At 64.4% G+C, this 115,343-nt stretch carries 97 protein-coding genes and 1 pseudogene (1 of these 98 running past the window's edge); 45 read left to right on the top strand and 53 right to left on the bottom strand.

Annotated elements, in window-relative coordinates:
• The 4 genes from E0W60_RS11310 to E0W60_RS11295 all read left to right on the top strand — a co-directional run.
• Positions 1–819, top strand: the 3' portion of a protein-coding gene (locus E0W60_RS11310) for an enoyl-CoA hydratase/isomerase family protein (RefSeq protein WP_135704132.1). 18 nt of this gene lie to the left of the window's left edge; only the last 819 of its 837 coding nucleotides appear in the window; its start codon lies beyond the left edge, outside the window; its stop codon occupies positions 817–819.
• Positions 820–884: 65 nt separating this feature from the next.
• Positions 885–1,751, top strand: coding sequence for a PhaM family polyhydroxyalkanoate granule multifunctional regulatory protein (locus E0W60_RS11305; protein WP_133094991.1), 867 nt, complete (start codon positions 885–887; stop codon positions 1,749–1,751).
• Positions 1,752–1,809: 58 nt separating this feature from the next.
• Complete coding sequence (locus tag E0W60_RS11300; protein ID WP_431189896.1) at positions 1,810–3,096, top strand: patatin-like phospholipase family protein; 1,287 nt, start codon at positions 1,810–1,812, stop codon at positions 3,094–3,096.
• Between the two features lie 186 nt (positions 3,097–3,282).
• Positions 3,283–4,146 carry a ferritin-like domain-containing protein gene (locus E0W60_RS11295; RefSeq protein WP_135704130.1) on the top strand — a complete coding sequence of 288 codons (864 nt, stop codon included), beginning with the start codon at positions 3,283–3,285 and terminating at the stop codon, positions 4,144–4,146.
• Between the two features lie 53 nt (positions 4,147–4,199).
• On the opposite strand, the gene E0W60_RS11290 is transcribed toward E0W60_RS11295, so the two are convergent.
• Positions 4,200–5,516 carry an IS4 family transposase gene (locus E0W60_RS11290; protein WP_135704128.1) on the bottom strand — a complete coding sequence of 439 codons (1,317 nt, stop codon included), beginning with the start codon at positions 5,514–5,516 and terminating at the stop codon, positions 4,200–4,202.
• A gap of 357 nt (positions 5,517–5,873) precedes the next feature.
• On the opposite strand from E0W60_RS11290, the gene rfaE2 reads away from it, so the two are divergent.
• Positions 5,874–6,368: a D-glycero-beta-D-manno-heptose 1-phosphate adenylyltransferase gene (gene rfaE2, locus E0W60_RS11285; RefSeq protein WP_133094989.1), complete on the top strand. Its 495-nt coding sequence runs from the start codon at positions 5,874–5,876 to the stop codon at positions 6,366–6,368.
• 9 nt (positions 6,369–6,377) lie between these two features.
• Here rfaE2 and E0W60_RS11280 read toward each other — a convergent pair whose 3' ends face one another.
• The 3 genes from E0W60_RS11280 to E0W60_RS11270 all read right to left on the bottom strand — a co-directional run bounded on the left by E0W60_RS11280 (position 6,378) and on the right by E0W60_RS11270 (position 8,417).
• On the bottom strand, positions 6,378–6,626 hold the full coding sequence (locus E0W60_RS11280) for a hypothetical protein (RefSeq protein WP_135704126.1): 249 nt from the start codon (positions 6,624–6,626) through the stop codon (positions 6,378–6,380).
• Positions 6,627–6,699: 73 nt separating this feature from the next.
• A complete protein-coding gene (locus tag E0W60_RS11275; protein ID WP_135704125.1) occupies positions 6,700–7,539 on the bottom strand; it encodes a type III pantothenate kinase in 840 nt (279 codons plus the stop codon).
• Complete coding sequence (locus tag E0W60_RS11270; protein WP_133094986.1) at positions 7,536–8,417, bottom strand: biotin--[acetyl-CoA-carboxylase] ligase; 882 nt, start codon at positions 8,415–8,417, stop codon at positions 7,536–7,538. The genes E0W60_RS11275 and E0W60_RS11270 overlap by 4 nt, the downstream gene beginning before the upstream one ends.
• 193 nt (positions 8,418–8,610) lie before the next feature.
• Between E0W60_RS11270 and E0W60_RS11265 the strand changes: the two genes are divergently transcribed.
• Genes E0W60_RS11265 through E0W60_RS11245 form a run of 5 tightly spaced genes read left to right on the top strand, consistent with a single transcriptional unit; the run spans position 8,611 to position 13,575 of the window.
• Positions 8,611–9,741, top strand: coding sequence for an MlaE family ABC transporter permease (locus tag E0W60_RS11265; RefSeq protein WP_135704123.1), 1,131 nt, complete (start codon positions 8,611–8,613; stop codon positions 9,739–9,741).
• The gene (locus E0W60_RS11260; RefSeq protein ID WP_205751645.1) at positions 9,738–10,592 is read left to right on the top strand and encodes an ABC transporter ATP-binding protein; all 855 of its coding nucleotides are present in this window, start codon (positions 9,738–9,740) and stop codon (positions 10,590–10,592) included. Before E0W60_RS11265 ends, E0W60_RS11260 begins: the two co-directional genes overlap by 4 nt.
• The gene (locus E0W60_RS11255; protein ID WP_135704121.1) at positions 10,589–11,530 is read left to right on the top strand and encodes an MlaD family protein; all 942 of its coding nucleotides are present in this window, start codon (positions 10,589–10,591) and stop codon (positions 11,528–11,530) included. The genes E0W60_RS11260 and E0W60_RS11255 overlap by 4 nt, the downstream gene beginning before the upstream one ends.
• A 42-nt stretch (positions 11,531–11,572) precedes the next feature.
• Entirely contained in the window at positions 11,573–12,256 is a 684-nt protein-coding gene (locus E0W60_RS11250) for an ABC-type transport auxiliary lipoprotein family protein (protein WP_135704120.1), read from the top strand.
• A 20-nt stretch (positions 12,257–12,276) separates the two neighbouring features.
• Positions 12,277–13,575 carry a VanZ family protein gene (locus tag E0W60_RS11245; RefSeq protein ID WP_133094982.1) on the top strand — a complete coding sequence of 433 codons (1,299 nt, stop codon included), beginning with the start codon at positions 12,277–12,279 and terminating at the stop codon, positions 13,573–13,575.
• A 30-nt stretch (positions 13,576–13,605) separates the two neighbouring features.
• Here E0W60_RS11245 and pxpA read toward each other — a convergent pair whose 3' ends face one another.
• The 6 genes from pxpA to E0W60_RS11215 form a co-directional block, all read right to left on the bottom strand.
• Positions 13,606–14,346, bottom strand: a complete 741-nt coding sequence (pxpA, locus tag E0W60_RS11240) for a 5-oxoprolinase subunit PxpA (RefSeq protein ID WP_133094981.1) — start codon at positions 14,344–14,346, stop codon at positions 13,606–13,608.
• A gap of 76 nt (positions 14,347–14,422) precedes the next feature.
• Positions 14,423–15,442: a biotin-dependent carboxyltransferase family protein gene (locus E0W60_RS11235; protein WP_135704118.1), complete on the bottom strand. Its 1,020-nt coding sequence runs from the start codon at positions 15,440–15,442 to the stop codon at positions 14,423–14,425.
• The gene (gene pxpB / locus E0W60_RS11230) at positions 15,439–16,089 is read right to left on the bottom strand and encodes a 5-oxoprolinase subunit PxpB (protein WP_133094979.1); all 651 of its coding nucleotides are present in this window, start codon (positions 16,087–16,089) and stop codon (positions 15,439–15,441) included. The genes E0W60_RS11235 and pxpB overlap by 4 nt, the downstream gene beginning before the upstream one ends.
• A gap of 120 nt (positions 16,090–16,209) precedes the next feature.
• Entirely contained in the window at positions 16,210–17,205 is a 996-nt protein-coding gene (lipA, locus tag E0W60_RS11225) for a lipoyl synthase (RefSeq protein WP_133094978.1), read from the bottom strand.
• Positions 17,206–17,245: 40 nt separating this feature from the next.
• Positions 17,246–17,983, bottom strand: a complete 738-nt coding sequence (gene lipB / locus E0W60_RS11220) for a lipoyl(octanoyl) transferase LipB (RefSeq protein ID WP_135704116.1) — start codon at positions 17,981–17,983, stop codon at positions 17,246–17,248.
• Between the two features lie 165 nt (positions 17,984–18,148).
• Positions 18,149–18,517 carry a DUF2917 domain-containing protein gene (locus E0W60_RS11215; RefSeq protein WP_135704114.1) on the bottom strand — a complete coding sequence of 123 codons (369 nt, stop codon included), beginning with the start codon at positions 18,515–18,517 and terminating at the stop codon, positions 18,149–18,151.
• Between the two features lie 248 nt (positions 18,518–18,765).
• Between E0W60_RS11215 and E0W60_RS11210 the strand changes: the two genes are divergently transcribed.
• The gene (locus E0W60_RS11210) at positions 18,766–19,722 is read left to right on the top strand and encodes a transcriptional regulator GcvA (RefSeq protein WP_133094976.1); all 957 of its coding nucleotides are present in this window, start codon (positions 18,766–18,768) and stop codon (positions 19,720–19,722) included.
• Position 19,723: 1 nt separating this feature from the next.
• On the opposite strand, the gene E0W60_RS11205 is transcribed toward E0W60_RS11210, so the two are convergent.
• The 7 genes from E0W60_RS11205 to E0W60_RS11175 all read right to left on the bottom strand — a co-directional run bounded on the left by E0W60_RS11205 (position 19,724) and on the right by E0W60_RS11175 (position 27,819).
• The gene (locus tag E0W60_RS11205; protein WP_135704113.1) at positions 19,724–20,812 is read right to left on the bottom strand and encodes a tyrosine recombinase XerC; all 1,089 of its coding nucleotides are present in this window, start codon (positions 20,810–20,812) and stop codon (positions 19,724–19,726) included.
• A gap of 10 nt (positions 20,813–20,822) precedes the next feature.
• Positions 20,823–21,503, bottom strand: a complete 681-nt coding sequence (locus tag E0W60_RS11200) for a DUF484 family protein (RefSeq protein WP_133094974.1) — start codon at positions 21,501–21,503, stop codon at positions 20,823–20,825.
• A 79-nt stretch (positions 21,504–21,582) separates the two neighbouring features.
• Positions 21,583–22,725: a rod shape-determining protein RodA gene (gene rodA, locus E0W60_RS11195; protein ID WP_133094973.1), complete on the bottom strand. Its 1,143-nt coding sequence runs from the start codon at positions 22,723–22,725 to the stop codon at positions 21,583–21,585.
• Positions 22,726–22,736: 11 nt separating this feature from the next.
• A complete protein-coding gene (gene mrdA / locus E0W60_RS11190) occupies positions 22,737–25,040 on the bottom strand; it encodes a penicillin-binding protein 2 (RefSeq protein ID WP_133094972.1) in 2,304 nt (767 codons plus the stop codon).
• 46 nt (positions 25,041–25,086) lie between these two features.
• Complete coding sequence (gene mreD, locus E0W60_RS11185; RefSeq protein WP_029047791.1) at positions 25,087–25,599, bottom strand: rod shape-determining protein MreD; 513 nt, start codon at positions 25,597–25,599, stop codon at positions 25,087–25,089.
• Positions 25,596–26,579 (bottom strand): rod shape-determining protein MreC, encoded by a 984-nt coding sequence (gene mreC, locus E0W60_RS11180; protein WP_135704112.1) that lies wholly within the window; start codon positions 26,577–26,579, stop codon positions 25,596–25,598. The genes mreD and mreC overlap by 4 nt, the downstream gene beginning before the upstream one ends.
• Before the next feature lie 196 nt (positions 26,580–26,775).
• The gene (locus tag E0W60_RS11175) at positions 26,776–27,819 is read right to left on the bottom strand and encodes a rod shape-determining protein (protein ID WP_008648066.1); all 1,044 of its coding nucleotides are present in this window, start codon (positions 27,817–27,819) and stop codon (positions 26,776–26,778) included.
• A gap of 626 nt (positions 27,820–28,445) precedes the next feature.
• Here E0W60_RS11175 and gatC point away from each other — a divergent pair.
• The 5 genes from gatC (at position 28,446) to gatB (ending at position 33,491) form a co-directional block, all read left to right on the top strand.
• Complete coding sequence (gatC, locus tag E0W60_RS11170; protein WP_133094970.1) at positions 28,446–28,745, top strand: Asp-tRNA(Asn)/Glu-tRNA(Gln) amidotransferase subunit GatC; 300 nt, start codon at positions 28,446–28,448, stop codon at positions 28,743–28,745.
• Between the two features lie 103 nt (positions 28,746–28,848).
• Entirely contained in the window at positions 28,849–30,354 is a 1,506-nt protein-coding gene (gene gatA / locus E0W60_RS11165; RefSeq protein WP_133094969.1) for an Asp-tRNA(Asn)/Glu-tRNA(Gln) amidotransferase subunit GatA, read from the top strand.
• 2 nt (positions 30,355–30,356) lie between these two features.
• On the top strand, positions 30,357–30,815 hold the full coding sequence (locus tag E0W60_RS11160) for a hypothetical protein (protein ID WP_135704110.1): 459 nt from the start codon (positions 30,357–30,359) through the stop codon (positions 30,813–30,815).
• Positions 30,816–30,847: 32 nt separating this feature from the next.
• Entirely contained in the window at positions 30,848–31,936 is a 1,089-nt protein-coding gene (locus E0W60_RS11155) for a dienelactone hydrolase family protein (protein ID WP_195427776.1), read from the top strand.
• A gap of 97 nt (positions 31,937–32,033) precedes the next feature.
• Positions 32,034–33,491 (top strand): Asp-tRNA(Asn)/Glu-tRNA(Gln) amidotransferase subunit GatB, encoded by a 1,458-nt coding sequence (gene gatB / locus E0W60_RS11150; protein WP_135704106.1) that lies wholly within the window; start codon positions 32,034–32,036, stop codon positions 33,489–33,491.
• Between the two features lie 48 nt (positions 33,492–33,539).
• On the opposite strand, the gene E0W60_RS11145 is transcribed toward gatB, so the two are convergent.
• Complete coding sequence (locus E0W60_RS11145) at positions 33,540–34,244, bottom strand: tetratricopeptide repeat protein (RefSeq protein WP_135704104.1); 705 nt, start codon at positions 34,242–34,244, stop codon at positions 33,540–33,542.
• A gap of 147 nt (positions 34,245–34,391) precedes the next feature.
• Entirely contained in the window at positions 34,392–35,363 is a 972-nt protein-coding gene (locus tag E0W60_RS11140; protein WP_133096687.1) for a magnesium and cobalt transport protein CorA, read from the bottom strand.
• 242 nt (positions 35,364–35,605) lie between these two features.
• On the opposite strand from E0W60_RS11140, the gene minC reads away from it, so the two are divergent.
• The 4 genes from minC to E0W60_RS11120 all read left to right on the top strand — a co-directional run bounded on the left by minC (position 35,606) and on the right by E0W60_RS11120 (position 39,004).
• Complete coding sequence (gene minC / locus E0W60_RS11135) at positions 35,606–36,436, top strand: septum site-determining protein MinC (RefSeq protein WP_135704102.1); 831 nt, start codon at positions 35,606–35,608, stop codon at positions 36,434–36,436.
• A 67-nt stretch (positions 36,437–36,503) separates the two neighbouring features.
• On the top strand, positions 36,504–37,319 hold the full coding sequence (gene minD / locus E0W60_RS11130) for a septum site-determining protein MinD (protein ID WP_029047801.1): 816 nt from the start codon (positions 36,504–36,506) through the stop codon (positions 37,317–37,319).
• 21 nt (positions 37,320–37,340) lie between these two features.
• Positions 37,341–37,595, top strand: coding sequence for a cell division topological specificity factor MinE (gene minE / locus E0W60_RS11125; RefSeq protein WP_006164360.1), 255 nt, complete (start codon positions 37,341–37,343; stop codon positions 37,593–37,595).
• A gap of 329 nt (positions 37,596–37,924) precedes the next feature.
• Positions 37,925–39,004 (top strand): porin, encoded by a 1,080-nt coding sequence (locus tag E0W60_RS11120; protein WP_135704100.1) that lies wholly within the window; start codon positions 37,925–37,927, stop codon positions 39,002–39,004.
• A gap of 94 nt (positions 39,005–39,098) precedes the next feature.
• Here the strand turns inward: E0W60_RS11120 and E0W60_RS11115 are convergent, their stop codons facing one another.
• Complete coding sequence (locus E0W60_RS11115; RefSeq protein ID WP_133096684.1) at positions 39,099–39,806, bottom strand: response regulator transcription factor; 708 nt, start codon at positions 39,804–39,806, stop codon at positions 39,099–39,101.
• 202 nt (positions 39,807–40,008) lie between these two features.
• Here E0W60_RS11115 and E0W60_RS11110 point away from each other — a divergent pair, with 202 nt between their 5' ends.
• A complete protein-coding gene (locus E0W60_RS11110) occupies positions 40,009–40,689 on the top strand; it encodes a response regulator transcription factor (protein WP_133096683.1) in 681 nt (226 codons plus the stop codon).
• A 16-nt stretch (positions 40,690–40,705) separates the two neighbouring features.
• On the opposite strand, the gene E0W60_RS11105 is transcribed toward E0W60_RS11110, so the two are convergent.
• The 3 genes from E0W60_RS11105 to E0W60_RS11095 form a co-directional block, all read right to left on the bottom strand.
• Positions 40,706–41,701, bottom strand: a complete 996-nt coding sequence (locus E0W60_RS11105; protein WP_135704098.1) for a Bug family tripartite tricarboxylate transporter substrate binding protein — start codon at positions 41,699–41,701, stop codon at positions 40,706–40,708.
• 109 nt (positions 41,702–41,810) lie between these two features.
• Positions 41,811–42,134 carry a hypothetical protein gene (locus E0W60_RS11100; RefSeq protein ID WP_133096701.1) on the bottom strand — a complete coding sequence of 108 codons (324 nt, stop codon included), beginning with the start codon at positions 42,132–42,134 and terminating at the stop codon, positions 41,811–41,813.
• Between the two features lie 58 nt (positions 42,135–42,192).
• Complete coding sequence (locus E0W60_RS11095; protein WP_167884579.1) at positions 42,193–43,134, bottom strand: EamA family transporter; 942 nt, start codon at positions 43,132–43,134, stop codon at positions 42,193–42,195.
• Between the two features lie 87 nt (positions 43,135–43,221).
• On the opposite strand from E0W60_RS11095, the gene E0W60_RS11090 reads away from it, so the two are divergent.
• Positions 43,222–43,782 carry a MarR family winged helix-turn-helix transcriptional regulator gene (locus E0W60_RS11090; protein ID WP_135704096.1) on the top strand — a complete coding sequence of 187 codons (561 nt, stop codon included), beginning with the start codon at positions 43,222–43,224 and terminating at the stop codon, positions 43,780–43,782.
• 37 nt (positions 43,783–43,819) lie between these two features.
• Here the strand turns inward: E0W60_RS11090 and E0W60_RS11085 are convergent, their stop codons facing one another.
• Positions 43,820–45,061 (bottom strand): MFS transporter, encoded by a 1,242-nt coding sequence (locus E0W60_RS11085; RefSeq protein ID WP_167884578.1) that lies wholly within the window; start codon positions 45,059–45,061, stop codon positions 43,820–43,822.
• A gap of 124 nt (positions 45,062–45,185) precedes the next feature.
• On the opposite strand from E0W60_RS11085, the gene E0W60_RS11080 reads away from it, so the two are divergent.
• The gene (locus E0W60_RS11080; protein ID WP_135704093.1) at positions 45,186–46,067 is read left to right on the top strand and encodes an AraC family transcriptional regulator; all 882 of its coding nucleotides are present in this window, start codon (positions 45,186–45,188) and stop codon (positions 46,065–46,067) included.
• On the opposite strand, the gene E0W60_RS11075 is transcribed toward E0W60_RS11080, so the two are convergent.
• The 3 genes from E0W60_RS11075 to E0W60_RS11065 all read right to left on the bottom strand — a co-directional run bounded on the left by E0W60_RS11075 (position 46,024) and on the right by E0W60_RS11065 (position 49,204).
• The gene (locus E0W60_RS11075; protein WP_135704091.1) at positions 46,024–47,304 is read right to left on the bottom strand and encodes a M20 aminoacylase family protein; all 1,281 of its coding nucleotides are present in this window, start codon (positions 47,302–47,304) and stop codon (positions 46,024–46,026) included. The genes E0W60_RS11080 and E0W60_RS11075 overlap by 44 nt on opposite strands.
• Positions 47,305–47,598: 294 nt before the next feature.
• Positions 47,599–48,447 (bottom strand): fumarylacetoacetate hydrolase family protein, encoded by an 849-nt coding sequence (locus tag E0W60_RS11070; RefSeq protein ID WP_135704089.1) that lies wholly within the window; start codon positions 48,445–48,447, stop codon positions 47,599–47,601.
• 37 nt (positions 48,448–48,484) lie between these two features.
• On the bottom strand, positions 48,485–49,204 hold the full coding sequence (locus E0W60_RS11065; RefSeq protein ID WP_240745916.1) for a GntR family transcriptional regulator: 720 nt from the start codon (positions 49,202–49,204) through the stop codon (positions 48,485–48,487).
• 188 nt (positions 49,205–49,392) lie between these two features.
• On the opposite strand from E0W60_RS11065, the gene E0W60_RS11060 reads away from it, so the two are divergent.
• The 3 genes from E0W60_RS11060 to gstA all read left to right on the top strand — a co-directional run bounded on the left by E0W60_RS11060 (position 49,393) and on the right by gstA (position 52,305).
• The gene (locus E0W60_RS11060; RefSeq protein ID WP_133096676.1) at positions 49,393–50,691 is read left to right on the top strand and encodes an MFS transporter; all 1,299 of its coding nucleotides are present in this window, start codon (positions 49,393–49,395) and stop codon (positions 50,689–50,691) included.
• An 87-nt stretch (positions 50,692–50,778) separates the two neighbouring features.
• Positions 50,779–51,507, top strand: coding sequence for a maleate cis-trans isomerase family protein (locus E0W60_RS11055; RefSeq protein WP_029047813.1), 729 nt, complete (start codon positions 50,779–50,781; stop codon positions 51,505–51,507).
• Between the two features lie 171 nt (positions 51,508–51,678).
• Positions 51,679–52,305, top strand: a complete 627-nt coding sequence (gstA, locus tag E0W60_RS11050; protein WP_133096675.1) for a glutathione transferase GstA — start codon at positions 51,679–51,681, stop codon at positions 52,303–52,305.
• Between the two features lie 33 nt (positions 52,306–52,338).
• Here the strand turns inward: gstA and E0W60_RS11045 are convergent, their stop codons facing one another.
• The 6 genes from E0W60_RS11045 to E0W60_RS11020 all read right to left on the bottom strand — a co-directional run bounded on the left by E0W60_RS11045 (position 52,339) and on the right by E0W60_RS11020 (position 59,176).
• Positions 52,339–52,962, bottom strand: coding sequence for a glutathione peroxidase (locus tag E0W60_RS11045; RefSeq protein ID WP_135704087.1), 624 nt, complete (start codon positions 52,960–52,962; stop codon positions 52,339–52,341).
• Between the two features lie 81 nt (positions 52,963–53,043).
• On the bottom strand, positions 53,044–54,597 hold the full coding sequence (locus tag E0W60_RS11040; protein WP_135704085.1) for an MDR family MFS transporter: 1,554 nt from the start codon (positions 54,595–54,597) through the stop codon (positions 53,044–53,046).
• A 273-nt stretch (positions 54,598–54,870) separates the two neighbouring features.
• Complete coding sequence (locus E0W60_RS11035) at positions 54,871–55,311, bottom strand: CBS domain-containing protein (RefSeq protein ID WP_133096672.1); 441 nt, start codon at positions 55,309–55,311, stop codon at positions 54,871–54,873.
• Between the two features lie 156 nt (positions 55,312–55,467).
• Positions 55,468–56,889, bottom strand: a complete 1,422-nt coding sequence (dbpA, locus tag E0W60_RS11030; protein ID WP_133096671.1) for an ATP-dependent RNA helicase DbpA — start codon at positions 56,887–56,889, stop codon at positions 55,468–55,470.
• A 22-nt stretch (positions 56,890–56,911) separates the two neighbouring features.
• Positions 56,912–57,823, bottom strand: a complete 912-nt coding sequence (locus tag E0W60_RS11025; RefSeq protein WP_135704084.1) for a DUF72 domain-containing protein — start codon at positions 57,821–57,823, stop codon at positions 56,912–56,914.
• Positions 57,824–57,973: 150 nt separating this feature from the next.
• Entirely contained in the window at positions 57,974–59,176 is a 1,203-nt protein-coding gene (locus E0W60_RS11020) for a DUF4382 domain-containing protein (protein WP_135704083.1), read from the bottom strand.
• A gap of 279 nt (positions 59,177–59,455) precedes the next feature.
• Here E0W60_RS11020 and E0W60_RS11015 point away from each other — a divergent pair, with 279 nt between their 5' ends.
• Complete coding sequence (locus E0W60_RS11015; RefSeq protein WP_135704082.1) at positions 59,456–61,255, top strand: methyl-accepting chemotaxis protein; 1,800 nt, start codon at positions 59,456–59,458, stop codon at positions 61,253–61,255.
• 46 nt (positions 61,256–61,301) lie between these two features.
• On the opposite strand, the gene E0W60_RS11010 is transcribed toward E0W60_RS11015, so the two are convergent.
• Positions 61,302–61,730 carry a helix-turn-helix domain-containing protein gene (locus tag E0W60_RS11010; protein WP_135704081.1) on the bottom strand — a complete coding sequence of 143 codons (429 nt, stop codon included), beginning with the start codon at positions 61,728–61,730 and terminating at the stop codon, positions 61,302–61,304.
• Positions 61,731–61,804: 74 nt separating this feature from the next.
• Here E0W60_RS11010 and E0W60_RS11005 point away from each other — a divergent pair, with 74 nt between their 5' ends.
• The 3 genes from E0W60_RS11005 (at position 61,805) to E0W60_RS10990 (ending at position 64,985) form a co-directional block, all read left to right on the top strand.
• Positions 61,805–62,695 (top strand): class I SAM-dependent methyltransferase, encoded by an 891-nt coding sequence (locus E0W60_RS11005; RefSeq protein WP_135704079.1) that lies wholly within the window; start codon positions 61,805–61,807, stop codon positions 62,693–62,695.
• A 145-nt stretch (positions 62,696–62,840) separates the two neighbouring features.
• The gene (locus E0W60_RS37005) at positions 62,841–63,983 is read left to right on the top strand and encodes a hypothetical protein (protein ID WP_167884577.1); all 1,143 of its coding nucleotides are present in this window, start codon (positions 62,841–62,843) and stop codon (positions 63,981–63,983) included.
• Positions 63,984–64,127: 144 nt separating this feature from the next.
• A complete protein-coding gene (locus tag E0W60_RS10990) occupies positions 64,128–64,985 on the top strand; it encodes a hypothetical protein (protein ID WP_135704076.1) in 858 nt (285 codons plus the stop codon).
• A gap of 69 nt (positions 64,986–65,054) precedes the next feature.
• On the opposite strand, the gene E0W60_RS10985 is transcribed toward E0W60_RS10990, so the two are convergent.
• On the bottom strand, positions 65,055–65,378 hold the full coding sequence (locus tag E0W60_RS10985) for a nucleotide pyrophosphohydrolase (RefSeq protein ID WP_133096663.1): 324 nt from the start codon (positions 65,376–65,378) through the stop codon (positions 65,055–65,057).
• Between the two features lie 156 nt (positions 65,379–65,534).
• On the opposite strand from E0W60_RS10985, the gene E0W60_RS10980 reads away from it, so the two are divergent.
• Positions 65,535–66,194 carry a methyltransferase family protein gene (locus E0W60_RS10980; RefSeq protein WP_135704074.1) on the top strand — a complete coding sequence of 220 codons (660 nt, stop codon included), beginning with the start codon at positions 65,535–65,537 and terminating at the stop codon, positions 66,192–66,194.
• Between the two features lie 39 nt (positions 66,195–66,233).
• Here the strand turns inward: E0W60_RS10980 and E0W60_RS10975 are convergent, their stop codons facing one another.
• The 4 genes from E0W60_RS10975 to E0W60_RS10960 form a co-directional block, all read right to left on the bottom strand.
• Complete coding sequence (locus E0W60_RS10975) at positions 66,234–67,454, bottom strand: T6SS immunity protein Tli4 family protein (RefSeq protein WP_135704072.1); 1,221 nt, start codon at positions 67,452–67,454, stop codon at positions 66,234–66,236.
• Entirely contained in the window at positions 67,451–69,283 is a 1,833-nt protein-coding gene (locus tag E0W60_RS10970; protein ID WP_135704070.1) for a lipase family alpha/beta hydrolase, read from the bottom strand. Before E0W60_RS10970 ends, E0W60_RS10975 begins: the two co-directional genes overlap by 4 nt.
• 128 nt (positions 69,284–69,411) lie before the next feature.
• Complete coding sequence (locus tag E0W60_RS10965) at positions 69,412–70,065, bottom strand: hypothetical protein (protein WP_135704068.1); 654 nt, start codon at positions 70,063–70,065, stop codon at positions 69,412–69,414.
• 176 nt (positions 70,066–70,241) lie between these two features.
• Positions 70,242–70,925: a type 1 glutamine amidotransferase domain-containing protein gene (locus tag E0W60_RS10960; RefSeq protein WP_135704066.1), complete on the bottom strand. Its 684-nt coding sequence runs from the start codon at positions 70,923–70,925 to the stop codon at positions 70,242–70,244.
• A gap of 475 nt (positions 70,926–71,400) precedes the next feature.
• On the opposite strand from E0W60_RS10960, the gene E0W60_RS10955 reads away from it, so the two are divergent.
• The 6 genes from E0W60_RS10955 (at position 71,401) to E0W60_RS10925 (ending at position 83,708) form a co-directional block, all read left to right on the top strand.
• The gene (locus E0W60_RS10955) at positions 71,401–73,908 is read left to right on the top strand and encodes an EAL domain-containing protein (protein ID WP_135704065.1); all 2,508 of its coding nucleotides are present in this window, start codon (positions 71,401–71,403) and stop codon (positions 73,906–73,908) included.
• 387 nt (positions 73,909–74,295) lie between these two features.
• Entirely contained in the window at positions 74,296–76,938 is a 2,643-nt protein-coding gene (locus tag E0W60_RS10950; protein WP_135704064.1) for a bifunctional diguanylate cyclase/phosphodiesterase, read from the top strand.
• Positions 76,939–78,925: 1,987 nt separating this feature from the next.
• On the top strand, positions 78,926–80,491 hold the full coding sequence (locus E0W60_RS10940) for a recombinase family protein (protein ID WP_135704062.1): 1,566 nt from the start codon (positions 78,926–78,928) through the stop codon (positions 80,489–80,491).
• Positions 80,488–81,390, top strand: coding sequence for a ParB/RepB/Spo0J family partition protein (locus E0W60_RS10935; RefSeq protein ID WP_135704061.1), 903 nt, complete (start codon positions 80,488–80,490; stop codon positions 81,388–81,390). Before E0W60_RS10940 ends, E0W60_RS10935 begins: the two co-directional genes overlap by 4 nt.
• Complete coding sequence (locus tag E0W60_RS10930) at positions 81,387–82,268, top strand: plasmid partitioning protein RepB C-terminal domain-containing protein (protein WP_135704060.1); 882 nt, start codon at positions 81,387–81,389, stop codon at positions 82,266–82,268. Before E0W60_RS10935 ends, E0W60_RS10930 begins: the two co-directional genes overlap by 4 nt.
• Positions 82,269–82,580: 312 nt before the next feature.
• Positions 82,581–83,708, top strand: a complete 1,128-nt coding sequence (locus E0W60_RS10925) for a hypothetical protein (protein ID WP_135704059.1) — start codon at positions 82,581–82,583, stop codon at positions 83,706–83,708.
• A gap of 275 nt (positions 83,709–83,983) precedes the next feature.
• Here the strand turns inward: E0W60_RS10925 and E0W60_RS10920 are convergent, their stop codons facing one another.
• From E0W60_RS10920 to E0W60_RS10895, 5 genes are all read right to left on the bottom strand, one after another.
• Complete coding sequence (locus E0W60_RS10920; protein WP_135704058.1) at positions 83,984–84,991, bottom strand: hypothetical protein; 1,008 nt, start codon at positions 84,989–84,991, stop codon at positions 83,984–83,986.
• 90 nt (positions 84,992–85,081) lie between these two features.
• Positions 85,082–86,035, bottom strand: a complete 954-nt coding sequence (locus tag E0W60_RS10915) for a T3SS (YopN, CesT) and YbjN peptide-binding chaperone 1 (protein WP_135704057.1) — start codon at positions 86,033–86,035, stop codon at positions 85,082–85,084.
• Between the two features lie 194 nt (positions 86,036–86,229).
• A complete protein-coding gene (locus tag E0W60_RS37340; protein WP_205751644.1) occupies positions 86,230–87,285 on the bottom strand; it encodes an HD domain-containing protein in 1,056 nt (351 codons plus the stop codon).
• A gap of 119 nt (positions 87,286–87,404) precedes the next feature.
• Entirely contained in the window at positions 87,405–87,806 is a 402-nt protein-coding gene (locus E0W60_RS10900; protein ID WP_135704055.1) for a hypothetical protein, read from the bottom strand.
• A 543-nt stretch (positions 87,807–88,349) separates the two neighbouring features.
• A complete protein-coding gene (locus E0W60_RS10895) occupies positions 88,350–89,252 on the bottom strand; it encodes a LysR family transcriptional regulator (RefSeq protein ID WP_135704054.1) in 903 nt (300 codons plus the stop codon).
• 119 nt (positions 89,253–89,371) lie between these two features.
• On the opposite strand from E0W60_RS10895, the gene E0W60_RS10890 reads away from it, so the two are divergent.
• The 3 genes from E0W60_RS10890 (at position 89,372) to E0W60_RS10880 (ending at position 91,923) form a co-directional block, all read left to right on the top strand.
• On the top strand, positions 89,372–90,244 hold the full coding sequence (locus tag E0W60_RS10890) for an aldo/keto reductase family oxidoreductase (RefSeq protein ID WP_135704053.1): 873 nt from the start codon (positions 89,372–89,374) through the stop codon (positions 90,242–90,244).
• A 125-nt stretch (positions 90,245–90,369) separates the two neighbouring features.
• The gene (locus E0W60_RS10885; RefSeq protein ID WP_135704052.1) at positions 90,370–91,158 is read left to right on the top strand and encodes a YdcF family protein; all 789 of its coding nucleotides are present in this window, start codon (positions 90,370–90,372) and stop codon (positions 91,156–91,158) included.
• A 351-nt stretch (positions 91,159–91,509) separates the two neighbouring features.
• Positions 91,510–91,923, top strand: a complete 414-nt coding sequence (locus E0W60_RS10880; RefSeq protein ID WP_135704051.1) for a hypothetical protein — start codon at positions 91,510–91,512, stop codon at positions 91,921–91,923.
• A 1,056-nt stretch (positions 91,924–92,979) separates the two neighbouring features.
• Here the strand turns inward: E0W60_RS10880 and E0W60_RS10870 are convergent.
• Genes E0W60_RS10870 through E0W60_RS10855 form a run of 4 tightly spaced genes read right to left on the bottom strand, consistent with a single transcriptional unit; the run spans position 92,980 to position 98,518 of the window.
• A complete protein-coding gene (locus E0W60_RS10870; RefSeq protein WP_135704049.1) occupies positions 92,980–94,842 on the bottom strand; it encodes a TniQ family protein in 1,863 nt (620 codons plus the stop codon).
• Positions 94,829–95,836, bottom strand: a complete 1,008-nt coding sequence (locus E0W60_RS10865; protein ID WP_135704048.1) for a TniB family NTP-binding protein — start codon at positions 95,834–95,836, stop codon at positions 94,829–94,831. Before E0W60_RS10865 ends, E0W60_RS10870 begins: the two co-directional genes overlap by 14 nt.
• The gene (locus E0W60_RS10860; protein ID WP_135704047.1) at positions 95,829–97,814 is read right to left on the bottom strand and encodes a Mu transposase C-terminal domain-containing protein; all 1,986 of its coding nucleotides are present in this window, start codon (positions 97,812–97,814) and stop codon (positions 95,829–95,831) included. Before E0W60_RS10860 ends, E0W60_RS10865 begins: the two co-directional genes overlap by 8 nt.
• Positions 97,811–98,518 carry a hypothetical protein gene (locus tag E0W60_RS10855; protein ID WP_135704046.1) on the bottom strand — a complete coding sequence of 236 codons (708 nt, stop codon included), beginning with the start codon at positions 98,516–98,518 and terminating at the stop codon, positions 97,811–97,813. The genes E0W60_RS10860 and E0W60_RS10855 overlap by 4 nt, the downstream gene beginning before the upstream one ends.
• 1,455 nt (positions 98,519–99,973) lie before the next feature.
• Between E0W60_RS10855 and E0W60_RS37495 the strand changes: the two are divergent.
• From E0W60_RS37495 to E0W60_RS10840, 3 genes and pseudogenes are all read left to right on the top strand, one after another.
• A pseudogene (locus E0W60_RS37495) lies at positions 99,974–100,138 on the top strand (MFS transporter); the annotation flags it as partial.
• Complete coding sequence (locus E0W60_RS10845) at positions 100,119–100,877, top strand: ATP-binding protein (RefSeq protein WP_167884576.1); 759 nt, start codon at positions 100,119–100,121, stop codon at positions 100,875–100,877. The pseudogene E0W60_RS37495 and the gene E0W60_RS10845, both read left to right, overlap by 20 nt.
• A 147-nt stretch (positions 100,878–101,024) precedes the next feature.
• The gene (locus E0W60_RS10840) at positions 101,025–102,851 is read left to right on the top strand and encodes an ATP-dependent nuclease (protein WP_135704044.1); all 1,827 of its coding nucleotides are present in this window, start codon (positions 101,025–101,027) and stop codon (positions 102,849–102,851) included.
• Positions 102,852–102,988: 137 nt separating this feature from the next.
• On the opposite strand, the gene E0W60_RS10835 is transcribed toward E0W60_RS10840, so the two are convergent.
• On the bottom strand, positions 102,989–105,688 hold the full coding sequence (locus E0W60_RS10835) for a TnsA endonuclease N-terminal domain-containing protein (protein ID WP_135704043.1): 2,700 nt from the start codon (positions 105,686–105,688) through the stop codon (positions 102,989–102,991).
• Positions 105,678–106,037 (bottom strand): hypothetical protein, encoded by a 360-nt coding sequence (locus tag E0W60_RS10830; protein ID WP_240745915.1) that lies wholly within the window; start codon positions 106,035–106,037, stop codon positions 105,678–105,680. The genes E0W60_RS10835 and E0W60_RS10830 overlap by 11 nt, the downstream gene beginning before the upstream one ends.
• Positions 106,038–106,260: 223 nt before the next feature.
• Between E0W60_RS10830 and E0W60_RS10825 the strand changes: the two genes are divergently transcribed.
• Together E0W60_RS10825 and E0W60_RS10820 are read left to right on the top strand one after the other, a co-directional pair.
• The gene (locus E0W60_RS10825; RefSeq protein ID WP_240745914.1) at positions 106,261–107,217 is read left to right on the top strand and encodes a protein NO VEIN domain-containing protein; all 957 of its coding nucleotides are present in this window, start codon (positions 106,261–106,263) and stop codon (positions 107,215–107,217) included.
• 826 nt (positions 107,218–108,043) lie between these two features.
• Positions 108,044–108,868 (top strand): hypothetical protein, encoded by an 825-nt coding sequence (locus E0W60_RS10820; protein WP_135704041.1) that lies wholly within the window; start codon positions 108,044–108,046, stop codon positions 108,866–108,868.
• Positions 108,869–109,278: 410 nt separating this feature from the next.
• Here E0W60_RS10820 and gyrB read toward each other — a convergent pair whose 3' ends face one another.
• The 3 genes from gyrB to dnaA all read right to left on the bottom strand — a co-directional run bounded on the left by gyrB (position 109,279) and on the right by dnaA (position 115,343).
• Entirely contained in the window at positions 109,279–111,804 is a 2,526-nt protein-coding gene (gene gyrB, locus E0W60_RS10815; RefSeq protein ID WP_135704040.1) for a DNA topoisomerase (ATP-hydrolyzing) subunit B, read from the bottom strand.
• 242 nt (positions 111,805–112,046) lie between these two features.
• Positions 112,047–113,162 (bottom strand): DNA polymerase III subunit beta, encoded by a 1,116-nt coding sequence (gene dnaN, locus E0W60_RS10810; protein WP_116320112.1) that lies wholly within the window; start codon positions 113,160–113,162, stop codon positions 112,047–112,049.
• 381 nt (positions 113,163–113,543) lie between these two features.
• Entirely contained in the window at positions 113,544–115,343 is a 1,800-nt protein-coding gene (gene dnaA / locus E0W60_RS10805) for a chromosomal replication initiator protein DnaA (protein ID WP_135704039.1), read from the bottom strand.

The following is a 115,343-nucleotide window of genomic DNA, read 5'->3' as shown; positions in this document are numbered from 1 at the left end:
GCCTCTTCCACCGAACTTTCCGAACGCTACGCGCGCTACCGCGCGCTGACGCTGCGCCGCCACGGCCCCATCCTCGAGGTCGTCATGGGCGCGGCGCAGTCGGCCAACCAGAAGCTGGCCACGGCCGACGCCAACATGCACCGCGAGCTGGCCGAGATCTGGCGCGACGTCTCCGCCGATCCCGACATCCGTGTGGCGCTGATCCGCGGAGAGGGCAAGGGCTTCTCCGCCGGCGGCGACCTGGCGCTGGTGGAAGACATGGCCAACGATTTCGAGACCCGCACGCGCGTGTGGCACGAAGCGCGCGACCTGGTCTACAACGTCATCAACTGCGACAAGCCGGTGGTCTCGGCGATGCATGGCCCGGCCGTCGGTGCCGGCCTGGTGGCAGGGCTGCTGGCCGATATCTCGATCGCCTCGAAGACCGCGCGCATCGTCGACGGCCATACCCGGCTGGGCGTGGCCGCGGGCGACCATGCCGCGATCGTGTGGCCGCTGCTGTGCGGAATGGCCAAGGCCAAGTACTATCTGATGCTGTGCGAGTCGGTCAGCGGCGAAGAGGCCGAGCGGATCGGCCTGGTCTCGCTGGCGGTGGAAGAGGACGAACTGGTGGCGCGTGCCTTCGAGGTAGCCAACCGGCTGGCGGCGGGGTCGCAGACAGCGATCCGCTGGACCAAGTACGCCCTCAACAACTGGCTGCGCATGGCCGGTCCCGCTTTCGATACCTCGCTGGCGCTCGAATTCATGGGCTTTGCCGGCCCCGACGTGCACGAAGGCATGGCGAGCCTGCGCCAGAAGCGGCCGCCACAATTCAGGTAACGACGACGCAGCCGCGCGGCCCGCATCCGGGCGCGAGGGCTGCGCCGCACACGGAGCACGCGACCATGTTCGGACAGATTCCCGATTTCACCAACGGCTTCGACTTCATGCGCCGCCTGTGGGGTGGCAGCGCCGGCATGTCCGGCGGCCTGATGCCCGGGCTGCAGGCGATGACGCCGCCGATGGACCTGGATGACCTCGACAAGCGCATTGCCGACCTCAAGGCAGTGGAGAGCTGGCTGCAGCTGAACACCAACCTGCTGCGCACCACGATCCAGGGCCTGGAGGTGCAGCGCGCCACGCTGGTGGCGCTGCAGACCTTCGGCAACGCGCTCTCGCCCGACGCCATGCAGTCGGCAATGGAAAACGTGGCGCGGGCCGCCAATGCGCCGAGCGCAGCGCCACCGCAGCGCGCCGGCGCCGACACCGGCGCAGGTTCCGGCACCACCAGGCCCCGCGAAGAAGCACACGCGGCGCAGGCCGGCGCCGAGCCGGAGCCGGCTCCCGAGCCGTCGGCCGAGGCAGCGCCAGACGCTGCACCCGAAGGCGCACCCAACGCCGCGCTGTGGTGGGACCTGCTGCAGCACCAGTTCAGCCAGATCGCCAGCAGCGCAGCCGCGGCCAGCATCGCGCCGTTCAACATGGGCGCCTTCGGCGCCGGCGGCATGCCGGCACAGCCGGGGGCCGCGCCGGACGGCGGGTCCGCGGCCAAAGCCACCTCACGCAAGGCCGCTGGCAACGGCAACGGCGCCAGGGCGAGCGCCACGGCAAAGAGCGGCGCCACGAGTGCGGCCAAGTCGGGGACCAAGGCTGCGGCCAAGCCCGCTGCAAAGAAAACTGCCGCAAAGAAGCCCGCTGCAGGCAAGACGGCCAAACCCACGCCCACCGGCAACCACGCCGCCAAGGACGACGACAACGGCGGCGACGAATGACGCAACTGCGGACGCAACTGCGCACCGCCTGACCTGTCGCTACGCAGCGCCTTCCCCCATGCACCGCGAGCCCCTGCCGGGACACCATCCGACCCCGCACAACGGCCCTGGCGTCCCTGGCGCGCCTAACGGCCCCAATCCCAACGCCACCGCGCTGATCATGATGGGCGGCGGCGCGCGCGCCGCCTACCAGGCTGGCGTGCTGTGCGGGCTGGTGCGCATTGCCGCGCGCCACGGCAAGGCGCATGGCGGGCTGCCGTTCGGCATCATCGCCGGCACCTCGGCGGGCGCGATCAACGGTGCCGGGCTGGCCATCAATGCCGGCGATTTCCAGGCCGCCACGCAAAGCCTGGGCGCGCTGTGGCACGGCATCCATGCCGACGACGTCTACCGCACCGACGTGCTGCGCGTGGGCATATCGGGCGCACGCTGGCTGTCGACGCTGGCGCTGGGCTGGGCCACGCAGCGCCGGGCACCGCGCGCGCTGTTCGACAACACGCCGCTAGGCGGCATGCTGGGCGAGCTGTTCGATCCCGCGCGGGTGCAGGCCAGCCTGGACAGCGGCGCGCTGCAGGCGTTCGCGGTCACCGCGCTGTCCTACAGCACCGGCCGCCACGTCACCTTCTACCAGTCGCACCACCGCATCCATCCGTGGCACCGCAGCCAGCGCATCGCTGTGCCGGCGCCGATCACGGTGGACCACCTGCTGGCCTCTGCATCGATACCGTTCCTGTTCCCCTCGGTTCCGCTCGAGATCGACGGCCATCACGAGTGGTTCGGCGATGGCACCATGCGGCAGATGTCGCCGCTGTCGCCGGCGATCCACCTGGGCGCATCGCGCATCCTGGCGATCGGCGCAGCCTCGCGCCAGCGCTCGGGCTGGTTCGACACCGTGCCCGCCGGCGGCTACCCGTCGCTGGCGCAGGTGGGCGGCCAGGCGCTGGCCAGCATCTTCCTGGACGGCCTCAATGCCGACCTGGAGCGGCTGCTGCATATCAACCGGCTGCTGGCGCGCATGCCCGAGATCGCCGGCGACCGCGAAGGCTGGCGCCCGGTGCAGGTCATGACGATCTCTCCCAGCGAACCGATCGAGGCGCTCGCCGCCGAACACCAGAAGCAGCTGCCGCGCACCGTGCGCGCGCTGCTGGCGCCGCTGGGCGGTACCGAGGCGCGCGGCGCCGCCTTCGCCAGCTACCTGCTGTTCGAACCCGAGTTCACCCAGGCGCTGATGGCGCTGGGCGAGCGCGACGCCGAAGCGCAGGCCGCCGAACTGGCCGCGTTCCTGTACGGCGTGGTGCCGGGCACTGCACCTGCCGCCTTGCACGAGGGCGCGGTTTCGCCCTGAGCACCTGCCCGCCAGGCGCCGTTGCTGGCACCTGTGCCGTCCGGCGCGCCGCTGATCGCCCGCAATATGCAGTCGGCTGCGCCAAACCTCCGCAAAAGTCGTTGCATTTGCCCCTATCCGCCCTAAAAAAGGAGAAGAGAATAATTCGCATCTGGTAGAATCTGCCCGTAATTTCAAAGGCTTACCATGCTCTACCCCGAACTGTTCAAATCGTTGGAAGCCGTCCGCTGGCACATGGACAAGGACATCCCCTGGGATACCTTCGACGCCAGCCTGCTGACGGACGACCAGGCCAAGACCATTCGCATGAACGCGATCACGGAATGGTCCGCCCTGCCGGCGACCGAGATGTTCCTGCGTGACAACCGCCACGATTCCGACTTTTCGGCGTTCATGAGCATCTGGTTCTTCGAGGAACAGAAGCACTCGCTGGTGCTGATGGAGTACCTGCGCCGCTTCCGCCCGGACCTGGTGCCGACCGAAGAAGAATTGCACGCCGTGCGCTTCGAGTTCGACCCGGCGCCGCCGCTGGAAACGCTGATGCTGCATTTCTGCGGCGAGATCCGCCTGAACCACTGGTACCGCCGCGCTGCCGAATGGCACTCGGAACCGGTGATCAAGCATATCTACCGCACCCTGTCGCAGGATGAAGCCCGCCACGGCGGCGCGTACCTGCGCTACATGAAGAAATACCTGGCGCAATTCGGCGATAACGCGCGCGCCGCGTTCGCCAAGATTGGCGTGCTGATGGCATCGGCGCGGCGCACCGAGAAGCCGCTGCACCCGACCAACCTGCACGTCAACAAGGCGCTGTTCCCCAACGACACCGTGCAGTCGCGCCTGCCCGACCCGGACTGGCTGGAGAAATGGCTGGACGAGCAGATCCGCTTCGACGAAGGCTGGGAGAAGAAGGTCATCGAACGGATCCTGCACAATATGTCGCTGCTGTTCGAACGCACGTTTGAGTCGGTGCAGGACCTGAACCGCTACCGCAAGGAACTGAACGCCCGCCTGCCCGGCGCCGGCGGCGCCCAGCCGGCGCAGGCCTGATCCGGCGGCTCGCTGCCAAACCGACAGAAACCCCGCTACGGCGGTAATGCCGTTCAGTTAAGGTCCTTTCTGAGGAACCGGACGGTGTAGCGCTTAGGCAGGGCTTTGACTTCACGGGGGCACTTACGCCCCCGTCGCTTTTGGACGATCGCCAACTGAAGTTTGGCGCGCATGCGCTGCAGGTGGGCCGGCAGCTTGCCTGGGGCCATGCCGGCTGCCCAGATCAACTCGCCCTGTATCAGGCGCAAGGCCAGCACAAAGCTCAAGTCGGTGGGCTCGGCGCGGGCCTCGAGCGCAGCCTTGGCCATCTCCAGACGCACCAGGTTGTACGCAATCAGTGCCCCCCAGATTTCCTGATGCACGCCCTCAGGCTGGCGGCTGCGCAAGGTCAGTTCGGCCCCGAGCATCGTCTGCTTCAGTTCTCGATAGCTGGTTTCGATTTCCCAACGGCGCTTGTAGCACCCAATGATGTCGGCTGCCTTGAAGCGCCGACGGTCTGTCAACGAGGTCAACAGGACGCGGTCTGAGTCCTCGTCCCGGATCGCGCGAGCTGTCCAAGTCTCTGGCAAGGCAGGATTCTTGCGGCGAGCCTGAGGCGAGACCTTCATCTGGACGATGCCATCGCCCTCGTTGCCTGAGAGCAACTCCCACTGCAGATTCTTCTTAGCGGGGATCAGGAAGTGGCGCTCGCTGCCGCCCATGCGCAAGCCCCACAGGATCTCTGCGGCCAGAAAGCCCTTGTCAAAGATCGTTAACGAATGATCCGGGATCCGCTCAATGAGCTCCTTGGCATAGAGCATCTCGTTGCGCCCATAGCAGCCAAAGGCGATATCGGCAACAAGATGGGTGGGAACAGCCGTGAGCGAGACCCCGCGGACTTGTGGATAGCTGGCGACCTTGCCGCTGGCGTAGCTCTGCGCGCCAAAGTGGAGGCGATTCTCAGGGCTATCGGCAGTGCGGAAGGTGGTCCCATCCATGGCGTAAAGCGCCAAGCCCTTCCATTTGTAGTGCGCAGCATCCTGAGCCACCCACGCCCGTGCGGTCTGCTCGAACAGCCACAACAGAGGCTTGTCTCCAAGCCGCTCGCGGGCTTGGGCGATCCCGCTCTTGCTGACACAGGCGTTGGCATCGTTGGGCAGTGCCAGGTCCAGCGTCTCCAGCACATCGGGAATCGATTGGTGCCGATAGAGCGCCAGCGCGATGACCAGCCAGACCACCTGCTCTGCTGGCAGTCGGCGCCGGCGAACGGACGCTGTCCCCGAGGCTGCCAGCGCTTGCTCAATCCAAGCCATCGGCAGGTGCTCGCTGAGCCGGGCAAAACTGGCCGGCTCACTAAGCTCAAGGGTGGCGTGGACTTGTTCCGATAGCATCGGAACGGCAAGTTAACAGCTCGACACCTTGTTTACAACCCCTGCAAAGAAAAATGCCGTTCAGACTTAACTGAACGGCATTACCGCTACGGCGGGGTTTTTTCATTGGCGCGCCAGCGCCGCCAATTCCCGCATACTTGACCGTCCGCACCGGCGCTTGCCGGTGACGAACTGTTCTACGAGCGGTGATGCGCCGGCATTGCCGCCGCCACGGTGCCGCTGCCCGCCAGCGACGCGGCGGTGGCGCTGGTGGGGTAGGCAGCGCTGAACGGACGGCGAACCCCGGCGGACGGGGTACCATTCGGACAAGCGTGCCGGCGCCGCCAGCGCCGGCCTCCACCATCCGATCCCTGACCCATGTCCGTACCCGCCTTCGAATCCAAGCTGACTCCCGCCGACAACCACGCCGAGCTGGCCGCGCGCATCGCCGCGCTGCCGCGCCCGCTGGTGTTCACCAACGGCGTCTTCGATATCCTGCATCGCGGCCATGCCACCTACCTGGCGCAGGCGCGCGCGCTGGGCGCGAGCCTAGTGGTCGGCGTCAACAGCGATGCTTCGGTCAAGATGCTGGGCAAGGGCGACGACCGTCCGCTCAACCACGAATCGGACCGCATGGCGCTGCTGGCCGCACTGGCGTCGGTCGACCTGGTGGCGATGTTCCGCGAGCAGACGCCGGTCGAGCTGATCCGGCTGGTGCGCCCCGACATCTACGTCAAGGGCGGCGACTATGACATCGATACGCTGGAAGAAACCCGGCTGGTGCGCAGCTGGGGCGGCCAGGCCTACGCCATCCCCTTCCTGCACGACCGCTCCACCACCAAGCTGCTGACCAAGGTGCGCCAGGCCGGCTGAGCCGCGCGCTCAGTCCTGACGCCGCGCCACCGGCAAGGTGCCACGCGGCGCGGCGTCTGCCGCGCGCGAAGGTGCCGGCGGCAGCTGCTGCAGGCGCTCGGCGCGCACTTGCTGCCCGAGCCGGTGCGGCTCGCGCGGCGTGCCGAACCAGCCGCCAAGCGGATTCGCGCCGAACAGGCCGGCCAGCGCCGCCACCAGCAAGGCGTTGGCAAGGAGCAGCAACATCAGGGCAATGCGCAGGGCGCGTGGGGCGGACATGGAACGGCGGCAGAGCGTGCGGGGATTACGTGGTCAAGGCGATGGCCGCTAGGCGTGGTCAAGGCGATGGCCGCTAGGCCTCGGCCGACGCCATCGCATGCAGGCCGAGCAACACCAGATTATCGTGCATCTCGAAGGGCACCGCGAGCGCGCCGGCCAGCGCGCTGCGTGCGCCGCCGGACAGCAGGCAGCGCGTCGGCCCGCGTTCGCCCAGCGCGCGCCAGGTGCGTTCGATCGCGCCCGCCTGCGCGGCCAGGCAGCCGGCGGCGATCGCGTCGTGGGTGTTGTCGGCCCAGCGCAGATGCGCGCCGGCCCCGGTGCCGGCCTCCTGCACCTCCTGCACCTCCAGCGCCGGCAGCTGCGCGGTATTGCGCGCCAGCGTGCCCAGCATCAGCGCCAGCCCCGGCAGGATCAGGCCGCCCTCGAAGCGAGCGCGGCCATCCGCGCCGACGGTGACGATATCGAGCGTGGTCGCGGTGCCCGCGGTCACGATCAGCAGCGTGTCGTGCGGCAGCCAGCGATGCGCGCCGATGGCGCCGACCCAGCGGTCGACTCCCAGCTGCGTGGGCTCGCGGTAGCCGTTGACGAGGTTGCCGTGCGCCGCGCTGCTGCGCACCCAGTGCACCGGCGCGCAGCCGCCGAAGGCGTCGGCCAGCGCCGCATCGACGGCGGCGGCGATCACCGGGCCGGCGACGTTGGTGATCCAGACCGCCGGCATCGGGCCGGTGCCGCGCAGCGCGCGCAGGTCGGCGGCCAGCGTCTTCAGCGCGTTTTCATCGGCATGCGCGACCGCGCCACCGTGCTGCCACGGCGTGGGCAAGCCCGCCCCGGCCGGCAGCGGCGCGCCGGCCTCGCACCATGCCCATTTCAGGCGCGTATTGCCGATGTCGATCAGCAGCTGCGGCACGCTCATGCGCCATCCTCCTGCCCCGGCGCCGGGCGCAGCGACAGCTCGCCGCTGGCCACCCGCTCCAGCCCCGTCGGGGTTTCCAGCAGCAGCTGGCCGGCCTCGTCGACGCCGCGCGCCAAGCCCTCCGCGATCACCTTGCCGTCGTGCAGCAGCCGCACCGGCTGGTCGCGGTAGGCATCGGCGGCGGACCAGCGCCGCGCCATCGGCCCGAAGCCATGGGCCAGGAACGCGGTGCGCATCGATGCCAGCCGCTCCAGCACCGCAGCCAGCAGGCGCGCCGCGTCGCGGCTGGCGTCGAAGCCCGGCACGGCCTCGGCCACGCCGGCCAGCTCGCGGCCCAGCGCGGCTTCCATCTGCGCATCGCGCACCAGGTTCAGGCCGATGCCGATCACGGCCCAGATCCGGTTCTGCCCGGCGCGCACCGATTCGATCAGGATGCCGGCCAGCTTGCGGCCATCGATCTGCAGGTCGTTCGGCCATTTCAGGCCGACGCGCGCGCCCAGGCGCGGGTCGACATCGCCGAGCGCTTCGGCCAGCGCCAGCCCCACCGCCAGGCTCAGGCCGGTGAGTTGTGCCGGCGCCAGCGCGAGCGGCAGCGCCACCGAGAAGGTCATGCCCGCCTGCCCCTGCCACGGCCGTCCCAGGCGCCCGCGCCCGGCTGTCTGGCGGTAAGCCAGGCGCAGCCAGCCGGCATCCGACCAGGGTGCGTGGCGGCATGCGGCGGTCAGGTCGGCATTGGTCGAGCCGGTTTCTTCGACCAGCTCCAGCTTCCAGTCGCGCAGTGCCGGCGGCAGCGCGGCGCGCAGGGCGGCGGGATCGATGCGCCAGGAGTCGGACGGGCCCGAGGCGGGCGTGAGGGAGGATTCAGGGGCGTCTGGCATGGGAAGCTGCGCTGGTGGCAATCTGCGGTGCGGAGTGGTGCGAAAGCTGGCAGGCATGGCGCCTGCCCGACTGCCGCATTGTAGCCGCGCGGCACGTATGCTCCAGGACCGCCCCCCTGCCCGGACGCGGCCGCGGTCGCGCCAGCCGGGCGGGTGGCTTAGAATCGGGACTCGGCCATCACATCGCTAGCCCTTGGAACGACAGACGACGCCAGACTTCCATATCACGCGCGGGGACGGGACCGTCAGCGTAGCGCTGAGTGGCGACTGGACCGCGCTCGCGCTGGCCGGCTGCCACCAGGCCCGGCAGCTGCGCACGCAATTGCACGAACTGGCGCAGGCGCCGGAGCATGCGCAATGGTCGCTGGCCGAAGTGCAGCGGCTGGACCATATCGGCGGACAGCTGCTGTGGCAGGCGTGGGACGGCAAGATGCCGCAGCAGATCGAGGCCAGCGAGGGCCAGCGCCGTGTATTCGAGCGCATCGCCGCGGTGCAGGACGAAGGCTGGAAGAAGCACATGGTGGACCGCTTCAACCCGATTACGCTGTTAGGCGCCAACGTGATGTCGTTCGGCGTGCAGCTGGCCATCGGCATCACCATGCTGGGCCAGCTGGCGTTCGACCTGCTGCGCTTCGCGCGCATGCCGCAGCGCGGCCCCTGGCGCGAGGTCTCGGCAAATATCTACAACGTCGGCTACAAGGCGCTCGGCATCACCGCGCTGGTCGGGTTCCTGATCGGCATCGTGCTGTCGTACCTGTCGGCGAACCAGCTGCGCATGTTCGGCGCCAGCACGTTCATCGTCAATATCCTCGGCATGGCGGTGATCCGCGAACTGGGGCCGGTGCTGGCGGCGATCCTGATCGCGGGCCGGTCCGGCTCGGCCATCACCGCGCAGATCGGCGTGATGCGCGTCACCGAAGAACTCGATGCCATGCGCGTGATGGGGATCTCGCACGGCTTCCGGCTGATCATGCCGCGCGTGATCGCGCTGGCCATCTCGATGCCGCTGCTGGTGGCGTGGACCGACGTGATGGCGCTGGCCGGCGGCATGGTGGCCGCGCGCATGCAGCTCGGCATCAGCGCCGCGTTCTTCCTGCGCGAACTGCCCGACGCGGTGCCGGTGGCCAACCTGTGGCTGGGGCTGGGCAAGGGCGTGGCATTCGGCATCCTGATCGCGCTGACGGCGTGCCACTTCGGGCTGCGTATCAAGCCCAATACACAAAGCCTGGGCGAAGGCACCACCGCGTCGGTGGTGACCTCCATCACCATCGTGATCCTGGCCGACGCGGTGTTTGCCGTCCTGTTCAAGGACGTGGGGATATGAGCGCGCCAACGGAACCGTCCGCGCCCTCCGTGCCGCCCGCGCCGGCGCAGCGTACCGCGGTGATCGAGGTGCGCAACCTGGTCAAGCGCTTTGGCAAGGCCGTGGTGCACGACCACGTCGACCTGGACGTGTGGCGCGGCGAGGCGCTGTCGATCGTGGGCGGCTCGGGCAGCGGCAAGACCGTGCTGCTGCGCCAGATCGTGGGGCTGGAGCGGCCGACCTCGGGCAGCATCAAGGTGTTCGGCGAAGCGCCGGCCAAGTTGCGCCCGGCGCAGCTGCAGGCGCTGCGCAACCGCTGGGGACTGCAGTTCCAGCGCGGCGCGCTGTTCTCGGCGCTGTCGGTGATCGACAATATCGCACTGCCGCTGCGCGAGTTGCGCGCGCTGCCGGACAACCTGATCTGCCGGGCGGCGCTGCTCAAGCTGCAACTGGTGGGCCTGTCGGCGCGCGATGCGGACAAGATGCCGTCGGACCTGTCCGGCGGCATGATCAAGCGCGTGGCGCTGGCACGCGCGCTGGCGCTGGAGCCGGAACTGCTGTTCCTCGACGAGCCTACCGCCGGCCTCGATCCGATGGCTTCGGACGACTACGTGGCGCTGATCCGGGAACTTCGGCGAGAGCTGGGCCTCACGGTAGTGATGATTACGCACGACCTCGACACGCTGGTGGCGCTGTCCGACCGCGTCGCGGTGCTGGCCGACCACAAGGTCGTCGCCGCCGCGTCGATCCCTGAAGTGGTAAAGGTGGACCACCCCTTCATCCGCGAATATTTCCTGGGCGAACGCGCCCAGCGCGCCTTGCAGGCGCTGCCGCAAGCGGGGCAACCCGCGGCGCCTCCCGGAGAAGCATGATGGAAAACAAGTCACACGCGTTCCTTGCCGGCGTGTTCACCATCGGCCTGGCAGTGCTGGTGCTGTTCGCGCTGTTCTGGTTCAGCAGCGACCACGCCGTGCGCGTGCCGTACGACCTGATCACGCGCTCCACCGTGAACGGGCTCGGGCCGCAGGCCGACGTCAAATACCGCGGGTTGGCGGTGGGCAAGGTGGAGTCGATCAAGTTCGACCCGCAGGTGCCGGGCCAGATCATCGTGCGCATCAGCGTCAACCAGGACACGCCGATCACGCGCACCACCTATGCCACGCTGGGCTTCCAGGGCGTCACCGGCATCGCCTACGTGCAGCTGGACGACACGGCCGCGCATGCGGGCGCCGATGCCTCGCCGCCGCTGCGCACCTCGCCCAAGGCGGTCGCGCGCATCGCCATGCGCCCGGGCTTCTTCGAAGAGCTGGAAAAGCGTGGCGATTCACTGCTGACGCAGACCGAGACGCTGATGGCCTCGCTCACCGACATGTTCCAGACCGCCAACCGCAATGAACTGATGGCCGCGATCCGCTCGGTGCGCAAGACCGCCGAGGACTACTCGAAGCTGTCGGACGCGCTGGCGCCGGCGGCCAACCGCCTGCCGCGCGTGGCCGAGAACCTCAACGCCACGCTGGAATCGACGCGGCGCCTGACGCAGGAGCTGGCCAGCCCCAACGGCACGGTGCTGCGTACGGTCGACAGTGTCGGGCACGACCTGCAGGGCGCGGCGGCGTCGGTGCAGACCGCGGCCGGCAACTTCAGCCAGGAGACGCTGCCGCAGCTCAACGGGCTTGCACGCGATGCGCGCCAGACCGCGCGCAGCTTCGAGCGTGCCGCCGGCCAGTTCAACGACAGCCCGACCAGCGTGCTGTTTGGCGCGCCGGCGCCGGTGCCGGGGCCGGGCGAGCCGGGCTTCAGCACGCCCTGATGTAACAGACGACATGACGACGACGAACCGACGACCATCGCCATGCCAGACAACGACAACCGCCAAGGCCTCGCCGTGATCCCTGCCACCGACAATTCACGCCGGACCATCCGCCCCCGCACCGCCGCCACACTGCTGGCGCTGGCCGGCGCCGCGCTGGTGCTGTCCGGCTGCGCGCTATCGCGCGGGACGCCGACCGTCACGTACGACCTGGGGCCGTCCGCCGCGCTTGCCGGCACGGCAGGCAATGCTGCCGGCGCAGCGCCCGCGCCGCTGCCCAGGCTGCGCGTATCGCAGACCGACGGCCCCGACTGGCTTGAAGGCAATGCACTCTACTACCGCCTGCTGTACGCGCAGGCGCAGCGGCTGCAACCCTATGCCACGCAGCGCTGGGTGATGTCGCCGACGCGCCTGTTCGACGAGCGCCTGCGCGAGTCGGTGGCGGCGCGCGGCGGGCTGGCCTGGGCCGGCGATACCAGCGTGCCGGGGCTCAAGGTCGACCTGCTGGCCTTCGAGCAGGTGTTCGACAGCACCACCACCAGCCAGGGCGTGGTGCGGCTGCGCGCCACCGTGTTCCACCGCGGCCAGCTCGGCCAGCAGACCTTCGAGGTGCGCCGGCCCGCGCCCAGCGCCGACGGCGCCGGCGGGGTCAAGGCGCTGGCCGAAGCCAGCGACGCCGCCATCGCCGCGCTGCTCGACTGGACCGCCACGCTGCCGCTAAAGTAAGACAGACAAGGAGATTTGCCATGGAGCCGGCTGCCCCGCCGCCCTCCGCACCGCCCCCGGCGCCGGCTGCGCAACCGGCGGCGCCACCGATGGCGCAACCGGCGGAAACTGCGACCGTGACCGAACCCTCCGGCCCGCAGTATTCGCCGCTGGCCCGCGTGGGGCTGATTTGCTTCACGCTGCTGGTGGTGTATGCCAGCCTCTACCCGTTCTCCGGCTGGGTCGACAACGGCATCTCGCCGTTCGCCTTCGTCACCGCGCCCAAGCCGCGCTATATCACCGACTTCGACCTGATGACCAATGTCATCGGCTATGTCCCCTTCGGGGCGCTGGTGGTGCTGTCGCTGCATCCGCGCATGTCGGGCGGGCGCGCGACGCTGGTGGCGCTGTGCGCCGGCGCGCTGCTGTCGGCCTGCATGGAGGCCTTCCAGACCTGGCTGCCGAACCGGATCTCGTCCAACATCGACCTGATCACCAATGCGCTGGGGGCGCTGCTGGGCGGCGCGGTGGTGGCGCCGTTTACGCACGCGCTGATCGACGATGGCCGGCTGACGCGGCTGCGCCATGCCTGGTTCGAGCCGCATGCCAGCTTTGCCATCATCCTGCTGATGCTGTGGCCGTTCGCGCAGATCTTCCCGCAGGAGCACCTGTTCGGCATGGGCGGCATCGTGCGCGAATGGCTGACCGATCCCGAATCCTGGCCGATGCAGGTGCTGCAGATGCTGTTCCCGCGGCTGGAGGCGTGGCAGGTCCACATCGGCCTGCGGCCCGAGGACATGCAGAGCCAGCAACTGCTGGAATCGCTGGTGACCGCCAGCAGCTGGATCGGCACCGGCCTGTTCGCCTCGATCGCCATGCGCCGCAACGCGCCGATGCTGCGCATCCTGGCCGGCCTGCTGGCTGCCGCGCTGCTGATCAAGGCCACCGCGGCCGAGTTGCAGTTCCCGGCCGACAGCGCCTTCAACTGGCTGTCCGAAGGCGGCCGCTTCGCGCTGCTGACCAGCTCGCTGGTGCTGGCGCTGCTGTTGTACCTGCCGCGCTGGCTGCGCGCGGTGCTGGCGATGGTAGCGCTGCTCGCGCTGGTGGTGCTGACCAACGTGCTGCCGTCGAATCCCTATGCATGGATTTCCGAGCAGGGCTGGCGCATGGGCCGCTTCATCCACTTCAACAGCCTGGCGCAATGGCTGGGGTGGCTATGGCCGTTCCTGGCGTTCTGCTATGTGATCTGGCGCTTCGAGCAGGTCAGCCTGCGCCGCCACGCCATGAAGAAGGCCGCGGCGCGCCGCGAGTCGGCCGCGGCCGGCACGCAGGAACCGTGACTGCGTGATTGCGGGGGGCGCTATCAGTTGTCAGTTGCCGGCGCGGATGGCAATGCCCTCGGCGGTGAGCCGTTCGCGGATGCGGCGCGCAAAGGCCAGCGCATGGGCACCGTCGCCGTGCAGGCACACGGTCTCCGCCTGGATCGGCACCCAGGTGCCGTCGATGGCGCGCACGCGCTTCTCGCGCACCATGGTCAGCGTCTGGTTCAGCGCGACTTCCTCGTCCTCGTGCAGGGCGCCGGGCGTGCCGCGCCTGACCAGCGTGCCGTCGGGGTTGTAGCCGCGGTCGGCAAACACCTCCTGCTTGACGCGCAGTCCGGCCTCCCTGGCGATGTCGATCATGTGGCTGCCGGCCAGGCCGAAGAACACCAGGTCGGCATCGAAATCCCGCACCGCGCGCACGATGGCGCGCGCCAGCACCGGGTCGCGCACGGCCTGGTTGTACAGCGCGCCGTGCGGCTTGACGTGGTGCAGCTCGCCGCCCTGCGCGCGCACGATCGCCTCGAGGGCGCCGATCTGGTACAGCATGTCGGCATAGACGTGCTCGGGGTCGCGCTGCATCTCGGTGCGGCCAAAGTTCTCGCGGTCCGGATAACTCGGGTGCGCGCCGATGGCGACCCCATGCTCCAGCGCCCACTTCACCGTTTGCACCATGGTGGCGGCGTCGCCCGCGTGCCAGCCGCACGCTATGTTGGCGGAACTGATCAGCGCCAGCAGCGCCTCGTCGTTGCCGCAGCCTTCGCCGAGGTCGGCGTTCAGGTCGATCTGCATTGCCGTTCTCCCGGGCGGTGCGGTGACGGGGCCGCGATACCGCCTTCTGTCGATGTGTACAAATACCGCGGACGGCTCAGGCCGCCGCGCGGGTCAGCGTGCGCCGGCGCGCGGCGATGGCCATGCCGTCGCCCTGCCATTGCAGCGCCTGTTCGATCTGGCGCAGGTAGCGGTCCAGCGCCGCCTGCGCGGCAGCGGCCTGTGCCAGCGTCACCGGCACGAAGCGCACGGCCGCGCCCAGCGGCACCTGCGCCAGCCGCCACAGGTCGGCGCCGATCACCACGCCGATCTTGGGATAGCCGCCGGTGGTCTGCGCATCGGCCATCAGCGCGATCGGCTGGCCGGCCGGCGGCACCTGCATCACGCCCGGCACCACGCCGTGCGACAGCAGGTCGGCGCTGCGCTCGGCGCGGCGCGCCAGCGCGGGGCCGTTCAGGCGCAGGCCCATGCGGTTGCTGTTGGGCGTGACAACCCAGTCGGACTGCCACAGCGCCTGCTGCGATTCCGCCTCGAAGTCTTCATACTCCGGGCCTGGCAACATGCGCACCGGCATGGCCTTGCCGCTGACGTCCGCGGGCAGCGCCCACGCCGGCGCCTGCACGCCGATCCAGTCGCCATCGGCCGCCAAACCCGCGCGTCCCACCGGCAAGCGGTCGCCCTCCTGCAGCGCGCGGCCATCCAGGCCGCCAAAGGCGGCCTTCAGGTCGGTACTGCGCGAGCCCATCACCGGCTCCACGGCAATGCCGCCTGCCACGCACAGATAGGCATGTGTGCCGCCACGCGCCGGCGGCAGCACCAGGATCTCGCCGGCGTGCGCGTCGAAGGCATGCCAGGACCAGACCGGCGTGCCATCAAGCGTCGCGCCGCACTCCGCGCCAGCCAGCGCGACGCGCATGTCCGCATGGAAGCGGACCGCGGCGCGTCCCAGCGTGAATTCGATGGCGGCGCACCCGGGCGCATTGCCCAGCAGCCGGTTGCCGACCGCCACGGCCAGTGTATCCATCGCCCCGCAACTGCCCACGCCAATATGGCGGAAGCCGGTACGGCCCAGGTCCTGCACCGAGGCGAGCGCGCCAGGTCGGATGATTTCGATCACGCGATGATTTCCTCGGCGACAAAGCGCACGGTATCGCCGGGCGCCAGCAGGGACGGCGGATCGCGATCCGCGACGAAGAGTGCGATATCGGTGTGGCCGATCAGCTGCCAGCCGCCCGGCAGCACCGCCGGATAGATGCCGGTCTGCTCGCCGCCGATGCCGACCGAGCCGGCCGGCACCGCCAGCCGCGGCTCGCGCCGGCGCGGCGTGGCCAGCTCGGGCACCAGCCCGCCCAGATAGGCAAAGCCAGGCTGGAAACCCACGAAATAGACAACATACTCGCCGGCGGCATGGCGGCGCGCCACTTCACGCGGCGACAGCCCGGTGTGCGCGGCCACGTCGGCCAGGTCCGGCCCATGCCCACCGCCATAGCGCACCGGGATCTCGACCACCTTGCCGGTGGTGTTGCGCGCCTCGCCGGAGGCCCAGGCCTGCTTCAGGCCGCGCTCCAGCCCTTCGACATCGGCGCTGCCGTCGAAGATCACCGTCAGGTTGTTCATGCCCGGCACCACGTCGACCACGCCGCGCCACCCTTCGGCCCGCGCCGCCATCGCCCAGATGCGGCGCTGGACCTCGAGCGATGCGGGCGGCGCCACGCTGTAGAGCAGCGCTCGTTCGGCGAGGCGGTGGATGGTGCAGGGGCTCATGGGATTCCTGGTAGCGCACTTTTTACCAGTGTAGGCTGGCAGCCCGGGGAATGCGATGCGCAAAGCAAAACGGCCGGGATTAGTCCCGGCCGCTCTGACAAGTCATGAACCCGATGCTGCTCAGGCAAACCCCGCCTGATGCGCCTGCTGGTCAGCATGGTACGAGCTGCGCACCATCGCACCCACGGCAGCGTGGGTGAAGCCCATCTTGTAGGCCTCTTCCTCGAACATCTTGAAGGTGTCCGGGTGCACGTAGCGCAGCACCGGCAGGTGGTGGTTCGACGGCGCCAGGTACTGGCCGATGGTCAGCATGTCGATGTCGTGCGCGCGCATGTCGCGCATGACTTCCAGGATTTCCTCGTCGGTCTCGCCCAGGCCGACCATCAGGCCGGACTTGGTCGGAACGTTCGGATTGCGGCGCTTGAATTCCTGCAGCAGCTTGAGCGAGTGCGCGTAGTCCGCGCCCGGGCGGGCCTGCTTGTACAGGCGCGGCACGGTTTCCATGTTGTGGTTCATCACGTCAGGCGGGCAGGCCTGCAGGATGTCCAGCGCCTTGTCCAGGCGGCCGCGGAAGTCGGGCACCAGCACTTCGATGCGGGTGTCGGGCGACAGCTCGCGCGTCTGCGAGATGCAATCCACATAGTGCTGGGCACCGCCGTCGCGCAGGTCGTCGCGGTCGACGCTGGTAATCACCACGTAGTTCAGCTTGAGCTGGGAGATGGTGCGCGCCAGGTTGCCGGGCTCGTTCACGTCCAGCGGATCCGGGCGGCCGTGGCCGACGTCGCAGAACGGGCAGCGGCGCGTGCACTTGTCGCCCATGATCATGAAGGTGGCCGTGCCCTTGCCGAAGCATTCGCCGATGTTCGGGCAGCTGGCTTCCTCGCACACCGTCACCAGGTTGTTGGCGCGCAGGATGTCCTTGATCTCATAGAAACGCGAATTGCCGGTGGCGGCCTTCACGCGGATCCAGTCCGGCTTCTTGAGCTTTTCGGCCGGCACGATCTTGATGGGGATGCGTGCGGTCTTGTCGGCCGACTTTTGCTTGCGGGTCGGGTCGTACGCCTCCGCGGGGGACTGCGGGGCTTCGCTGGAAGTGGCGATCAGGGCGTCGCTCATACATTTCTCCGCACGCGCTCAGCGTGCATTTCGCTTTTGACTAGGAGGCCAGGGCCGGGTCGGCATTCACGTCGGCGGCTTCAGCCGCCAGCACGCGGGATTCGTGCGCTGCCAGCACTTCGCACAATGCAGCCGCCAGGCGCTGTGCGATGTCGGTTTGTCGTGCCGCGGTCACGGGCATGGGGGCGCCATCGGCATCCGCCACCGGGCAGGTGGCGCCCGCGGTCGCCATGTCGACCGTTTCCAGTCCGGCATAGCCGCAGGGATTGATGCGCAGGAACGGCGACAGGTCCATCTGCACGTTGAGGCTGACGCCGTGGTAGCTGCAGCCGTTGCGGATCTTGAGGCCGAGCGCGGCAATCTTGGCGCCCTGGTGCGGCCCGTCGGACAGGTAGATGCCGGGGGCGCCGGGCTTGCGTTCGGCTGCGAGATTATACGCCGCGAGCGTGTCCAGCACTGCCTGCTCGATGGCGTGGACCAGCTCGCGCACCATCAGGTGCCGGCGGCGCAAATCGAGCAGCAGGTAAGCCACTACCTGGCCTGGACCGTGATAGGTGATCTGGCCGCCACGATCGATCTGCACTACCGGGATGTTGTCGTCAGGCGACAGCAGGTGTGCGGGATCGCCCGCCTGGCCCAGCGTGTAGACCGGCGGATGCTCGACCAGCCAGATCTGGTCGGGTGTCTCGGGGGAGCGTGCGGCGGTGAAGGCGCGCATCGCGTCGAAACACGGCTGATAGTCCTCGCGGCCGCGTTCGATGATCTGAATCGGATGCATGGCGAGAGTGTAACGAAAAGGGCCGGCTTGCGCCGGCCCTGCTCTGCTCCCGTCAGTCTTGCCGCACCGAGGACTTGCCGCTTGCGTCACGCGGCCAGGCCAGGCGCAGATGCGCGTGGCGCCGGTGTAACGCGGACGAATCCCCGCCCGCTTCCCGCGTCGGCTTCAGGATGCGGCCGCCTGGTCCTGGTTAGGCGTCCATTCCGTGCCTCGAACCAGCCGGCGCAGGCTGCGGTACACCAGGTGCGGCACATCCGCCAGCGCCAGCGCCGGACGGCGCGCCTCGGCGATCAGCGCCAGGCGTACCGGTTCCTGCGCGCGCGGGTCGATGCTGACCACCACCTCGTCGCGGGAGCGGAGCAACAGGCTGCCGCCACAACGCAGCCAGTAGTCTTCCGAATCGCCTTCGCGCGTCAGCCACACGTCCATGCCATTGGCTTTCTCGACATGCAGGCGCTGGGCGGCGTGCACCGACAGCGCGGTGACTTCGCCAGGATTCAGGGTGAACACGGTCGTTGTGAGCACGGTTTTCATCGAAGTTCTCCGTTCAGCCGGCCGGGGGCACTTGCGCCACGCTATCGCGATGCGGCAACGAATCCACTGAAATTGGCCCGGCAAGGGGACCAGGCCAGTTAAACCTTGTGGAATTCGCTGTTAAGTAAGTCGCTACAGCGGGGGCCGGTGATGGAATATTAGTGATTGCCCTGACACTATCAAAACGATATATTTTCTTTGTTCTTGTTAGTCAAACTCACATACACCCGACTTCACCGGAGGCAGCCATGGCCTGGAAAAGCGCCTGGGAAAAGGACCTGCCGCGCGGCTGGCACCGCGAACTGCCGCGCCTGCCGGCACTGACCGCCCTGCGCGCGTTCGAGGCGGCGGCGCGCCACGAGAGTTTTTCGCGCGCGGCGACGGAGCTGTTCGTCACCCACGGCGCGGTCAGCCACCAGATCCGCGCGCTGGAAGACGAGCTGGGCCTGCCGCTGTTCGAGCGCCACGGCAAGCGCGTGGCGCTGACCCCCTCGGGCCGCATCTACGCCGAACGCGTACGCGACGCGCTGCTGCAGATCGCCGATGCCACGCGCGTGCTGCAGGCCGGCAACCGCGACAAGCGCCTGACCATCAGCACCATGCCCTCGTTCGCCGCGCGCTGGCTCACGCCGCGCATCGGCAGCTTTATCGAGCGTCATCCGGAGCTCGACGTCGAGCTGCTGTCGTCGAACACGCTGGTCAACTTTGCCCATGAGGAAGTCGATATCGCGCTGCGCATGGGCAGCGGCGACTATCCCGGCCTGTATGTGGAAAAGCTGCTCGACGACGTCTTCTTCCCGATGTGCAGCCCCAGCTTCAACGGCGGCCGGCTGCCACAGAAACCGGAGGAGATGGCCGGCCTGCCGCTGCTGCGCGGCGAGGGCGATCCGTGGAAACCGTGGTTCGAGGCCGCCGGGCTGGACTGGCCCGAGCCGCGCAAGGGCCTGCTGATGGAGGATTCGTCGCTGCTGCTGCAGGCCGCGTCGGAGGGCCAGGGGATCGCGCTGATCCGCTCGTCGCTGGCCTACAACGACCTGCTGGCAGGGCGCGTGGTGCGGCTGTTCGACGTCAGCATCCCGTGTCCGTGGCTGCTGTACTTCGTCTGTGCGCCGGGCTCGCTCAACCTGCCCAAGGTGCAGGCCTTCCGCAGCTGGCTGATGCCGGAGATCGAGCGCTTTCGCGAGGTGCTGGCGCAGTGGGAGTGAGCTAGTCCTCGGCTTCGTCCGCTTCGTCCGCTTCGTCCGCCTCGTCGGGCGGTGGCGCCGAACGCCGTCCCGCGCGCGGGTGCGCCTTGTCGTAGACGCGCGCCAGGTGCTGGAAATCCAGCGCGGTATAGATCTGCGTGGTCGAGATGCTGGCGTGCCCCAGCATCTCCTGCACCGCGCGCAGGTCGCCCGACGACTGCAGCACGTGCGTGGCAAACGAGTGCCGCAGCATATGCGGATGCACGTCGGCCGGCACGCCGGCGCCCAGCGCCTGCTGCTTGAGCCGCAGCTGCACCGTGCGCATCGACAGCCGGCGCCCGCGCGGTCCCAGGAACAGCGCGTGCGCGTCGTCGGGTGCCGCGCCGGGGCGCAGCAGCGTGTCGCGTACCGCGATCCAGGCGCGCAGCGCCTCCATGGCCTTGCTGCCGACCGGCACCGTGCGCCGGCGTGCGCCCTTGCCGGTCACCGTCACTTCGGCGCCAGCCAGGTCGAGCCAGCCGCTGGACCGGTAGCCGTCGGCGTCGGCATAGCGCAGGTCCAGCTGCACCAGTTCCGACAGCCGCAGCCCGCTGGAATAGAACAGTTCATACACCGCATGGTCGCGCAGGGCCTGGGCATCGGTGCCGGCGCTGTGGGCAACCAGCGCCACCGCATGCTCGACCGACAGCGCCTTGGGCAGCGCATGGCCGGAGCGCGGCGCGCGCACGCCTTCGACCGGATTGACCGTCACGCCATGGCCATGCCGCGCCGCCCACTGGTAGAAGCCGCGCCACGCCGACAGCGTGCGGGCGATGCTGGTGCCCACCAGCCCGCTGCCATGCAGCCTGGCGGCGAAGTTGCGGATATGGTGGGTCTGCAGCGCCAGCAATGCGACGCCGCTCGCGTAGCGCGTGGCATGCGCCTGCAGCACGCGCAGGTCGCGGCCATAGCTGGCGAGCGTATGGTCGGCGAGCTTGCGGCTGCCGCGCAGCCAGTCGAGATACTGTACGACCAGCGGATCGGCCGGCCGATCTGACGACGGCGACGGCGGCGGCGCGCCGTCATCCGCCAACGCGGGAGCGGGCTGGCGCGGCGGCCGGCGTGCGCTCACGGCATTGGCCTCAGTCGCGCAGGCGGTTCAGCGCGGCGCCGGCGACTTCGCCGATCTGCGCCAGGTAGGCGGTGCCCATGCCTTCATGGAAGCGGCGCGGATCGGGAGATCCCAGCACCAGCAGGCCGAACGCCGTGCCCTGCACGTCCGCGCCGGCATCGGCCGCGCGCACGGGCACGCGCAGCGCGACCATCGCCAGCGAAACGATGTCGTCGCGCTCCAGCAGCGCTGCCGCCTCGAAGCCGCTGTTGGCGCCGCAATACGGCGCGCGCAGGCCCTCGGCAAACAGGCGCATGTCTTCGCTGGCATCCTGCGCGACTTCCATGTGGGCGTATTGTTCGGCCACGTTCCACAGGCGCAGCGCGACCGCGGGCACGTCGAACGCCTGCTGCAGGCCGTCCTGCACGGCATACGGCAGCGCGTGCGAATCGGCCTCGGCCAGCAGCCGCAGCTGCCAGTCGTGCAGGCGCTGCTGGGTACGGTCGTTGTCGTGGCCATGGCGTACCAGGTCGGCCAGGCGCAGCTCCAGGCCCTTGTTCTTCTCGCGCAGGATTTCCATCTGGCGTTCCTGCAGCGACACGGCGCGATGGCTGTGCGGGCTGGTCAGCTGCACGGTGGCCAGCAGCTCGGCGTGCTCTTCGAAGAATTCGGGATGGCTCTGCAGGTAGGCGGCAACGTCTTGGGCGTTCATGGGGCTTGGACCGGTAGAGGAAAATTGGGTGGCAGTTTAGCAAAGGGGAGCCGCGCCCCCCTTTCCTGTGCCGCCCGCGCTACGTCTGTATCAACCGCTTCTGCCGCGAAATACTCAGCAGGAGCCCAACCCCCGCCCCCAGCGTCACCAGCGCCGTCCCGCCATAGCTAATCAGCGGCAGCGGCACGCCAACCACCGGCAGGATTCCGCTGACCATGCCCATGTTGACGAACGCATAGGTAAAGAAGATCAGCGTGATCGACCCGGCCAGCAGCCGCGAGAACAGCGTCGGCGCGTTGGCGGCGATGAACAGCCCGCGGAAGATCAGCAGCAGGTAGAGCACCAGCAGCAGCGCATTGCCGATCAGGCCGAACTCTTCGGAGTAGACCGCGAAGATAAAGTCGGTGTGCTTCTCGGGAATGAATTCGAGGTGGGTCTGCGTGCCCTTGAGGAAGCCCTTGCCCTCGACCCCGCCCGAGCCGATCGCGATGATCGACTGGATGGTGTGGAAGCCCTTGCCGAGCGGATCGCTGGTCGGATCGAGCAGCGTGCATACGCGGTGCTGCTGGTAGTCGTGCAGCACCGGCCAGTTCACGCCCGGCGCGCAAATGTCGTTCTGGAACGTGATCAGCAGCGTGATCGCCACCACCAGCAGCCCCAGCAGCGGCAGGATCAGCTTCCACGACAGCCCGGCGAAGTAGATCACATACAGGCCGGCGGCCATCACCAGCAGCGCGGTGCCAAGGTCAGGCTGCTTGGCGATCAGGCCAACCGGGATCAGCAGCAGCCCCAGCGCGACGATGAAGTCGAACCACCGGATCACGCCCTCGCGCTTCTGGAAGTACCACGCCAGCATCAGCGGCATCGAGATCTTCATGATCTCGGACGGCTGGATCACCATGCCGACATAGAGCCAGCGGCGCGCGCCCTTGCGGATCAGCCCGAACATGGCCACCGCGATCAGCAGCGCCACGCCGACCGTGTACATCGGCACCGCCACCCGCATCAGCGTCTGCGTGGGCAGGTAGGCAATCACGAGCATCACCACGTACGACAGCAGGATGTTGCGCAACTGGTCTTCGACGCGGCCCGGCATGTCGATGGCGGCCGAGTACAGCGCGACGACGCCGGTGGCAAACAGCAGGAAGACGATCAGCGAAAGCGGCTTGTCAAAACCGGTCAGCGCGGTCTTGATCAGGGACATGACGCGGCGGCGATCCATGCGCGTCTCCTTCAGCGGGTGGCGTCGGCACCGCTGGCCGCCTTGGCGGACACGGGCTTGACGCGAGGTTTGGGCGCGGGCGCCCTGGCGGGCTGCACGGCGGGGGCGGAGGCCGGCTGCGGCGCGGGCTTGCTGTGGCCGAGGGCCTGCAGCATGCGCTGGTCCAGCGTCTCGACGGCCGAGGCCGGCGCGATCGCCTCGGCGTTCAGCGCGGCGGCAATGGCCTCCGGCGTCACCGGCTGCGCGCCGGAAGCCGCGGCCACGGCGCTGGCGGCGGCGCTCGCGGGCGCGGCACCGGAGGACATCACCGTGGCACTGGCAATGCTGGCGGTCTGGCCGGTGGTGAACACGCTCGGCGTATCCACGGGCGGACGGCCGGCCACGCGCTCGCTGGCCGGGGGCGCCATCGCCTCCAGTTCGGCCGGCCACTTGCCGGTCAGGTAGTAGTCCATCAGCTTGCGCGCGATCGGCGCGGCCACCGCGGCGCCGAAGCCGGCGTTCTCGACGATCAGCGCGATCGCGATCTTCGGCTGGTCGGCCGGCGCGAACGCGGTGTACAGCGAGTGGTCGCGCTTGTGCTCGGCCAGCGCGTGGTGGTTGTACTTCTCGCCCTTGGACAGGCTGTAGGTCTGCGCCGTGCCGGTCTTGCCGGCCGACTCATAGGCCGCGCCGGCGAACACGCGCGCCGCGGTGCCGGCATGCGTCACCGCCACCATGGCGCGCTTGATCACGTCGATGTCGGCCTGCTTGAACGGGATCGTGTAGCTTTCCTTGGGCACCGTCAGCGTGCGCTTGCGCGTGACCGCGTCCTCGACCGCCTTGACCAGGTGAGGCTTCATCACCTTGCCGTTGTTGACGATCACCGAGGTCGCCTGCGCCAGCTGCAGGATGGTGAAGCTGTTGTAGCCCTGGCCGATGCCCAGCGAGATGGTCTCGCCGTCATACCACTTCTGCTGCTCGGGCTTGCGGTAGGCGCGGCGCTTCCACTCGGTCGACGGCAGGATGCCGCGGCTTTCGCCCTCGATGTCGATGCCCGTGATCTGGCCGAAGCCCAGCGGCTTCATGAAGTCATGGATGCCGTTGACGCCCATGTCGCGCGCCAGCGCGTAGTAGTACGTGTCGCACGAATGCACGATCGAGCTGTGCATGTCGACCCAGCCGTGCCCGCCCGGCTTGTCATCGCGGAAGGTGTGGTTGCCCAGCGTGAAGAAGCCCGGGTCCGACATGCCCCACGCCGCGGTGCGCTTGCCGGTGCTCAGCGCCGCCAGCGCCATGAACGGCTTGTAGGTCGAGCCCGGCGGATACGTGCCACGCAGCGGGCGGTTCAGCAGCGGCTTGTCGGGCGAGCCGTTGAGCTCGTTCCAGGTATTGGTATCGATGCCCTCGACGAACAGGTTGGGATCGAAGGTCGGCTTGGAAACGAACGCCAGGATGTCGCCGGTGGTCGGTTCGATCGCCACCAGCGCGCCGCGGCGGTCGCCGTAGAGCGCCTCGGCCAGCTGCTGCAGGCGGATGTCGAGCGACAGGATCAGGTTATTGCCCGGCGTGGCGGGCGAGGTCGACAGCGTGCGGATCGGGCGCCCGCCGGCGCTGACTTCCACTTCCTCGAAGCCGGTCAGGCCGTGCAGCTCGGTCTCGTAGCTCTGCTCCAGGCCGATCTTGCCGATGTAGTTGCTGCCCTTGTAGTTGTCGGCGTCCTTGCGCGGATCGTACTTGGCGCTGTCGGCATCGTTGGCCTCGTCCATGGCCTCGATGCGCTCCTGGTCGCGCTGCGAGATGCGGCCCAGGTAGCCGATCACGTGCGAGGCCGACTCGCCCAGCGGGTACTGGCGGAACAGCCGTGCGCGCACGTCCACGCCGGGGAAGCGGAAGCGCTGCGCGGAGAAGCGCGCCACTTCGGCATCGGTCAGCTGGCTGCGGATCGGCAGGCTTTCAAAGCTGCGCGACTCTTCCATCAGCCGCTTGAAGCGGCGCCGGTCGCGCGGCTGGATCTCCACCAGCGTCGACAGGCTTTCGATGGTGTTTTCCAGCGTATCGGTCAGCTTGGACGGCGTGATCTCCAGCGTGTACGCCGAATAGTTGCGCGCCAGCACGATCCCGTTGCGGTCCATGATGATGCCGCGGTTGGGCTCGATCGGCGCCACCGAGATGCGGTTGTCCTCGGCCTTGGCCGAGTACTGGTCATGCTTGTACCACTGCAGCCACAAAAAGCGCGCGAACAGCAGGCCAAAGCAGATCACCGTGAACAGGGCCGCGGCCGCCACGCGGATGCGGAAGCGGCCGATTTCCAGTTCGACGTTGCGGATTTCGGTCATAGTACTGCGCGGGGCCTGTTAGGGACGGGTGGCGTCAAATCTGGCGTCAGATCGGACGCGTCTCGTCGACATCGCTCGAACGGCGCTGCGGCGCCAGCAGCAGGCTGGTCGCCAGCGGCCACAGCAGCGCCTCGATCGCCGGCGCCAGCAGCAGCGGCCAGCCGGGCAGCGGCGCGCCCATCGCCAGGCGGATCAGCACCGGCACCGCGTGCGCGATGAACAGCAGCGGCAGCACGTGCAGCGCCTGGGTGTAGACCGTGAACCACAGCACGCGGCGGTGGATGGTGATGGCAAAGTAGGCCAGCAGCGTATAGGCCAGCGCATGCTCGCCCAGCAGGCGCGCATCATGCACGTCCATCAGCAGGCCGAGCGCAAAGGCCACGCCCATGCCCACCTTGCGCGGCTGGTGGATGTTCCAGAACACCAGCACCAGCGCCACCATGTCGGGGATCCACAGCGTGTCGCCCCACGGCATCAGGTTGAACAGGAACGCCAGCACGAAGCTGAGCGCGATAAAGGCGGGATTGACCGGCCGCAGCAGGTATTGGGGGTTGGTCACCGTTGGCCCTCCCTGGCGTCCCTGGCCTCTCTGGCGGAAGGCGCCTTGGCCGCCGCGGCGCTGGCCGCTGCCGCGCGTGCGGCGGCGGACTTGGCGCCCTTGACCGGCGCCTCGGGCTTGGACTCGACGGTCTCGCGCGGCGGGATCGCGGAGTCGTAGCGCACCACCAGCAGCTGCCGGTGCGCGCGCACGCCTGCCACCGGCTCGCAGTAGATGCGCGAGAACGCGGTGTCGGCCTTGCGCTCGATATGGACGATCTTCGCCACCGGCAGCCCCGGCGGATAGATGCCGTCCAGCCCCGACGTCACCAGCAGGTCGCCCTGCTGCAGGTCGGCGGCGGCGGCCATGAAGCGCAGGTCCAGCTGGCCCGCGCGCGCGCCGCCGAAGGCGACGCTGCGCAGGCCGTTGCGCACCACCTGCACGGGGATCGCCTGGTCCTTGTCGGTCAGCAGCGTCACTTCGGACTGGAACGGCGACACGCGCGTGACCTGGCCCACCACGCCGCGCTCGTCGATCACCGGGTAGCCGGCGCGCAGGCCCTGCTGGCTGCCCTTGTCGATCACGATGCGCTGGCTGTAGGGGTCGCGCGCGTCGTAGAGGATCTCAGCCGCCGTCACCGGCGTGGCCGATTGCTGGGCCAGGCCCAGCAGCTTGCGCAGCTGGTTGTTCTCGGCCTCAAGCTGCGCCTGGCGCACCGAGGCCTCGGCCTGCTGCACGGCGATCTGGCGCAGTTCGCGGTTCTCGGAGGCGAGGATCGCCGAAGACTGCGCGTAGTCGAACACCGTGCGCAGCGCGTCGCGTGGCACCAGCACCAGGCGTTCGACCGGCATCAGCACGGTGGCGGCCACCTGCCGGCCAACGCTGAGCGCGTTGAAACGGGCGTCGATCACCAGCAGCGCCAGCGCGATGCCCACGTAGAGCACCAGCCTGGCGACAGCGGAGGAGCCTTGCTTGAAGAGCGGCGGAGGAGAGTAATCCATTTACCCGAACGCAGGCCGGTGCACGCATGCGAATGCCGCAAACACCGCGCCGCCCGCGGTGCCGCGCCCGGGGTGGGCACGGCGCCGCAGGGCGGCGGGCGTTGCCGGGGCGATCCCCCGGCGGATGCGGCGCCGCGACACCGCCCTGATCCAACGATCCGGCAGGCCGCGCATCGCCACGTGCAGTTCCTGGTGCTTACTCGTAGGAGAAGATGCTGCCCAGCTTGTCCATGCGTTCCAGCGCCATGCCGGAGCCGCGCACCACGCAGGTCAGCGGGTCTTCGGCGACCAGCACCGGCAGGCCGGTTTCCTCGGCCAGCAGGCGATCCAGGTCGCGCAGCAGCGCGCCGCCGCCGGTCAGCATCATGCCGCGCTCGGCGATGTCGGCGCCCAGTTCCGGCGGGGTCTGTTCCAGCGCGATCTTCACCGCCGACACGATCTGGTTCAGCGGATCGGTCAGGGCTTCCAGGATTTCATTGGACGAAACGGTAAAGGCGCGCGGGATGCCCTCGGAAAGGTTGCGGCCCTTGACTTCCATCTCGCGGACTTCGGAGCCCGGGAAGGCCGAGCCGATTTCCTTCTTGATCGCTTCGGCGGTCTGCTCGCCGATCAGCATGCCGTAGTTGCGGCGGATGTAGTTGACGATGGCCTCGTCGAACTTGTCGCCGCCGACGCGCACCGAACCCTTGTAGACCATGCCGCCCAGCGAGATGATGCCCACCTCGGTGGTGCCGCCGCCAATGTCCACCACCATCGAGCCCGACGGCTCCGACACCGGCAGGCCGGCGCCGATCGCGGCCGACATCGGCTCCTCGATCAGGTACACCTGGCTGGCGCCGGCGCCCAGGGCGGATTCACGGATGGCGCGGCGCTCGACCTGGGTCGAGCCGCACGGCACGCAGATGATGATGCGCGGGCTCGGACGCAGCAGCTTGCTGTCGTGCACCATCTTGATGAATTGCTTGAGCATCTGCTCGGTGACGGTGAAGTCGGCGATCACGCCATCCTTCATCGGGCGGATCGCCTCGATGTTGCCCGGCACCTTGCCCAGCATCTGCTTGGCTTCCTTGCCCACCGCCGTGATCGTCTTCTTGGCGTTGGGGCCGCCTTCCTGGCGGATCGCGACGACCGAGGGCTCGTCCAGCACGATGCCCTTGTCGCGCATGTAGATCAGCGTGTTGGCGGTGCCGAGGTCGATCGCCAGGTCGTTGGAGAAGTAGCTGCGGAGAAATCCGAACATCAGGAGTCCTGTCTGTGATGGTGTTCGCGGGTAGGCGAAGCGGCCGGCGCCGCGGGCGGCCCGGCCACGAATTGCTTGGGTGTTGAATACGGAATGGTTCTCGGCTTCCCGGCCCGCCCACGCTCCGGCGCGGTGGGCCCGGGCCGGGTGCTGGATTGGAGTCGGGTTCGGCACCGCCGCCGTCATGCCGCGCAGGCCGGCCCTACGGGAACCTTTGATTAGACCTCGCGAGAAAGTTCGCGACGATGCGCACGAAAATGTGCAGGCACCGGCGCGTCATGACCCGTTGCATTCGGGCGTGTCGTGGCCGGTGGCAAAGGCCTAATCAGAGGACCCAGGTTCGCCCTTCGGGCACCTTCGGCCGCCAGGCACGGCGGGCCAGCCGGGGACCGGCTTGCGGCAAAGTGACGAAGGCGTTGCCAAAGGTCGGGAGCACGCAATGATACCTTATAATTCCTGCTGCTTCGGGCGTTTACGGCCTGAAAAACCCTGTAATTCCGATGGCTCCGTTGCGCCGTTGCAGCGTCCCGGAGCCGCCCTGTCCGACCGCGCGACGCCACCGCCGCACGGCCGGCCGCCGGCCGCTGCCGGCACCTTCCGCATCCGAGCATCCGAACCACCACGCCATGGCCCTCGACCTATCCGACGTCAAGCGCATCGCCCACCTGGCCCGCATCGAAACCAGCGATGACGAGGCCGAACAGACGCTTGCGCAGCTGAACAACTTTTTCTCGCTGGTCGAGCAGATGCAGGCGGTCGACACCACCGGCATCGAGCCGCTGGCGCACCCGCTGTCGGCCGTACGCGACATGGTGCAGCGCCTGCGTGACGATGCAGTCACCGAGAGCGACCGCCGCGACGACTACCAGCGCCCCGCCCCGGCCACCGAGAACGGGCTGTACCTGGTGCCCAAGGTCATCGAGTGACCTGCGCCGGCCGCGCGCGTTGCCAATCCTTGTCGAAGCTTGCAGGATCTTGCCGCCCGGCCGACCCAGCCAGTACGCCACCCCGAATGCCAACCCGACTGTCATGCCCTTTTCCGCTGATTCCGTGACCTCCCTGCGCCAGCTCGCCGACGCCCTTGCCGCGCGCACCGTCTCCGCCGAGGAACTCGCGCGCGAGTACCTGTCCCGCATCGAGCAGGCCGCCGCGCTCAACGCCTTTATCCACGTCGACCCCGAGCGCACCCTGGCGCAGGCGCGCGCCGCCGACGAGCGCCGCGCGCGCGGCGAGGCCGCGCCGCTGACCGGCGTGCCGGTCGCGCACAAGGACGTGTTCGTCACCCGCGGCTGGCGCGCCACCGCCGGCTCGAAGATGCTGGGCAACTATGAAAGCCCGTTCGACGCCACCGTGGTCGAGCGCATGGCCGCCGCCGGCATGGTCACGCTGGGCAAGACCAACATGGACGAATTCGCGATGGGCTCGTCCAACGAGAACTCGCATTTCGGCCCGGTGCGCAACCCGTGGGACACCAGCCGCGTGCCCGGCGGCTCGTCGGGCGGCTCGGCCGCGGCCGTCGCCGCCGGCCTGGCGCCCGCCGCCACCGGCACCGACACCGGCGGCTCGATCCGCCAGCCGGCGTCGTTCTCGGGCATCACCGGCATCAAGCCGACCTACGGCCGCGTGTCGCGCTACGGCATGATCGCCTTCGCCTCGTCGCTGGACCAGGGCGGCCCGATGGCGCACTCCGCCGAGGATTGCGCGCTGCTGCTCAACGCCATGGCCGGCTTCGACCCCAAGGACTCGACCAGCATCCCGCCGGAGCAAGGCGGCGTGGACGAGGACTACACGCGCCTGCTGGGCCAGCCGCGCGCCGGCGCCAGCGCCGAGCGCCCGCTGGCGGGCCTGCGCATCGGCCTGCCGAAGGAATACTTCGGCAAGGGCCTGTCGGCCGACGTCGAACAGGCCGTGCGCGCCGCGCTGGCCGAGTATGAAAAGCTGGGCGCCACGCTGGTGGAGGTGTCGCTGCCCAAGACCGAGCTGTCGATCCCGGTGTACTACGTGATCGCGCCGGCGGAGGCTTCGTCGAACCTGTCGCGCTTCGACGGCGTGCGCTATGGCCACCGCGCCGCCGAGTACCGCGACTTGCTCGACATGTACAAGAAGAGCCGCGCCGAAGGCTTCGGCCCGGAGGTCAAGCGCCGCATCCTGGTGGGCACCTATGTGCTCTCGCACGGCTACTACGACGCCTACTACCTGCAGGCGCAGAAGATCCGCCGCATCATCGCCGACGACTTCCAGCGCGCCTTCGCCCAGTGCGACGTGATCATGGGCCCGGTGGCGCCGACGGTGGCGTGGAAGCTGGGCGAGAAGACCTCGGACCCGGTGCAGATGTACCTGGCCGATATCTTCACGCTCTCGACCAGCCTGGCCGGCCTGCCCGGCATGAGCGTGCCGTGCGGCTTCGGCGATGGCAACATGCCCGTGGGCCTGCAGCTGATCGGCAACTACTTCGACGAGGCGCGCCTGCTGCAGGCCGCGCACGCGTTCCAGCAGGCGACCGACTGGCACCTGCGCCGCCCCGCCAAGGCCTGACCATGAACCCGACCTTCCTCCGGCTGCTCGCCGCCCTGGTATTCGCCACGCTGGTGGCGGGCTGTATCCAGCTGCCGATCATCGGCAAGCCCACGCCCATCGCCAGCCGCGACATCGACCTGGCCGGCGACTGCCGCCGCACCGAGGAAGACGGCTTCCGCGAGGACGCCCAGCTGCGCGTTTCCGACAACACCGTGCAGCAGCTATCGTGGAAGCTGTGGGTGGGCCGGCGCGGCTCGTGCACCTTCAACCTGGCCGACTTCCGCCAGGTCCAGAGAAAGCCGCATATCGAGCTGCGCGCCAACGACGGCAGCGGCTGCAAGCTGATGGTCTGGCAGGACCCGCGCCGCGTCACGCTGGCGCATGCCAACTGCCAGCAGCGCTGCACGCCCGGCATCTATGAACAGGCCTGGCCCGTGATGTTCGAGCCCGGCAGCGGCGGCTGCGCCGCCACGCGCTGATAACCGCAGATACCGCAACCGACATGCCGCGCATGCCCGCCTTCCGGCCCCACCCTGCCAGCGCCAGCCGCGCCGCGCGCCGCGCTGCGGCGGTGATGGCGCTCGGCCTGGTTGCGTGGTCGGGCGGCGCCGCGGCGCATGCACCCGACCTGCCGCCGCCGGCGCTGGTACAGCCGCCGCTGCTGTCGCCGGCCGGCGCGCTGGCGCCGGGCACGGTGACGCGCCAGGGAGCCGGGCCGGCGACGGCGGCCACCAGCGCGGCGCCGGTGCCCGCGCAGCGCGTGCTGCTGCGCGGCGATGCCGCCACGCCGGCGCTGACCGCCTACTGGTTCGTGCCGCGCGAAGGCGCCACGCCGCGCGCATTGCCGGTAGTGGTGGCGCTGCATGGCTGCGGCGGCCTGCTGTCCCCGCGTGACCCCATGGCCACCAGCGACGGCGCCGACGCCTCGGCGCTGCTGCAGCAACGCTACCGCGAATACGCCCAGTGGCTGACCGCGCGCGGCTACGCCGTGCTGATGCCCGACAGCTTCAGCGCCCGCGGCAAACCGCACGGCATCTGCACCGAGCCGATCGACAACCGCGGCATCGACGACCGCACGCGCCGCGCCGATGCGCTGGCCGCATTGCGCTGGCTCGGCAGCCAGCCGGGCGTCGACCCCGCGCGCATCGTGCTGCTGGGCTGGTCCAACGGCGCGCAGGCGGTGCTGGCCACCGTCGACGCCAGCCGCCCGTGGCCGGCCGGCACGCCGCAGGTGGAACGCGCCGTCGCGTTCTATCCCGGCTGCAAGCGCGCGGTGCGCCAGCACGATTACCGGCTGCGCACCCCCATGCTGCTGATGATCGGCGGCGCCGACGACTGGACGCCCGCGACGCGCTGCGCCATGCTGCAGTCCGCCGTGCTGGCGCGCCAGCCCAACGCGCGCTTCCGGCTCGAGATCTACCCCGGCGCCCATCACGGCTTTGACGGCACCAGCGAGCTGCACGTCCGCCACGACGTGCCCGCTGCCGGCAACGGCGGCGGCGTGCGCAAGGCGCGCGCGGTGACCGTCGGCGGCGACGCGGTGGCGCGCGCCGCGGCGCTCGCGCAACTCGATTCCTGGCTCGCCAGCCCCGACCCCTGAGGCGCACCGAGGGCCCGCAGCCAGACAGACCCAACCCGGGGCGGCCCGCCGCCCCGCCGTAACAGACAGAACGAAAGAACCGAACAGGAATACCGCCATGCAATGGGAAGTGGTGATCGGCCTCGAAACGCACGCGCAGCTTTCGACGGCCTCCAAGATTTTTTCTGGCACGTCCACCGCCTTCGGGGCCGAGGCCAACACGCAGGCCTCGCCGGTGGACCTGGCGCTGCCCGGCGTGCTGCCGGTGCTCAACAAGGGCGCGGTCGAGCGCGCGATCCAGTTCGGCCTGGCGATCGGCGCTGCCATCGCGCCGCGCAGCATCTTCGCGCGCAAGAATTACTTCTACCCCGACCTGCCCAAGGGCTACCAGATCAGCCAGTATGAGATCCCGGTGGTCCAGGGCGGCACCATCACCATCCAGGTCGAAGGCAAGAAGGGCGAGTTCTACGAGAAAACCGTCAACCTGACGCGCGCGCACCTGGAAGAAGACGCGGGCAAGTCGCTGCACGAGGACTTCGCCGGCATGACCGGCATCGACCTGAACCGCGCAGGCACGCCGCTGCTCGAGATCGTCACCGAGCCCGACATGCGCAGCGCCGCCGAAGCGGTGGCCTACGCCAAGGCACTGCACTCGCTGGTGGTGTGGCTGGGCATCTGCGACGGCAATATGCAGGAGGGCAGCTTCCGTTGCGACGCCAACGTGTCGGTGCGCCCGGTCGGCCAGAAGGAATTCGGCACGCGCCGCGAGATCAAGAACCTGAACTCGTTCCGCTTCCTGCAGCAGGCCATCGAATACGAAGTGCAGTGGCAGATCGCAGAAATCGAGGACGGCCGCAAGATCCAGCAGGCCACCGTGCTGTTCGATCCGGACACCGGCGAGACCCGCGCGATGCGCACCAAGGAAGACGCGCACGACTACCGCTACTTCCCTGACCCGGACCTGATGCCGCTGGAGATCGAACCGGCCTGGATCGAGCGCGTGCGCAATGCGCTGCCGGAGCTGCCGGCCGCGATGCAGGCGCGCTTTGTGTCGCAATACGGCTTGTCGGCGTATGACGCGACCACGCTGACCGCGACCAAGGCATTTGCCGCCTACTACGAGGCCGTGGTCGCCGATGCCGGCGCCGCCAACGCCAAGCCCGCCGCCAACTGGCTGATGGGCGACGTGGCCTCGCAACTGAACCGCGAAGGCATCGCCATCGACGACGCACCGGTCAAGCCGGCGCAGCTGGCCAGGCTGCTGGCGCGCATCGCCGACGGCACGGTCTCGAACAACACCGCCAAGAAGGACGTGTTCCCGGCCATGTGGGCTGGCGAGCACGACGGCGATGCCGACGCCATCATCGCCGCCAAGGGCCTGAAGCAGATGTCGGACAGCGGCGAGCTGGAGAAGATCATCGACGACGTGCTGGCGGCCAACGCCAAGTCGGTCGAGGAATTCCGCTCGGGCAAGGAAAAGGCGTTCAATGCGCTGGTCGGCCAGGCGATGAAGGCGACCAAGGGCAAGGCCAATCCGGCGCAGGTGAACGAGCTGCTGAGGAAGAAGCTGGGCTGATCCAGGCCTGCCAGCTGTTTGCTACCTCTCCCGCGATGCGGGAGAGGACTACATCCCCGCCCTCCCCTTCACCGTCTCCTCCAGCAGCGACCTCAGCTTCGCCAGCGCACCCGGATCCCCGCGTGCCGCCGAGCGCGCATACCAGATCTTCGCCTGCTCGATATCGCGGTCGACCACGCCAGGCTCGCCGTGCTCATAGAAGCTGCCGACGATGTACTGCGCCCCGCCATCTCCCGCACTCGCCGCGCGCCGGTACCACGCAAACGCCTGCGCATAGTCGCGCGGCACGCCGCGACCGGTGAAGTAGTTCGTTGCCAGCTCCATCTGCGCCTGCACGTGCCCGCCTTGCGCCGCGCGCTCATACCAGCGGTTCGCCTCTTCGAGCGATTTCGGCACCAGCTGGCCGCGCTCGTACAGATCGCCCCAGGTGTATTGCGCATGCGTCATGCCGTTGTCGGCCGCCCTGCGCAGCCACACCAGGGCCTCTTGCGGCCGCGCAGCGGTGCCCTCGCCACGCAGCAGCATCATCGCGTAGTTGAATTGCGCCAGGCGGTTGCCCTGGCGCGCGGCGCTGGAGAAGCCCTGCAAGGCCTCGTCGAAGCGGCCCGACTCATAGGCAGCAACGGCGTCGCGGGTCTGCGTCTGTGCGGGGGCGGGCGGCTGGGGTGCGGCGGCGGCGGGCGGCAGGCACAGCCATGCACAGCAGAGGATGCCGGCCAGCACGGCGGCATGCGGGGAACGGGCTTTCGACATGGCGGACTCCGGGCGCGGCGCCTTCTTTGCTCCAGTGTAGGAGTCAGCGGGGGCACCCGGTAGGCGGGCCAGTTTATCGATGCGAATAATCAATCATATGAAAAATAATGATCCGTCATTCTTAGCATCAATAAATTAGCGATCGGATCATATCCATCCCGCGCGGTGGAGCCGCCGCCATAGCAGTCCGCACGCCACCGCCGTCACGCCGATCACTGCCGGGTAGGCGTAGTGGAGAGTCAGCTCCGGCATGAAATCGAAGTTCATCCCGTACAGGCTGAACACCACCGTCGGGAGCGCCAGGATCGCGCCCCAGCCGGCAAGCCGCTTGACCACCTCGTTCTGGCCCACCGTCACCAGTGCCAGGTTGACCTGCACCGCGGTGGTCAGCATTTCGCGGATCACGTCCAGCGTGCGCACCAGCCGGCTGGCGTGGTCCTCGATGTCCCGGAAGTAGGCGCGCAGTTCCTTCGGCACCAGCTCCTCGTGCAGGCGGATCAGCTGGCTGCACATGTCTTCCACCGGGCTGACCGCATTGCGCAGGCGCAGCACCTGGCGCTTGACCCGGTACAGATTCTCGATCGCCCCGCGGTCGAACTCGTCGCGGAAGATGCCCTGCTCCAGGTCCTCCAGCGTGTCTTCCAGCCGCGTGACGATCGGCAGGTAGTGATCGACCACGAAGTCCATCAGCGCGTACAGCACGTAGCCGGGTCCGTTCGCCAGGCCTTGCGGGTCGCTTTCGCAGCGCTCGCGCACCGGAGTGTAGGCGCTGCTCGCACCATGGCGCACCGAGACCACGTAGTTGGGACCGACGAACAAATGCGTCTCGCCGACCACCACTTCGTCCTCGGCCAGCTGCGCCGTATTGAGCACGACGAACACCGAATCGCCATAGGCCTCCAGCTTGGGCCGCTGGTGCGCATCGAGCGCATCTTCCACCGCCAGGTCGTGCAGGCCGAAGGCGAGCTGCACCTTGCGCAGCAGCGTCAGGTCTGGCTCATGCAGCCCGAGCCAGACAAAAGTGCCGGGCACGCCCAGCACCGTGGGGATCTCTTCCATGCCGACCGTGCCGAGCCGCTGGCCCTGCCGGTAGGCCACGCAATTGACGATGGCGCCCATGGGAACTCCGCTGTCCAATGGCGCAATCGTAACAAGGCTTTGCAAATTGCTACGGCGGCGAGAGCCGGCCCTGCGTGTCGCCGGTCACTCGGCCCCGGCGGTGCGAGCCGCGTGCTGCACAACGCGCGGGCAGATGGAACGCACAGGGCACCTATTGCGGCTCGATCTCACGGATCGCGCCAATTGTTACAGTTCGCGTGTAAGACAACGTTAGAATGTGGCATTTCCACGGTCACCCGGCTATGTCCCAGAAGAAATCGCCACGCTTCGAGCTGCGCAGTGGCAACGTCGATGCCCTCCTTCTCGCCCTCCAGACCGCCGACATGGCTGCGCTGCGGGATGACCTCCTCTCCCGGTTCGAAGCCACTCCCGATTTCTTCTCCAATGACGTGATCGCGCTGGACCTGCGCGCGCTCGAGGACGATAGCGAAGTCGCGCTCGGCACGGTGATCGAGACCCTGGCCAAGCTCAAGGCACGCGCCATCGGCGTGGTGGCCCGCGCCGGCCAGCGCGAATGGGCCGAGCGCTTCGGTCTGCCGCTGCTCGACAGCCAGAGCCGCCGCGGCAGCGGTGCCGGCGCCGATCGTGCCGCCGAGGCCAAGGCCGCCGCCGAGGCGGAACAGGCCGCTGCTCAGGCCGCCGCGCAAGCCGCGGCCGAGCAGGCCGCGCGCGAAGACGCCGTCCGCGCCGCCGCGCAGGCCACCACCGACGCCGCGGTCGCCGCCGCGGTGCGCCAGCACCAGACCCTGCTGATCGACAAGCCGCTGCGCTCGGGCCAGCAGGTCTACGCGCACGGCGACGTGGTGATCCTCGACGTGGTCAGCTATGGGGCCGAGGTCATTGCCGAAGGCAACATCCATATCTATGCCCCGCTGCGCGGCCGCGCGCTGGCGGGCGTCAAGGGCAACACCGGTGCGCGCATCTTCAGCACGTGCATGGAGCCCGAACTCATTTCCATTGCCGGCATCTACCGTACCGCGGAGCAGACGCTCCCGGCCGACGTGCTCGGCAAGACGGCCCAGGTACGCCTGGCCGAAGAAAAACTGATCCTCGAGGCGCTGCGGCTCAAGTAACCGCACCGGCATCGGGGACCCCAATCAAGCAGCGCAAGCTTCAACCTAATTACTGGACCAAAGAGCCATGGCAAAAATCATCGTTGTGACCTCCGGCAAGGGAGGCGTCGGCAAGACCACCACCAGCGCCAGCTTTGCCGCCGGCCTGGCCCTGCGTGGCCACAAGACTGCCGTGATCGACTTCGACGTCGGCCTGCGCAACCTCGACCTGATCATGGGTTGCGAGCGCCGCGTGGTGTACGACCTGATCAACGTGGTGCAGGGCGAAGCCAACCTGCGCCAGGCGCTGATCAAGGACAAGAAGTGCGAAAACCTGTTCATCCTGCCGGCCTCGCAGACGCGCGACAAGGACGCGCTGACCAAGGAAGGCGTGGAGAAGGTCATCAACGGCCTGATCGAGATGGACTTCGAGTACATCGTGTGCGATTCGCCCGCGGGCATCGAGTCGGGCGCGCTGATGGCGATGTACTTTGCCGATGAGGCACTGATCGTCACCAACCCCGAAGTGTCGTCGGTGCGCGATTCGGACCGCATCCTCGGCATCCTGTCGTCCAAGACCAAGCGCGCCAGCGAAGGCGGCGATCCGATCAAGGAACACCTGCTGATCACCCGCTACAACCCCAAGCGCGTGCACGGCGGCGAGATGCTGTCGCTGACCGACATCCAGGAAATCCTGCGCATCAAGCTGATCGGCGTGGTGCCGGAATCGGAAGCCGTCCTGCACGCATCGAACCAGGGCACGCCCGCCATCCACCTGGAAGGCAGCGACGTAGCCGACGCCTATGGCGACGTGGTGGACCGCTTCCTCGGCAAGGACAAGCCGATGCGCTTCACCGACTACCAGAAGCCGGGGCTGTTCTCCCGCATCTTCGGCAACAAATAAACGGTCCGGAGGCTCATCCCAATGTCGATCCTTTCCTTCCTGCTGGGGGAGAAGAAAAAGTCCGCGTCGGTCGCCAAGGAGCGGCTGCAGATCATTCTCGCCCACGAGCGCACCGGCCATTCCGCCCCCGCCGACTACCTGCCCGCGTTGCAGCGCGAGCTGGTGGCGGTGATTTCCAAGTACGTCAAGATCAGCGACCAGGACCTGCGCGTCAGCCTCGAGCGCCAGGACAACCTCGAGGTGCTCGAAGTCAAGATCGAGATCCCGCAAGGCTGATCCCGGTCGCCATAGCCCGGTCCCCATCCGTCCCGCTACAGGCCAGGGCGCAGTGTCTGCGTCCTGGCCTGTAGTCTTTTGCGCTCCGCCATCAGTTCACCAGCCCAGTGCCCAAGCGGCCTGGGGCATTGCGCGTCGCACCAAAACTGGAATTTGTAGCGGCGAGACAACGAATTCGCACCAAAATCCTGCTTGAAAGCCGGGCTTGGCGGACATTTGTGTCCTTACTGCTTACGTTTTGTTAAATTTTCGCCGGCGTTTACACGAAACGTAGACCTTCTCCCTGCCGTGATCCGGCAGAGAACAGTACAAGACAGAAAAGGAGCACCATGAAGAAATCGGCCATCGTCCTCGCAGCCGGCAGCCTGTTGGCAGGTTCGGCATTCGCCCAGTCGTCCGTCACCCTGTACGGTATCGTTGACCAGAGCATCCGCTTCCAGACGAACTCGAGCGCCAACAACGACAACTCGTGGGAACTGACCAACGGCGCAGTGACCAACAGCCGCTGGGGTATCAAGGGCAGCGAAGCGCTGGGCAACAACCTGAAGGCGATCTTCCAGCTGGAAAACGGCTTCGATCCGGACACCGGCCGTGCCAACCAGGGTGGCCGCCTGTTCGGCCGTCAAGCCTATGTGGGCCTGTCGGGCGACTTCGGCACGATCAAGCTGGGCCGCCAGTACACCGAAGGCTTTAATTTCTTCGGCGACTTCGATCCGCTGACCATCGGCAACTACACCAACAACGCCTGGCCGTTCTTCCTGACCAACTTCCGTAACGACAACGTCGTCAGCTACGGCGGCAAGTTCGGCGGCCTGGACGTTGGCGCCAGCTACGGCTTCGGCGAGCAGCCGGGCAGCATGAGCCAGAACCAGTACTGGGGCACGCGTGCCGCTTACACCTACGGTCCGTTCGCCGTCGGCGGCGTGTACCAGGAAGTGCGCAACACCACCGGCCAGAAGCAGCAAATGTGGGGCGCTGCCGGTAAGTACTCGATCGGCCCGGCAAAGATCTTCCTGGGCTACATCGGCGGCCAGGACCGCACCGGTTCGGTCGACGCTTCGCTGAACTTCACCGGCGGCGCGACGAACAACCCGGTCCCGGCTGGCGGCAACTTCGCGGCTAACCCGCGCAAGGACACCATCGGCTACATCGGCATGACCTACCAGGCCACCCCGGCCCTGGCCCTGACCGGCGTGTTCTACGGCGACTACGTCGAGAACGTCAACGGCGTGAGCGACAACAACGGCCGCCGCTACACCGGCGTGCTGCTGGCCGAGTACTCGCTGTCGAAGCGCACCCAGGTCTATGGCACCGTGGACTTCAACAAGGTCTCGGGCGGCACCATCACCGAAATGCCGGGCCGCAACAACCAGACCGGCGCTGCCGTCGGTATCCGCCACATCTTCTGATCGTTACCCCATCAGCAGTCCCTGGCGAAAGGCACCTTCGGGTGCCTTTTTTTCATTGGCGTGCGCTGCCCTCGTGCCTGCCCTCATGCTTCCCTCACGCGGCGGCGCGCTCGATCCGTTCCAGCCGGTAGCCATGCGTGTAGACGGGCGTCAGCCGCAGCGCCTGCGACGCCTGCAGGCCGAGCTTGCTGCGCACGCGCGACACATGGGTATCGATGGTGCGCGACAGCGAAGAGATCTCGCGCCCCCAGACCGCGGCGGTGATGTGGTCGCGCGTGACGATGCGGCCCTCGTTGCGGAACAGCAGCACGGCGAGGTCGAACTCCTTGGGCGTCAGGCAGATGGGATGCCCGTTGCAGGTGGCCGTGCGCATGGCGCAGTCGAAGGCGTATTCGCCCAGCCGCAGCGGGGCGTGCGGCGACTGCACCGGGGGATAGGCGCGCCGCAGCAGGCATTCCACACGGGCCGACAGTTCGGCGGGACGCACCGGCTTGACCATGTAGTCGTCGGCGCCCGCGGCGAGCGCGCTGATGATGTCCTGCTCGGCATCGCGCCCGCTGAGGAACATCACCGGCACGCGCCGGTCGAGATGCGTGCGCACCCACGCCAGCACCTCGCGCCCGGACAGGTCCGGCATCGACCAGTCGAGCAGCAGCAGGTCGAAGCACGCATTACGCAGCGCCAGCAGCAGCTTGCGACTTTCGGTGAAGGTCACGCACTCATGCCCGCCGCCGGCGATGATCCGGCGGATCAGTGCCGCATCGGCGGGCGCGTCCTCTAGCGATGCAATCTTCTTTCCCATGTGTGGTCTCCGGCGACGTTCGCCCGCAGCGCACAGTCGCTGCAGTCGTAGCGCGTCATTTAAGACCGCGTGCCCCGCCGGACGAATAGGAAAGACCTCAATTCGGGCTTTCAACAATCTTTTACTTCTTGCCTCAGCCAGGCGCCCATAACATGGCTTCGCCATTGCCGGCGGCATTGCGCCGGCAGGAGGAGCCACGACCGTGAAGATTGCCTCGCTGCAGGCCGATCCGACCCTCGCCATCCGCATCGAACAGGCCCTGCGCCTTGACGGCCACCAGTGCCGGCGCTACCTCAGCGGCCGCACGCTGCTGGGCGCGCTGCACGCCGAGCCGTTCGACCTGCTGATCCTCGATTGCGAAACGCCGGGAATCCCGGCGCTGGATGTGCTGGCGTGGGTGCGGCGCTCGCTGGGCCATGAGCTGCCGGTGATGCTGACCGGCGGCTCGAATGAAGAGGACTTTGTCGCGGCCTGCTTTGCGCAGGGCGCCGACAGCTACCTGCCGGGGCCGCCGCGGCTGGGCGAGCTGGCCGCGCGCGTGCAGGCGCTGCTGCGGCGCGCGCGGCCGTCCACGCAAGCCTGCGAGGTGGCGCATGGCGCGTTCCGCTTTGCCCCTTCCGAGCGGCGTGCCTGGGTGCATGGCAGGCCGGTGCCGCTGGCGCCGAAGGAATTCGACCTGGCCGTGCTGCTGTTCCGCAATCTCGGCTGCGTGGTGCCGCGCCAGACCATGGTCGACCAGGTCTGGCGGTATCACATCGAGCCGACCTCGCGCACGGTGGACAGCCACCTGTCGCGCGTGCGCACCAAGCTGTCGCTGTGGCCGCACAACGGTGTGCGGCTGTCTGCGGTCTATGGGCTGGGGTGCCGGCTCGATACCGCCTGAGCCGGCATTCGCCAGGTCAGTCCGCCTTGATGCCGGCTTCCCTGACGATGCGTGCGTTCTCCGCGTACTCCTCGCGGATCGACCTGGCGAACTGCGCCGGGGTGCCGCCGGTGGGCACTTCGCCGCCCTTGAGCAGGCGCTCGTGGACGTCCGGTTCGGCCAGTGCCTTGTTCAGCTCGGCATTCAGGCGCTCGATGATCGCCGCGGGGGTCTTGCCCGGCGCGAACACGCCGAAGGTCGAAGTCAGGTTGGCCTTGGGATAGCCAAGCTCGGCCAGCGTGGGCACCTGCGGCAGGCTCTCCAGCCGCTTTGGCGCGCCGACCGCCAGTGCGCGCAGGCGGCCGGCCTGCATATGCTGGGTCAGTGCCGGGCTGGCGTTGGTGCTCATCACCTCGAACTGGCCGCCAAGCGCATCGTTCATCTGCTGGCCGGCGCCCTTGTAAGGGATCAGCGTGATGTCGGCCTTCGACTTCTGCCTGATCTGCTCCAGCACCACATGGCCGACCGTGCCCAGCCCCGAGGTCGCCCAGCGCACCGAACCCGGCTTGGCGCGGGCCTGGCCGACCACGTCGGCGAAGCCCTTGCCGCTGAAGCCGTTGGTGGCGATCACCAGCACCGGCGAGTACATCACGCTCATCACCGGCGCCACGTCCTTCTGCGGGTCGTAGTTGACGTGGCCGACATGCGGGTTCAGCGTCAGCGGGCTGGTCGAGGCGAAGCCGAGCGTGTAGCCGTCCGGCGCGGCCTTGGCGACGGCGTCGATGCCGATGCTGCCGCCGGCGCCGGCCTTGTTCTCGACCACCACCGAGGTGCCCATCTGCGCCGACAGGCGCTCGCCGAGCGCGCGCGCCACGGTGTCGCTGATGCCGCCGGTGGGATAGGCGACGATCAGGCGGATCGGGCGGCTGGGGTAATTGTCTGCGGCAGCGGAGGCGGCGACGGGGAGTGCGGCGGCCAGCAGGCCGGCGGCAACGGTGGCTGCCAGCAGGGTCGGGCGGAAGGGGAAGGCCATGGTGTCGGGAATACGGGGAGAGGATCCGGAGCGCGCCTTCGCCGGGCAGGGCGCCAGCCGGCGCGCGACAGCCGCTATCTTAGCCGATCGGTTGCGCGCTCAACGGTGCCTAGCGCACCAGCGGGCGTTCCGGCACCCAGGAGACAAAGAGCTCGTTGGCGCGGTCATAGAGGCGCCAGACCGTGCCGCAGTCGCGGCAGGCAAAGGTCAGCATGCTGAACGGCACGCCCGCGGCACTCTGGCTCACCAGCGGCGCGGTATTGCGCAGCGCCAGGCAGGCAGGCGGCTCGCGCCGGCGTGGGTCGGCGGCCAGTTCCAGGCAGCGCTCGCAGGCCGGCGTGGCGTTGGGCGGCGTCGTGACAGGCGCGGAGGTGACCGGAGAAGGCGGGGCGAGCGGGGGCATGGTGGGCACGGCGGACTTCATGCCCGCCATGATGCCGCAAAACGCAGGCCGGCAGCAGTCCGCGGCGGCTGCGGCGATGCCCATGCACTCAGTTTGCCGCGCGCTGCCCCAGCCAGACACTCGCCAGCACCAGCAACGCCCCCACCGCCTGCACCGCGGTCAGCGCCTGCCCCAGCACCACGAAGCCAAGCACGGTGGCGCTGACCGGGCTCAGCAGGCCCAGCGCCGAAACCGCCGACGACGGCATGCGTCCCACCCCGCGGAACCACAGCGCATAGGTCACGCCCGCGCCGATGATGCTCAGCCAGGCGTAGCCCAGCCAGTTGGCCAGCGTGAAATGCCCGGGCAGCGGCTCCAGCGCCAGCGCGAACGGCAGCAGGAACAGGCCGCCCGCGCACAGCTGCCACGCGGTCAGCACCAGCGGCGACAGCGGCCGCTGCCAGCGCCGCGTCAGCACGGTGCCCACCGCCATCGATGCCGCACCCGCGGCCGCCGCGGCCACGCCAATGGCATCGAGCCGTGCCGCCGGCCCCAGCACCAGCAGCGCCACCCCCAGCAGCCCGCCCATGCCTGCGAGCCAGGCCGCGGTACGCGGGCGCGCGCCCAGCCAGGCCCAGGCCAGCGCCACCACGATCAGCGGCTGGATCGCCCCGACCGTGGCGGCCACGCCGCCGGGCAACCGGTACGCCGCGATAAACAGCATCGCCTGGAAGAAGCCGATATTGAGCACGCCCAGCACCGCCGCCCGCCACCACCAGCTGCCCTTGGGCAGGGTGCGGCCCCAGGCCAGCATCAGCAGCCCGGCCGGCAGCGCGCGGATCACGCCGGACAGCAGCGGCTGGCCCGGCGGCAGCCACTGGCTGGTGACGAGGTAGGTGCTGCCCCAGATCGCCGGGGCCAGGCCGGTGAGGAGGATGTCCCGCAGCGGCAGCCGGCCGGTTGCGGGGGACGCTGAAGCCGCGGAAATTGCCCCGGCAGAAGCGGATACAGCAGCGGACGCAGCAGCGTTGGCCGGACCATTCGTCTTCATATCAAGTTTCTTGATATCAATATAAACCCACTTTACGAAGCAGATCGTTTGATGTCAAGATACTTACGTTCCTGCCTGAATGTACCAATGCCAGCCCGCCGCAAACCCCAGCCCGCAATCCCGGACGACACGCCAGACCACGTCGACACCATCCTCGCGCAGTGGGCGCGTGAACGCCCTGACCTGGATGCTTCGCCGATGGGCCTGATCGGCCGCGTGGCCCGGCTCAACCGTCATACCGGCAAGTCGATCGAGTCCGCGCTGGCGGAAACGGCGCTGCAGCCGTGGGAATTCGATGTGCTGGCGACCCTGCGGCGCTCCGGCCCGCCGTTTGCGCTGTCGCCGGGCGCGCTGATCGGCTCGCTGATGATCACGTCCGGCACCATGACCAACCGGCTCGACCACCTGGAGCGCGCGGGCCTGGTGCAACGCCGCCCCAACCCGGACGACCGGCGCGGCCTGCTGGTGGAACTGACCGACGCCGGGCGCGAGCGCATCGATCATGCTGTGGCAGTGCACGTCGAGAACGAGCACCGCCTGGTGGCGGCGCTCAGCGCCACGGAACGGGCCCAGCTGGCCACGCTGCTGCGGCGCTGGCTGCGCCAGTTCGAACCGCCTCCTGGCGGCGACGAGACCAGCGACGCCTGAGCCCTGACTGACCCGGCGCCCCGGAGCCGGCCGAGTGTCAGCCGTGCGCGCGCTCGCGCAGGTCCGGCAGGAACACCGTCAGCAGCCCCAGCAGCGGCAGGTAGGCACAGTACTCATAGACCGCGCCGATGCCGTACGTATCCGCCATCCCACCCAGCACCGCAGCGCCGATGCCGCCCATGCCGAAGGCAAAGCCGAAGAACAGCCCCGACACCATGCCGACCTTGCCGGGGATCAGCTCCTGCGCGAACACCAGGATCGCCGAGAACGCCGACGCCAGGATAAAGCCGATGATGAAGGTCAGTACCGTGGTCCAGAACAGGCCCGCGTGCGGCAGCAGCAGCGTGAACGGCGCCACGCCCAGGATCGACGCCCAGATCACGCGCTTGCGCCCGATGCGGTCGCCGATCGGCCCGCCCAGGATGGTGCCCGCCGCCACCGCGAACAGGAACAGGAACAGGTGCAACTGGGCGTTCTGCTGCGCCAGCCCGAAGCGCTCCATCAGGTAGAAGGTGTAGTACGAGGTCAGGCTGGCCATGTAGAAATACTTGGAGAACACCAGCACCATCAGCACCAGCATCGCCCGCATCACCACGCGCGTCGGCACCGGGCTGGCCGCGGCGCCCGCGGCCTTGCGCTTGCGCGCGCCCTGCGCCAGCTGGCGCGCGTACCACCCGCCGATGCGCCACAGCACCACGATGCCCACCAGCGCCGCCAGCGAGAACCACGCCAGGCTCGCCTGCTGGTGCACGATCAGCGCCGCCAGCAGCGGCCCCATGGCGCTGCCGCCGTTGCCGCCGACCTGGAAGATCGATTGCGCCAGCCCGTGCTGGCCACCCGACGCCATGCGCGCCACGCGCGACGACTCGGGATGGAAGATCGACGAGCCGGTGCCGACCAGCGCCGCCGCCACCAGCAGCACGCCGTAGGTCGGCGCCACCGACAGCAGCAGCAGGCCGCCCAGCGTAAAGGCCATCGCGACCGCCAGCGAATGCGGCTTGGGATGCTTGTCGGTGTACAGGCCCACCACCGGCTGCAGCAGCGACGCGGTGACCTGGTACGTCATGGTCAGCAATCCGATCTGCGTGAAGCTCAGGTTGAAGCCGCCCTTGAGCATCGGATAGATCGCCAGGATCAACGACTGGATCATGTCGTTGAGGAAGTGGGCGAAGCTGATCGCCGACAGCACGCGGAAGCCGGTGCGTTCGGCCTGCGCCGGCGTGGTGGAGATGCTGGAAGCTGAGGCGCCGGACGGCGCGGAGTCAATGGTTGTGCTCATTGGCGGCTCTCGACAAACGGAAAGCGGTCAGCGGGGGCGCTGGCCAGGACTGTGAGTCGGGATGCTAGCTGGCACGCACGCGCCTGTCCTGCGAGAATGGGGCCGCAACCTTGGAGAAAAGGACATGCCGCGCGCGCCCCGTGCCTCCGACGACACCGCCCCGCCGGGTTCCGCAACCGGGCGGGCCCGCGATCTGCGCGGCTTGCCGGTGCCGCCAGCCGCCACGCCGGACGACACCTACAGCAGTCCCCCGCGCTACGTCCGCTACGACCGCAGCCCGATGCCGGTTGCCGCCATGGCCGCCGACTACCTGCCCGGTGAAATGACCAAGCGGCACCAGCACCCGCACGCGCAGCTGATCCACGCGGTGCACGGTGTGATGGTGGTAGCCACCGAGGAAGGCCAGTGGATCGTGCCGCCCACGCGCGGCATGTGGATGCCGGGCGGCACCATGCACTGGATCCGCATGGTCGGCCACGTGCAGATGCGCACCGCTTATATCCGCCCGGATGCCGCGCCGGGCCTGCCGCAGCGCTGCACCGTGCTCGGCATCTCACCGCTGCTGCGCGAGCTGATCCTGGCCGCGATCGACATCCCCCTGCCCTATGAACCGGATACGCGCGATGCGCGCCTGATGCGGCTGCTGCTCGATGAAGTCCTGCTGGTGCCATCGCTGCCGCTGCACCTGCCGCGCCCGGCTGACGCAGGCCTGCGCCAGATCTGCGACGCGATCGTGCAAACGCCCGACATCGCGCTGACCCTGGCGGACTGGGGCGAAAAGCTGGGCGTGGATCCCAAGACCATCCAGCGCCGCTTTGCGCGCGAGACCGGCATGACCTTCGGGCAATGGCGCCAGCAGGCGCGGCTGCTGGCGGCGCTGGAAAAGCTGGCCGCGGGCAGCAAGGTGGTCGACGTGGCGCTGGACCTGGGCTACGACAGCCCCAGCGCCTTCGCGACGATGTTCAGGCGGCAGTTCGGCGTGCCGCCGAGCGCGTTCTTCCGCTGAAGCGCGGCGCCCCGTCGCGCCCCAGATACCGCTCCACCAGGCGCGTCCAGTACGCCGCGCCCACCGTCAGGTTCTCGTCGTTGAAGTCGTAGCCCGCGTTATGCAGCAGCGGCTGGCTGGCCCCATTGCCCAGCCGCACGAAGCAGCCCGGACGCTGCTGCAGGTAATACGCAAAGTCCTCGCTGCCCGTGATGCGCGCAGCCTGCGGCACCACCTTGTCGGCGCCGACCAGTTCCTCGGCCACCTGCCGCGCGAACTCGGTCTCGCGCTCGCTGTTCACCAGCACCGGATAGCCGCGCACGTAGTCGACTTCCGCCACGGCGCCATAGCCCTCGGCCTGCGAGAGCGCCAGCTGGCGGATGCGGTTTTCCAGCGACGCGCGCACATCGGGGCTGAAGGACCGAACGCTGATTTCCATGCGCGCGCTGTCCGGGATCACATTGGGTGCGTGGCCGGCGTGCAGCGTGCCGATGCTCACCACCGCGGCCTCGTTCGGATCCACGAAGCGCGACACCACCGACTGCAGCGCCATCACCAGGCTGCCGGCCACCAGGATCGGATCGACCGACTGGTGCGGGCGCGCCGCGTGGCCGCCCTTGCCGCGGATGGTGATGGTGACCGTGTCGCACGCCGCCATGAACGGGCCCGCGCGGAACAGGAAGTTGCCCTGCTCCACGCCCGGATGATTGTGCAGGCCGAAGATCGCGTCGCACGGGAAGCGCTCGAACAGGCCATCAGCCAGCATGCGCTCGGCGCCGCCGCCCGCGCCGATTTCCTCGGCCGGCTGGAAGATCAGGTGCACGGTGCCGTCGAAGTTGCGCGTACGCGCCAGCTGCCGTGCCGCACCGAGCAGGATCGCGGTGTGGCCGTCGTGGCCGCAGGCATGCATGCGGCCCTGATTGACGCTCGCGTAAGGCAGCCCCGTGCGCTCGTGGATCGGCAGCGCGTCCATGTCGGCGCGGATGCCGATGCTGCGCGTGCCCTCGCCGCTTTGCAGCGTCCCGACCACGCCGGTCCCGCCCACGCCACGCGTGACCGTGAAGCCCCACGCTTCCAGCAGGCTGGCGATCAGGCCGGACGTGCGGACCTCGTCAAAGGCAAGCTCGGGATTCTGGTGGATGTTGCGCCGGATCGCCTCGAGTTCGGCGCGGCTGTCCAGGGTGTCGGCCAGCCCGCAGTAGCGGCGCTTGAGTGTGGTACCGAGGTAGGACTCGATCTCGGGGGCGTGCTCTGACATGACGTTTGCTCTCTGGCGAAACCTGTATAACCAGTATTTCACGCAGAAAACGCAAGCGAAATGCCAAGTGTGCGATTTCGGGTAAATCGAGGCGATCCGGGCGTTTTCGTCACCGGAACCGTTGCGCGCACGGCACGCTTTGTATGGAAACCCAACGCTTTGTGTGAAAGCGTTTCGACGGGGAACCATTGAAGCTGGCGCTCTTTACCTGCGTTGCAGCATCGCGCAACGCGCGCGGCGGCGTCACCTTGCCAGGTAACGCCGCGCCCTGCCCGGCTTGCGCCGGGAGGGTGATCAGCGCTCGCCGTAGGCGACCACGCGCTGGCTCTGCACGCCGAGCCCTTCCACGCCCAGGCGCATGGTGTCACCCGCCTTCAGGAAGCGCGGCGGCTTGAAGCCCATGCCCACGCCCGGCGGCGTGCCGGTCGCGATCAGGTCGCCTGGCAGCAGCGTCATGAAGCGGCTGACATAGCTGACCACCGTGGCCACGTCGAAGACCATGGTCGCGGTGCTGCCCCGCTGCACGCGCTCGCCGTTGACCTCCAGCCACAGGCCCAGCGCCTGCGGATCGGCCACTTCATCGCGCGTCACCAGCCACGGTCCGGCCGGGCAGAAGGTGTCGCAGCCCTTGCCCTTGTCCCAGGTGCCGCCACGCTCGATCTGGAACTCGCGCTCGGACACGTCGTTGACCACGCAGTAGCCGGCCACGTGGTTCAGCGCCTCTTCGCGCGAGACATTGCGCGCGACGGTGCCGATCACCACGCCGAGCTCGACCTCCCAGTCGGACTTCTCCGAGCCGAACGGCAGCATCACATCGTCGTCCGGGCCGTTGAGCGAGCTGTTGGCCTTCAGGAACACGATCGGCTCCGCCGGCAGCGGCATGCCAGCCTCGGCGGCGTGATCGGCATAGTTCAGGCCAATCGCCACGATCTTGCCGATACCCGTCCAGGGCACGCCAAAGCGCGCGCCCTCGAGCACGGGCAGCGCTGCCACGTCCACCTGCGCCAGCCGCGCCAGCGCCGCGGGCGCCAGCTCGCCCGGGCCGATCTCGCCCACCACGCCGCTCAGGTCGCGCACGCGGCCGTCTGCATCGATCACGCCAGGGCGCTCGGCGCCGGGATTGCCTACTCGAACCAGTTTCATCGTCGTTGCTTTCGTCAGGGATTGGATTAGGGATGATTCATGCGGACTGCTTCAGGCCGGGGGCGCGCGCACCGGCTTCGCCCAGCGAAGCCGCCACCACGGCGAGTACCTCGGTCGCGGTGTTCTCCGAATGCCGGCGCAGCACCTGCGCCAGGCGCGGCCTGCCGGGCTCGCGCAGCGCGGCCATGATTTCTTCATGTTCCTCATGCGACTCCTGCCAGCGCAGGATGTCGGCATTGGCGGCGCCGCGCGCGCGGTGGACCTTGCTCATCAGCGTGGCGTAGACGCCGGCCAGCACCGGGTTGGCGGCGCCGTCGATGATGAGCTGGTGGATTTCCTGGTTGATGCGGAAATAGTCGGTGCGCCGCCCCGCGGCATGCGCGTCGATCATGGCCTGGTGGCGCCGCTCCAGCTTCGCCATGGCGGCGTCGCCCAGCCGCCGCGCCGCCAGTTCGCCGGCCAGCGCCTCGAGCCCGTGCAGGGTCTCGAAGGTGGCGCGCAACTCCTCCAGGTCCAGCGGCGCCACGCGGTAGCCGATGTATTGCCGGTGCAGCACCAGTCCCTCGGAGACCAGCACCTTGAGCGCCTCGCGCAGCGGCGTCTTGGAGACGTCGAAGGTCTCGCAGAAGGCGCGCTCGTCGATGCGGGCGCCGGGCGGCAACTCGCCCTCTTCGATCATGGTGCGCAGCCGGGCAGCGATGCCGGCGGACATGCCGAGCGTGCGCAGGCGCGTGGTAGGGGAAAGCGTTTGTGTCACAGACGTCACCAGAATGGGGAAATGCACCACGAGAAGGCTATCACATACCAAAATTGTGCATTCGCAACATCGTAAAATCAATAACTTACAAGCGTTGTAATTACAGATTACGTATCCTATACTCCGGCCTGTTGCGCGACACCCATTAAAACTGCCCACCCAAAGGACCGAGACAAGGAGACGCCGCCATGCAAACGACAAGCCAGGCGACGGTGTTGACGGAGGCCAAGACCTCCGTGCGCTGGAAGATTTTTTTGATGATGCTGTTTCTCATCGCGATCAACTACATCGATCGCGCCTCGCTTTCGGTGGCCATGCCGCTGATCGCGAAGGAGTTCGACCTCAGTCCCACCATGCAGGGCCTGATCCTCAGTTCGTTCTTCTGGACCTACGCGCTGATGCAGGTGCCGGGCGGCATGCTGGCCGACAAGTACAAGCCGCGCATCGTGATCGCCTGCGCCACCGTGTTCTGGGGACTGGCCCAGACCATCGCGGCGTTCACCACCAATGCCATGTCGCTGATGCTGACGCGGCTCGGCCTTGGCGCCGCCGAAGCGCCGATCTACCCGGCCGGCGGCAAGCTCAACGCCATCTGGATGACGCAGAACGAACGCGGCCGCGGCGCCACGCTGCTTGACGGCGGCGCACCGCTGGGCGCGGCCCTGGGCGCGATCATCATCACGTGGCTGATCGCCTCGCTGGGCTCGTGGCGGCTGGCCTTTATCGTGGCCGGCGTGGGCACCGTGCTGGCCGGCTTCATGGCCTGGTATTACGTGCGCAATTCCCCGCGCGAGCACCGCGGCGTGAACGAGATGGAAGCGCGCTATATCGAAGAAGCGCAGGCCAGCGAGCACCGCGCCGAGCCGGCCAACCTGTCGGGCCGCTCCATGGATTTCTTCAAGTACCGCTCGGTGTGGTGCATGGCCGCTGGCTGGATGTGCTTCAACACCGTGTTCTACGGCCTGCTGACCTGGATGCCCAACTACCTGAACAAGGTGCACGGCTTCGACATCAAGCAGATGGGCGGCGCCAGCTTCATCATCTTCTTCAGCGGCTTTATCGGCGAACTGGTCGGCGGCTGGATCGCCGACAAGTGGAAAGAGGCGGGCGGCCGTCCCAACGTGGTGATGCGCACGCTGTTCGGCATCGCCGCGGTGGTGGCCACGGCCTCGATCTTCTCGGTGGCATATGTCAGCGACCCGATCATCGTGGTGGTGCTGCTGTCGTCCACGCTGTTCTTCCTGCGCTGGTGCGGCCTGTTCTGGTGCGTTCCGTCGATGCTCGGCACCCGCAACAAGGTCGGCTTCCTGGGCGGCGTGATGAACCTGGGCGGCAATATCGGCGGCATCACCGTGCCCATCATCGTCGGCATGATCGTGCAGTTCACCGGCTCGTACTTCCTGGCGCTGATGTTCTTCGCTGCTGCCGGCGTTGGCCTGCTGCTGGCCTCGACCGCCATCGACTACGAGACCAAGATTCCGGTCTGATCCGCGCGGATCGCTGCGATCACCAAATTCCAAGACAAGCAGGGGGCCGGCAACGTCCCAGCCCCCACGTTTACTCCTGAACACAACATGACCAAGCAAATCCGACTCGGCATGCTCACGCCGTCTTCCAACACGGCGCTCGAGCCCATCACCAGCGCGATGGTTGCCGGCCTGCCCAATGTCAGCGCGCACTTCTCGCGCTTCACCGTGACCGAGATCTCGCTGCGCGACCAGGCGCTGGGGCAGTTCAACCTCGACAAGATCCTGGCCGCCGCCAGCCTGCTGGCCGATGCGCGCGTCGACGTCATCGCCTGGAACGGCACCTCGTCCGGCTGGCTCGGCTTCGACAAGGATGAAGCGCTGTGCAGGCAGATCACCGAGGCGACCGGCATCCCGGCCACTACCTCGGTGCTGGCGCTCAACGAGATCCTGGAAAAGACCGGTGCGCGCAACTTCGGCCTGGCCACGCCGTACCTGGACGACGTGCAGCAGCGCATCATCGCCAACTACGAACGCAGCGGCTTTCACTGCGTGGCGGAAAGCCACCTCGACCTGCACGTGAACTACAGCTTTGCCGAAGTCGAAGCCGACACCATCCGCGAGATGGTGCGCGGCCTCGCGCAGCATGGGCCGCAGGCAATCACCACGTTCTGCACCAACCTGCGTGCGGCGCACCTGGCCGAGGAGCTTGAAGCCGAGACGGGGATCCCGCTGTACGACACCATTTCTACCGTGGTGTGGAAATCGCTGCGGCTGTGCGGCGTGGATACGCGCGAGCTGAAAGGGTGGGGCCGGCTGTTCCGCGAAGTGGAGTGATTGCCTGAGCCACGATGGCGCGATCCAGTCGCGCCATCGACGCACGCGGGCTGTGCAAATCTGCAATCCCCCTCCGCACGCCCGCGCATTGCCGCACCGAATCCGCGATCCTAGACTGCTCCCACGGCCCCACAATGGCGTGGCGGCCAGCCCACCCCAAACAGGATCGCGATGAAGCTCTACTACTCCCCCGGCGCATGCTCGATGTCCGTCCACATCGCGCTGCGCGAAGCCGGCCTCCCCGTCACGCTGGCCCAGGTCGACCTGCAACACCACAAGCTGGCACAGCCCGAGAACGGCAGCGACGACTACTACGCCATCAACCCGCGCGGCTATGTGCCGCTGCTGCAGCTGGTCGACGGCTCGCGCCATACCGAAGTGGCATCGTTGCTGCAGTACATCGCCGATCTGGTGCCCGAACGCGGCCTGCTGCCCGCCGCCGGCACGCGCGAGCGGCTGGAAGCCACCGGCTGGCTGACCCTGGTCTCCACCGAACTGCACAAGGTGTTCAGCCCGTGGCTGTGGCACAAGGAAACCGCGGCAAGCACGCAGCAGGCATGCAAGGCAAAGCTGCAGGCGCGCTTCGCCGAACTCGACCGCCACCTGCAAACCCGCCAATACCTGATGGGCGACCGCTACACCGTGGCCGATGCGTACTGCTTCACCATCCTTGGCTGGGCGCGCATGCTGATGATGCCGCTGACCGCCTACCCGTCGCTGCAGGAATACCTGTCACGTGTGGCCGCACGGCCCGCGGTACAGGAAGCAATGCGCGCGGAAGGGCTGGTGCGCGACTGAGCTGGCGCGGAGGTGGTGCGGGGAGGGCGCCGCTCAGCGCTGCGCGCCGAGCAGCGATTCGATCTTCGCCACCAGTTCCTTGTCGTCGGGCCTGGTGCGGCTGTCGTAGCTGGCCACCACCTTGCCGTCGCGGCCGATCAGGTACTTGTAGAAGTTCCACTTGGGCGCGGTGCCGGTCTGTCTGGCAAGCAGCGCGTACATCGGGTTGGCGTCGCTGCCGCGCACGTGCGACTTGCCCAGCATCGGGAACTTGACGCCGTAGGTGTTGTAGCAGAAGTCGGCGATCTGCTTCTCCGAGCCCGGCTCCTGCGAGAAATCGTTGGACGGGAATCCCAGCACCACCAGCCCGCGCGAGTTGTATTTGGCGTGCAGCGCCTCAAGCCCTTCGTATTGCGGCGTGAAGCCGCAATAGCTTGCCGTGTTGACCACCAGCACCACCTTGCCGGCGTACTGGCACAGGTTCTGCGGCGCTTCGTCCTGCAGGCGCGGGAAGGTGAAGTTGAGCGATGCGGGGCAAGCGCCCGCCTGCGTCGCCACAGCGGGCGCTGCGGACTTCTCGGCGGCGCGAGCAGGCGAGGGCACCAGTGCCGACGCGGCGAGCGCCACGGCGGCGAAGGCGAGGGCGAGGGGGCGGGAAATCACGGAACGACGGAACATGGCGGCGGGGCTCCAGGGGTCGGCTCGCTGTATCGGGTACGCGTAGTCTACGCCGATGGCGGGCCCGCTGCCGCCGCCGCTTCAGTCCATCGCCAGCGTGGCCGCGTGCTCGGTGACGCTGCTGCGCAGCTCAAGGTCCGGCATGCTGCGCACGACCAGCAGCGCCAGCACCGATGCGGCCGCGCCGGCGGCAAAGATCAGGTGGAAGCCCGACTCGACACCGTCCGCCAGCACGTGCCGCACCGCCGGCGACAGCTGCGCCAGCGCTTCGCTGCCATGGCGCAGCGCGCCCAGGTCGAGCGCCTGCTTCACGCCCGAGGCCGCCAGCGCATGGCGGAATTCCAGCGTCAGCAGCGTGCCCGCCAGCGCCCCGCCCAGCGCGCTGCCGAGCGAGCGCAGCACCAGCAGCGCGCCGGTGCCGGCGCCGGTATCGCGGCGCTCCAGCACGTTCTGCACGCTCATCAGCGTGGCCACCATGGTGATGCCCAGGCCCACGCCGGCCAGCGTCATCGCCATCAGCACGACAGCCAGCGGCACCGCCGGCGTCACCAGCGCCAGCACGATCAGGCCGAGCGCACCGGCGACATAGCCCGCCGTCAGGATGCCGCGCATGCGGCCTACGCGCGGCGCCACCCATGCCACGATAAAGTTGCCCGCCACCGTTGCCAGCAGGAACGGCATCACCAGCAGGCCGGAAGTCGAAGCATCGGCACCGCGCACCAGCTGGAAGTGCAGCGGCAACGCAAAGATGCACAGGAAGATGTTGAGCGCCGACAGCGCCGACGCCGCCACCCCCATCACATAGGCGCGGTTGGCAAACAGCCGCGGCGGCAGCATCGGGTCGGCCGCGCGGCGCTCCTGCCACGCCAGCAGCGCCACCGCCACTGCCGCGGCGAGCAGCAGGGCGGCCAGCTCAGGCGAGAGCCAGTCATAGACATCGCCACCCCAGCTCATCGCCAGCAGGAAGGCGACGATGGCCACCGCCAGCAGCAGCGCGCCCAGCCAGTCCACGCGCGCCGGACCGCCGCGCGGCGCCAGCATCGCCAGGCCGCGATGGCACATCGCCATCGCCAGCAGGCCCAGTGGCACGTTGACCCAGAACAGCCAGCGCCACGACATGTAGTCCGACACCCAGCCGCCCACCAGCGGCCCCGCGATCGACGCCACCGCCCACACCGTGGCCAGGTAACCCTGGTAGCGCCCGCGCTGGCGCGGCGCCACCACGTCGGCGATGGCCGCCTGCGCCAGCGACATCAGCCCGCCGCCGCCCACGCCCTGCAGCGCGCGGAACAGGATCAGCTGCCCGAGCGTCTGCGCCAGCGCGCACGCCACCGAGGCGCCGATGAACAGCGTGATCGCCACCATCAGCAGGCGGCGCCTGCCGAAGCTGTCGGAAAGCTTGCCGTACAGCGGCGTGGTCACCGTCGACACGATCAGGTACGCGGTCACGATCCACGACAGGTGGCCGAACCCGTTGAGGTCGTTGGCGATGGCCGGCACCGCCGGAATCACCACGGTCTGGTCCAGCGCCGCCAGCAGGATGCACAGCACGATGCCGCCGATGACGCGCATGATGGCGCGATGGTCGTGGACGGGCGTTGGAATGGCTTGGGCGGCGGGTGCGGACGACGACATTGCAGACACGGGTACGCGGCACAGTGCCGCGAGGGAAACCACAGGGAAGGGGGAATTGCCGGCCGGAAGGTCCGCCAGGAACGGCCGGTAGGCCGCAGCGGAGTGACCGTAATTCAGTAACCGCATAATTATATGCGGTCGGCGCATATCGCGCTAAGGGAGGCCGTGGGGCATGTCGTCAAACCCCTACGGTTTTCTCCCCTCTCCCGCCCGCGGGAGAAGGGCCAGGGGGCAGGGCCGGCGCATCAATTCCCCACCAGCCCAACGCATTGCCTAATGCCCACCCCCATGGATGTAATGCTCCAGCTGCTCGATGATGAACTGCTGCTCGGAGATGATGTCCTTCACGAGGTCACCGATCGACAGCATACCGACCAGTTCATCGTTTTCCATCACCGGCAGGTGGCGCAGCCGGTGCTTGGTCATCAGCGCCATGCATTCGTCAGTGCTCTGGCCGGCACTGACGTAGATCACCGAGGTGGTCATGATGTCGCGTACCAGCGTCTCGCGCGAAGTACGCTGCATCAGGATCACCTTGCGCGCATAGTCGCGCTCGCTCAGGATGCCCTTGATGTCACCGTGCTCGATGACCAGCAGGGCGCCGATCCCTTTCTCGGCCATCAGCTGCAGCGCGGCATAGACCGTCGCCGTCGGCGGGATGCTGTAGATGGCCTGAGTCGGCTTGGATTCCAGAACCTGGCGTGCAGTTTTCATCACCAACTCCTCTTCCGTCGAGAAATCATGCGGCTGGCGCTACCTGCCTTGCGACCAATGGAACCAGAGTAGCAAAGGAATGCGCCGGCTTACAGGGTGACTTACGCGAATCTTTGTAAGCGATGTTGTGGCGCACCCACGACTGCGGGCTTCCACTTATTCCGTCATCAGTCGCACCTTCACCTTCTTGCCTTTGACCTTGCCGGCGTTGAGCCGCTTCACCGCCTCGCGGCCGATGCTGCGCTCCACGGCGATATAGGTCGACATATCGAGCACGTTGATCTTGCCGATCTGTTCCTTGGTGAAGCCGGCCTCGCCGGTCAGCGCGCCAAGGATATCGCCGGGGCGGATCTTCTCCTTGCGGCCGCCAAGCATCTGCAGCGTCACCATCGGCGGCAGCAGGCGCTCACTGCTCGCGGGCGTCAGTTCGGCCAGCGAATGCCATTCGAACTCGCCGCCGTGGTGCTGTTCGAGATTACCTACGCGTCCCATCTCGTCCATGCTGACCAGGCTGAACGCCCAGCCCTCCTGGTCGGCGCGGCCGGTGCGGCCGATGCGATGCACGTGCACCTCGGGATCGGGCGTGATCTCGACGTTGATCACCGCTTCCAGCTGCGCGATATCCAGCCCGCGCGCGGCCACGTCGGTGGCCACCAGCACCGAGCAGCTGCGGTTGGCAAACTGCACCAGCACCTGGTCGCGATCGCGCTGCTCCAGGTCGCCATGCAGGGCCAGCGCCTGGTAGCCCTGCGCGCGCAGCAGCTCCACCAGCTCGCGGCAGCGCGCCTTGGTATTGCAGAACGCCAGCGTGCTGGCCGGGCGGAAATGGTCGAGCAGCCGCCCGACCGCGCCCAGGCGCTCGCCTTCTTCCACTTCATAGAAGCGCTGGCGGATGGTGGCGTTGTCGTGCGTCGCTTCCAGCTTCAGCGACTGCGGCTTGCGCAGGAACTTGTGGGCAAGCTTGTCGATGCCTTCGGGATACGTCGCCGAGAACAGCAGCGTCTGGCGCTCCTTCGGGCAACGGCTGGCGACGTAAGCGATATCGTCGAAGAAGCCCATGTCGAGCATGCGGTCGGCTTCATCGAGCACCAGCGTGTTGATCGCCGCCAGGTCCAGGCTGCCGCGATCGATATGATCAAGAATCCGGCCCGGTGTACCCACCACGATATGCGCGCCGTGAATAAGGCTATCCACCTGCGGGCGCATCGGCGAGCCGCCGCACAGCGCCAGCACCTTGATGTTCTCTTCGGCGCGCGCGAGGCGGCGGATTTCCTGGGTGACCTGGTCGGCCAGCTCGCGCGTGGGGCACAGCACCATGGCCTGCACGTCGAAGCGGCGCGGATCGAGCCGGTTCAGCAGCGCCAGCGCGAACGCCGCGGTCTTGCCGCTGCCGGTCTTGGCCTGCGCGACCAGGTCCTGGCCCGCCAGCGTGATCGGCAGGCTGGCCGCCTGGATCGGCGTCATCTCGTCGTAGCCGAGCTGCGCCAGCGTGGCGAGCATGGCGGGCGACAGCGGGAGGGTGGAAAAAGCGGGGCCGGCTTGCGGCTGCGGGGGTGCTTGGACAGGGGTCGAGTTCATGCGGGATTATAGCGAGCCGGCGTCAGGCATCCGCGTCGGCGGGCGGCGTCCAGCCCAGCCGCTCCAGCAACGCCTGCGCGGCGGCCGGCGCGCGTTCCTTGGCGCCGTTGATGAAGAAGACAAAGACTTCGCGCTTGCCGCGCTTGGGTGCCGCGGGCTTGCGGTCTTCGAGCACCGGCAGGTCGTCCGGCTGCGCGCCCTGCGCCCATGACTGCGCGCGTCCGGCCCATTCGTCGAGCGCACTGGGGCCATAGCCGGTCTTCAGCTTCTCGCTGCTTTCCATCAGGCGCGCATAGACAAAATCCCCGGTCAAATCCGCCATCGAGGGGAATTTCGGCGAATCGGTGAACACCGTGGCGGCCTTGTACTTGCGCGCGAGCTTCAGGTAGTCCGGCGTCATGAAGCTGTCATGCCGCACTTCGAGCACGTGACGCAGCTTCACGCCTTCGACGGAAGCCGGCAGCAGTTGCAGGAAACCTTCGAAGTCCTCCCCGTCGAACTGCTTGGTCGGTGCGAACTGCCAGACCAGCGGACCCAGCTTGGGGCCCAGCTCGGCAATGCCGCTGTCGATAAAGCGTTCGATCGATTCGGCCGATTCCGCCAGCACGCGCCGGTTGGTGGCAAAGCGCGACGCTTTTACCGCAAACACGAAATCTTCCGGCGTTTCATCACGCCATTTGATAAACGACGAACGCTTTTGCGTGCCGTGATAAGTGCTGTTGATTTCGATCGCGCTGAGGTGCCGGCTGGCGTAGGCCAGTTCGCGCGATTGCGGCAGCCTGGCCGGATAGAAGTTGTCGCGCCAGGGTGCGAAATTCCAGCCGCCGATGCCGACCCGGAACAGGCCGCCGGGCTTGCGCCGCGCTGCTGTCGGCGCAGACGCCGGCTCAGTTGCCGGCGCAGGTGCGGACTTGGCCGCGGTGCGTGCTGCCATGGCGCGATCTCCCTGGACGCGAGAGTCCAAGTCTAGCGGGAAACCGCGGCCAGCGGGGCGCCATGCCGAACCGGGCAGGCGCCAGAAACGAAGAAGCCGGAAGCAGGCTTGCGCCCGTTTCCGGCTGGTCCCCCGTTAACCCGGGCCCGCTCAGAACGACAGGTTCTGGATCACATCGGCAGTATTCACATCGACCTGTTGCGTCACCACCGCACCGCTGTTGCTGGTGGCCTGCACGCTGTACTTGCCGCCCGCGGCGCCGTCAGGCTGCAGCGGGATCGGCAGCGAGGCCTGGTAGGTGCCGATCACCGGCGCGGCCACCGGCAGCGCCCGCTCGGTCACGAACAGGCTGTAGGCACCGGTATTGGTTTCCGCGGCGGTCGCCGCGATCTCGAAGGTGCCGCCGTTGACCAGTTGCAGCGCGCGCAGCGTCGCTTCGGCCGAAGCCGGCGTCACCGTGCCCGAGACGCGGCGGTACGCGGAAGTCGGCAGCGACATCGGCGATGCCGAATTCGAGATCGCCGTGCTGCCGCCCGCCACAACCGGCACGCTGCGTACGATGCCCGTGCCACGGCCATTGGCTTCGCCCGGCACCACCACCACGTCGACCGCGCCGGCGGTGCTGCTCTGCTCGATCGGCGACAGCGTGAAATTGCCGTTGGCATCGGCCACCGTCGCCTTCACCACCACGCCGTTGCGCTCGGCATAGACGCGTGCGCCCGGGGCCGAGGCCACCACGCCGGTGACCGCGCCGCTGACCACCGTCGGAATCGCCGTCACCACCGGCTTCAGGCCATAGGTGCCGTTGCCGCGCGTCACCACCGACTTGCAGGCATCGAAGTCCAGCACCAGGTCGGTGAGCGTGCCGGACGCGACCGTGAACGAGCGGTTGATCTTGATGCCGGACTGCACCGCGCTGGGCGTATCGAGCGCCTGCTCGGTACCGCCGGTGGGTACCACGGAGTTGGCCAGCGCACCCGAACCGCCCCCGCGGTTCGCGTCGAGCACCAGCCGTACCTGCTGATAGTTGCCGGCCGGCAGCACGGTCTGGCCCAGTGTGGTCAGCACGCCGTTGGTCAGCGACAGCAGGTCGATCTTGCGCGCGGGCACCACGTCGATATCGACCCAGCCGCCGGCGCCGGGCTCGGCATTGGCGCTGCTGTGCACGCGCACCTTGTTGACGGTTACAAAGACATTGTCATAGCCGCAGGCGGGCGCATCGGTCATCGAGACCTTCAGCGTTCCCTGGCCACCGGAATCATCGCCACCGCCGCCGCCACAAGCGGCCAGCGCGAGCGCGCCGCTCAGCGCCAGGATGCGCAGCGGCGTGGATGAGTGTGAAAGGTTCAGCACGGTGTCTCTCCAATTTTTGTCATAGGTTGATCGGAGAATATGCTGCGAAACGCATACCCGGTGTAAGCCTTTGTAATGCGTTGTAAGGAAGCCTCGCCTCAGTATCCTGAACGACGCTCCGATCACACAGCAAGTGGGTACGTTGCGTCATCAACTTCGGTGAATTCCCCAACATCTCGCCTTCCTGCCTCAAGTCGGCAAGCGGGTGCACCGTATACAGCGGGGTGGAAATCCCACGAACAAACGCCCCCAACGATTCCCTACGAAGGAACTCCCCCGATGTTTAATACCCTCCGCGCCCGGATCATGGCCCTGTGCGTGGCCATTGTCGTGGCCGCGCTCGCCATCAATACGGCGCTGAACCAGTCCGTCGCCAGCCGCTACAACGAAGACGCCATCGACAGCAGCCTGGCCGCCGTGCAGAGCGGCCACACCAGCGCCATCGTCGAATGGGTGGCGTCGCACAGCCAGATGATCAATTCCCTGCAGGACGCCGTGCTGCAGCCCGAACCCGATGCCGCGCTCAGGCAGATTGCCGATGCCGGCCGCTTTGCCAACGTCTACGTCGGCTATGCCGACAAGACCGCCAAGTTCTCCAAGCCCGAAGGCATCCCGCCCGACTACGATCCCACCGGCCGCCCATGGTACAAGCAGGCCGCCGCGGCCGGCAAGCCGGTGGTCACGCCGCCTTATGTCGATGCCGGCACCGGCAAGCTGGTGGTGGCCTTCGCCGTGCCGGTGATCCGCGACGGCGGCATCAAGGCCGTGGTTTCGGGCGACGTCGCCATGGACACCGTGGTCGCCAACGTCAAGGCGATCCATCCGACGCCGGCGAGCTTCGGCATGCTGGTCGCCAAGTCCGGCGAGATCGTCGCGCATACCGACGACAAGCTCACGCTCAAGCCCGTCACCGACCTCATCCCCGCGCTGACCGCGGACAAGCTCGGCACGCTGGCCGGTGCGACAACGCCGCTGCAGGTCGATGTCGGCGGCAGCGCCAAGCTGCTCGGAGCGCGCGCCATCCCCGGCACCGACTGGATGGTCATCGTCGCGCTCGACAAGGCCGAGGCCACCGCCGGCATGCGCTCGGTGCTGATCGCCTCGGTGATCGCGCTGGTGCTGATCGCCGGCGTTGCGGCCATCGTGGTGTGGGGCGTGGCGACCATGTCGCTGCGCGGCCTCGGCACCGTGCGCGACGCCATGGACGCCATCGGCTCCGGCGACGGCGACCTGACCCAGCGCCTGCCGGCGCACGGCAACGACGAAGTCGCGCAGATCGCGCGCGCCTTCAACACCTTTGCCGACAAGCTCTGCACCACCATGCGCCAGATCCGCGAAGCCAGCGAATCCGTGCGCGCCGCGTCCGACGAGATCGCCGCCGGCAATATCGACCTGTCGCGCCGCACCGAATCCGCCGCCGCCAGCCTGGAGCAGACCGCGGCGTCGATGGAAGAAATCACCGCCACCGTCAGCCAGTCGGCCAACTCGGCGCAGCATGCCAACGAGTCGGTCAGCACCGCCTCGCGCGTGGCCGCCGATGGCGGCGTGGTGATCGGCGAAGTCATCGCCACCATGGGCCAGATCGAGAACGCCTCGGTCAAGGTCTCGGACATCATCGGCGTGATCGAAGGCATCGCCTTCCAGACCAATATCCTGGCGTTGAATGCCGCCGTGGAAGCCGCGCGTGCGGGCGACCAGGGCCGGGGCTTTGCCGTGGTCGCGGGCGAAGTGCGCGCGCTGGCCCAGCGCAGTGCGCAGGCAGCCAGGGAGATCAAGACGCTGATCGAGTCCACGGTGGGCAGTGTCACCTCCGGCTCGGGCCAGGTCCGGCGCGCCGGCGAGACCATGGACGAGATCGTCAGCAACGTGTCGAAGGTGACCGGAATTATTAACGAGATTACTCACGCATCGATGGAACAGACACGCGGCATTCAAGAAGTGAATAAAGCGGTCAGCCAGCTCGATGAGATGGTCCAGCAGAACGCGGCGCTGGTGGAGCAGTCGACCGCGGCGGCCGCGGCATTGCAGACGCAGGCGGGAAGCCTGGCGGGGGCGGTGGGGCAGTTCAGGCTGGGGTAAGGGGCTGGCCACGCGAAGGCTGGCCGCAGGCCGCCTTCGCGCCGGCTTAAGCGGCGGCCGTACGTTTGCGGCGCCCGCCAATCGCCCCCGATGCCGCCGCACCAAGAATCCGCCGGAACGTCGGGCATTCCATATGGCTCGGCGCCGGGCACGCAGCCGCGTGCCGCAATCCGTCCCGCATCGCCGTCAGCTTCCGGATGGTCCGGTCCAGCTCATCGGCCTTGGCGGCGAGCAGCTTCCTGTCGATCTGCGGCCCGCCCTGCCGCGAGAACATCCGGGCGATGTCGTCCAGCGAGAATCCCGCCGCCCGCCCGAGCGCGATCAGCGCCAGGCGTTCGAGCACCGCGGCGTCGTACACGCGCCGCATGCCACGCCGGCCGATCGGGGCGATCAGGCCCTTTTCCTCATAGAAGCGCAGCGTCGACGCAGGCACGCCCGCCTGCTGCGCCACTTCGGCGATATCCAGGCTTGTCACCGCTTGACCTCAAGTTGACTTGAACTGGCACAGTGTAGCTTCGCCGCCGCGATGGCGTGCAGGAGGACACAACCATGGGTGACAAGCAGGCAACAAGCAGTGGCGCCGGCGAACAAGCCGCGCTGTGGAACGGCCCGACCGGCCAGGCATGGGTAGCGCAGCAGGCGCTGCTTGACCGGATGCTCCAGCCGATGGAAGCGCTGCTGGCCGGCGCGGTCGATGCCGGCACGGCGCAGCACTTGCTCGACGTAGGATGCGGTGCGGGCGCGACGACGCTGGCCCTCGCGCGGCTGACCGGTGCGCGCGGGCATTGCACGGGCATCGACATCTCCGGCCCGCTGGTGGACGTGGCGCGGTCGCGCGCGCAACGGGAAGGCGTGCCGGCCACGTTCGTCCACGCGGATGCACAAGCCCATGCCTTCGCGCCAGGCAGCTTTGACGCCATCGTGTCGCGCCTTGGCGTGATGTTCTTCACCGACCCGGTCGCCGCCTTTGCCAACCTGCGGCGTGCCGCAAAGCCGGGCGCCGCGTTGCGTTGCATCGCCTGGCGCAGCGCGGCGGACAACCCCTTCATGACCACTGCCGAGCGCGCCGCTGCGCCGTTGTTGCCGAACCTGCCACCCCGCCAGCCGGGTGGGCCTGGCCAGTTCGCGTTCGGCGATCGCCAGTTGGTGCGGTCCATCCTCGAGGACAGCGGCTGGACCGCCATCGACATCACGCCGGTCGACGTGGCATGCGCGCTGCCGGCGCACGCGCTGGAAGACTACTTCACGAGCCTGGGCCCCGTCGGCCTGGCGCTGCGCGACGCAGACGCAGTCACGCGTGCCCAGGTTGTCGAAGTCGTCGGCAACGCCTTCAGGCCCTATGTGCAGGGCGAGACCGTGCCCTTCACCGCAGCCTGCTGGATGATTACTGCGCGGGCGCCCGCCGGCCCGGAGGCAGAGCACGCAACTGAGCATGGCTGACGCCACGGTTTCGGGCCTGCCGCACTCCACGACCGGGAATGCCTGGGTTGAGTGCGCTACCGCACCGAGCTTCCGTTGTGCAGGTCGAGAATAGGAACCCTTCGGCGCCATCGCGCACCGCATCCCGCTACTGCGGGAAAATTGCATGGCAAGGCTTCCTGGCCGACTGGCCGCCTGCGTCGCGTTCAGCCTGATGCTCACCACGGGTGCGCAGGCGTCGGATATTGCCTGCCATCATGGGCTGGGTTCGCAGGCCGCCCGCTGCGACGGCCAGTCGGCCCCAGGGAATACGTGCAGGCATGCGGACAAGCCGCCCAGTGGCGCGGCCCTCATTTGCGATTACACAATGCTCCGCGGCGCGTATGAACGCGTCTACGCCGAGCAGTTGCAGGGCTTGCGCACCGGGGAGTTCGGGCCGGACGATATCGCCGCATGGCGAAGGCTACGGGATGCCTGCACCTCGGTGCCGTGCCTGGACAGGGCCTTCGCCAACTGGCGCGACTACGCGAGGCAGAAACCCATTCCCGCCGCCGCCGACGCGCCCCCGGGGGTGCCTGCACAACCCGCGCGCGCTACCAGGAAGAGCAAGCCGGATGCTGCCGGACAGAAGGCTGAGGTCCGGCAGCCTACGCCTGTCGGGAAGCCGGAGCCGCGGGTGAAGCAGCAGGAGAGGCAGCAGGAGAGGCAGCAGGAGAGGCAGCAGGAGGGGCAGCAGGAAGAGCGGCACGAACGGCAGCAGCGGGACACGCTGCCGGCTGCGGCCGTGGCGTCTACAGAAAGCCGGGAACAGCCCGCCCCTGTCGAGAAGAACCGATCGCTCCCCGATACCGTCTCACCACCTGCGCCGCAGCTTCCGCCTGAGCCTGTGGCCGACAGGAACATCAAGGCGCTTCCCATCGCGCCGGTCACGATCGACCCGCCGCTCCCGGATTCCGCCTCAGTGCCCGCGCCACAGCTCAGGCCCGAGGCCGCGACCGGAAGAGAAACCCCTGAGCGCCCCATCGCCTCGGTTGCGATCCATCAGCCACCTCGCGGCCCAGCCACCCTATGGACCCCCGCCTACCCCGTGGATGGCACCTTGCCACGCAGATGGGAAACGCTTGTCGCGCTGGCGTGGCTGGGGCTGTGCGGGGTGTGCCTGGCCTGGTGGTGCCGGAGGCGGCGGATTGAATGGCTGCCGGATGCCGCGCGCCGACGCGAACGGACGCGGACCGCGGCGCGGATCGTGCTGGTATCGGCGGGACTGATCGCCGTGAACAGCATCGTGCTGTTCTGGATCCTGGCGTAACGCCGGTCATGGCCTTGCGCTCAGGCCGGGATACCCCTGCCGTTCCGTGCGCGACCGCACCGAACATCCGCCGCAGAGCCCCAGAATAGGAGCCCATCGACGCCCCGCTTGCGCCGCCTCCCTCGGCTTGCCCCGGGCGACAGCATGACAAGGCTTCCGGGCCAACTGGCCGTTTGCATCTCGATCAACCTTCTGCTCACCGCCGGTGCGCAGGCGTCGGATATCGCCTGCAAGCACACGCTGCGTCAGCCAGCCGCGCGCTGCGACGATCTGTTCGCCTCCGGCAGCCCGTGCAGGGAGCACCGGCAACCAAGCGCCGCCACCCTGATCTGCGACTACGCGATGCTCTATCGCAATCACGAACGCATTCATGCGCAGCAGCAGCGACTGCTGCGCGCCGGGGTAATCGGGCAGGACGAGGTCATCGCATGGCGCCGGCGCCGGGATGCCTGCACGTCGGTGGCATGCCTGGACAACGTCTTTGCCAGCTGGCGCCCGCACCGGAACCGCAAGCCGGAGCCTCGCGCCACCGCGTCGCAACCCGAGGCGCCCGTGCACAGCATTGCGAAGAACGAGCCGCAAGCGGCACCAAAGATGGCGCCCAGGCTAACGCGGCCGAACGAGCCGCAGCCAGCGCCACCGGACATCGCGCCGCAGCCTCCGCCTGGTCCCGTAGTCGAATCGGGAATTCTGGAAGACCCCGTCCCCCGCGCCGCAGTCGATCGTCCGCCCCCGGCTTCCATACCGCTACGTACGTCGCCGCCTCGCGCGCAGGCACCCCGGCAAACCGGATGGGAATCGCTTGGCACGCTGGCGTGGCTGGGCATGTGCGGCGCGGGCATTTGCTGCTGGTCCCGCAGGACGCGTGGGGAATGGCTGCCGGGCGGGCACCGCCTGCGCGAGCGCCTGCGCGACGCATCGGCCATGGCGCTGACGGTCAGCGGACTGCTGGTGCTGAATGCGGTGCTGTTCTTATGCATCCTGGGAGCATCCGGCTCATGAGGCCGCGCCGCCGTCGCGCAATGCGACGCAGGCCTGCGTTGCCGATGTCAGCGCATGCAACCCGCCCGCTCACTCCGGCAACGGATACTTCCGGGCATTCATCTCCATCTTGGCGCGCACCGCGGCGTCAAGGTCCACACCCAGCGCCGTCACCAGCTGCGTCAGGTAGATGGTGATATCGGCCAGCTCCTGCTCCACATGCTCACGCTTGTGCGTCGACATGACCTGACGCGACTCGTCCTCGGTCTGCCACTGGAAGATCTCGACCAGCTCGGCCACCTCGACGCTCAGCGCCATCGCCAGGTTCTTGGGGCTGTGGTATTTGCCCCAGTTGCGGGCCTCGCCAAAGGCAAAGGCGGCTTGCTGGAGGTTCTGGATATCGATCAGTGGCATGGCGGGATGGCGTTGGCGTTTCATGGCCCCCTTGCGACGTCGGTGCATCGGCAGCAGGGTGAAACCCGCAATTTAAGCACGACCACGCCCGCTCGACAGCCAAGCCTACCGGGCTTACGCTACACAGGTGCATCGATCGTCGCAGCGGAGGTCTCCATGCGCCCGACTCCCGGCCTGGCATTCGCCACCCTCGCCGGCACCGTTGCCTACCTGGCCATCGCAATCGCAGGCTGGGGCGGCATCGGCGCCTTCTTCGCGCATCCCGCGCGCGTGGCACTCACCATCGTGCTGTTTGCACTGGCCGTGGCCGCGCTGTTCTCGGGCGGCAACATCAGCAGCGGCATGCGCGAAGACCGCGGCAACCGCTGGGTGCTGGGCGCGTTCGGCGTGCTGGGGCTGCTTGCGGCGTATCTGCCGGCCTATACCGACCGCATCGGCTTCTGGACGCTGGACGGCGATACCGTGCGCTGGATCGGCGTGGCCTTGTTTGCCACTGGCGGCGTGCTGCGCTTGTGGCCGGTGTTCGTGCTCGGGCGGCGGTTCAGCGGGCTGGTGGCGATACAGCCCGGGCATACGCTGGTGACGACCGGCATCTATGGCGTGATCCGGCATCCGAGCTATCTCGGGTTCGTGATCAGTTCGCTGGGGTGGGTACTCGGGTTCCGCTCAGGCGTGGGGGTGTTGCTGACACTGGCGATGGTGCCTGTGCTGGTAGCGCGCATCCGCGCGGAAGAGGCGTTGTTGCTCGATCAGTTTGGCGATGAGTATGCGGCGTACTGCGGGCGGACGTGGCGGATGGTGCCGGGGGTGTATTAGGCGGTCCTCCACCATCTCGCCGTGCAGCAGTGCAACGGTTCATTCACTGGCCTCACCCATCCACGTCCACACCACCAGCGCTTCGTCGGCAGGCGACAGCCCGAAGCGGATCATCGGCATCCCCTTCTGCCTGACGATGCTGGATTTGCTGCCCACCCACGCCGCCTGTGGGTGTCCCGGCGGAAGCGAGGCGCGCCACATGCCGGACAAGGTCGTGATCTCGTCCGAGCGCACCGTGACGGGACCACCCGTCTGCGTCGGCGGCGCGTTGACGCGAAAGCGCACGCCATCCAGCAGCCTGTTCCAGAGGGCAATGGCTTCCTCGTCGCTCAACGATGCCGTGTCTGCGGCCCCGACACGATTGGCGGCCACCTTCGTGTACATCTTCGCGTTGATCCAGGCGGGGTGCAGCGTTGAGCGTTCCTTGCCCACGGCCTCCCATTCGAAGTCATGCGTGCCATCCGCACGGCGGACCAGCGATTCCTCGCCCTGCCAGACGCCGACCGTACGCTTGCGCTCCCGCAAGGTCGTCAGCTTTGGATAGCGGTGGCCGAGATCCTTCTTTTGCTGGGCGATCGAGGCCAGCAATCCTACGTCATCGGTGTCGTCAACGGTCGCCAGCTTGTTGGAGTCCACCGAAAAGCTGACATCCGGAAAGCTTGGCAGACGGATACCTGCGCTGAAGATTTCCTGGAATGTGCCGGATGCGTCCGCGACGAAGCCGTGGTCGATGCAGACGCCTGGAGCAGTTGGAATGTCGGCGTTGTCGCGTGCGCGGATGCCGGCTACCAAAGGGGCGAGCTCCTCGCCGCCGTAGAACCATTCAAACAGGTGTGAGCCATTTGACACGAATGTCCTTGCCTTCTCGACTCCAAATGTTTTCGCATTTTTGCTCTCAAACGATCGAACTTCGATGCTTTTGTGAATAGGTCCCGGCCCGAAATAGGAAATCTCGGCAGTCTTGTTTGCCGCAAGCACTTTGTCGCGATACGCCTGCGCCACCTCCTTCAGTTCGCCAGCGGCTCCAATGTGTGCGACGATCTTTCCCGGAAACTCTTGGAAGCCCCACAGCAACTTGGCTTCCGCCGGCACCTCCACCACGTAGCGTCCAAAACATACCTGCCTGGTCTTGGCGAAGAGCGTTTGCAAGCGCGGTGACAGTGCAGCGGGTTCCGACATGTTCTTCCCCGGATAGGTATGCGATTGGCAGGCCGCGACCAGCAAAGCGGCAAAGCTTATGGTTAGGGCTCGGCGGATCATTGATCCCACCATTCGGCGGTGTTGGCGATCTTGATGATCGAGTACAGTGTGCTCGCCAATACCTGATCGTTCTTGTAGCTGTCCTGATGCTCGTAGCCGGTCTGCCGGAACAGCGTACCGCGCACGGCTTCGGCCGAGGCTTTGGCCGGCACCGTCTGGTCCCCAGCGTCCTCCGGAGGCTCCAGGCGCAGCGTCAACGGCTGACCACTCTTGGTGCGCACCACGATGCGGCCTTCGGCGTCCTCGCTTTGTAGCGTCCATGTGAGCGGGTCGCCGTGCGGCGCCAGATCGGTAGTGTCCGCGCGCCAAGTCACACTGCCGTAGGCTTTCTGGTCACTGTCATGACCATAGCTGGCATAAGTGGTGGGGTGATACAGGTCCTTGATGTTTTTGTGAAAGTCCAGTGCGTCGGCAATCCGCTGTTTAGCCAATGCGTAAGGATCCGCACGTTCATACTTCTTGTCGGCAGGATTGATCCACTCCGGATTCAGCAGCCGCCACCAGCACTCCGGGTTGCGCCCATAGATGTCATAGACCGGATCGCCAACAGCCACCGGCGCCGCTGGCTTACTCGCGCCCAGCGTGCGGTGCAGTTCCAGATCATCCCGGTACGCTTTCAATGGTTCATCCGACACGATCGGCAACGCCATCACCTGGCGGTAGTCGCATGTTTGCAGACGCAACCAGCCGCGCGGATATGAGGCGTTCGGCAAGAGTTCCAATGCCCCGGAAGCATTGGCAAAGACTGCCGTCACTTCCTTGCCCGTTCTGCCCAAGACATCCCGCGTAAACTCCCCAGACAGACTGGTCTGCGCCTCGAAGCCTGCGCGCACGCGCCGGTAGGCCGCCCCGGCTCCAAGTGCTGGCTGTACACCGTGGTAGATCCCGAGAATCTTGTCCTTCGCGTTGCCGTAGTCCGGATGTAGCAGCGCGCGGCCAACCAGCCCGCCCATGGAATGAGTGACCACGATCACCTTCTCGCACTTCCGCCCATTGGCCTTGTACATTCCGATGATCTCGTCGATGCGACTGGCAATCTTCCGCGCCGACGTACCGTTGCTTTGCAGCCAGTTGTAGCCCATCGCGTAGACCGGGTACCAGCAGTTCGACACGCGCCGGATATCGTCCTCGGTGAGCGCATCGCCCGCACCGCCCCAGTAGGCGGGAGCGACGCCCAGCACCTTTACCTTCCTGCCGTGCTTCCAGGTTGGCGAGAGCTCCTTGGACGATGGCATCAACATGTCGTTCATATGCGCCTCCAGCAGCTTGATCACGGTGCCGTACGTCTCGAACATGACTTCGCTCCATCCGCGCCAGCGCGCCTTCTGCGCCGCCGTGGATTCATGATTGCCGCGCCGGGCTTTCCATTCCTCGCCGGCTGGCGGCAGCGGTGCGCTCATCAGCAAGCCGATATCGGGCAGTCCGTCCGGCACATTGCTGTGACGCTTGTCGGAGTCCACCGTTTCCGCGCCGGTCATGTCGAACTTGCCGGCATCCTCGGTGATTTCATAACGGTCCACTTCGGTCGCGTCGGGGTCGAAGTTCCGTTGCCGCAGGGCTGGCGAATCCCTGCGACGGGCAAGGGCGTCCCAACGGTCGTCGGGACGCCATGCGATGTTGTCAGTACGCCCGATCTCCTTCTGGCGCGTGCGGCTCATGCGCAAATTACTGCCCATGATGCCCGGCAGAAAGATGATGGGAATCACCCTGGCAGGCGGCACCTGCAGGCTCACGCGCCGCTTGTCGGTCGAAGGCGTCAGGGCAATGGTGGCACCGGCGTGCCCACCGATTTCCTCGCCGGTTTTCAGGTAGATGCGATCAGATTCCATAGAGCACTTCCGCCGTGTGAGAGGTGGAGCTCCTTTATAGCCAGCGCCCGCAGAGGCAGGTATCGGATTGCTCTGGTCAGCTGGTAGGAATCGACGTCATCTCAACGATGCTAGTCGTGGGCTGTAGATCAGAAACCGATGGGTAGTGTTTGCAAGTCGCGCATCACCACTAGTGCCAGCGGTATCAGCGGGATCGCCAGCAGAATCAAGGCGCCATCCGCAGCAACCGTCAGTGGCGTCATGACAACCAGCGCTTCCCTCGCGCCGTTCGGCAGCGCTTCCCTGACCTCGACCCGGTAAGGCTGATTCAATGGCCTGGTGCCCGCCGGCATGCTGAATTTGGCAGCGGAGTAGCGGGAGCCTTGCAAGGCAAACCACCGCACCGCGCGGGTCGTCGATAAATCGGTGAATCCGAACGCCTTGGCGGCCAGCCGGTCCTCCTGGCTTGCCTGCTCGAGAATCAAGGCAAACGGCCCTTCGACATCGCCATTTGCCTTGACGTTAAAGACATCAAAGCGGGCCGACATTTTCCGGTGCAGCGGCGAGTCCAGCAACTGCACCAAACCCTCCGGTACATCGAAGATGTAGTGATATTTCGGACCAAGAACCGCCAGCCTCTTGCCGTCCGCGGTGACCAGCACCTGGCTGACCGTCTCCTCGTATCGCCGGTACTCGGTTTTAGTCGCCTTGTCCATCAAGGCCTTGGTGGCGCATCCGCCAGTGCCAAGCAATGTGAGGGCCGCCAGGGTGAGAAGTGTTCTGCGGTGGATGCGATTCGTCATCTGGGGAGTGGCTGGCGCCAGTCGATGGGAATCGAATATCAAAGCCTACGTCAGACACTCACTCAATAGCGCGAATCCAAATTGCATACGGAATTTTCCCGAATCTCGTCTGGCATCGCCGCTCGCGAAGACGCCCATCGGCCCTGATCGTGCTCCCGGCCCCTATGCTCGTCTCATCAGCCATGCTTCAAGTGCGTGAGCAGCGCATTGGCAACGGGGTCCGAGGACGCCGGGTTCTGTCCCGTGATCAGCAAGCCGTCCGTGACCACGTACGGTTGCCAGTCCGCAGCCTTGGAAAAATTGGCGCCGCTTGCCTTCAGCATGTCCTCGACAAGGAAAGGCACGACTTCGGCCAGTCCGACCGCTTGTTCCTCGCTATTCGTGAAACCCGTGACGTTCTTGCCCTTGACCAGGGGGCTGCCGTCCTTCGCCTTCACATGACGCAGCACGCCGGGTGCATGGCAGACCAGTGCGACCGGCTTGCCTGTGGCGATCATGCGCTCGATCAGGTCCTTCGAGTGCGAGTCCTCGGCAAGGTCCCACATCGGCCCGTGGCCGCCCGGATAGAACACGGCGTCGTACCCGTCCGCCGAGACCTCCGACAGCTTGATCGTCGCCGCGAGTGCCGCCTTGGCTTCCGCATCGCCGTCAAAGCGGCGAGTCGCGTGGGTCTGGAAGGAAGGGTCATTGCTCTTCGGGTCGAGCGGGGGCTGCCCGCCGTTCACGGAAGCAAGCGTCACCTCGACGCCGGCATCCTTCAACACGTAGTAGGGTGCGGCCAGTTCTTCCAGCCAGAACCCGGTCTTCTCGCCGGTATCGCCGAGTTGGTCGTGAGACGTCAGGACAATCAGGACTTTCATGACGGATCTCCAGGTGGGGGGAGCACGAGTCCATGGGGCTGAAGCGGCGCAACGGCGACGGATTGCCGGCGCTGCGTCGTGGGTGGGACGGCATGCAGCAACCGTGGCTTGCTTGATGCGCATGGACCTTGGTAAGCATGGACGATGCGGCTTCAAAATCAAAGGCTGAAATGGACCACGCTTTGGGGGCACATTGGGAGTACTGAGGCTTCGCCTTGCGGCACTTCGCAGCACCCGAACCAAAACGGCGCGAGACCAGATGGCCCGCGCCGTTTTGTTTTCAGGCCCGCTGCGAGCCGGCATGTCACTCGTCGGCGGGCACCGCGCTATCCGCGCCCTCGCCAGCGTATCCATTTGGCACACGCAGATTCCGCCTTGATCTACATCAACGGTTGCCACCGATCCCGCCACTATGCTGGCGAGCGCTAACGGATAGCGCTGAACAAAAGAAAGACACAGACATTACGGGTACAACATGCCGCATCACACCCTGGATATCGAGATCGAACGCCTGGTATCGAAATCAACGCTGGAGTGCGAGCCACTGACTCCCGTCAGCGAAGTTGTCGCAAGAATGACGGCGCGCCGCTGCAGTTCGATCGTCGTGATGGACCAGGGGCGCGCTGTCGGCATCTGGACCGAACGCGATGCGCTGACACTCGGCGACGCGGCCGACGCGCTGTCCAGTCCGATCAGCGCGCTGATGAGCCATCCCGTGCAGTCCCTGCCCGGCCGCACGCGCCTTGGCGATGCGGTCGTCCATTTCAAGAACAAGGGTATCCGCCATTGCCTGGTGGTCGACGATGCCGGACACCCGCTCGGCATGCTCTCGCAGACCGATCTTGTCATGGGCCACGGTGCGGAATTCTTCCTGCGCACCAGGCCGATCGATTCGGTCAGATTGTCCCGGCCTGTCGTGCTGGCGCCCGACACCAGCCTGCCCGACGCGATGCACGCCATGCGCACCGGCGGGCTGAGCGCCATCATCGTCCGCTACCCCGCAGGCGAGTACGGCATCCTGACCGAACGCGATATTGTCCGCCTGGCAGCCGCCAATGCGCTGGGCGGCACGGTGGCCGAACACGCAGCGCGCCCCCTGCGCGCATTGCGGCGATCCCAAAGCCTCTACGCGGCTCGCCAGACGCTGATCGAACACCGCATACGCCATGTCGGCATATTTGACGACCAGCACCACGACCACGGCGAACTGGTGGGTGTGCTGAGCCTGGCCGACATCCTGAGCCATATCGAATACGAGTATGTGCACGAGCTGCAGCTGGCGCTGCGCGAGCGCGATGAAGCCCTGCTGCAATCCACCTATCACCTGAAGCTGGCAGACCGCGTGTTCGATGCCACGCTCGACGGCGTCATGGTGACGGACCGGAATGGTGTAATCGAGCGGGTGAATCCGGCCTTTACGCAACTGACCGGCTACTCCCGGGCCGATGCCATCGGCAAGACCCCGCGCATGCTGAACTCGGGAAAACAGGGCCCCGAGTTCTATCGGTCGCTGTGGCGCCAGCTACGCGAGCATGGCAGCTGGCAGGGCGAGATCTGGAATCGCCGCAAGAACGGTGAACTCTACCTGGAGTACCTGTCGATCTCTGGCATCCACAGCCCCGATGGCGACTGCACGCACTACGCCGCCATCTTTTCGGACATCACCCAGCGCCGGATGGACGAAGAGCGCCTGAACCACCTGGCGATGCACGACGCCCTCACGGCCCTGCCGAACCGTACCCTGTTCAGCGAGCGCCTGAAGCAGGCCATCGCCCGCGCCGAGCGTGCCGCCAGGCGGGTGGCCGTGATGTTCATCGACCTCGACCGCTTCAAGCTGATCAACGACACCATGGGGCACGGCGTGGGCGACCAGGCCCTCAAGGCCATCGCCCGGCGGCTCAGGGAATCCGTTCGCGAAAGCGACACGGTGGCGCGCCTGGCCGGGGACGAATTCACCGTGGTCATCGAGGACATCGAAGACATCCGCCACGTCGCGCAGATTGCCCAGGGATTGCTGAGCGCGGTCGGGCACCCCATCGACACCAACGGACAAACCGTGTTCGTGACACCGAGCATCGGCATCAGCATCTACCCCGACGACGGCACCGACCAGAAACAGCTGTTGATGCAGGCCGATCGCGCCATGTACGCGGCCAAGGACGAAGGCAAGAACGGATTCCGCTTCTTCTCCACGCAGATGACCTCATCCTCGATGGAGCGGATCACGCTCGAAAGCGAGCTGCGCAACGCCCTGGCGGCCGACGAATTCCGCCTGCACTACCAGCCGGTCTTCGACCTGCGCAGCGGGGCCATCGTCAGCGTGGAAGCGCTGCTGCGCTGGCAGCATCCGACGCGGGGTCTGCTGGCACCGGGCGCGTTTATCACCGCCGCCGAGGATTCGGCATTGATCATGCCGATCGGCGCCTGGGTACTGCGCGAAGCCTGCAGGCAGGCGCGCCGCTGGATCGAAGAGGGTTTCGCGTTCGGCCGGATCGCCGTCAACCTCTCCGCGCGGCAATGCCGCCACGAGCAGTTCCTGCATGACCTCACCACGATCCTGAGCGATGCCGGCTTGCCGCCGGGCAGGCTGCAGCTGGAACTGGTCGAGAGCATGGCCATGACCGGCAATGGGGTGACGGAAGCGCTGCTGGGCGAGCTCGCGCGGCGTGGGGTGAGCCTTGCTATTGATGATTTCGGGACGGGGTACTCGTCGTTCACGTATTTGCAGACGTTGCCGGTGGATACGCTGAAGGTGGACCGGTCGTTTCTTGCCGGTATCGATGGTCGGCGGCGTGACAGTGCGATCGTGCGGGCGATTGTTGCCATGGCGCGGTCGCTTGGGTTGGCGGTGGTGGCGGAGGGGGTGGAGAACGAGGAGCAGTTGCGGTTTCTGCGGGAGATTGGGTGTGATCGGGGGCAGGGGTTTTTGCTGGGGCGGCCTGTGGCGGCTGAGCGGTTGCAGCGTGCGGGCTTTGGGGCCTGACGTCGTTCGCTAGCCACCAGATGCATACTTGCTGCGGCCACGATTCTCAATGGCGATAGTGCCGTTCAGTTAGCGCTATCGTCGTTCCCGCGAAGGCGGGAACCCAGTGACTTGCCTTAGCGCCCTTTTGGGGGGCGCCAATCAGGCCGGAATGGCACATAGTTGCCATCATGCATGCCGGCCAGCCTTTGCACATTCGCCTGTCGCCGATACCCGCCCTCTCGCATTCGCGAGCGGAGCATGATCACGACGTGACGCTTTCGGCGCACGCTGGCCCGGCTCCACACGGGGAGCATGGGACTAGAGTGCGTGCTGCTTGTCGGGTTCGCTGACCTCGACTAGCCTGCTATCGATGTCGACTCTTCGCTGCGCTGCGATACCCATTTGATGCCAGAACGCTCGACCACCCGCTATGGCAAGGCGCTGCAGCGCCTGCGCGAGGTCTTTTCCCCGTTGAACCTGGCGGCGGCGGCATGGCTGATAGCAACATGGGCGTTCGCGGCGTTTCAGCTCGTGAGCGAGCGGGACCGCCTGATGCACGACGCCGAGAAGCGTACCCAGGCGCAGGCCCAGGCGTTCGGCGCGTACTCGAAATCCAGCATCCTGCGGCTGTCCGAGTTCCTCCTGGACCTGCGGGCCAGTTGGCTGGCCGGCCAGCCGGGGTTCATCGAGATGGTGCGTGAGCGGCAGAACCTGGTGGTGGACCTGTCGTTCCAGGTGTCGGTGATCGACAAGCATGGCCTGCTCCTCTACTCGTCCATTGCCTCGCCCACGCCCGGCGAGAAAGTCGACCTGAGCGGGCGCGAGCATTTCCGGGTCCATCAGAGCGCGGGCGGGCGCGACATGCTGTTCATCAGCGACCCGGTGAAGGGCAAGGTCTCGCGCAAATGGTCGATCCAGTTCACGCGCCCCATCCTGCGCGCGGGCAGCTTCGACGGGGTCATCGTGGTCTCGGTCAGTCCGGAGCAGTTCGCCAGCTTTGCGCAGACGTTCACTGACCGCGATGGCGAAGTGGCGTCGGTCATCAAGGCTTCCGGCCAGGTCCTTGCGCGCGTGCAGGCCCTGGAGGGCACGCTGGCCAGGACGGCCAGCAACAGGCCTTACCTCGCCAGCGGCTCGCCCCCGTCTGGTAGTTATCGGGCGGTGTCGGGCTCCGAAGGCGTGGAGCGGGTCTTCGGCTATTACCGATTGCCGGAGTTTGGCCTCAATTTTGTGGTGGGCGAGTCGGTCGGCCTGGTGCTGGCGCCCTACGAGGTCTATCGCCGCGTTGCCCTGGCTGGCGCCATGGCTTCCACGCTGCTGCTTGCCCTGCTGTACTACAGCCTGCGCCGCTCCATGGCGGAGCGACGGCGCCATATGGAGGAAATGCGGCTGGCTTCGCTGGTCTATTCGTCCAGCAGCGAGGCCATGGTGGTGACGTCGCTCGATGGCACCATCATCGACGTGAATCCGGCCTTTGCCGCTGCCACCGGCTATACAGCCGAGGAGATCAGGGGCCGCTCGGGCTATAGCGTCAGCGGGGCAGGCAATGCGGCAGGGCTGGTCGAACGCCTGCGGGCCACCGTGGCAGCCACGGGCAGATGGAGCGGCGAAATCTCGATCCGCTGCAAGGACGGCAGCGAGTTTCCCGCCTACCTGACCGTGGATACCTACCTGGCCCACGCGTATGGCGAACGCCGCCGCGTTGCGCTGATCCATGACATGACCGAGAAGCGCCAGGCGGAGGAAGTCATCCGGCACCAGGCGAATTTCGATGCGCTCACGGATCTGCCCAACCGCCGCATGTTCTTCGACCGGCTGAATCAGGAGATCGAGCGTTCGCGCGGCACGCAGGATGTGCTGGCGCTACTGTTCATCGACCTGGATCGCTTCAAGGAGGTGAACGATACCCTCGGCCACGACCAGGGCGACCAGTTGCTGCTGGAGGCGGCGCGGCGCATTGCGGCATCGGTGCGCGCGACAGATACCGTGGCGCGGCTGGCCGGCGACGAGTTCACCGTGATCCTGCCTGCGGTGGGCGATGCCGGCGTTGCCGGGGACATTGCCCAGGCGATCCTGGAGCGGATTGCCGCGCCTTACCGCCTGGGCGACGAGCTGGTGGTGGTGTCGGCCAGCATCGGCGTGGCGACCTGGCCCAGGGACGCCGGCAACGCCGAGGCCCTGCTGGTGTGCGCCGACCAGGCGATGTTTGCCGCCAAGGATGAGGGCCGCAATCGCTGGAAGGTCTTCACCCAGACGCTGCTGCAGGTGGAGAGGGAGCGCCTGCGCATCACCCAGGACCTGCGCACGGCGCTGGCGTCCGGGCAGTTCGCGCTGCACTACCAGCCCATTGTCGATCTGCGCACGGGCAAGGTCTGCAAGGCCGAGGCCCTGATCCGCTGGGACCATCCGGTGCGCGGGCCGATCCACCCGGCCGATTTCATTGCCGTTGCGGAGGAATCCGGCCTCATCATCGACATCGGCCGCTGGGTGCTGACCGAAGCGCTGGACCAGCTTGCGCGCTGGCAGGTGCTGCTGGGCAAGGGCTTCCAGATCTCGGTCAACAAGTCACCAGTGGAGTTCTGCGCGCCTGCGAGCGGGCCCGAGTCCTGGTCCAGCATGATCGAGCGCAGGAACGTGCCGGTGGGCAGCCTCGTCATCGAGATCACCGAGGGCTCGCTGATGGAGCAGAACGCCGATGTCATGGACCAGCTCTCCCGCTTCCAGGCGGCCGGCATCGAGATCGCGCTCGACGACTTCGGCACCGGCTACTCGTCCTTGTCGTACCTGCGGCGCCTGGACATTGACTACATCAAGATCGACCAGTCCTTCATCCGCTCGCTGACGCGGGGCCCGGACGACGTGGCCTTGTGCCGCGCCATCATCAGCATGGCGCATGCACTGCGCATCCGCGTGATTGCTGAGGGCGTCGAGACGGAGTCGCAGCGGGACATCCTGGTGGCTGCTGGCTGCGACTACGGGCAAGGCCATTTCTTTTGTCCGCCGGTGGAGGCCAGCGCGTTCGAGGCCTATGTAAGCGCAGTGACTTGAGGCGACGCCGGTACAAGCCACCAGCTTTAGCGCGGCGTTAAGGCCGTTTGTCAGGGTCTGGCTGGTGGCCTTTCGCCTGGCTCCATGAGTATTTCGCTGCGATCAGTGGATGGGTGTTGAAGGAGTATTGAATCCTATGTAGCTAGAAGCTGCTCTCAACGGAAGCCCAGTCATCCCTCCATCAACCAGGCGCGCCAACTCGAGGTCGAAGGGCAGCACCCAAAGACTAAGGTCAGCGCTGAACCGAAAGGCCGGCAATGGATGTTGAAATGCCTGGCGGCGAGGATATTCACCAGCGCCCGATGTCCTTTATGCGCGCGCAAGCAATATCAGATTCGCGAAGAGCAGCCTACATCGTTCGGTCCACTGGGTTGAGTAGGACCGATATGGGAAGTCCGGGACAAACTGGTGGGGAAGTTCCGTCAAGTCGAGATGGGAGGTTTGATTGCCGGCGATGCTGCATGCGCCTCTAGTAGCCGCACCCTCAATCTGACCGTACGCCGCGAGATGCGCGTGTTCTCACCAAGGACGCCGGTGGCGAAGGTGCTGCGCCGCCTCAACCTCAGCGCTGTACGTGGAAGAACTGCCGGACGCGACAAAAGACGTCACTGATGAACTGTTGGCAACAATGAACGAGTTCACTGACCTGCTCATCACACCGCCTATTGCGTGCTGAATGCCTGTCGGAAAGCCGCCGTTCAATCATTCAGGGTGCAAGTTCCCTAGTAGTTGGCGGGGAGGGGCTGACGTTCCGACATTCAGCTTCTATGAGTAGCGACAAGACGAGGGCAGTCGATTCCTCATTCAACACCGCCCACACGTAGGCCGGTCGCACTAACAGTCCCCGTCGCAAGCTGGGGTGCCAATTGCAATTACCCAGGCTCCCTGCGTCTGCAGCCTAATGTAGCAGGACTGATTGCGCGACAAACGACCCCTCGGTGCGATGCGCCTTCCAGGTCATTCTGGAATCGATTATTGACAGAAACTTTCACAATTACTGTCAATCCGCAACCACCATTTCCGAGGGCACGAGGGATCCCGGCAAATCTCCTGTACCGATTTTGGATCGAGGGAGCAGTCGACCGGTCTTAGCGTGAGCGAAAGCTCACAAAATATGATCCACCATGTAGCGCTAGCTGGCAAGTTGTCCGATCAAAGGCGGATTCCAGAGCCTCCTAGTAGGACTGCGCTATAGGTGCGCCATTGCGCACACAACTTCAATCTCCGGCCCACCCGCGGCGACAATCCCTGGCCTGCGCTTCCCCGGCTATTGCAGTGAACTCTGGTCGGAGAGTCTGGGAGAATCTCAAAGTAGCTTGCGCCGGATGATTGAAGTATCTGGCTAACTAATTGGGCTTGCCACGGCGAACGCTCGCGATGCCTGCCGTCCCCTCTCCGTTTGCCGCTGGCGGGGAGTGACGTATGAAAATCGTCAGGCAGTGCCAGGCGTGCGGACTGCCGTTCGAGGTTCGCCCCCAAACGCCTGGACAGCGCTTTTGCTCAGCGCCCAAGTGCCAGCGACGCCGGCGCCGCGAATGGCAGCGCCAACGCTTAGCGACCGACGCCGACTACCGCGAGAACCAAGCGCAGGCCCAACGCAAATGGGCTGCGGCGCACCCGGAGTATTGGCATGAGTACCGCGAGCTCCACCCTGCGTATGCCGTACGCAACCGAGAGCAACAAAGGCGACGGAACATGATGAATCACGTTGCAAAGATGGACGCGTGGAAACGGCTTACGGCCGTACGCTCAGGCATATACGCCCTGTCTCCAGCGCCACAAACGCTGATTGCAAAGATGGACCCGTGGATCGTCCGAATTACAGTCCTGGCGCGGCAGAGTGCGGAGCGAGTCATGATTGCAAAGAGATGACGTGTGCCGCCAGGCGTTTGAACCTGCTAAAAATGACGGTGTGCACGTCCCAACGATCGCCAACTTGGGGGCTGGCGGAGCATGGGCACGGCACTTTGGGCAGTGAGTCGAAATCATGCTGACAGTCCATCAACGCAATGGCGAAACGCCATCGAGCGCCGAAGTACAAGCGGCCGAGTATGTCCGCATGTCGACTGAGCATCAGCAGTACTCGACTGAGAATCAACGCGACAAGATCCGCGAATATGCTCAACGGCGTGGCCTTCGCATAGTCCGTACCTATGCCGACGAGGGAAAGAGCGGCTTACGCATAGACGGCAGGCAAGCGCTCCAAAATCTCATTCATGACGTCGAGTCTGGCACAGCAGATTTCCAGGTAATTTTGGTCTACGACGTGAGCCGGTGGGGCCGCTTTCAGGACGCCGACGAAAGCGCGTACTACGAGTACATCTGCCGGAGGGCTGGCTTACAGGTCGCCTATTGCGCTGAGCAGTTTGAGAACGACGGCTCTCCTGTCTCCACAATCGTCAAGGGTGTAAAGCGTGCAATGGCCGGCGAGTACAGTCGCGAACTCTCTTCAAAGGTATTCGCTGGACAATGCCGCCTCATTGAGATGGGTTTTCGCCAAGGTGGGCCCGCTGGATATGGGCTGCGGCGGGTACTTGTGGACCAGCACGGCGTCATGAAAGGGCCGCTGGCACGGGGCGAGCACAAGAGCATTCAGACTGACCGCGTGATCTTGATGCCTGGCCCGGAAAGTGAGGTACGCACTGTCAATCTCATGTACTCATGGTTCATCGATGAGTCACTGAATGAGCATGAAATCGCTGCACGCCTGAACGCGATGCGAATCGAGACAGAGCTCGGTCGTCCTTGGGGTCGATCTACAGTAAGGGAGGTTCTGACGAACGAAAAGTACATTGGCCACAACGTCTACAACCGCGTCTCGTTCAAGCTAAAGAAGATTCGGGTCACGAACACCCCCGATATGTGGATTCGGAAGGAGCATGCCTTTGAACCAATAGTCCCAAGCGACATCTTCTACACCGCTCAAGGCATTATGCGCGCAAGAGCTCGCCGCTACTCCGATAGCGAGCTTATCGACAGACTGCGTGCCCTTTACAAAAGCCGCGGCTATCTGTCTGGCCTAGTCATCGATGAAACGGAGGGCATGCCATCCACGTCAGTCTACGTTTATCACTTCGGAAGCCTCATCCGTGCTTATCAGACGGTTGGCTTCACGCCCGACCGTGATTACCGGTACGTAGAAACCAATCGCTTCCTACGCCACCTGCACCCGGAGATTGTCACGGAGACGGAGCGCAGAATAGCCGCACTTGGCGGCACCGTAGTCCGCGATCCAGCTACGGACTTGCTTATGCTCAATGGCGAGTTTGATGCCTCGATCGTCCTTGCTCGGTGCCAATCGCCCGCGACCGGCCATTACCGCTGGAAGGTACGATTCGACACTAGTCTAACTCCCGACATTACTGTCGCAGTCCGCCTCGGCCCAGAGAACAAGTCGATACTGGACTACTACCTGCTCCCGCGCCTCGATTTCTGCAGGCCACGTATCAATCTAGCCGAACGCAATCCAGCAGAACTTGAAAGCTACCGATTTGACAACCTTGACTACCTTTATGGCATGGCGACTCGCTCGAAGCTCAGGAGAGCAGCATGAGCGAAAAGCGTCAGCCAGCCGAGGTTCGCATGATTCCAATCGATCGAGTCGAAGTCCTGAATACGCGGGAACGCAATGGAAAGGTATTCGGCGAGATCGTTGAAAACATTAAAGCCATTGGCCTGAAGAAGCCGATCACCGTCACCCCGCGCATGGCGGCAGACGGCGGCGAGAAATACATGCTCGTCTGTGGTGAGGGGCGCCTGAAAGCTTTCCGGTCTCTCGGCGAAACGACTATTCCCGCCCTTGTCGTGCATGTTAGCGATGAGGATGCTTTTCTGATGAGCCTGACTGAGAACATCGCTCGCCGTCAATGTCGATCCCTGGAGTTGCTAGGGGGCATTCGCCAGCTACATGAGCGAGGCTACACACCAAAGGTCATCGCGGAAAAGACGGGGCTCACCCAACAGTACATTCAGGGCATCCTGACACTACTGCAGCAGGGCGAGGAGCGCTTGCTTGTCGCCGTCGAAAAAGGAAGCATTCCATTGAACGCTGCGCTAGCCATTGTAGGTGCTGGCGATGACGACAAGGCGATTCAAGCTGCCCTCCAGGAAGCCTACGAGTCGGGCAAGCTGAGGGGCAAGCAACTCATGGATGCTCGTAGAATCATTGAGCGTCGCCAGACGCTCGGCAGGAAAAGTTCCCGCAGAATGCCGCGGCACGCAAGCGACGTCTCCTCGTCCAGTCTCATACGCACATATCAGAATGAGGTGGAGCGTCAAAAGTCCATGGTCCGCAAGGCTGAGTTCGCGCAACAACGGCTGATGTTCGTGGTGGGAGCCCTACGACAGCTATTCGTCGATGAAAACCTTATCAATCTTCTGCGCGCCGAAGATCTAGCAACGCTTCCAAAGTACCTATCAGAACGCGTGTGGCCCGGAGGTGCATTGAGATGAGCGGCGTTACGCTGGGCTTCATTCCTGAGCCATTGAGCGTTCCGGTGGCTTGCATTCTGCCATCTCGGCGCGCTCCGGAAGGCATTGCCACCTCGAGAAAGTTCAACCAGATCAAGTCCTCGATAGAGGAAATCGGACTGATAGAGCCTCTCTCAGTCACGCCGGCCGACCAGCAGTCTGGTCAACATGTACTACTGGATGGCCACATCCGACTGATCGCCCTTCGGGAGCTAGGTTTCGTCGAGGCGTCTTGCCTTGTTGCCACCGACGATGAGAGCTTTACATACAACAATCGCATCAATCGCCTGTCGACAATTCAAGAGCACCTCATGCTGAGACGAGCGATAGATCGCGGCGTTTCCCCGGAGCGGCTGGCAAAGGCACTCAGCGTCGATATAACCCACATCCAGAAGAAGGCCAATCTCTTGAATGGAATCTGCCCAGAGGCGACGGACCTGCTTAAGGATCGTCAGTTTTCCCCAGAGCTCGTCCGCGCTATCAGGAAGATGAAGCCAACCCGGCAAGTCGAGTGCGTCGAGCTGATGGCTTCAGCTAACAATCTCACTATCGCGTATGCCGAGGCGTTGCTTGTCGCAACACCAACCAGCCTACTGGTTGATGGCAAAAAGCCACGAAAGCTCACCGGCGTCACGCAGGAGCAAATGGGGAAGATGGAGCGGGAGATGACAAACCTGCAGGGACAATACAAACTCGTTGAGCAGACCTATGGTCAAGATATCTTGAACCTTGTCCTGGCGAAGGGCTATCTGGCGAAGCTACTCGAGAATGAGTCGGTGTCTGCTTTCCTTCGCCAGCGACATCCAGATCTACTCGCAGAGTTCGAGTTAATTGTGCAAACCGTCTCACTGGACCAATAACTCCGCCGGAACTCGCAACAGCGAGTCCGACTTTACGGTTGAGCGATATCGAATCGATTCCCGACGTTGTGTCGCCCGAGCAATACTACTTACTGCGACACGGCGGCAGCGACAATTCAAGCACACTGTGGGACGGGTAGACGAATCACATCCTCAGGGCTAGAATAAGAACCGGGTGCCCACCTTACTTGCACACGAGTAAAAACAGGCGTTATTTCCGTCATTGCAAACCTCTCTTTGAGCCTCGTCGTCGGGGACTTAAACGTGTGCGCCTGACCCGAATTCGGCGTGGCGTTTGAGGAAAGGTTCACGATGACGACCAAGGAACTCGCATACATAGCGCAGCAGCATCTCCAGGCTCACACCGGCACGCAATTCAAACGTGCCCACATCTACGAGCTGCTGGCCGCAGCCTTCGGCTTCAACTCCTACGCAGCCCTCTGTGCAGAAGCTGTTTTCACCAAGCAGTCGGTATCAAGTCGCCGTGCAGCCGATTTTGGCGAGCACGTCAGGATCCGTTGCCTAGAGATCGGCTACCAGATCGATCTCGCTAAAAAGGTCGCCGGAGTGTTACCGGCATTGATGACTGAGCACAAATTCGGGCTTGTCACGATCCATGACTTGATCGCCTATCTGCGCGAGGAGTCAGGGCACGGTTTGTGGCCTGACCAAAATGAGCGGGGTGATCGGAACCAGGTTAGGTGGTGGTCCTCTTCTGACGAATTGGTCTCACCCCTCATGCTCGACGGGCTCAATGCTGCGGCGAGCAGAGGCCATGCCGCCGCTCACTACGCATTGGCATTGATCCACGCTTCAACGGAAGACGAATTCGATGCGCCGGGAGTCGGTAGTGATTACTGGTACATGCAAGCACAAAACGGACGCGCTCTGACCGGCGTGGAACAGGAGTGGGCCGACGCTCATGCGGCTCGTCTGGCACAGGATGAAAGATTCTCTCTGCACCTTCGAGAGGCTGCGAAGCTGGGACACCGAGAGGCACTCTTGGAACTTGCCCATCGCTTTGACGACCCGGCATTCTTTGAGCAGGCGACCGACTCGGTGAACGCCGATCCCTCTTGGGTTGCTGACATCGCCGAGCGCATAGGGAGACCAGAGGATGCCAGGAAGTGGCTGACGGAGGCCGCAAAGCGTGGAGATACGGATGCCATGCGCCAATTGATAGAGCACTACGACAGCGAAGACCGACACCAATGCTGGACATGGGTGCACCTCGCAAAGCTGTTTGGTGTCGATTTGACCAAGGACGATTATGCCGCCATTCATGAGGACGGATCGCCCTACGACGACGACGTTGGCGGCCCGCTATTTTTGTCTGGGCAGGATGGCGTCAAACTGGAGCCAATGAGCGAAGCCCAACATGCCACTGCTCGACGCGCCGCACATGAATTCTTCGAAGGTGTTCGGCAGTTGACGAAATAACTGAATTTCAGTCTTCAAGCTTGAATGCGCAACCGAGGGCTGTACTCCTGCAGCCTTCGGTCGTTGCCCCTCTTGCGCGTTACGGGTGCGCCCAAATCCCAATGCCTTATCCAGCAAGCGCAGACCCCGCCTGCGGATCTCCTCATCATCCCATTTCGTCACGATTACGTGCGGAAAATTGGTGTTGAGCACTAGCAAGCTTTCCAAGAACTTTGTGCGTTTGCCTGCTACCCGCTTGTCGCCCTCGTCCCAGGTCCTCTGATGGCTTCCGCGTCTTAAATGCTCGCATTGATCTCAGCCAGCAAGTCCACTAGGTCCTGCGACACCTGGCGATAACAGACCACGGCAACATCCAGGGGATGATGGTGCACCCCAAGCAATGCACGCCGCATTGCTTGAACGATCCAATGGGTTTTGTTGCCAAAAGCACCTCCCCCTACCATGGTCAGATAGACCCTCGGGTTGCCAGTGTGTCGGTGGTTGAGCACTGCAGCCAACAAGGTCGCTTCATACGTGGCTTCGAGCACCAGGGATGCAAATGGCGCCCAATCCGAACGCGGCGCGCAGTTATAGGCCACGGGCAGTGCCGAGCAGAACGCTTGCGTCACGCGTTGCCGAGGTGGGGAATTATCCGCAGTGACTTCAGTATTGCTTTGCAAACCAATACGCAACTGTTTGCGCAACTCATCGCGCCCGGCCTCGCAGAGGCCTTGAATATGCTGGCCGATCGCCCGAACGGCTTCAGCCTGGAGCATCGCATAGCCGTTCTGCATTCGAATACCTGGGATGTTTATGGCGCGATCCAGGTCCCTTAAGGTATTGATCTGACGCGTCTGAGTCTGTCCGCTCTGGCCATTCACGGGCACCAGGTAATTGCGAAATACCGTGGCAGGCGCACAAGCTCTGGCACAGGCTGGGCCCTGGGTATGATCATACTGATAATCGGTGACGCCATGTTCCGGCGTAGTGCTGGGGCCCGGCATCTCCAGCAGATTGAACTGACTGGCCACCTGGATCAGTGCCCCATGGGCTTCGGGGCTGGTATGGAGTTCATAAGCGTCGGCACTGATGGTGCGCAGTGTCAAACGCGTTTCGGTTGGCGGCGTAAGTGCGTCAACTTGCGTTCGCAGTTCACGCACGCTGGGCGTGGTCAGTGTACCTACTTGAAAACTTCTTGGTGGCTCTGTATCGGCATGGAGCATGTCAGACTCTATGCGAAACCGCTTTTGCGTTTCCGCATAGCCCATCTCCGCAAAACCGAAAATCTGTTTGAACCAGGTCATGCCTATACCTCAGTCTGAACGCTCCATCCACGCCGTCGCGGACACGTTTCGATCTTCCTCCAATTGGTTAGCCTAATTGCCTTCGTCAGCTCAATGTTTCATTACACTGGGCATTGACTCGACAAATGTAGTCTGCCCCCCGAACTCCTTCTGCAGCAGCCCGTCGATTCCATCGACGACAGTACAGAAATGTTCGAGGGCCCGGGACAACTGTTCTTTCACAAATGGTGCTACGGAGATGTAGGCGATGCAGTAGATCTTCCCTTTTTTGAAAATGAAGCGAAGCAGCGGCTCCTCGGCATTCATGTCGTTCAGTCGCGCTAAAAGGCCAGGCTCTTCCTCGACATCTCTCAGGATCGGCGAGTGAATGCAGACGTATGGTGGGTCACCCATCAGTCGAACGAAGGCGACGGCGCTACCGGAGCGAAATTCGAGATCACCATCACTGTCGAACGTCAGCTCGCTGATACCAGTTATCTCCCTCACCATATCTTGCAGTTTCATTGACAGACCTTCGCGATTATCGACGGGTCGTGCGCGCACTGCTCGCCTCAGTCCCAAGTCCGGCAACTCAATCGCCTCCCCGTCTTCGCCAAAGGCATCGTATTCCAGAAATCCAGGATGAGGCACCAGCAGAATTTCAGCTAGGGTACGTACCGCCAGATTCGCGACCGCGTCAAAGGAAACGGGTGCCGAAAAGTCCAGAAAAAAATTTGGAGACCCGTCTGGGTCGTCGGCAGGCGTGGACTCGGCAGGGGTTCCGGTCGGGGCATGCCAACCCGCGTTGAGCAAGGCGGCAATCTGCCGCGCATTAAGTTGTTCCGGCTCAACCAGATAGCTGCTACTCGTCGTTTCAGCCCGCATTCCAAATGACCCTTGCGCGGCGAACTGGACGTACTGATTGGACCGCTTCACAGACAAGATCAGGTACTGGTCTTCCTTGAGTTTTTGAAGGACTCCTGCGAGCTTCCGCGCGAAGGGAGGCCATGCCACGGAGACGCGGCGCGATGGCGGTAGTTTGCCTTCCGTAAATGTTCTTTTCATCGGATCTCCATTCAAGTTGAGCCTCTGTAGTTCAAGTTCATTTAGGAGTGGAACATTCCTTGGTGCCGCCGACACGGGCTTCCGGCATGCGTGCTAGGAACGCGTCGAGGATCGCATACGAGACCCGGTCCTCAAATTTTTCGCAAAAGCAGGCGGAAACGGATTCTGTCGTGAACAGATTGGTGCGCACCTCGCTAGTCTTCCTTGGTTTGCTGGCTGCAGTCGCCCACAAGTTGAAGCCAGTGCCGGTGATACTTCTTCAACCGCTCAATGTCCACGTCACGCAGTGACGACAGGCGCAGGAGGTTCAGGTTGTCTTCCAGATCCATTTGCTTCACGCGCCGCGCAATCGGGTTCCCGGCAGCCCGCTGGATGAACGCGTCGTAATCCTCTCCTTTCCGCTTTGTGAGCGCCTCGATGGCAGAGATGACGTCGGCGGAGAAACCCTCGCGACGCAGGCGCTCAACCGACCAGCCTGGAACATCCTCAATGACGTCGTGCAGCAGCGCGGCAATGCGTGCTTCATCGGTGTCCAGCCTCATCATCATGCGGATCGGGTGCATGGCGTAGGGCGCGCCGGCCTTATCGAGCTGATTGGCATGGACGCGGGCCGAAATCGCCAGCGCATGAGCGAATCCACCGCCCTCAGCAAGCAGTTCCAGTTCGGCGACCGCGTCCTCCAACTCCTCAATCAGGGCTTCGAATTGGAGCGTCACTCCTGCCCGCCTGAGGGCCCTGACGAATTCTCGGTAGAACCACAACTGGTCCTCCCGGCCGGCGTTGAATCGATCCCATACGGAATCGCCTTTCTGGCGCAGATCGCGAATCAACGAGCGGGCGTTGTGCAGCTTATCGGCGGCACTCACCAGCCGAACGGACGCGGATGCGTGCGCGAGGTGGTCGAGGTAGCGTTGCTTGCGCACTTTCCAGTCTTCCTTCTGGCCTTCATCCGCCGCGAGGCTATCCGAACAGCCTTCCACAATTTGCGCAACCTCTTCGCCGCAAGCTTCTTGGATTCGCGCCAGCGTGGGCCTCCCACCCTGGTCCTCCACCGCGTCATGTAGCAGCGCAGCGGTGGCTTCGATCTCGTCTCCACCATGCTCCAGGACCGTGCCCGCCACCACCATCAGGTGGCCGAAGTAGGGGATATCCGAGCTTTTCCTTACCTGCCGGCGGTGCAGGCCCTCGGCAAGGGCAAGACCCGCTCGGAATCGCTCGTTAAGCATCGTGTTGTCTGTCGCGTTCGGCATCTTGATCTCCTTGTTGTGTCGTGATCGGCGACCGGCTCTTCCAGACTCTTGGACATTCGCAACGTGAGCCACTGGTCATCGTAGTATTTGTATCTCTCATCTAAACGCGCACCGAAGCATTAGTCCTCCTCCCGGAGGAAAGGAAAGACCACCTCCGTGTGACCCGTGCCGCCATGTAGCATCAGCCGGCGACGACTCGCAACCAATTCTGAGGTAGTTGGCACCTCACTTCCGCCCGCAACGCTATTGGCACATGTTCGCAGCCCCGCATCGGTCAACCGCAGCAGCGCTACTTGACCAACCTTTCTGCTGATGCAGAGCCACTCCTTGTCGTTGAGCCAGTAACTGACAGCACGCGGACTCATGAGTTTGTTGAGAACATCCCGCCGCATCTCCATGGTCGTCAGTTCATCAGTGTTTCCTTGCGCGAGATGAAAGGCTGCGATAGTACGTGCACGACCCTGCTCGGTAAGGGGGTTCTCATACTGACGAGGTGCGAAGAAGCTAAGCATATTGAGCATGGTCTAGAGGCGTGAACCTTATAAAAATATTGGCAGACAAGCTCGGCGGAAGGGTGTAGCGCGCATCTTTGCCGATTTGCCCTAGCTTACTTTCAGTTTGCCGCAATGCCATCTGCAACTGCAGCAAGGGTCGGCGGCGTGAGCGGCCGCATGAGGTTCTAATCCACATTGGCGACATGGCCACGCGGGTCGAAGAGGATGCCCCGGAATGCAGCCCATCGCTGTTGGTGCCTGCAAATTGACCACATACATAGCTCGAATTTCCACGTGTGTGCCTCGTAAAGTTCGCGCCCAGAGCGGACAGCGAAATTACATCTCAATTATTCGGCAGTCGTGCTCTCGTTAGAATCAGTCAAATGGCGGAGTTCGCGAGGGAAATCGTTCGCAAAAGCATCAAGCGTGTCGGGGTCGTCCTCAGCCGTGACTGATGGAAGGCCAGCCCGTTCAATGACCTGGGCGCCCGGTTCAATTTCCCAGACGACTTCCAGTTCCTCGCCGAGGACATTCGGCTCGCACGGCAATAGGGCGCTACGCGCGAGCCGCTCAGCCAGACTCTCCCTTCCCCTTCAAGAAATCCACGAACGCCCGCAAAGGCGCCGGCAAATGCCGCCGCCCCGGATAGTAAAGAGACGGCCCCGAAAAGCACTGCCACCACGGCTCAAGGATCGGCTCCAGTTCTCCGCTGTCGAGATACGGCCTCAGCTTGCCCTCGAAGATGTGGATAACGCCAACCCCCGCCAGCGCGGTGCTGAGCGCAAGATCAAAGGCCCCAGCGGGCCGGATCAGCAGACGGATGGGCGGGTCCAGCCTCAGCTCCTCGCCGTCGCGCTCGAAGGTCCACGGTGGCATCGCGCCGCTGGCAAACTGGCCGCGCAGGCAGATGTGGGAGAGCAGTTCGCGCGGGTGCTCCGGCCGGCCGTGCCTGTCGAGATAGCCAGGCGTTGCCGCCGTCGCGAAGCGTTGCACGCGCGGCCCGATCGGTATGGCGACCATGTCCTGCTCAAGCCGCTCTTCGTAGCGGATGCCTGCGTCACAGCCAATGGCCAGCACGTCGACGAAGCCATCCTCGACCACCACCTCTACGCGGATGTCGGGGTAGGCCTCCAGGAACGGCGGGATGATGGCGGGCAGCACCGTCCACGCGGCGCTAGATGGCACGTTCAGCTTGAGCGTGCCTGCTGGCTTGTCGCGGAATGCGTTCAGGACGTCCAGTGCCGATTCCATCTCGCTGAACAGGGGCGTGATCCGCTCGAGCAGGCGCAGCCCCGCTTCGGTCGGAGCGACGCTGCGTGTAGTGCGGTTGAGCAGGCGCAGGCCCAGCTTCGACTCCAGGCGGCGCACGGCGATGCTGAGGCTGGACGCCGAGACGCCGCTGATGCGCGCCGCATCCCGAAAACCCCCGGCGCGGGCCACCGACACGAACGCGGCAAGATCGTTGAATTCCATGCCAGTGTTAGTGTTTAATTTTTGAAACAGCTCATTCAATCTAGGCCGGATTATCAAACACTGCAATGCCAAACATACTGGCGCCACCTGTTCAGCCAAACCGAATCAAGGAGAGCGTCATGCCCCAATCCCATCGCCCCGCCACCACCTATACGCTTGCCGGCCGCACCTTGAACCGCATGGGCTACGGCGCCATGCAACTAGCCGGACCCGGCGTGTTCGGACCGCCGAAGGACCGAGACGCCGCGATCGCCGTGCTGCGCGAAGCCGTCTCGTCAGGTGTCAACCACATCGATACGAGTGACTACTACGGCCCGCACATTACCAACCAGCTCATCCGCGAAGCTCTCCATCCTTACCCGGATGACCTGGTGATCGTCACCAAGGTAGGCGCGCGGCGCGGTGAAGACGCCTCTTGGCTGCCGGCTCTGGAGCCGGGGTCCATCCGGCAAGGGGTCCATGACAACCTGCGCAACCTTGGCGTGGAGGTGCTGGATGTCGTCAACCTGCGGATCATGGGGGACATCCATGCGCCGACTGAGGCCTCGATCGAAAGGGAGGTCACCGCGCTGGCCGAGTTGCAAAGGCAGGGGCTGGTTCGCCACATCGGGCTGAGCAACGTGACGTCGCCGCAGGTGGCGCAGGCGCGCAAGATTGCGCCGATTGTCTGTGTGCAGAACCAGTACAACCTCGTGCAGCGTGGGGATGATGCGCTGGTGGATGAACTGGCGGAGCAGGGGATTGCGTACGTGCCGTTCTTTCCGCTGGGCGGGTTCACGCCGATTCAGTCGGCGGGGTTGTTCAGGGTGGCTGAGGCGATTGGCGCTACGCCGATGCAGGTGGCACTGGCGTGGCTGCTCCATCGGGCGCCGAATGTGTTGCTGATTCCGGGGACTTCGTCGGTGCAGCATTTGCGGGAGAACCTGAAGGCCGGGCAGATCACGCTGTCGGAAGCGGTGCTTGCAGAGCTGGATGCGTTGGGTCGAACCTGATAATTGAAAACAGCCTCTGAGCAGGCTCCACCGCCTGTCACGACAGGACTCCATCACGCACGGTATGCTTCACGCCAACGAGTTCAACGCATCGGACGATGTTGGCAAGAACCACAACGCATGACATGAACGCCGACGCCCTGTGGCGGCGCATCGGCCTGGCATTGGCGGGCGCCTTGCTGCTGGGTGATGCCATCGCGCTGATGCTGACGGGGCTGATCAACTTCGGCGTGACGCTGCCCGGCGCGATCGGCGCGGCATGCCTTGCGCTGGCATGGCGCTGGGATGCCGTGGCGCAATGGCGTGCGGCCAGCGCGCGGCGTCGATGGATCTGGCGGGCAGGGTGGACGGCATTCGCGGTATGGCTGGCGACGGTGGCAGTGTTCTTCCACTTCATCCACCGCAGCATTGCCGAATCTGCGGAGAAGGCAACGGCGGCGAGGACCATCGTCATCCTTGGCTCCGGCACCCCGCATTGCGCTGCGTCGCCGACGCTGGTGGCCCGGCTGGACGCAGGCATGGCACTGGCACGGCAATGGCCTGCGGCGTGGGTGGTGGTGAGCGGGGGGCGGGACTTCTTACGGCAATGCCGCGAGGCGGACATCATGGCGGACTACCTGATCGCGCATGGGCTGACGGCCGACCGCCTGATCCGGGAGAACCGGAGTACCAGCACGGAGGAAAACCTGCGCTTCAGCCGCCGGTTGCTGGAGCAGCGGGGCTTGATTGCTGCGGAACCGTTGGTGCTGGTGACAAGTGATTTTCATCTGATGCGGGCTGAGCGGATTGCGCGGAAGGCGGGGTTCGGGTCAGTAGTTGGGGTGGCGGCACCTACCCCACTTTATCTGCGCTACAACGCGTGGTTAAGGGAATATTTCGCGTTTATCAGCGGGTGGGTGCTGGGAGAGATCTGAGGCTCGGAGCATCACATAGGGACGCTGAAATTGTGGCGCCGCTGGACGTCATACAGGGCATCGGACTGCGTCGCGTCGGTGGCGTGAACGAAGCCCTCCTCGTCGCCCACAACTCGCTGTAGAACACCGTAAGTAGCTGATCGCGCCGATCCAGCAATCTGGCGTTGCCGTTAGTGCACCGCTGCGACTCGACACCTATCGCATCCCCATTGCAGGAGCACATGCCCACTCCGCACACTCGTGCGATCTACTGGGGAAATCCAGACACTACTCCATGGAATGTCTGCAATTCCCAATACGGCCTAGAATATAGGCCGTATTGACAAGGAACAGCATATGCGGAAATCGAGCGTGACCTGGGCCTTCCAGATGGCCAAATTCTTCGAATCGCGCGAGGAGTTGTTTTTGTATGCGCTTCGGGACTGTATTGACGGATCCTGCATTGCGATTGCGTTCTCGCACACCCCGCTAGGAAATCAGTTGGAGGGGTGGCTTGAGGCCGCTATCCATGACGGCGGGATCCCTGAGTCGATCCTCACGGATCATGCGCTCAGTGCCGACAATGAAGCCCTGTCAAATTGGGCACGTCGTCGCAGCGTAACAGTCATCTCGGCCACGCCAGTAACCGCTATGCCAGACGAAAGGATGATGCGATCAGCGCTCCGCAGGTTAGAAGAGGTTAGTCCGAATCACAGCAATCTCAATAGCCTGGCTGTTCTACACGCACTCGCAGAATGGCGCATAGATTACAATTTGCACTTGTAAAGTGGATTATCGAAGCAACCGCGCAGCCCGTATCCCTGACTGAAAGTTCCTTTTCCTAGCCCATTTGGTGTTCGACTTCCCAATGCGTCAACCATTGTGGCGTGGTGCAAACGCCTAACGAGACATTGACTTGTCTGGGAACGCTCGCTCGCCGCCTTCGGCGCAGTCATGCCAATGGAGAGCTTGGGTGTCATGGGAAACTGCCGCTGATCGGCAATCACGAATTATCCGCCACTGATAGTTTCTTCTCGCTGCCAATTTCTCGCTGCGAACACTGGTAGTCGCACAGCGTCACCAAGCTACAAGTCGTCACGTAGTCGCTTGCTTCACACAGGGGGAGTCCGAGTCGGGCGGAAACCGATGGCTGGCAATTCAAAGGGGACCGTATCGAGTCACGTGGCCTTGCAGTTCCTCCGTGATACCGTTGTACAGATAAGACCGGACGCCGTGGTGCATGCGCGACGGTGCTATCGCTCATCGTTGTCCAGTTAGAAAATCTTCCCAATCCCAAGCGTACGCCGAATCTAAGCTAGGCACGCTCGAGCCCCGCAGATTCGCGATGAAGAACGTCCGGGTCGGTTCCGGAATGTCTTCAAGGAGGACGTATGGCCACCCGCTATCGCGGCCATGAACGGGGACTAGCGGAGTGGTCGGCCGCGGCGGCAACTCCTCCTTGCCCGTCAAAGCTATCGCAATGCTGCGTGCGACCAAATCCCACACCGTGGCGGACCAGCGGGGATAGTCCTGCATGCCTCCTCTCCACACCTGGTCGGGGAGCAAATCGTCTCCCAATTCAAATTCGTAGTCGGCCTGCGCGCCAGAGCGCACCCGCCAGACGTCCGCCGTAGCCAGCGTGCGCCGTCCAATCGTGCGGCCCCCTGGCCATAGTTCCACCGTCACGCGCAACATGTCTTAGCTCCTTGGCTCCAGAGAAAGTCTGGTTCACTCGATCAATCCCTGCTGGGCTGCCGATCAATTTGGCCTAGCGCCGGCGAGGCGTTGTGGACGAAAGGTAGCTTCAGGAATTCAGTTGGGTCCATGCTCATAGGGGACGCTTCACAACGAATCGCCGGATAACTGCTCGACAGCTTTGGCAGCTCGACACCAGTCAATCAAGCCCACCAGTCGAGCCATTGGCACAAGTCCACCTCGGCGCACACCAGTCGGCGTACTCCGTTGCCCGACCACTGGAATGCCGAGCGTGGCCAGCTTTCTTTGCAATGCGGATGACTTGCTTTGCGCCGCAGCGGCCAGATCGGAAACAGGCACCCATTCACGACGAAACTTGCACAGTGCGCTGGCCGTGACAACGCGTACGCTTCTCCCATGCATCTTCACTGACTCCGCTTCCAGCAGTCCCGCTTTGATCCAGTGATCAATGACTTCATACTTCCAGCCAGTGGCACGCTCTAGCTGCGGAACTGTCAGCGCCGCCGACAATGCTGCCGTTCCGAGGAAGCGATGCACTTCACGTGCTGGGAAGAGAAATCCCCCGAGGCCGTGCCTTTGACTGCGCCCTATTGGGCGCAGTTTCCCTGCGAAAATTGCCCGATACAACGAGACGAGCGCTTCGCGATCGACCGTATGCCGCGCCGTCAGATCGTTGAAGGCCAGGGTGTCAGTGACCGTCTTATCAGGCGACAAAAGGCCGTCTAGTTGCGGGATGAAGCCTTCTAATGCAACAGTCGAAATTGGGCCGCTCTTGAGAATGGTCGAGCGCCAGTGCGGATCGCTATCTAGCAGTCCGGCTCGCACAAGGTTCTGCAAAACGGAATCGGCGACACCTACCCTCTCCGCCGCTGATGACGTGCTGATCCATAGGGCACGAGCAGTGCGGACGCGTTCAACTTCGGCCCGCTCGATCATTGCCATGCGGTAGTGGGTACCCTGACGGATGATCTCCGCTCGAACCTCGCCATTCTCCACTGCCTCTGACAGTACCGCTCTACTGAGCCCCAAGGCGCGAGCACCTTCCTGCACTGACAGCCATCGACGAGCCATACCAGCCGAAGGCGTCAACCCGACCTCGCCGCGCAGCGCCCCATCGAAGGCGTCAAAGACCACGTCAGAAAACACCTGCCAAAGCGGCGCGAAAGCACCTTGCTTTACACATATCGCCTTCAGCCCTAGGTACCAACTGCCGAGCCGCTTAGCAAGACTATATTCGTTCGACGGTCCTTGGACGAGTCGATCGTTGACGTGGATTGCGAACCCTTCTGGCCAGGACTGCAGCAGCGAGAGCGCGCCATCAAGAAACTTTAAGCTCTCGGCAACCGTCTTCGGCCGCATGGTTTTTCCTGGTCGGCGCGCTGTCGAATCGAGATGAGTTGCGAGCAGGAAAAGCAACTTCGCCAGGTGGATGTAGTCCTTCATTTCGCCGAATTCCACTACGCCGGGCACCAACCTCGTGTCTCCCTGCAGCCTCGCACTTACGAAGCGATGCATATCGGGAGCCGGAGTTGCTTGAGCGTGGCGAAGGTCGAAGCCGCAATCGCAGTGTTCTATACCAAACCGTCCTGTGACCAGCCTTTCGCCGCATTCCGGGCACACATCAATCAGGAAGTTTCCATGCTCGGAGCAAGCAGTAACAAAACAATGGCCCCAGGCGCGCCGCAGATGGATGCTCTTGGATAGGCATTCAGGGCAGATTGGATCTGAGCGACTGCGTAAGAAGAAGGAATCGCACAGCCCAGTGTGATCGCCATTCGCCGGCATAACGTTGTTCAGCCACTCGACCTCAAGCCCCAACGTTTCGCTCAGCGCTGGCTTGTTGGCCCACAGCGCATTCACTGACGGGTTGAGCCCAATGGTCTGCACGAGGCTTTTCCACCCCGGATAGCCGTTCCGCAACGCGAGTCGCCTCAGGTAGCCCACAGGGGCTTCATCCAAAAAAGGGGGCGTAAGATCAATGAGTGACATGAAACTCTGCCTTTAATGCGCGCGCAGTCCGATTGGCAAGCTCGGCATCCGCCGTATCGGATGGCAGCACAAGCTCACCTATTGCGAGTTCGCTCACCAAGACACGCATGAGCAACGCGTCTTCAGGCAGAGCATCCCCAAACGGGCTCACCTCCCGCCTGCCCGGCAGGTTGAGGCGTTCAGCGGCACTGCGAAGCTGCTGCAGTGATATAGCCGGTCCGTCGAGCCATTTCGCCAATTCGGCGAAGAACTTTGCCAATAGCCCTATCAGGCCCGCACTGAGTAGATACAAGTGGCGCGTCAGCGCGTCCCAACCCAGTTCGACACGGTACCCTTCTGCAGTGAAGCATTCCAGAAACTTCCTCGCGCATCCAGCAAAGTTAAGTCTATCGGGCGACTTGTCCCAGCGATATGGCCATAGTTCGATCGGTCTTTGTGCCCGGTTTCGCAGTTGTTCGTTGGCGTCCAACAGCTTGGCGAGCTTCGGGATCCCTGCCAGCACGCAAGTGATATTCAGTTCGTCTCCTAAATTCTTGAACCAATCTCCGACCAGTCGAGCCGAGATCCGATGACCTTTATCGATGAGATGATTCGCCTCGTCGAAGAGAATGACACGAACACCCGCACGAATTAGAGCTTCCTTCATCCGATCGGACAGATCGCCCTCTCGTGCAACGGACCTTATAGGCTGGCCAAGGGCTTTCAAGACACAAAGCGGCAACCCCTTGGGCGAAACCCCTGGGGACACTCGGACATAGAGAACCTGGGCTAGTAGTCGTCCCGACTGACGAGTCGACGGATACCTATGCGATATGGTTCTCAGAATGGCAGTCTTCCCGGTTTGCGACAGCCCTGTCAGGAACAGTATCTGATACGGGAATCCTGCCAGCGCGTCTTCCACACTTTCATCAAGCCTGTCGATGGCACCCACATATGCCGGATGGCCAATGATGAGCTCCGCGATTGCAGCCCGAATGCAGTGACTACTATTCATACGTGGTCACCGTGAGAACGTTAGTGCGTGGGCGTTGCGACACGTTAAAGTCAGGAATCGCATCTTCAGAGATGAACACCTCCGACGATGATTGGGACGGCCCATCAGAATTCGTCACAGGCAGGGGGTTTTCGCGCCGGCGCGCCATGGCCGCCTCGAGGAGTGCGGCATCGTGTTGCTCGCGATTGGTCTCCTTGCTATTGCGCTTGGACTTCTTCGTTCCAGCATCCATCAGGTCCTTATCGAATTGCACCAAGGCATCTGCGGGCTGTCCACCGCTGGCCCGCACGAGCTTACGCCGACGTTTCGCCTCATCAAAATCGAAGGCCGGTGAGCCTTCCGTTACCTCGTCATTGATTAGCATCAGGAGGCGACCGCTGTCCTTGTCAGGGACGTAGACGCAGCGATAGTCCACAGGTGAATAAAACACTGGAACGTTGGCGTTTGGACCATACTGGCGGATAAGCTTCGGGAGATTCTCGCCGCGGAAGCGAAAGCCCTCGAGAGAAATGCCGGTTTTCGGACTGATCGATCGAGTGTCCTCCACGAGCTTGACGATATTCCAGAGATCAGGATCCGGTGGATTCGGTATCGATGAAGCGTGCTCGCACTGCATCCAGCGCTGCATCGGAGTTATTCCGTCACCGCGCTCCAGGTGGTAATCAGCGGTGATGAACCGTTCCAGCGTACGATTTGCCCACTGCTCATATAGCCAACGCACAATCCAGCGTTCGAGTTCTTCAAAGGTCATGAGGTCCTCTTCTATTGCCTGCTCCGTTCGCTCCCCGTCTTTCCCGTTGAATCGCGTGCACCCGGGCAGCACTTCCAGATCGGATTTCAATGCGCCATTTAGACGCTCAATGAAAGGTTTTCGATGGCCAGAATGGGCCGGCGCGCGCTCAACATTGATACCGACCAGCGTTAGCCTTTCCACTCGCTCCCCCTTGTTTTCGGGGCCGTTGTCGACGATTACCTTAATTGGTGTTCCGTACGGATCAACCGGGCAGTTGATGTTGAGCGCGACGAAGAGTTCGCGTTTCGGAGACATTGCCCTCTCAAGGCAAGCAAGCGTGTCGTCGACGGTCGGGCGCTTCTTCATGAGCCGCCAGGACAAGGGCATCGACGTGAAGCAATCAATAGTCAGCATTAGCCACGACTCCACTAATATCGTTCCTCCCAGACCGCGAGTAACGAATGGCAGGTGCAACGTGTCGGCCTCCGTGCGATGTAATGCTCCGCCTGCGCGGATTCGCTGCTTTGCAACCGCCTTCGCGGACCGCGCGAGCCGCGGATCGAGCCTCCGGTAGTCAAGGTCGGGATGCCAATGCTCTACGAGTACTTTTCGGACAAATTTCCTTCCAAGCTGTTCGCCATCTCGCAGAAGGCCAGCGGCGTGCGCTTGCTGGTTCGCGAGCTTTGTGAGTGCAGGAACACGAAAGCGTGATTTCACCTTGGCGTATTGCTCTTCGACCAGTTGCAGGACGAGTTTGACCACCTGGTCCGAATGCCCACCACCGTGATTGCCGCGTAGGTGGAACTGCGGCAGTTGTGCCTGGGCGTGCGCATCGCCTCGAGCAAGGATGCGATACATGGTGCGCTCCGAGCCCAGCAGTATTGGGCGGTCGTCTGAGTCGCGTAGCCCCGTTTCGAGCAGTCCACATATCGCTTGGTGCGCTGTAGTCCCTCGCCGTATGCGCCCTTTGAGTTCGGCGAGAATCAAGCGGTTCACGACCTCCTTTTTGCGAGCGGCATTCGACGCATCGTGCAGCGCAACTGCTGCAATCGGTGCCTCGCGGTTCCGGATCCGGTAGTTTCCCGCGGCCAGGTGTGCGCGAAGCTCTGAAAGCCGAACGGTCTCCGATATGAGCTCCATCGGCTCAATCAGCTCGACCACGCCCTCTGCCGCCCAAATATCTTTGACTAGTCGCTCGCCGTTCGGAGTGGCAATTAGATCCCCTTTCTGCAGGTAACGATTCATGCCGACGCCTCCTGCAGAGGAAGCAACTCGAGAGCCGACAGGTCTCCACCTGCGTAGCTGACTTGCATGTCTGCCCGGATTGGGACATTCCTGAGATCAGCGGAAAGTAGCCCCGTCAAGAAGAGCAGCGGAGCCTCCCGCAACGACAAATCACACAGTTGGAGCGCGTCGACGAGCGCGCCGAGTCCGTGTGCATGGTGCTCCAGTTGCGCGAGCCAATGCGCCGACACGCCGCTCGATAGCCTGCGAAAGCTGGTCAACAGCGCTGCATTGGTTACCAAAGGATGATCCATCGCTGCAGGCACTTTGATCACTGCGAACCGATAGCCACGTCCGCGAAGGAGTGCTGCCGCGTGTCCCACCTTTTCCCAGTACGAATCGCCTGGAGCATGCTGAGACGTCTTGCTCTCAAGTACCCACGGAGCGCCGGATCCCAGTTCGATCTCAAAGTCTGGGGTATATTCGCGCGCACTTACCTCTGGTTTCTTGCGCTCCGATCGCGCCGATTTAAGCTCGTCTCGAGTTCGTAGTAGCCGATTCGTCGGGATGTCAATCGTGAACGGTTGAGCGCGAAGTTTGATTACCCGCGGATCAAGGTCCGCGAGTTGCGCAATGGTCGCTTCTGCGGGCGACTCGATCGCAATGATCCCGCCAGCCTTTACGCTGGAGTAGAGGAGCGATCCCCGACCGCCGACTCTGCCCAACGGCCGGGATCCTTGCATAACGACCCCTGAAGGTCCCGTACTGCGTGACATCGAACTGTTTGCGTTATATGTCATTGATTCAGAATATAGGCCAATTCTTGAGCAAGCCAAAACCTTGATCCGCTTGGACTGTAGTGTGCGAACAGGGCCGACCGCCGCTCTTTGTCAAACCACGGCCTCTATCCTCTGAGAGCACTTCATCGCCGTGGGTCCGCAACCGCGGTGCATCGCAGCGGGCGCGACTTTAGCAGCAGAACGGCGCTCCACAAGAACTTTCCACCACTAAATTTTTGCTTCCCGCTTTCCATGTTGTTCTGCGCCAAAACTCTTGTCCGTTCTCCAAAACTCTTGTCCGTTCCGGGCTTTTGGCGAGCCAGATCCTCTCCAAATTGACAGTAAAAAAACTGGCCAAAGTGAAATCGCTGTCACACGTCGCATGATGACTCGGCGCGACGAACCGAACGATAAGTGCGCAACGGCGGGCGAGCGTGGTCAGCGTCAAGCGCAGGGCATTTGCGCCCGACCTAAGTACATAGCCGGACTGCGTTGCTGGGCACGCGCTGGCATGCCCTGGACACGTTGCGGGCGCTTGTGCGCCGACCGGTCATCGTAGGCCGCCGAACCCATGCGGCAGCGCGTGGCAGCCCAGGTGCGGGCGCACCGCCCCTGAGCATCTGCCGACGCTCAACGCAGTTCAGCTCCAGTAGACGCCCGCAGCGGCACATCCGTCCGGCTCGACTGTGCCGCCGGTGCCGTTATGCGGCAGTTTTGGCCGATCGCGACAGGCACCCTTACGCTGGTAGCCTATCCTGAGGAAGTGGCGAGCCGAGGTTTCGCTTGGAGACGGCTTCGGGCCTCGCCATTCGCATGCCGGCAAAGACATGACCGTCCCTTGCTGCCCCCCATAGCAGGGCCCAGAAATTCTGCGTGCCCTCGGGAAAAAGGGCATTTGCACCACGCGGGCGTTGGAATGATTGCCGCAAATAGGCGTGGCGCATGTGAGGCCACGGGTAAGCGCGCCAGGAGTGAGAGATGCTTTGGGCAGTTCCCTCGGTCATAGACGATCCATGCATTTCCTTGACGGGCTGGACCATAGTGGAGACCGATCGTGGCGAATACCACTTAGTAGGGGATAACGTTGCTACCGGGCTCGGACGTGTCAGCAGCGCACTTGAACGGTACGACCCGGTGTTGACGCAATTCGTCACCAGCAGCGGCCGCGTTTATCGGGTTGCCAATAGAGGTCTCGTCACCTCCGACGCATGGTATGCGTGGGCGGCTTGGGCTAGCTTCAATGGCGTACGCTCGTGGCGTGAGGTGACCGACCACTACGAGGCAGTGGTGCAGGCACTCGCCGCGGACAAGCCATCCATCCACTAGGTTGCCTCTTGAAGGGAATCACATTGCGGCGAGTTATGGTTGAACTGCTTCCTATGGCCGCGAAATAGGGTCAGCATTCTCACGATTGCCAAAGGCATCCTGCCGTTGGTCATTTTCAGACCGGGTGGATACGGCTATCGTCACGGCGTATTGATGGTGCCGACCCACGTGGCCCAGGTAATGGCGCCAACGCTTTTTGGCATGCTGCTCGTTTGTCTCGGTGCAAGAGCGCTATGGATATGAAAGCGGCGCTGGGCTCGACTGCGGGCATCTTGCGCCTAGCCGATACTACTACGCTGTCTGGCCGGTTTCGATCTGCCATCCTGGCGCGATTTTGCGCTTGCCCAGACGCTCCCACGGGGGAGGTTTTGTCGATGTCCACATTGGGCCCATCCCGTCTTCCAAGCCGCAGTGCAGCAACGTCCTCCCGCATACAAGGACGGCCCACACCACTAGGGGCAAAGTTCGGAAGCGTCGAGCTTCATCGAGAAGGCTACGCCGATATTGGTGGCCGCCGTCTTGGATCATCCTGAATCTGCAGGCGAATACGAAGCAGGCACACAAGCTGCGCCAGATCGCCCGCGAATACTCCTTCGCCCTGCGCGCCATGCCGAACCTCGACCGTCTGGTTGGCTCGGTGGTCAAGGAGCACGTAAGTTTCGCAGACCTCATCCAGGTCGCCGTCGGCATGGTCAACGAGGAGACGAACGCGAACTCTGATTCGGAGCGGAACAAATTTCTCCTGAAACAGACCAAGACCGAAATCACCGATTGGATCAATGAGAGCTGGCTTGTATCGGCAATCCGGGAAAGCAAGCGTTACGACCTATACGACGCACAGATTGGTGTGTACGGGCCCAAGCTCGCGACATTGACGCATCCCCACATCATCCGCCCGCTCGCCCTGCTCACGGAGCTTCGTCAAGGCTACAACCAGGAATGGATGGAGAGAGCGCCTGCATTGCGACCTTATGGCTGACGGCCCTTCGGGCCTTCCCACCGAAGGAAGAGGCCGGCCTCCATGGATGTGCAAGACGGCCAATGGCCGACTCGCTGAGGATCACGCGTCTTTCAATATGATAATCTAGAAGTAAAATGGCGACTTCCCGCGGTCTACCGCTCATCCGTGCCAACGAAAGAGCAGACCCGCGTCAGTTCAGGCAGATTTTGGGTCGGGATCATGTACATAAAAAAGGTAAAAGTAAAAAACTTCAGATCTTTGGCGGATGCCGAAATCAATCTCAAAGACTACACGGCAGTAGTCGGCCTGAACGATTCAGGAAAGAGCAATTTTCTACGAGCACTGAATCTGTTCTTCAACGGCCAAACGGACGTTGGCAGCCAGCTCATGTTCGAGAAGGATTTCAGCCAACAAGCCAAAATCATTGGCGGAAAAGCAAAGCAGATTGAGATCGAGGTACATTTTTCACCTCCTTCAAATTACGCGGATAACGACATTGTCATATGGCGGAAGGTCTATCGCACTGATTCGCCATCCCCGTTTCAAGAGACAATTGTGCGTAGCTCCGGCCAGGAGTTCTCAAAGGGGTCGCGGACAGAATACTGGGTGAAGCATATCGCATTCGAATATGTGCCCGCGATCCGCGGAAAATCTTTCTTCGCAACGCTGAAGCGCAGACTTTATAACACCTTGGCGGCCACTGTCGCACCAAAACTAACCAAAGCGTCCGGCACATTTTTGGCGGATCTCCGCAAAGAAGTAAAGAAAATCGAATCAGAGTCGCACAGACTGTTGCAGCTAAAAACAGAATTCTCGTTACCGGTTGATCTTGGCGATTTTTTTGAAATGCTGGATTTTGATTCAGCAGACGACCACTCGAGCACTGCGTTGCAGTATCGCGGGGATGGTATTCAAGGACGTCATATTCCGTTAATCTTAAAATTCTTAGCCGATCAACGGAAGACCAATTCAGCCAAGGGTAAGCCGCCATCGGAGACAATATGGGGCTTCGAGGAACCAGAAAATAACCTGGAACTAACGAAACAAATGGAAACCGCTGAAGAATTCAGTGGATATTCCAAGAGTGTCCAGATCTTGGTCACCACCCATTCTCCAGCCTTCTACGGGAAGGCCAAGCAAGCTGGCATGGTCTGTGTGGCTTCGAGAATGGAAGGTAAGACGTCATTCTCCGAAAACATCGACCCAGAAAAGATGGACACTCATCTGGGTCTGATGCCTTTTGTTCAGCCCTACCTAGAGAAAGCCGTAGCCGAGCGCCGGGATTTGCTCGCACGAATTAAGGATCTTAAAGCACAAGCACTGGTCCGCGACAGGCCGGCGTTGTACGTCGAAGGGGCCAGCGACAAAGTTATCATCGATGCCGTTCTTCAAGCCACGTCACAAGGACAAAAGGATGCATTTGAAATAATAGCGAAGGACGGATTAGGTGGCGGTGTGAATTGGGTAGTTGGCTGTTGTGTCGCGCGAGCAGCGATGACGGACCTCAAGCACAAAACAGCGGCATTGCTAGACGACGACGACGCCGGCGTGGAGGCGGCAACCAAGATAAAGCAATATGGCGCCGCCATCAACCGCCCAAACATCATCAAATGTATTAGCGTCGGACGCAGAAATGGCGACGATGCGATCCGCCAATTAAAGCAGAGCGGGATCTTTGTTCCCTTAGCCATCGATGAGCTATGTGGCGAGTCTGCATGGGATCACGCCGAATCCAAAGGATGGCTCGTGGAACGTGGCGAGGAATTGCTCACGCGCAATATCAAGTTGATAACCAAGACCAAGACATTGGCTCAAGTCATAGCGGAAAAGATCGACGACAACCATGCGCGTCGCCTAGTCGAATACAAAATCGATCCGACCAAGAAAGGAAATTTCGCCAGACACTTTGCCAAGGAGGTGTCAGAAGGCGGGGCGATCCCGGCGACGCTTAAAGTGCTTGCGACTCAGATTAGGGAATACCTCAAGAGCTAGCGCTATCTGCGGCTGGGTCGAGATCAGTTATCCGCATCCGTCGTGTCCTGGGCGGCCATTTGGCTTGAGTCAGGTCGCCTTGGCTAGGCCCGACAGCGGCTTCGGCAAGCCTTCCGGTCTCGCCGAAGCCGGGTACGCTACAGCAACACCCGATAATGGCGGTTATCCGCATCCGTCGATTTGATGATCTGGTATTCCATACCGCTGGCCACAGCGATTTGCTGTGCAAAATCCTTTTTAGCCTGCACCACAGCGTCCTCAATCTGATTATCGGCCTTCACCTCGACGATCACGTATTTCACGCTGCCATCTAGTTCTTCGCGCTGGAAGAGGAAGTCCGGGTAGTAGCTGCGTACCGTATGGGAATCCGGATCGATGTATTGGATGAAGAAGTCCGACTGACCATGGGTAAGCATCCCTGTGAAATAGACCTTCTTCACGCGCTGCTCTCGAAGCAAATCCCAGAACAGTTGGCTCTCGGAGCCCGAGTCGAAGCAGTACGTGTCGAGATGGAAGCTCTTGGCGCGTTCTTCGTCCTTAATTGGGCTGTCCCCCATCCTGACGATCTTGTCCTTGCGGGCCGTCACCTCGTAGTAGCCGTTTGGTGGCATCTTGATCAGATCAACCTCGTGCTCTTCGGTCTGTTGAGATTCGTCCAAGTCAAAGAGTTGATTGAACAGGCGCGGAATGATTTCGTCATAGAGCAGTTCGTTGAACTCGTTGGCTATCGCCACCAGCTCATCCGTGCCCTCCTTCGTCGCGTCCAGCAGATCCTCGACGCCCAGTGGGCCGAGATTGAGATAGCGGGCGACCTCAGCCACCAGCGTCATCCGCGAGAACACACGCTTTTCGCGACGTGCAGTCAGGTCGAAAGTGCGGCTGCTCGACGCTCGGGCGGCATCAGCCGCGGTCAAACCTTCCTGCTGCGTTTCGATCAAGCGGTACTTCTCTATCAGAGAGTTCCAGCCTTCCCTGTCCGCCCGGTCTAGTCCGAGCGGCTGACCAGGAGTGAGCTTCTTCTCCTGCATCTTGTACTGTTTGCGCAACCGCACTAACTTGATCTTGACTGGCTCAACGACCCGTACCTCGACACGATCCTTGTCGCCGGCAACCTTCTGCAACTCATCGGCGCTGATGCGGAAGTTCTGTTGCAACTCGTCATTCAGGGTGTTCAGATTCTCGTTTGAGAGAAAGACGTGGCCAGTGTGTTGTGCTTGGCCAATTGCTCGTAGGCACCGCATGGTGGCTTGCAGGACGAAGATCTTGGACTTCGGCTCACGGAACAGGCCGACGCCGAAGAGTGATCGACAGTTCCAGCCCTCGCGCCCTTTGTTCACCAGCAAGACGAACTGCTTTTCTGAGTCCTCGGTATCGAGGCGGTTGAATTCGCGGATGTCGTCGTTGGTGGTGTGCTTGTCGTCGCCTACGTTGACCAGGATCCGAGAGGTCGGAATCCCGTGCTTGATGAGCGCACGCTCGACCGCTGGCTTCAGCTCGCTGGTCAGCTCGTCGATAGAAGAAGCGAAAAAGGCCAGCTTGGGTAACATGCCTTCCGGGCGCAGATCACCAGTTTGCTTCAGGAAGCTCTCGACGGCGATGTCCACGAACTCGTCGGTGCGGGTGTTGCTGTAGCCGTGCAGCATCACCTTCTTGAGGAAGCACTTGTCGATAGCATCCTTTAGGCCGTAGGCGTACACGACTTCCGGCAGCACTTCCCGCCCTACGTAGGGCGTGCCGGTGTAGTTGTAGCAAGCAACCACGCGCGTGCCCGCCGCGCTCAGGCTGGCTGCGAGGGCGTCGATGGTAGTACGCAGGCTGGTGTCCGTCTCTTTTGCACCCACGCCCATATCCTTCGCCAACGCCTTGCCGAAGGCATGGTGGGCCTCGTCCACGTAGATGCCCAACTGCTCAAGGCGACGCAGCTTTTCGAACCGCTGATTGGTGGTCAGCTCGCCTTCTTCTTCTGGCTGATCGAAGTTGTAGAGATCGGCAGCGTCGGCATAGACGCCAGCGACAGCAAGCGTCTCCCCCGTTGCTTCGAACAACTTGTCTGTGGCGGTCTTCTCCTTGTGCTGGCGCTTGAGGATGATCTTTTGCGTGTTGGATACGATGATGTTGAAGCGCGAACGATCCAAAGTGTCCAGCGATGTGCCCGCCTCCTCTAGATAATGGAAGCGCACGTGCATAGTCAGGAAGTTGACATACTCCGGCGGCACTACGCGGGTGAGATCAAACGACTCGATTTCTTTCAGCGAGTACAGCACCGTCTTGTCCGGTGCGAACACCAGCGCATTGTGGCAATAGCGCGCGTCCTTCTCGAACTTGTTGCCTAACAAGAACTCGTAGAAGATGCAGGTTGCCATCAGGATGGTTTTGCCGGTGCCCATCGTCAGAGCAAAGATGTAGTTCGGGTAGGCGCGTGAGTTCTTGCGCATTTTCTCGAACAGCACCTTGTAGGAGTTCAGTTCCAGCTCATCACTTTCTCCGAATTGGAACATCTCCTGCCCTGCGGTGCCATAGAAGGAGCCGAACTTGCGGCCCTCAAACTTGCCACTGCGCTCATACCACGCCTTAAAGATTTCCTCGACCTTGGCATTGCCGAGGAATTCCTTCAGGAAGACGTAGGTTTCCAGCGCCTCGAACTGCGGCTGGCGCAGGAAGGCCTTGGGGTTCTTCTCCGGGTTGTTGAAGTCTAGGAATTTGCGGGTCAGCTCCTTGTAGTTCTGCCGGATCGCGCCCCGGTTGGACTGGTAGAACTGCCACAGAAAGCGGAAAAAGGCGAAATCCAGCGATGCACCGGACGTGCTAGCGTTGATCGCCGTGCGCTTAGTTGCCATTGCTGATGCTCCCTTCCCACGATTCAGACAGCAGGTCAGTGATCTTCACTCGGATGGTGCCTGCATCCTCTGGAACCTTGTAAGCGCCCTGGACCAGATCGTTCTTGCCCGGAATGTCCACTACCGCGGGTTGCAGCACCGCCCCGTCGTAGTTCCAGTCGATAAGCACGGATTCGACCAGCTCCTTCCAGTTCTCGACCGACTCCTTCTGTAGCGAGAGTTTCTGTAGCAGGTTCATCGGGTAGAACTTCTCGATGATCAATTCGCCATTCTCGATGGCGAGCTTGGCCTGCGAGTCGCGTTTGAACTCCAGATTGGCCTTGTCGCGCAGAATGTCCACGACTTCCACATCAACCCTCACGCCAGAGCATCGCGCTGAGCGCGCTCGATTGATTTGGGAGAGTCTGGGCGATCTCGAGGAAAGGCGCGGCCGTGGCATCTTTGATGGATCCTACACATGGTCGCACTACGGGGAGCGTAGAACTCCCCCGTTTCCAGCGGCCTTCCTGCGCCGCCTCAACACAGCGGCATGGATACCCGATGGAAACGGCAATCTCCAGCCGCCAAGCCTCGTGATATTCGACACCCTCGGCTGGAAGCCCAACCCCTTCCTGCAGACCAAGATTGCATTTAAGCCACCTATCATAGACCAGTTAGCTAGAGAGGCTGGCATCGATCCCGCTGCCCTCGATTTGCTGAGAAAGCACGGCATCACCAGCGTGGCTGAGCTAATCAGCCGCCTCGGCATCGAGGACTCGCTCGCTGAACCCGAGCCTGAGACCGATGAGGAGCTGGAGGCCGATGCCCAGCCTAATGGCGATGTATACGACGATGCAAAAGATCTCTATGGGGACGACATGCCGAACATTCCGCCTGGTACGCCCGATCCGGATGGAGGCGACGGCGCGATGACGGGAGGTACGGGGAGTGGTCAAGGCAGGCCTGGCACTGGGGGAGCAGCCGGGCGCGGTGGCCACGCACGCGGGAACTCGCACGGCAGTTCCGCCGGGACCCGCAACCATGCCGGGGACAGGGACGGGGACGGAGGCACCAGCGGCAGCCAAGGAAAGCAATCAACTGGCCAAAGCGCCTCGCGCCCCTTCATCTCATACGTCGGTACCCATCCCGAGGAGGATGACTCAGATCCGGACGGCCTCGACCAGGCAACTAGAATGCAGATCGAGAAGCAGGCCATCGATTTGATCATTGAACTTGAACCGACACTGCGCCGCACCCCGGAAGGCAATCCCGGCTTCGATCTCTATGAAGCGGACAACCACAGCAAGCCGATTCGATGGGTCGAAGTCAAATCGATGGCTCATGGGTTGGAGAGCCGTCCTGTTGGCCTCTCACGCGCTCAGTTTGAGTGGGGTAGAGAACAGGGCCCAGCATATTGGCTCTACATCGTGGAACATGCAATGGATCCTGCGATCGCTCGGGTGCTACGGATTCAAGATCCTGTGGGGCGGGCTAAGACTTTCACCTTCGATCGAGGCTGGAGAGAGGTCGCTAGGATGGAGCCGGTATGAACGCTGGCCGCCGGGCGAGGTCTGTGCGCAAAATCAGCAATGCCTTGCGATACCGGTGCGCTCTGGTTTAGGCGGCACATGCCGCCAGAGGACTTCCCGCCGCCCTAGCAAACGACGTACTTGTGGTCGCGTGGCGGTGCGGCCTTCTGCAATCTGCTCTGCACCAGGACGAAGAGCAGGGCGTGTCATTTTCCGTCGTTGGGTCTTTCGAATCCCCTGAGCCAGGGTATGGCTTTTGATGTGGCCAACTTTCCGTCCGACCAGGATTACACGCAGCTATTTCTGAGCTGGGGAGCCTCCCATCGAGGATGCCCATCTCGGACAAGCACTCAAAGTCGCATTCGATGATGGTGAATGAAGATGAAGTGTGACTGAATGGCGAAAGGTCAGCGTGTGCCCCGAATCAGCTCAGTGGCGTCGGACCGAACTAAAACAACTGCGCTGGAAGTAGCCGAACGCCTATTTTTACCCGATCTCGGCCTTATCAGCCTCCCATCTGGCCGTCGCGTGCGCGTCCGATCTCTGCCGTTCGCCCCCCCCGGGGCCGACAACAGACTCCGTTTATTCGTTGCGCCTAAATTTTTCGCTCACAGCAGTATTTTTAGCCGCACCGAAAACGCTTGCACACAATGTTCGCAGCACAACTATCGAAAAGGCGAGATGGCAGAGCGACATCGGGACTCGTATCAGGTTTGTTATTCGAGTCTTTCGCGGCCCACTAAGGTTCGTACCCTTCCACTTAGTCCTGATATCGCTTAGGGAATCAAGGCTCTTGCCATACACTATGGTTGGCGCTTTTTTCCTCAATTCAGGTCAGGAGCTATTCATGGTACGCCCCGTCGCCATGGATGATGAGAATCCACGTTGGCCACGATGGCTGAGCCAGGGCAAGAAGGTCGCGCAACTTATAGATGAAGGCATTGCTGGCAGCGGAGACTATGCAGAGACGGAAGTGGGGCTCAAGGATGTTGGGCTCGCTTCCCGGACAGCACGAAGGTTTGAGTCGCTATACCGTTTTCTCTTGCGCGTGTATCCGGCGATGTTGCAGCGAAGGAAAGTCTTGGCGGGTTCGACTGCTGTTATGGAGCTCATGAAGTTGCATGAGCACTCCGCCAAGCTCGCCGACAAGGTAGTTGCAGATGTCCTTGCTGGCACCCTGACCCACGACAAGGTACGAGCTCAGCGCGAAAGAGTAATGCCTTCAACTGGAGATACCGCGCGCAAGTTTGGAACTGCTAAGCGCATAGCAGACTTCGAACATATGGCGGTTGCACAGATCCGGCGAAAGCCGGAGTTGCTAGGACTAGCCAAGGAGGGTCGAGTCGAACTACCACTCCCACGGAAGCCGCTCTTTCCTGATCTCTTGTTCAAGCAAGGTGATTGCACAATTGCCGTGGAGATAAAGGCAGCAGGGCCGAGGCGTGACAGCTACATTGTTGGAAGCTATATGGCTCGTCTGGCGCAACTGCTGCAACGATACGACCGGGCTATCCTGGTTCTGCCTGGAGGATGCGAAGAACTAGCCCAAGCTACGGTAAAACTCCAGCAGGAATGGGGGCCAGCAGATATATCGATAGTCTGCCTATCGGGACCCAAGCCACGAGCATTCGATGTCCGGACTACTGAGCTACATGGCGACACAAGGCGATGACCAATTTTTCGGGCGCATCGCTACTTAGTTGTCGGCGGCCAGGATTTGCATGAATGGAGCGGCCCTTCCCGCTGCGCTCTCGTTGAGCCACGGGAACCCGAGGGACGCTATTCGAGAGCGATTAACGTCTATGCTGAATGTCGCCTAGCCGCTACAAAGGGCTGATCGGCACGAGGACTCGTTGCCCAACTACTCGGTAACAGCCTGACCGAGCACACCAGGATGGCAAGACGGCCGACCAAGAATTCTTGGTCGGCCGTCTTGCCATCCTGGTGGGAACAAAGCGGCGCTCGCCGATCTACATAGAGACTTACTTCCCGACCCGAGGGCTAACTGTCGCGTGATTCAAAACAGCCTTTGCCAATAATCCCGGCACCATTTGTCACGAATCACCACCTGCTACACCTAAATTAAACATCAATATTCCGCGCCACCAACGCATTGGACTCAATAAAGTTCCTACGCGGCTCCACCTCATCCCCCATAAGGGTGGTAAAGATCTGATCCGCCGCAATAGCATCCTCAATCTGCACCTTCAGCAGTCGCCGCTGCGTAACGTCCAGCGTCGTCTCAAACAACTGCTCAGGGTTCATCTCCCCCAGCCCCTTATAGCGCTGACGCGAAACGCCACGCTCAGCCTCGGCAAGCAACCACTGCATAGCCCCGTGGAAATCATTCACGGTCTGATCGCGCAGCTTCTCGCCTTCGCCACGCTGCACCTTGGTGCCTTCCGGGGTCAGGCCCTGGAACGTCTTGGCCGCGTTAGACAGGGCAGCGTAATCCGCGCCATGAACAAAATCCGCATCCAGATGCGACAACCGCACGTTGCCATGGTGACGGCGCGCAATCATCAAGCGATGCTTGTCGGTCTTTTCGTCGAACTGAGCGTACACGTCCGCGGTGCCGTCATCATTCACGGCCGCGCCAATCAACGTCTTGGCATGCATCTCCGCCAGCTTAGCCTTCAGCGCCACCGCTGAAGCCTCCGCCGCCGCAGCACTATCCAGATCCAGCGTCACGCCGTCCGCAATAGCACGCAGAGCGTCGGTATCAACAACGCGCGACAAGCGACCAATCACCCCTTCCGTCAGCTGATACTGACGAGCCAGTTCAGTCAGCGCATCACCACTGATCTCACTGCCATCCGGCCGAACAAGCGACGCCTTCTCCATCGCCAGCTTCAACAGATAAGCATTGAGCTCGACATCATCCTTGATATACCGCTCTTCCTTGCCATGCTTGATCTTGTACAGCGGCGGCTGCGCGATATACACATACCCGCGCTCGATAATGTCAGGCATCTGCCGATAGAAGAACGTCAGCAGCAGCGTGCGGATGTGCGAGCCGTCCACGTCCGCGTCAGTCATGATGATGATGCGGTGGTAGCGCAGCTTTTCCAGGTTGTAGTCGTCCTTGCCGATGCCGGTGCCCAGCGCGGTAATCAGCGTCAGCACTTCCTGGCTGGACAGCATCTTGTCGAAGCGGGCGCGCTCTACGTTCAGGATCTTGCCCTTGAGCGGCAGGATGGCCTGGAACTTACGGTCGCGGCCCTGCTTGGCTGAGCCGCCTGCGGAGTCGCCCTCCACCAGGAAGAGTTCGGACTGGGCGGGGTCTTTTTCCTGGCAGTCGGCCAGCTTGCCGGGCAGGCCCATGCCGTCCATCACGCCCTTGCGGCGGGTCATTTCGCGGGCCTTGCGGGCGGCTTCGCGGGCGCGGGCGGCGTCTACGATCTTGCCGCAGATGGTCTTGGCGTCGATGGGCGTTTCCAGCAGGAAGTCGGTCAGGGCCTTGCTGACGAGTTCTTCCACGGGCAGGCGCACTTCTGACGAGACCAGCTTGTCCTTGGTCTGCGAGCTGAACTTGGGCTCGGGCACCTTCACGGACAGCACGCAGGCCAGGCCTTCGCGCATGTCGTCGCCGGTGGTTTCCACCTTGGCTTTCTTGGCGACTTCGTTTTCTTCGATGTACTTGTTGATGACGCGCGTCATCGCGGCGCGCAGGCCGGTCAGGTGGGTGCCGCCATCCCGCTGCGGGATGTTGTTGGTGAAGCAGAGCACCTGCTCGTTGTAGCCGTCGTTCCACTGCATGGCCACTTCCACGCCGATGCCGTCTTTTTCGGTGTTGGCGTAGAAGATGTTGGGGTGCAGGACGGTCTTGGCGCGGTTGATGTACTCGACAAAACCCTTCACGCCGCCGGAGAAGGCAAAGTCTTCTTCCTTGCCGGTGCGCTGGTCGACCAGCTTGATATGGACGCCGTTGTTCAGGAACGAGAGCTCGCGGATGCGCTTGGAGAGGATCTCGTAGTGGAACTCGACGTTGGTGAAGATTTCTTCGTCGGCCAGGAAGTGGACTTCGGTGCCGCGCTTGTCGGTGGCGCCGATGACCTTCATCGGCGAGACTTCAACGGGCTGGCCGTCGGGGCCGGGCACGGTCTCGATGATGCGGTTCTGCACATCGCCCTTGGCGAATTCGATGAGGTGGACCTGGCCGTCGCGGCGCACGGTCAGGCGCAGCCACTTGGAAAGTGCGTTCACGCAGGACACGCCCACGCCGTGCAGGCCGCCCGATACCTTGTAGCTGTTCTGGTTGAACTTGCCGCCGGCGTGCAGCTCGGTCATGGCAATTTCCGCCGCGCTGCGCTTGGGTTCGTGCTTGTCGTCGAACTTGACCAGGGGCGGAATGCCGCGGCCGTTGTCGACGATGGAGATCGAGTTGTCGCTGTGGATGGTGACCTGGATCTCGGTGCAGTAGCCGGCCAGCGCTTCGTCGATGGAGTTGTCCAGCACCTCGAAGACGAGGTGGTGCAGGCCGGTGCCGTCGGAGGTGTCGCCGATATACATGCCCGGGCGCTTGCGTACCGCCTCCAGGCCTTCCAGGATCTGGATCGAGGAGGCTCCGTAGGTGTTTTCCTGTTGCGGTTTCTGCTGTTCGGTCATGTCTTTCCTACTTGCGGCGAATACGGATTTCGGGCCGGGCCGGCATGCTCTGGATGCTGGCAGCGGGGCGCGAAGGGTCCGCATGGCGGGTTACTAAAAACGGCAAAAGGGGCGGATCGTCATGTCGATCCTGCCCCCGCTGCGGGATGCTCATCCCCAGGACTTCCCGGCCGGGCCGGGTGTCAATGCGTGCCGTTTGCTGCTCCGGTAGCTCGTCTTCTGCGTGTCCTGTTACCGGATCATCAGATGCGCATCGGCATGACGACGTACTTGAAATTGTCGTCTTCCGGCACGGTGATCAGCGCACTCGAATTGGAGTCGCCGAGGCTGACCTGCACCTGCTCGCTCTTCAGGTTGGCGAGTACGTCGAGCAGATAGGTCACGTTGAAGCCGATATCGAGCGCGTCGCCCGAGTAATCGAGTTCCAGCTCTTCCTGCGCCTCTTCCTGGTCGGCGTTGGTGGAGCTGATCTTGAGGACGTGCGTGTCGAGGATGCAGCGCACGCCCTTGAATTTGTCGGTGGTCAGGATCGCGGTGCGTTGCAGCGCCTGCTGCAGCCGCACGCGGTCGATCGCGAAGGCGTTCTTGTAGCCCTTGGGGATCACGCGCTGGAAGTCGGGGAACTTGCCTTCGACCAGCTTGGAGATCAGTTCGATATTGGCGAACGTGAACTTGACCTGGTTGGCGGCCAGCTGCACCGTGACCGGATCGTCGTTGTCTTCCAGCAGGCGCTGCAGTTCCAGGATGGTCTTGCGCGGGATGATGACTTCCTGGCGCGCGCCCACACCGGCGGCTTCATTCTCAAGCTCGACGCCGCAGTAGGCCAGGCGGTGGCCGTCGGTGGCGACTGCCATGACCTTCTTGCCTTCCACCACCAGCAGCATGCCGTTCAGGTAGTAGCGGATGTCCTGCTGCGCCATGGCGAAGTGGACCATCGCCAGCAGGTGCTTGAAGGTCTTCTGCGGCAGCGTGACGCTGGCGTTGAATTCGCTGGCTTCGGCAACGGTCGGGAATTCTTCGGCGGCGAGCGTCTGCAGTGCAAAGCGGCTCTTGCCGGATTGCACGGTCATGCGCTTGTCGTTGAGCGACAGCGCAACGTCGCCGTCGGGCATGGCACGCAGGATGTCGAGCAGCTTGCGCGCGGCCACGGTGGTGGCGACGCTGTCGTTGCCGACGCCGCATTCTGCATGCGTGGTGATCTGGATTTCGATGTCGGTCGACAGGAAGGACACGTTCGACCCGGACTTGCGAATCAGCAGGTTGGCCAGGATCGGGAGGGTGTGGCGGCGCTCCACGATGCCGCTCACGATTTGCAGCGGACGCAGCAGGTTGTCTCGCGAGGTTTTGACCAATTGCATTGAATTTATCCTTCGTCGTTTGTAGTCGGCGACCGCAGAACGCAAACAACTCCGAATTCACTTAGGAATCAAGGAGTTAATGTGCCATTGTACCAAGGATAAGCCGCTGCGGTGAAGCGGGGCGGGACCGGCTGGCGGGCCAGCTGTGCACAAAAAGCCACGCTGGTGCCTTGGTGCGCTTTGGCGCACTTGCCATCCCGTCCCGACTCACCGCAAAGCCTTATCGGTGGCCACTTTCCGGACTGTTGCTCCGGCGACGCTGACGTTAATTCCCCAGGCGCCACGGGTTGTCCGTGGCGCGCACCCTACAGTATGCCAGCCTCGGAGGGCCGGCCCTTCAAAATGCGCCTTTCCCGGTCTACGGCCGGGAACGACCATGCATCAGCCCTTGAGCGTTTGCTCCAGCACGTGCAACTCATGGTTGAGCTGCGCATCCTTGCTGCGTTCGTCGGCGATCTTGCGCACGGCGTGCAGCACGGTGGTGTGGTCGCGGCCGCCGAACAGCTCGCCGATCTCGGGCAGGCTCTTCTGCGTGAGCTCCTTGGCCAGGTACATCGCGATCTGGCGCGGACGGGCAATATTGGCAGGCCGCTTTTTCGAGTACATGTCAGCGACCTTGATGTTGTAGAAATCCGCGCAGGTCTTCTGGATGTTCTCCACCGAGATCTGGCGGTTCTGCACGGTCAGCAGGTCCTTCAGCGCTTCACGCGTCACCTCGATGGTGATGTCCTTGCCGTGGAAGTTGCTGAACGCCAGGATCTTGCGCAGCGCGCCTTCCAGCTCGCGCACGTTTGAGCGCAGGTGCTTGGCGACAAAGAAGGCGACTTCTTCCGGAACGTTCACGTTCTCGGCAGCGGCCTTCTTCATCAGGATCGCCACGCGCATTTCCAGCTCGGGCGGCTCGATCGCCACGGTCAGGCCGGAGTCGAAGCGCGAGATCAGGCGGTCGTCGATGCCGGTGATTTCCTTGGGGTAGGTATCGCTGGTGATGATCACCTGCGCCCGGTTGGCGATCAGGGCCTCGAAGGCGTAGAAGAACTCTTCCTGCGTGCGGTTCTTGCCGGAGAAGAACTGGATATCGTCGATCAGCAGCAGGTCGAGCGAGTGGTAGTAGCGCTTGAACTCGTCGAACGCCTTGCGCTGGTACGCCTTCACCACGTCGGACACGTACTGCTCGGCGTGGATGTAGCGGATGCGCGCGCGCGGGTTCTCCAGCAGCATGTAGTTGCCGATGGCGTGGATCAGGTGGGTCTTGCCCAGGCCCACGCCGCCGTACAGGTACAGCGGGTTGTAGGACTTGCCGGGGTTGTTGGCGACCTGGATGGCGGCGGCGCGCGCCAGCTGGTTGGCTTTACCCGTGACGAAGTTGTCGAAGGTCAGGATCGGGTTCAGGCGCGAGCGCTCGTGGACCGTGTCGCTGGGCTGGTGGCCGGGCATGCCGTTGGGGCCGCCCATCGGCGGCTGCGACTGCGGCTGCGGCGCGCGGTAGGAGCGGGCGCTGACTTCTGCGGGGTCCATGTGGACCACGTCGATATCGCCCATGTCGTTGGCGTGCTGGCTGCCATGGCCACCCATCTGGCCCAGATGGCTATTGTTCTGCCCGGGGTGCTGGCCGCCCTGGCCCATGCCGGGCATCGGCGCACGCGCGCCGGCCGGGACCGGCGCGGCGGACGGGTTGCCGTACGGCGGCTGGCCCATGCCGTAGGCGGTCGCGGCCGGATACTCGCCATAGCCCTGCTGGCCGGGCTGGCCGGCCATGGGGTAGGGCGCTTGCCCGCCCATCTGCTGGCCGCCCGGGTAGCCGCCCATCCCCGTACCCGGGGCTGCGTGGCCGTCCATGCCCGGCATGCCCATGGCGCCGCCCTGCTGCGGGTGCGCGCCCGGCCCGATGGCCGGTTGCGGCGCCTGCATATAGGCGGCGGCACGGCCGGAGGCCGCGGGATCGAGCACGAACTGGACGGTGACCTGCGCTTCCCAGTATTCGCAGGCCAGTGCGGTGATGCGCCCGGAGAACTGGCTCTTGACCCAGTCCAGCTTGAAACGGTTGGGCGCAGCAATCCGCAGCGCATGCGTTTCTTCATCGAACGCAACGGGCGCCAGCGGCTTGATCCACGTTTTGAACTGTTGCGGCGTCAGCTCGCGCTCGAGTTGCGCTGCTGCCGCCTGCCAGAAATCTTGCAT

The sequence above is a fragment of the Cupriavidus oxalaticus genome, assembly GCF_004768545.1.
GTDB classification, from domain to species: domain Bacteria; phylum Pseudomonadota; class Gammaproteobacteria; order Burkholderiales; family Burkholderiaceae; genus Cupriavidus; species Cupriavidus oxalaticus_A.
This window is presented reverse-complemented; position numbering and strand designations above follow the sequence as displayed.

Excerpts from the sequence above, each read along its gene's own strand:
- E0W60_RS11305 (WP_133094991.1), top strand. The coding sequence starts at position 885 with ATGTTCGGACAGATTCCCGATTTCACCAACGGCTTCGACTTCATGCGC.
- E0W60_RS11300 (WP_431189896.1), top strand. The coding sequence starts at position 1,810 with ATGCACCGCGAGCCCCTGCCGGGACACCATCCGACCCCGCACAACGGC.
- E0W60_RS11295 (WP_135704130.1), top strand. The coding sequence starts at position 3,283 with ATGCTCTACCCCGAACTGTTCAAATCGTTGGAAGCCGTCCGCTGGCAC.
- E0W60_RS11290 (WP_135704128.1), bottom strand. The coding sequence starts at position 5,516 with ATGCTATCGGAACAAGTCCACGCCACCCTTGAGCTTAGTGAGCCGGCC.
- rfaE2 (WP_133094989.1), top strand. The coding sequence starts at position 5,874 with ATGTCCGTACCCGCCTTCGAATCCAAGCTGACTCCCGCCGACAACCAC.
- E0W60_RS11280 (WP_135704126.1), bottom strand. The coding sequence starts at position 6,626 with ATGTCCGCCCCACGCGCCCTGCGCATTGCCCTGATGTTGCTGCTCCTT.
- E0W60_RS11275 (WP_135704125.1), bottom strand. The coding sequence starts at position 7,539 with ATGAGCGTGCCGCAGCTGCTGATCGACATCGGCAATACGCGCCTGAAA.
- E0W60_RS11270 (WP_133094986.1), bottom strand. The coding sequence starts at position 8,417 with ATGCCAGACGCCCCTGAATCCTCCCTCACGCCCGCCTCGGGCCCGTCC.
- E0W60_RS11260 (WP_205751645.1), top strand. The coding sequence starts at position 9,738 with ATGAGCGCGCCAACGGAACCGTCCGCGCCCTCCGTGCCGCCCGCGCCG.
- E0W60_RS11255 (WP_135704121.1), top strand. The coding sequence starts at position 10,589 with ATGATGGAAAACAAGTCACACGCGTTCCTTGCCGGCGTGTTCACCATC.
- E0W60_RS11250 (WP_135704120.1), top strand. The coding sequence starts at position 11,573 with ATGCCAGACAACGACAACCGCCAAGGCCTCGCCGTGATCCCTGCCACC.
- E0W60_RS11245 (WP_133094982.1), top strand. The coding sequence starts at position 12,277 with ATGGAGCCGGCTGCCCCGCCGCCCTCCGCACCGCCCCCGGCGCCGGCT.
- pxpA (WP_133094981.1), bottom strand. The coding sequence starts at position 14,346 with ATGCAGATCGACCTGAACGCCGACCTCGGCGAAGGCTGCGGCAACGAC.
- pxpB (WP_133094979.1), bottom strand. The coding sequence starts at position 16,089 with ATGAGCCCCTGCACCATCCACCGCCTCGCCGAACGAGCGCTGCTCTAC.
- lipA (WP_133094978.1), bottom strand. The coding sequence starts at position 17,205 with ATGAGCGACGCCCTGATCGCCACTTCCAGCGAAGCCCCGCAGTCCCCC.
- lipB (WP_135704116.1), bottom strand. The coding sequence starts at position 17,983 with ATGCATCCGATTCAGATCATCGAACGCGGCCGCGAGGACTATCAGCCG.
- E0W60_RS11215 (WP_135704114.1), bottom strand. The coding sequence starts at position 18,517 with ATGAAAACCGTGCTCACAACGACCGTGTTCACCCTGAATCCTGGCGAA.
- E0W60_RS11210 (WP_133094976.1), top strand. The coding sequence starts at position 18,766 with ATGGCCTGGAAAAGCGCCTGGGAAAAGGACCTGCCGCGCGGCTGGCAC.
- E0W60_RS11200 (WP_133094974.1), bottom strand. The coding sequence starts at position 21,503 with ATGAACGCCCAAGACGTTGCCGCCTACCTGCAGAGCCATCCCGAATTC.
- rodA (WP_133094973.1), bottom strand. The coding sequence starts at position 22,725 with ATGGATCGCCGCCGCGTCATGTCCCTGATCAAGACCGCGCTGACCGGT.
- mrdA (WP_133094972.1), bottom strand. The coding sequence starts at position 25,040 with ATGACCGAAATCCGCAACGTCGAACTGGAAATCGGCCGCTTCCGCATC.
- mreC (WP_135704112.1), bottom strand. The coding sequence starts at position 26,579 with ATGGATTACTCTCCTCCGCCGCTCTTCAAGCAAGGCTCCTCCGCTGTC.
- E0W60_RS11175 (WP_008648066.1), bottom strand. The coding sequence starts at position 27,819 with ATGTTCGGATTTCTCCGCAGCTACTTCTCCAACGACCTGGCGATCGAC.
- gatC (WP_133094970.1), top strand. The coding sequence starts at position 28,446 with ATGGCCCTCGACCTATCCGACGTCAAGCGCATCGCCCACCTGGCCCGC.
- gatA (WP_133094969.1), top strand. The coding sequence starts at position 28,849 with ATGCCCTTTTCCGCTGATTCCGTGACCTCCCTGCGCCAGCTCGCCGAC.
- E0W60_RS11160 (WP_135704110.1), top strand. The coding sequence starts at position 30,357 with ATGAACCCGACCTTCCTCCGGCTGCTCGCCGCCCTGGTATTCGCCACG.
- E0W60_RS11155 (WP_195427776.1), top strand. The coding sequence starts at position 30,848 with ATGCCCGCCTTCCGGCCCCACCCTGCCAGCGCCAGCCGCGCCGCGCGC.
- gatB (WP_135704106.1), top strand. The coding sequence starts at position 32,034 with ATGCAATGGGAAGTGGTGATCGGCCTCGAAACGCACGCGCAGCTTTCG.
- E0W60_RS11145 (WP_135704104.1), bottom strand. The coding sequence starts at position 34,244 with ATGTCGAAAGCCCGTTCCCCGCATGCCGCCGTGCTGGCCGGCATCCTC.
- E0W60_RS11140 (WP_133096687.1), bottom strand. The coding sequence starts at position 35,363 with ATGGGCGCCATCGTCAATTGCGTGGCCTACCGGCAGGGCCAGCGGCTC.
- minC (WP_135704102.1), top strand. The coding sequence starts at position 35,606 with ATGTCCCAGAAGAAATCGCCACGCTTCGAGCTGCGCAGTGGCAACGTC.
- minD (WP_029047801.1), top strand. The coding sequence starts at position 36,504 with ATGGCAAAAATCATCGTTGTGACCTCCGGCAAGGGAGGCGTCGGCAAG.
- minE (WP_006164360.1), top strand. The coding sequence starts at position 37,341 with ATGTCGATCCTTTCCTTCCTGCTGGGGGAGAAGAAAAAGTCCGCGTCG.
- E0W60_RS11120 (WP_135704100.1), top strand. The coding sequence starts at position 37,925 with ATGAAGAAATCGGCCATCGTCCTCGCAGCCGGCAGCCTGTTGGCAGGT.
- E0W60_RS11115 (WP_133096684.1), bottom strand. The coding sequence starts at position 39,806 with ATGGGAAAGAAGATTGCATCGCTAGAGGACGCGCCCGCCGATGCGGCA.
- E0W60_RS11105 (WP_135704098.1), bottom strand. The coding sequence starts at position 41,701 with ATGGCCTTCCCCTTCCGCCCGACCCTGCTGGCAGCCACCGTTGCCGCC.
- E0W60_RS11100 (WP_133096701.1), bottom strand. The coding sequence starts at position 42,134 with ATGGCGGGCATGAAGTCCGCCGTGCCCACCATGCCCCCGCTCGCCCCG.
- E0W60_RS11095 (WP_167884579.1), bottom strand. The coding sequence starts at position 43,134 with ATGAAGACGAATGGTCCGGCCAACGCTGCTGCGTCCGCTGCTGTATCC.
- E0W60_RS11090 (WP_135704096.1), top strand. The coding sequence starts at position 43,222 with ATGCCAGCCCGCCGCAAACCCCAGCCCGCAATCCCGGACGACACGCCA.
- E0W60_RS11085 (WP_167884578.1), bottom strand. The coding sequence starts at position 45,061 with ATGAGCACAACCATTGACTCCGCGCCGTCCGGCGCCTCAGCTTCCAGC.
- E0W60_RS11080 (WP_135704093.1), top strand. The coding sequence starts at position 45,186 with ATGCCGCGCGCGCCCCGTGCCTCCGACGACACCGCCCCGCCGGGTTCC.
- E0W60_RS11075 (WP_135704091.1), bottom strand. The coding sequence starts at position 47,304 with ATGTCAGAGCACGCCCCCGAGATCGAGTCCTACCTCGGTACCACACTC.
- E0W60_RS11070 (WP_135704089.1), bottom strand. The coding sequence starts at position 48,447 with ATGAAACTGGTTCGAGTAGGCAATCCCGGCGCCGAGCGCCCTGGCGTG.
- E0W60_RS11060 (WP_133096676.1), top strand. The coding sequence starts at position 49,393 with ATGCAAACGACAAGCCAGGCGACGGTGTTGACGGAGGCCAAGACCTCC.
- E0W60_RS11055 (WP_029047813.1), top strand. The coding sequence starts at position 50,779 with ATGACCAAGCAAATCCGACTCGGCATGCTCACGCCGTCTTCCAACACG.
- gstA (WP_133096675.1), top strand. The coding sequence starts at position 51,679 with ATGAAGCTCTACTACTCCCCCGGCGCATGCTCGATGTCCGTCCACATC.
- E0W60_RS11045 (WP_135704087.1), bottom strand. The coding sequence starts at position 52,962 with ATGTTCCGTCGTTCCGTGATTTCCCGCCCCCTCGCCCTCGCCTTCGCC.
- E0W60_RS11040 (WP_135704085.1), bottom strand. The coding sequence starts at position 54,597 with ATGTCGTCGTCCGCACCCGCCGCCCAAGCCATTCCAACGCCCGTCCAC.
- E0W60_RS11035 (WP_133096672.1), bottom strand. The coding sequence starts at position 55,311 with ATGAAAACTGCACGCCAGGTTCTGGAATCCAAGCCGACTCAGGCCATC.
- dbpA (WP_133096671.1), bottom strand. The coding sequence starts at position 56,889 with ATGAACTCGACCCCTGTCCAAGCACCCCCGCAGCCGCAAGCCGGCCCC.
- E0W60_RS11025 (WP_135704084.1), bottom strand. The coding sequence starts at position 57,823 with ATGGCAGCACGCACCGCGGCCAAGTCCGCACCTGCGCCGGCAACTGAG.
- E0W60_RS11015 (WP_135704082.1), top strand. The coding sequence starts at position 59,456 with ATGTTTAATACCCTCCGCGCCCGGATCATGGCCCTGTGCGTGGCCATT.
- E0W60_RS11005 (WP_135704079.1), top strand. The coding sequence starts at position 61,805 with ATGGGTGACAAGCAGGCAACAAGCAGTGGCGCCGGCGAACAAGCCGCG.
- E0W60_RS37005 (WP_167884577.1), top strand. The coding sequence starts at position 62,841 with ATGGCAAGGCTTCCTGGCCGACTGGCCGCCTGCGTCGCGTTCAGCCTG.
- E0W60_RS10990 (WP_135704076.1), top strand. The coding sequence starts at position 64,128 with ATGACAAGGCTTCCGGGCCAACTGGCCGTTTGCATCTCGATCAACCTT.
- E0W60_RS10985 (WP_133096663.1), bottom strand. The coding sequence starts at position 65,378 with ATGCCACTGATCGATATCCAGAACCTCCAGCAAGCCGCCTTTGCCTTT.
- E0W60_RS10980 (WP_135704074.1), top strand. The coding sequence starts at position 65,535 with ATGCGCCCGACTCCCGGCCTGGCATTCGCCACCCTCGCCGGCACCGTT.
- E0W60_RS10975 (WP_135704072.1), bottom strand. The coding sequence starts at position 67,454 with ATGATCCGCCGAGCCCTAACCATAAGCTTTGCCGCTTTGCTGGTCGCG.
- E0W60_RS10970 (WP_135704070.1), bottom strand. The coding sequence starts at position 69,283 with ATGGAATCTGATCGCATCTACCTGAAAACCGGCGAGGAAATCGGTGGG.
- E0W60_RS10965 (WP_135704068.1), bottom strand. The coding sequence starts at position 70,065 with ATGACGAATCGCATCCACCGCAGAACACTTCTCACCCTGGCGGCCCTC.
- E0W60_RS10960 (WP_135704066.1), bottom strand. The coding sequence starts at position 70,925 with ATGAAAGTCCTGATTGTCCTGACGTCTCACGACCAACTCGGCGATACC.
- E0W60_RS10955 (WP_135704065.1), top strand. The coding sequence starts at position 71,401 with ATGCCGCATCACACCCTGGATATCGAGATCGAACGCCTGGTATCGAAA.
- E0W60_RS10950 (WP_135704064.1), top strand. The coding sequence starts at position 74,296 with ATGCCAGAACGCTCGACCACCCGCTATGGCAAGGCGCTGCAGCGCCTG.
- E0W60_RS10940 (WP_135704062.1), top strand. The coding sequence starts at position 78,926 with ATGCTGACAGTCCATCAACGCAATGGCGAAACGCCATCGAGCGCCGAA.
- E0W60_RS10935 (WP_135704061.1), top strand. The coding sequence starts at position 80,488 with ATGAGCGAAAAGCGTCAGCCAGCCGAGGTTCGCATGATTCCAATCGAT.
- E0W60_RS10930 (WP_135704060.1), top strand. The coding sequence starts at position 81,387 with ATGAGCGGCGTTACGCTGGGCTTCATTCCTGAGCCATTGAGCGTTCCG.
- E0W60_RS10925 (WP_135704059.1), top strand. The coding sequence starts at position 82,581 with ATGACGACCAAGGAACTCGCATACATAGCGCAGCAGCATCTCCAGGCT.
- E0W60_RS10920 (WP_135704058.1), bottom strand. The coding sequence starts at position 84,991 with ATGACCTGGTTCAAACAGATTTTCGGTTTTGCGGAGATGGGCTATGCG.
- E0W60_RS10915 (WP_135704057.1), bottom strand. The coding sequence starts at position 86,035 with ATGAAAAGAACATTTACGGAAGGCAAACTACCGCCATCGCGCCGCGTC.
- E0W60_RS37340 (WP_205751644.1), bottom strand. The coding sequence starts at position 87,285 with ATGCCGAACGCGACAGACAACACGATGCTTAACGAGCGATTCCGAGCG.
- E0W60_RS10900 (WP_135704055.1), bottom strand. The coding sequence starts at position 87,806 with ATGCTCAATATGCTTAGCTTCTTCGCACCTCGTCAGTATGAGAACCCC.
- E0W60_RS10895 (WP_135704054.1), bottom strand. The coding sequence starts at position 89,252 with ATGGAATTCAACGATCTTGCCGCGTTCGTGTCGGTGGCCCGCGCCGGG.
- E0W60_RS10890 (WP_135704053.1), top strand. The coding sequence starts at position 89,372 with ATGCCCCAATCCCATCGCCCCGCCACCACCTATACGCTTGCCGGCCGC.
- E0W60_RS10885 (WP_135704052.1), top strand. The coding sequence starts at position 90,370 with ATGAACGCCGACGCCCTGTGGCGGCGCATCGGCCTGGCATTGGCGGGC.
- E0W60_RS10870 (WP_135704049.1), bottom strand. The coding sequence starts at position 94,842 with ATGTCACTCATTGATCTTACGCCCCCTTTTTTGGATGAAGCCCCTGTG.
- E0W60_RS10865 (WP_135704048.1), bottom strand. The coding sequence starts at position 95,836 with ATGAATAGTAGTCACTGCATTCGGGCTGCAATCGCGGAGCTCATCATT.
- E0W60_RS10860 (WP_135704047.1), bottom strand. The coding sequence starts at position 97,814 with ATGAATCGTTACCTGCAGAAAGGGGATCTAATTGCCACTCCGAACGGC.
- E0W60_RS10835 (WP_135704043.1), bottom strand. The coding sequence starts at position 105,688 with ATGGCAACTAAGCGCACGGCGATCAACGCTAGCACGTCCGGTGCATCG.
- E0W60_RS10820 (WP_135704041.1), top strand. The coding sequence starts at position 108,044 with ATGGTACGCCCCGTCGCCATGGATGATGAGAATCCACGTTGGCCACGA.
- gyrB (WP_135704040.1), bottom strand. The coding sequence starts at position 111,804 with ATGACCGAACAGCAGAAACCGCAACAGGAAAACACCTACGGAGCCTCC.
- dnaN (WP_116320112.1), bottom strand. The coding sequence starts at position 113,162 with ATGCAATTGGTCAAAACCTCGCGAGACAACCTGCTGCGTCCGCTGCAA.
- dnaA (WP_135704039.1), bottom strand. The coding sequence starts at position 115,343 with ATGCAAGATTTCTGGCAGGCGGCAGCAGCGCAACTCGAGCGCGAGCTG.